85 protein-coding genes and 2 riboswitches (2 of these 87 only partly in view) are annotated in these 115,343 nt (G+C 63.6%); of the genes, 26 read left to right on the top strand and 59 right to left on the bottom strand.

From position 1 onward, the window contains the following. The 4 genes from NYE40_RS02305 to NYE40_RS02290 form a co-directional block, all read right to left on the bottom strand. Positions 1-119, bottom strand: partial view of a cupin domain-containing protein gene (locus NYE40_RS02305; protein WP_084137381.1) — the beginning only. The gene continues 949 nt to the left of window position 1, outside the view; the window shows 119 of its 1,068 coding nt (coding positions 1-119); its start codon is at positions 117-119; its stop codon lies beyond the left edge, outside the window. Positions 120-231: 112 nt separating this feature from the next. After that, complete coding sequence (locus NYE40_RS02300; protein ID WP_339279232.1) at positions 232-4,803, bottom strand: carbohydrate binding domain-containing protein; 4,572 nt, start codon at positions 4,801-4,803, stop codon at positions 232-234. Positions 4,804-5,035: 232 nt separating this feature from the next. Then, complete coding sequence (locus tag NYE40_RS02295) at positions 5,036-5,161, bottom strand: hypothetical protein (RefSeq protein WP_267238402.1); 126 nt, start codon at positions 5,159-5,161, stop codon at positions 5,036-5,038. Positions 5,162-6,055: 894 nt separating this feature from the next. Further along, positions 6,056-7,129, bottom strand: coding sequence for a branched-chain amino acid aminotransferase (locus NYE40_RS02290; protein WP_339279231.1), 1,074 nt, complete (start codon positions 7,127-7,129; stop codon positions 6,056-6,058). Between the two features lie 190 nt (positions 7,130-7,319). Here NYE40_RS02290 and NYE40_RS02285 point away from each other — a divergent pair, with 190 nt between their 5' ends. Further along, positions 7,320-8,228 (top strand): LysR family transcriptional regulator, encoded by a 909-nt coding sequence (locus tag NYE40_RS02285; protein ID WP_101808425.1) that lies wholly within the window; start codon positions 7,320-7,322, stop codon positions 8,226-8,228. Next, entirely contained in the window at positions 8,229-8,954 is a 726-nt protein-coding gene (locus tag NYE40_RS02280) for an SEC-C domain-containing protein (protein ID WP_101808424.1), read from the top strand. It begins immediately after the preceding gene. 62 nt (positions 8,955-9,016) lie between these two features. Here the strand turns inward: NYE40_RS02280 and NYE40_RS02275 are convergent, their stop codons facing one another. The 12 genes from NYE40_RS02275 to NYE40_RS02220 form a co-directional block, all read right to left on the bottom strand. Further along, on the bottom strand, positions 9,017-13,522 hold the full coding sequence (locus tag NYE40_RS02275) for a hypothetical protein (protein WP_101808423.1): 4,506 nt from the start codon (positions 13,520-13,522) through the stop codon (positions 9,017-9,019). 23 nt (positions 13,523-13,545) lie between these two features. Next, the gene (locus NYE40_RS02270; protein ID WP_101808422.1) at positions 13,546-16,752 is read right to left on the bottom strand and encodes a type I restriction endonuclease; all 3,207 of its coding nucleotides are present in this window, start codon (positions 16,750-16,752) and stop codon (positions 13,546-13,548) included. Next, positions 16,749-18,116: a restriction endonuclease subunit S gene (locus tag NYE40_RS02265; protein ID WP_101808421.1), complete on the bottom strand. Its 1,368-nt coding sequence runs from the start codon at positions 18,114-18,116 to the stop codon at positions 16,749-16,751. Before NYE40_RS02265 ends, NYE40_RS02270 begins: the two co-directional genes overlap by 4 nt. Further along, positions 18,113-19,855 carry a class I SAM-dependent DNA methyltransferase gene (locus NYE40_RS02260; RefSeq protein WP_101808420.1) on the bottom strand — a complete coding sequence of 581 codons (1,743 nt, stop codon included), beginning with the start codon at positions 19,853-19,855 and terminating at the stop codon, positions 18,113-18,115. The genes NYE40_RS02265 and NYE40_RS02260 overlap by 4 nt, the downstream gene beginning before the upstream one ends. A 53-nt stretch (positions 19,856-19,908) precedes the next feature. Next, positions 19,909-21,207, bottom strand: coding sequence for an McrC family protein (locus NYE40_RS02255; RefSeq protein ID WP_180968434.1), 1,299 nt, complete (start codon positions 21,205-21,207; stop codon positions 19,909-19,911). A gap of 23 nt (positions 21,208-21,230) precedes the next feature. Then, entirely contained in the window at positions 21,231-22,751 is a 1,521-nt protein-coding gene (locus NYE40_RS02250; protein WP_219623321.1) for an AAA family ATPase, read from the bottom strand. A gap of 13 nt (positions 22,752-22,764) precedes the next feature. Next, positions 22,765-25,533 (bottom strand): DEAD/DEAH box helicase, encoded by a 2,769-nt coding sequence (locus NYE40_RS02245; protein ID WP_180968433.1) that lies wholly within the window; start codon positions 25,531-25,533, stop codon positions 22,765-22,767. A gap of 5 nt (positions 25,534-25,538) precedes the next feature. Beyond that, positions 25,539-26,792 carry an EH signature domain-containing protein gene (locus NYE40_RS02240; RefSeq protein WP_101808416.1) on the bottom strand — a complete coding sequence of 418 codons (1,254 nt, stop codon included), beginning with the start codon at positions 26,790-26,792 and terminating at the stop codon, positions 25,539-25,541. Further along, positions 26,785-27,363, bottom strand: a complete 579-nt coding sequence (locus NYE40_RS02235) for an OmpA family protein (protein WP_180968432.1) — start codon at positions 27,361-27,363, stop codon at positions 26,785-26,787. The genes NYE40_RS02240 and NYE40_RS02235 overlap by 8 nt, the downstream gene beginning before the upstream one ends. Before the next feature lie 177 nt (positions 27,364-27,540). Next, complete coding sequence (locus NYE40_RS02230; RefSeq protein WP_339279230.1) at positions 27,541-29,601, bottom strand: hypothetical protein; 2,061 nt, start codon at positions 29,599-29,601, stop codon at positions 27,541-27,543. 275 nt (positions 29,602-29,876) lie between these two features. Then, the gene (locus NYE40_RS02225) at positions 29,877-32,984 is read right to left on the bottom strand and encodes an S-layer homology domain-containing protein (protein ID WP_339279229.1); all 3,108 of its coding nucleotides are present in this window, start codon (positions 32,982-32,984) and stop codon (positions 29,877-29,879) included. A gap of 150 nt (positions 32,985-33,134) precedes the next feature. After that, positions 33,135-34,064 (bottom strand): aromatic acid exporter family protein, encoded by a 930-nt coding sequence (locus tag NYE40_RS02220; protein ID WP_043111469.1) that lies wholly within the window; start codon positions 34,062-34,064, stop codon positions 33,135-33,137. 188 nt (positions 34,065-34,252) lie between these two features. Here NYE40_RS02220 and NYE40_RS02215 point away from each other — a divergent pair, with 188 nt between their 5' ends. From NYE40_RS02215 to NYE40_RS02205, 3 genes are all read left to right on the top strand, one after another. Continuing rightward, positions 34,253-35,644, top strand: coding sequence for a glycosyl hydrolase family 18 protein (locus tag NYE40_RS02215; protein WP_339279228.1), 1,392 nt, complete (start codon positions 34,253-34,255; stop codon positions 35,642-35,644). Between the two features lie 253 nt (positions 35,645-35,897). Next, positions 35,898-36,641, top strand: a complete 744-nt coding sequence (locus NYE40_RS02210) for a class I SAM-dependent methyltransferase (protein ID WP_339279227.1) — start codon at positions 35,898-35,900, stop codon at positions 36,639-36,641. A gap of 485 nt (positions 36,642-37,126) precedes the next feature. Then, complete coding sequence (locus NYE40_RS02205) at positions 37,127-38,311, top strand: IS256 family transposase (RefSeq protein WP_101807766.1); 1,185 nt, start codon at positions 37,127-37,129, stop codon at positions 38,309-38,311. Between the two features lie 325 nt (positions 38,312-38,636). On the opposite strand, the gene NYE40_RS02200 is transcribed toward NYE40_RS02205, so the two are convergent. The 4 genes from NYE40_RS02200 to NYE40_RS02185 form a co-directional block, all read right to left on the bottom strand. Beyond that, on the bottom strand, positions 38,637-39,365 hold the full coding sequence (locus NYE40_RS02200; RefSeq protein WP_101808410.1) for an ABC transporter permease: 729 nt from the start codon (positions 39,363-39,365) through the stop codon (positions 38,637-38,639). Positions 39,366-39,653: 288 nt separating this feature from the next. Continuing rightward, a complete protein-coding gene (locus tag NYE40_RS02195; protein WP_339279226.1) occupies positions 39,654-40,370 on the bottom strand; it encodes an ABC transporter permease in 717 nt (238 codons plus the stop codon). Continuing rightward, positions 40,370-41,329, bottom strand: a complete 960-nt coding sequence (locus NYE40_RS02190; RefSeq protein ID WP_339279225.1) for an ABC transporter ATP-binding protein — start codon at positions 41,327-41,329, stop codon at positions 40,370-40,372. The genes NYE40_RS02195 and NYE40_RS02190 overlap by 1 nt, the downstream gene beginning before the upstream one ends. An 80-nt stretch (positions 41,330-41,409) precedes the next feature. After that, positions 41,410-43,170, bottom strand: a complete 1,761-nt coding sequence (locus NYE40_RS02185; RefSeq protein ID WP_339279224.1) for a sugar-binding domain-containing protein — start codon at positions 43,168-43,170, stop codon at positions 41,410-41,412. A 461-nt stretch (positions 43,171-43,631) separates the two neighbouring features. On the opposite strand from NYE40_RS02185, the gene NYE40_RS02180 reads away from it, so the two are divergent. After that, entirely contained in the window at positions 43,632-46,109 is a 2,478-nt protein-coding gene (locus NYE40_RS02180; protein WP_028599397.1) for a family 43 glycosylhydrolase, read from the top strand. Between the two features lie 209 nt (positions 46,110-46,318). On the opposite strand, the gene NYE40_RS02175 is transcribed toward NYE40_RS02180, so the two are convergent. The 5 genes from NYE40_RS02175 to NYE40_RS02155 all read right to left on the bottom strand — a co-directional run bounded on the left by NYE40_RS02175 (position 46,319) and on the right by NYE40_RS02155 (position 55,970). After that, on the bottom strand, positions 46,319-47,770 hold the full coding sequence (locus NYE40_RS02175; RefSeq protein WP_052333355.1) for a HAMP domain-containing sensor histidine kinase: 1,452 nt from the start codon (positions 47,768-47,770) through the stop codon (positions 46,319-46,321). Further along, positions 47,767-48,450, bottom strand: a complete 684-nt coding sequence (locus NYE40_RS02170) for a response regulator transcription factor (protein ID WP_028599396.1) — start codon at positions 48,448-48,450, stop codon at positions 47,767-47,769. The genes NYE40_RS02175 and NYE40_RS02170 overlap by 4 nt, the downstream gene beginning before the upstream one ends. Before the next feature lie 148 nt (positions 48,451-48,598). Beyond that, positions 48,599-49,171: a DUF4276 family protein gene (locus tag NYE40_RS02165; RefSeq protein WP_028599395.1), complete on the bottom strand. Its 573-nt coding sequence runs from the start codon at positions 49,169-49,171 to the stop codon at positions 48,599-48,601. Then, a complete protein-coding gene (locus NYE40_RS02160) occupies positions 49,168-50,352 on the bottom strand; it encodes an AAA family ATPase (protein WP_028599394.1) in 1,185 nt (394 codons plus the stop codon). The genes NYE40_RS02165 and NYE40_RS02160 overlap by 4 nt, the downstream gene beginning before the upstream one ends. A 146-nt stretch (positions 50,353-50,498) precedes the next feature. Then, positions 50,499-55,970 carry an S-layer homology domain-containing protein gene (locus NYE40_RS02155; RefSeq protein WP_339279223.1) on the bottom strand — a complete coding sequence of 1,824 codons (5,472 nt, stop codon included), beginning with the start codon at positions 55,968-55,970 and terminating at the stop codon, positions 50,499-50,501. 600 nt (positions 55,971-56,570) lie between these two features. Between NYE40_RS02155 and NYE40_RS02150 the strand changes: the two genes are divergently transcribed. From NYE40_RS02150 to NYE40_RS02135, 4 genes are all read left to right on the top strand, one after another. Next, complete coding sequence (locus tag NYE40_RS02150) at positions 56,571-57,686, top strand: CAP-associated domain-containing protein (protein WP_028599393.1); 1,116 nt, start codon at positions 56,571-56,573, stop codon at positions 57,684-57,686. Then, on the top strand, positions 57,622-58,179 hold the full coding sequence (locus tag NYE40_RS02145) for a CAP domain-containing protein (RefSeq protein WP_028599392.1): 558 nt from the start codon (positions 57,622-57,624) through the stop codon (positions 58,177-58,179). The genes NYE40_RS02150 and NYE40_RS02145 overlap by 65 nt, the downstream gene beginning before the upstream one ends. Positions 58,180-58,547: 368 nt before the next feature. After that, positions 58,548-59,546 (top strand): hypothetical protein, encoded by a 999-nt coding sequence (locus NYE40_RS02140; protein WP_028599390.1) that lies wholly within the window; start codon positions 58,548-58,550, stop codon positions 59,544-59,546. A gap of 237 nt (positions 59,547-59,783) precedes the next feature. Then, complete coding sequence (locus NYE40_RS02135; protein ID WP_339279222.1) at positions 59,784-60,830, top strand: hypothetical protein; 1,047 nt, start codon at positions 59,784-59,786, stop codon at positions 60,828-60,830. Positions 60,831-60,862: 32 nt separating this feature from the next. Here NYE40_RS02135 and NYE40_RS02130 read toward each other — a convergent pair whose 3' ends face one another. Then, entirely contained in the window at positions 60,863-62,410 is a 1,548-nt protein-coding gene (locus NYE40_RS02130) for an MFS transporter (RefSeq protein ID WP_052333353.1), read from the bottom strand. 291 nt (positions 62,411-62,701) lie between these two features. Next, positions 62,702-63,907 (bottom strand): helix-turn-helix transcriptional regulator, encoded by a 1,206-nt coding sequence (locus NYE40_RS02125; RefSeq protein WP_028599388.1) that lies wholly within the window; start codon positions 63,905-63,907, stop codon positions 62,702-62,704. 151 nt (positions 63,908-64,058) lie between these two features. Here NYE40_RS02125 and modA point away from each other — a divergent pair, with 151 nt between their 5' ends. Together modA and modB are read left to right on the top strand one after the other, a co-directional pair. Beyond that, on the top strand, positions 64,059-64,955 hold the full coding sequence (modA, locus tag NYE40_RS02120; RefSeq protein WP_028599387.1) for a molybdate ABC transporter substrate-binding protein: 897 nt from the start codon (positions 64,059-64,061) through the stop codon (positions 64,953-64,955). Further along, positions 64,952-65,653, top strand: coding sequence for a molybdate ABC transporter permease subunit (modB, locus tag NYE40_RS02115; protein WP_028599386.1), 702 nt, complete (start codon positions 64,952-64,954; stop codon positions 65,651-65,653). The genes modA and modB overlap by 4 nt, the downstream gene beginning before the upstream one ends. Positions 65,654-65,759: 106 nt before the next feature. On the opposite strand, the gene NYE40_RS02110 is transcribed toward modB, so the two are convergent. From NYE40_RS02110 to NYE40_RS02090, 5 genes are all read right to left on the bottom strand, one after another. Continuing rightward, positions 65,760-66,845, bottom strand: a complete 1,086-nt coding sequence (locus NYE40_RS02110; protein ID WP_028599385.1) for a BTAD domain-containing putative transcriptional regulator — start codon at positions 66,843-66,845, stop codon at positions 65,760-65,762. A 358-nt stretch (positions 66,846-67,203) separates the two neighbouring features. Continuing rightward, positions 67,204-67,485: a GNAT family N-acetyltransferase gene (locus NYE40_RS02105; protein WP_028599384.1), complete on the bottom strand. Its 282-nt coding sequence runs from the start codon at positions 67,483-67,485 to the stop codon at positions 67,204-67,206. A gap of 87 nt (positions 67,486-67,572) precedes the next feature. Beyond that, on the bottom strand, positions 67,573-68,331 hold the full coding sequence (locus NYE40_RS02100; RefSeq protein ID WP_164820117.1) for an AraC family transcriptional regulator: 759 nt from the start codon (positions 68,329-68,331) through the stop codon (positions 67,573-67,575). A gap of 268 nt (positions 68,332-68,599) precedes the next feature. After that, positions 68,600-68,956: a transcriptional repressor gene (locus NYE40_RS02095; protein ID WP_028599382.1), complete on the bottom strand. Its 357-nt coding sequence runs from the start codon at positions 68,954-68,956 to the stop codon at positions 68,600-68,602. Between the two features lie 139 nt (positions 68,957-69,095). Further along, complete coding sequence (locus NYE40_RS02090; RefSeq protein WP_028599381.1) at positions 69,096-69,509, bottom strand: phage holin, LLH family; 414 nt, start codon at positions 69,507-69,509, stop codon at positions 69,096-69,098. Positions 69,510-70,192: 683 nt separating this feature from the next. Then, positions 70,193-70,352: riboswitch (cyclic di-AMP (ydaO/yuaA leader) on the top strand. A 151-nt stretch (positions 70,353-70,503) separates the two neighbouring features. Between NYE40_RS02090 and NYE40_RS02085 the strand changes: the two genes are divergently transcribed. The 4 genes from NYE40_RS02085 to NYE40_RS02070 all read left to right on the top strand — a co-directional run bounded on the left by NYE40_RS02085 (position 70,504) and on the right by NYE40_RS02070 (position 73,974). Next, positions 70,504-71,163, top strand: a complete 660-nt coding sequence (locus tag NYE40_RS02085) for an HAD family hydrolase (protein ID WP_043111467.1) — start codon at positions 70,504-70,506, stop codon at positions 71,161-71,163. 61 nt (positions 71,164-71,224) lie between these two features. Continuing rightward, positions 71,225-72,478, top strand: a complete 1,254-nt coding sequence (locus tag NYE40_RS02080) for a mannitol-1-phosphate 5-dehydrogenase (protein ID WP_164820116.1) — start codon at positions 71,225-71,227, stop codon at positions 72,476-72,478. 394 nt (positions 72,479-72,872) lie between these two features. Further along, a complete protein-coding gene (locus tag NYE40_RS02075) occupies positions 72,873-73,373 on the top strand; it encodes a type II toxin-antitoxin system antitoxin SocA domain-containing protein (RefSeq protein WP_028599377.1) in 501 nt (166 codons plus the stop codon). Then, positions 73,360-73,974 (top strand): hypothetical protein, encoded by a 615-nt coding sequence (locus NYE40_RS02070; RefSeq protein ID WP_127464385.1) that lies wholly within the window; start codon positions 73,360-73,362, stop codon positions 73,972-73,974. The genes NYE40_RS02075 and NYE40_RS02070 overlap by 14 nt, the downstream gene beginning before the upstream one ends. Before the next feature lie 168 nt (positions 73,975-74,142). On the opposite strand, the gene NYE40_RS02065 is transcribed toward NYE40_RS02070, so the two are convergent. Further along, on the bottom strand, positions 74,143-74,820 hold the full coding sequence (locus NYE40_RS02065) for a metalloregulator ArsR/SmtB family transcription factor (RefSeq protein ID WP_028599376.1): 678 nt from the start codon (positions 74,818-74,820) through the stop codon (positions 74,143-74,145). 146 nt (positions 74,821-74,966) lie between these two features. Here NYE40_RS02065 and NYE40_RS02060 point away from each other — a divergent pair, with 146 nt between their 5' ends. Next, a complete protein-coding gene (locus NYE40_RS02060) occupies positions 74,967-76,262 on the top strand; it encodes an MFS transporter (protein ID WP_028599375.1) in 1,296 nt (431 codons plus the stop codon). A 147-nt stretch (positions 76,263-76,409) separates the two neighbouring features. On the opposite strand, the gene NYE40_RS02055 is transcribed toward NYE40_RS02060, so the two are convergent. The 4 genes from NYE40_RS02055 to NYE40_RS02040 all read right to left on the bottom strand — a co-directional run bounded on the left by NYE40_RS02055 (position 76,410) and on the right by NYE40_RS02040 (position 79,508). Next, complete coding sequence (locus tag NYE40_RS02055; protein WP_052333351.1) at positions 76,410-77,618, bottom strand: S8 family peptidase; 1,209 nt, start codon at positions 77,616-77,618, stop codon at positions 76,410-76,412. Positions 77,619-77,729: 111 nt separating this feature from the next. Continuing rightward, positions 77,730-78,911, bottom strand: coding sequence for a Fic family protein (locus tag NYE40_RS02050; protein ID WP_339279221.1), 1,182 nt, complete (start codon positions 78,909-78,911; stop codon positions 77,730-77,732). Positions 78,912-79,168: 257 nt separating this feature from the next. Continuing rightward, entirely contained in the window at positions 79,169-79,357 is a 189-nt protein-coding gene (locus tag NYE40_RS02045) for a hypothetical protein (RefSeq protein WP_127464384.1), read from the bottom strand. Continuing rightward, positions 79,332-79,508, bottom strand: coding sequence for a hypothetical protein (locus tag NYE40_RS02040; RefSeq protein ID WP_156876712.1), 177 nt, complete (start codon positions 79,506-79,508; stop codon positions 79,332-79,334). The genes NYE40_RS02045 and NYE40_RS02040 overlap by 26 nt, the downstream gene beginning before the upstream one ends. A 126-nt stretch (positions 79,509-79,634) precedes the next feature. Between NYE40_RS02040 and NYE40_RS02035 the strand changes: the two genes are divergently transcribed. Both NYE40_RS02035 and NYE40_RS02030 read left to right on the top strand, forming a co-directional pair. Then, positions 79,635-81,473, top strand: a complete 1,839-nt coding sequence (locus NYE40_RS02035; RefSeq protein ID WP_339279220.1) for an ABC transporter substrate-binding protein — start codon at positions 79,635-79,637, stop codon at positions 81,471-81,473. A gap of 173 nt (positions 81,474-81,646) precedes the next feature. Further along, positions 81,647-83,095 carry a kanamycin nucleotidyltransferase C-terminal domain-containing protein gene (locus NYE40_RS02030; protein ID WP_127464383.1) on the top strand — a complete coding sequence of 483 codons (1,449 nt, stop codon included), beginning with the start codon at positions 81,647-81,649 and terminating at the stop codon, positions 83,093-83,095. Positions 83,096-83,229: 134 nt separating this feature from the next. Here NYE40_RS02030 and NYE40_RS02025 read toward each other — a convergent pair whose 3' ends face one another. The 7 genes from NYE40_RS02025 to NYE40_RS01995 form a co-directional block, all read right to left on the bottom strand. After that, positions 83,230-84,915 carry a PH domain-containing protein gene (locus tag NYE40_RS02025; RefSeq protein WP_028599373.1) on the bottom strand — a complete coding sequence of 562 codons (1,686 nt, stop codon included), beginning with the start codon at positions 84,913-84,915 and terminating at the stop codon, positions 83,230-83,232. Continuing rightward, complete coding sequence (locus NYE40_RS02020) at positions 84,905-85,555, bottom strand: PH domain-containing protein (protein ID WP_052333349.1); 651 nt, start codon at positions 85,553-85,555, stop codon at positions 84,905-84,907. The genes NYE40_RS02025 and NYE40_RS02020 overlap by 11 nt, the downstream gene beginning before the upstream one ends. Before the next feature lie 94 nt (positions 85,556-85,649). After that, positions 85,650-85,922, bottom strand: a complete 273-nt coding sequence (locus NYE40_RS02015; RefSeq protein WP_028599371.1) for a hypothetical protein — start codon at positions 85,920-85,922, stop codon at positions 85,650-85,652. A 220-nt stretch (positions 85,923-86,142) separates the two neighbouring features. Continuing rightward, positions 86,143-87,828: a HAMP domain-containing sensor histidine kinase gene (locus tag NYE40_RS02010; RefSeq protein WP_339279219.1), complete on the bottom strand. Its 1,686-nt coding sequence runs from the start codon at positions 87,826-87,828 to the stop codon at positions 86,143-86,145. Further along, positions 87,825-88,511, bottom strand: coding sequence for a response regulator transcription factor (locus NYE40_RS02005; RefSeq protein ID WP_028599369.1), 687 nt, complete (start codon positions 88,509-88,511; stop codon positions 87,825-87,827). Before NYE40_RS02005 ends, NYE40_RS02010 begins: the two co-directional genes overlap by 4 nt. A 220-nt stretch (positions 88,512-88,731) precedes the next feature. Further along, positions 88,732-90,138: a stalk domain-containing protein gene (locus tag NYE40_RS02000; RefSeq protein ID WP_052333348.1), complete on the bottom strand. Its 1,407-nt coding sequence runs from the start codon at positions 90,136-90,138 to the stop codon at positions 88,732-88,734. Between the two features lie 305 nt (positions 90,139-90,443). Continuing rightward, entirely contained in the window at positions 90,444-91,844 is a 1,401-nt protein-coding gene (locus tag NYE40_RS01995; RefSeq protein ID WP_052333347.1) for a stalk domain-containing protein, read from the bottom strand. Positions 91,845-92,108: 264 nt separating this feature from the next. Here NYE40_RS01995 and NYE40_RS01990 point away from each other — a divergent pair, with 264 nt between their 5' ends. Then, positions 92,109-92,744, top strand: a complete 636-nt coding sequence (locus NYE40_RS01990; protein ID WP_028599368.1) for a TetR/AcrR family transcriptional regulator — start codon at positions 92,109-92,111, stop codon at positions 92,742-92,744. 910 nt (positions 92,745-93,654) lie between these two features. On the opposite strand, the gene NYE40_RS01985 is transcribed toward NYE40_RS01990, so the two are convergent. Next, the gene (locus NYE40_RS01985; RefSeq protein WP_028599367.1) at positions 93,655-94,401 is read right to left on the bottom strand and encodes a glucose 1-dehydrogenase; all 747 of its coding nucleotides are present in this window, start codon (positions 94,399-94,401) and stop codon (positions 93,655-93,657) included. Positions 94,402-94,609: 208 nt separating this feature from the next. On the opposite strand from NYE40_RS01985, the gene NYE40_RS01980 reads away from it, so the two are divergent. Continuing rightward, positions 94,610-94,846 carry a DUF3977 family protein gene (locus tag NYE40_RS01980; protein ID WP_028599366.1) on the top strand — a complete coding sequence of 79 codons (237 nt, stop codon included), beginning with the start codon at positions 94,610-94,612 and terminating at the stop codon, positions 94,844-94,846. Positions 94,847-95,150: 304 nt separating this feature from the next. On the opposite strand, the gene NYE40_RS01975 is transcribed toward NYE40_RS01980, so the two are convergent. The 4 genes from NYE40_RS01975 to NYE40_RS01960 all read right to left on the bottom strand — a co-directional run bounded on the left by NYE40_RS01975 (position 95,151) and on the right by NYE40_RS01960 (position 99,172). Next, positions 95,151-95,615 carry a RidA family protein gene (locus NYE40_RS01975; RefSeq protein WP_028599365.1) on the bottom strand — a complete coding sequence of 155 codons (465 nt, stop codon included), beginning with the start codon at positions 95,613-95,615 and terminating at the stop codon, positions 95,151-95,153. Between the two features lie 129 nt (positions 95,616-95,744). Further along, positions 95,745-97,376 carry a D-aminoacylase gene (locus NYE40_RS01970; RefSeq protein WP_339279218.1) on the bottom strand — a complete coding sequence of 544 codons (1,632 nt, stop codon included), beginning with the start codon at positions 97,374-97,376 and terminating at the stop codon, positions 95,745-95,747. 16 nt (positions 97,377-97,392) lie between these two features. Then, positions 97,393-98,529: an alanine racemase gene (locus NYE40_RS01965; protein ID WP_028599363.1), complete on the bottom strand. Its 1,137-nt coding sequence runs from the start codon at positions 98,527-98,529 to the stop codon at positions 97,393-97,395. Beyond that, positions 98,519-99,172, bottom strand: coding sequence for a helix-turn-helix transcriptional regulator (locus NYE40_RS01960; protein ID WP_028599362.1), 654 nt, complete (start codon positions 99,170-99,172; stop codon positions 98,519-98,521). The genes NYE40_RS01965 and NYE40_RS01960 overlap by 11 nt, the downstream gene beginning before the upstream one ends. A gap of 310 nt (positions 99,173-99,482) precedes the next feature. Here NYE40_RS01960 and NYE40_RS01955 point away from each other — a divergent pair, with 310 nt between their 5' ends. Both NYE40_RS01955 and NYE40_RS01950 read left to right on the top strand, forming a co-directional pair. Then, entirely contained in the window at positions 99,483-99,950 is a 468-nt protein-coding gene (locus tag NYE40_RS01955; RefSeq protein WP_028599361.1) for a VOC family protein, read from the top strand. Continuing rightward, the gene (locus NYE40_RS01950) at positions 99,947-100,351 is read left to right on the top strand and encodes a hypothetical protein (protein WP_028599360.1); all 405 of its coding nucleotides are present in this window, start codon (positions 99,947-99,949) and stop codon (positions 100,349-100,351) included. Before NYE40_RS01955 ends, NYE40_RS01950 begins: the two co-directional genes overlap by 4 nt. On the opposite strand, the gene NYE40_RS01945 is transcribed toward NYE40_RS01950, so the two are convergent. Together NYE40_RS01945 and NYE40_RS01940 are read right to left on the bottom strand one after the other, a co-directional pair. After that, positions 100,348-100,761 carry a hypothetical protein gene (locus NYE40_RS01945; RefSeq protein ID WP_101808393.1) on the bottom strand — a complete coding sequence of 138 codons (414 nt, stop codon included), beginning with the start codon at positions 100,759-100,761 and terminating at the stop codon, positions 100,348-100,350. The genes NYE40_RS01950 and NYE40_RS01945 overlap by 4 nt on opposite strands. A 305-nt stretch (positions 100,762-101,066) precedes the next feature. Further along, positions 101,067-101,999: an aldo/keto reductase gene (locus NYE40_RS01940; RefSeq protein WP_028599358.1), complete on the bottom strand. Its 933-nt coding sequence runs from the start codon at positions 101,997-101,999 to the stop codon at positions 101,067-101,069. Between the two features lie 151 nt (positions 102,000-102,150). Further along, positions 102,151-102,260, top strand: a riboswitch (TPP riboswitch). 259 nt (positions 102,261-102,519) lie between these two features. On the opposite strand from NYE40_RS01940, the gene NYE40_RS01935 reads away from it, so the two are divergent. The 3 genes from NYE40_RS01935 to NYE40_RS01925 are packed head-to-tail and all read left to right on the top strand — an operon-like array spanning position 102,520 to position 105,891. Beyond that, positions 102,520-103,137 (top strand): ECF transporter S component, encoded by a 618-nt coding sequence (locus NYE40_RS01935; protein ID WP_028599357.1) that lies wholly within the window; start codon positions 102,520-102,522, stop codon positions 103,135-103,137. Positions 103,138-103,141: 4 nt separating this feature from the next. Continuing rightward, entirely contained in the window at positions 103,142-105,097 is a 1,956-nt protein-coding gene (locus NYE40_RS01930) for an ABC transporter ATP-binding protein (protein ID WP_084137388.1), read from the top strand. After that, positions 105,094-105,891, top strand: coding sequence for an energy-coupling factor transporter transmembrane component T (locus NYE40_RS01925; protein WP_028599356.1), 798 nt, complete (start codon positions 105,094-105,096; stop codon positions 105,889-105,891). Before NYE40_RS01930 ends, NYE40_RS01925 begins: the two co-directional genes overlap by 4 nt. Before the next feature lie 371 nt (positions 105,892-106,262). Here NYE40_RS01925 and NYE40_RS01920 read toward each other — a convergent pair whose 3' ends face one another. From NYE40_RS01920 to NYE40_RS01885, 8 genes are all read right to left on the bottom strand, one after another. Next, on the bottom strand, positions 106,263-106,463 hold the full coding sequence (locus tag NYE40_RS01920; RefSeq protein WP_028599355.1) for a cold shock domain-containing protein: 201 nt from the start codon (positions 106,461-106,463) through the stop codon (positions 106,263-106,265). Between the two features lie 203 nt (positions 106,464-106,666). Continuing rightward, positions 106,667-106,870, bottom strand: a complete 204-nt coding sequence (locus NYE40_RS01915; RefSeq protein ID WP_043111495.1) for a hypothetical protein — start codon at positions 106,868-106,870, stop codon at positions 106,667-106,669. A gap of 295 nt (positions 106,871-107,165) precedes the next feature. Beyond that, a complete protein-coding gene (locus tag NYE40_RS01910) occupies positions 107,166-111,473 on the bottom strand; it encodes a glycosyl hydrolase (protein ID WP_153782622.1) in 4,308 nt (1,435 codons plus the stop codon). A gap of 158 nt (positions 111,474-111,631) precedes the next feature. Next, positions 111,632-112,264 (bottom strand): hypothetical protein, encoded by a 633-nt coding sequence (locus NYE40_RS01905; protein ID WP_228551230.1) that lies wholly within the window; start codon positions 112,262-112,264, stop codon positions 111,632-111,634. Positions 112,265-112,433: 169 nt separating this feature from the next. Then, a complete protein-coding gene (locus tag NYE40_RS01900; RefSeq protein WP_180968427.1) occupies positions 112,434-112,865 on the bottom strand; it encodes a hypothetical protein in 432 nt (143 codons plus the stop codon). Positions 112,866-112,871: 6 nt separating this feature from the next. Next, on the bottom strand, positions 112,872-113,171 hold the full coding sequence (locus tag NYE40_RS01895; protein ID WP_028599352.1) for a type II toxin-antitoxin system Phd/YefM family antitoxin: 300 nt from the start codon (positions 113,169-113,171) through the stop codon (positions 112,872-112,874). 185 nt (positions 113,172-113,356) lie between these two features. After that, positions 113,357-114,487 carry a PD40 domain-containing protein gene (locus NYE40_RS01890; protein WP_101808390.1) on the bottom strand — a complete coding sequence of 377 codons (1,131 nt, stop codon included), beginning with the start codon at positions 114,485-114,487 and terminating at the stop codon, positions 113,357-113,359. A gap of 92 nt (positions 114,488-114,579) precedes the next feature. Further along, positions 114,580-115,343, bottom strand: the 3' portion of a protein-coding gene (locus tag NYE40_RS01885; RefSeq protein WP_101808389.1) for a HAMP domain-containing sensor histidine kinase. 727 nt of this gene lie beyond the right edge of the window; the window shows 764 of its 1,491 coding nt (coding positions 728-1,491); its start codon lies beyond the right edge, outside the window; the stop codon is at positions 114,580-114,582.

Here is a 115,343-nt window from a genome sequence, read left to right as displayed (position 1 = left end):
TGCTTGTAGCCGAGGATGTTGATGTAGTTGCTCGCGTTCGTCTTGAACGCCGTGCTCTTCTTCATGTCGAACGAGAACTTGAGATCGGGATCCGTATAGTCCATGTACGAGACGGTCATGTTCCCCATCCTTCCCCCTGCGTGATGCCTACTGAAAAGGATATGAAGCTCGGAGTCCGTCCCATTCCCGCCACCCGTCCATTCGGCTGCAGCCGGACCGGCTTTGCTCTGCCTAAGGCAGCAGCTCGCGCACGGCGACGTCGTCGATGCGGATCGCATGCGGAGCGTCCGGCGTCGCGGCCGCGCCGTCGACGACGTTGCCGAGCAGGAACTTGAGCTCTACCGTGCCGTCTGCCGCGGGCGTGACGACGACGCGGTGCACGCGCGCGCTGTCTCCCGTCAGGCGGACCGCCGACTTGCCGACGCCGGCCGCGCCCGTCCATTCAAGCTCGATCGGACGGTCGGCGTCGCTCCATGCGCGGAACGTCAGCTCGTAGCTGACCCCGCCTTTGAGCTTGAGGCCGCCTTGGATGAGCTGGCTCGACCAGCTCACCGGCACGTTCCACTGCGGATGGATGCCCCCGTGGTAGAAAATGTCGATCTTCGCCGCCCCGTCCTCCACGGCGAAGGCGGAATCTCCGCCTTCGCCTTTCCAGTACGTCCAGCCGGCCTCGCCGCTTGCGAACGAGCCGTTCGCGAGCAGATTGCCGTCCGCCTCCATGACCGGCTGCCGGACGGAGGCGTCGGCATAGCCTTCCGCCTGCACCGTCACCGTCGCCGTGCCGGCCGAAAGCCCGGCTGCCGGCAGCAGCCGCAGCACGCCCGGCTCCAGGACGTAGGCGTCCGGCGCCAGCGTCCTTCCGTCCGCCGCCACCGAGCGGACCGCCGCCCGCCAGTCGGCATCGTCGGCGAACGTCAGCTGCAGCTCCGAGCCGGCATAGTTGCCGTCCAGGTCCTCGTTCAGCCGCACCGGCCGCTTGAACGGAGCGTCGGCGACCTCCAGCACGACGTTGCCGATCCAGACCTGATGGCTTCCCGCCGGCGTGCCGGGCAGCCTGCCGAGCAGGAACTTGAGCGCGAGCGTCTCGTCGGCGGTCGGCCGGAACGTGTAGGCGAAGCGCTGCCAGTCGCCGGTCAGCGCCTTCTCTCCGGAGTCGAAGCGCCGCGCGTAGGAGGCGTTCTCCAGCGTCGCCTGCAGCGGCCGCGCCTCGCTCGCCTTGGCGTCGAACTCCAGCTTGTAGGCGAAGCCTTTCTTGAGGCTCAGGCTGCCTTGGTTCAGCATGACGTTCCAGCTCTCGCTCCCGGCATTCGAGATGTCGATGCGTGCCGCGCCGCCATCCGCCGCGAAGGTCGCTCCGGCTCCTTGGACGAACGGCTCCCACGAAGCCAGGCCGCCGCTGAAATCGCCGTTCTGCAGCGGGAACAGATCCACGCCGGAGTAGTCGACGTTGCGGTCCGACAGGCGGAGCAGGCGAACCTCGTCCAGTACGATTTCGCCCGCGGCGCCTCCGAACAGGAAGGACAGTCGTCCCAGCGGATCGCTTTCGCCCGCCGGCATCGTGAAGGCGAGCTTATGCTCGGCCATCGCCGTCCCGGCCGCCATCTCCTGCGAGGCGTACGTCCGGCTGCCGCCCTGGCTGCCGAGCTGCACGCCGACCGTCCGCCCCGCCGTGGAAGCCCGGGCGCGGAACGTCAGCTCATAGTCGTCGCTTTGCAGCAGCTGCAAGCCGTCCTGGCGCAGCGCCGCGTCCTGCGGCGCGCCTGCCGCTGCGGTCGTCAGCCGGACCTCGCGGGCGGACGGATCGACCGATGCGGACGCGCCGGCGGTCGGCGCCGCATCCAGCGTCCAGTAGGTCAGCCGGTCCATCTTGCCCAGCTCGAAGCTGCCGTTGTAGATATGGTTGCCGTTCTCGAGCGGCTCCTTGGCCGCCAGCGGGTCGCGCAGCTGCTCGACCTCCTCCAGGCGGACATTGCCGATCCAGACGTCGCCGGCCGCGAGGCCGACGTTGAACTCGAGCCGCGCCGTGGAGTCGGTCGCGTTGCCCATCGCGAAGCGGTATTCGAACGGCTTGACCTCCGTGCCGAGCTGCGGCGCGAACTGGTCCGTGTAAGCGGCCCAGCCGTTGTCGGCGTCGCCGCCCAGCTTGACGGCGATCGCGCGCGGAGCCGAGGCTTTGGCGTCGAAGGCCAGCCTGTAGTTGCGGCCCTTGACGAGCGTCGCGTGCTGGATCAGCTGCAGCGAATAGTTCTGCTGGCCGCCGTCCGTCGCCGTGATGCGGGCCATCGGCGTGCCGCCGACCGTCTCGATCTTGGCCGTGCCGGCCCCGCCGAATTCGCCGGTGTGCAGGAAGTTCCAGTAAAGCGGATCGAGCGCCGCCCCCGGAGCCGCGACGTCGGTCAGGCCGCGCGCGAATTCCCGGTCATGGATCCAGCTTCCGTCCACCGGCTGCTTGGCGTCTGCCGGGATCGGCTCCTTGACCCCGCTCGGCTCCTGCGGCGTGCGGTAGTCGCGGCCCGTCAGCTCGTACGCGCGGACGTAGTCGACCTCGACGCGGCCCGGAAGGTCGGAGTCCTGGGGCGTCCGGCCGCCGTCGTAGTTGCCGCCGACCGCCAGGTTGACGATGAGGTGGAACGGCTGGTCGAACGGCGCCGGGAACGCGTACTTGTCCGGCTGCCCGACGCCTTGGCTGCTCCACTCGTTCTGCGTCTGGTACAGCTTGCCGTCCACGTACCAGCGGATCTCGCCGGGCTCCCACTCCACGCCGTACGTGTGGAATCCGGTGATGTCCTCGCCTTCGGGGAAATGGTACTCCTTGCCGGTGTAGCGGTTGTCCGGCCAGGTCTTGCCGTGGTGGAGCGTGCCGCCCACCTCGCCGAGCAGCCGGCCGCGCGCCTCCATGATGTCGATCTCGCCGGAGGACGCCCAGACGCCGTAGACGCTGTCCTGCGGCATCATCCAGAAGGCCGGCCACAGTCCCTCCCCGGCCGGCAGCTTCATGCGCGCCTCGAACTTGCCGTACGTCTGGCTGAACGTCGGCGACGTCCACATCCGGCCGGACGTGTACGGCTTGCCGCCGACGCTCTCCTTGCGCGCCTCGATGACGAGCTTGCCGTCCTCGACCTTGATGTTCTCCTTGCGATAGAACTGCTGCTCGTTGTTGCCCCAGCCGTCGACGCCGTACTCCGCGCCGTTGCCGAGCTGGTAGCCCCACTTGCTGAGGTCGACGCCGTTCGTATCCGGCTGCGCCGCATTGCCGTCGAACTCATCCGACCAGGTCAGCGTCCAGTCGCTTTCCGTCGGCGTCGAAGTCGGAGCCGGCGTCGGCGTAGGCGTTGGGGTCGGCGTAGGCGTTGGGGTTGGCGCAGGCGTTGGGGTCGGCGTCGGAGACGCGGACGACGTCGGCGTTGGCGTTGCGGTCGGTGCCTGCGTCGGCCAAACGATCGGCGGCGCGGCGCTTGGCGTTGGCGAAAGGCTCGGCGAAGGGCTCGCGGCCTTGCCGCCGCTCACGGCGCCGGAAGCGACCGTACGGCTCTCGCCCGCCGGCAGCGGCTCGCCGTTCAGCGTCACGCCGGTTCCCGCAGCCGTGACGCGCCCTGCGCTGCCCCGGATCGACAGCTCGGAGCCCGCTCCGCCTTGCCCGACCTCCATCTCGCCGACCTCGGCCTGCGGCCCGATCTCGATCGTGGCGCGGCTTCGCGCCTGCAGACGGCCGACCTCGCTGGAGCCCTCGAGCACGATCCGCACCGGTCCGGACGGCTTGTCCACGACGACTTCGCCCGCCGTGCTGTCCTCCAGATGGATGCTGCTGGCGCCGCCGCCCTGCACGAGGATGCGGCCCTTGACGCGGACGCCCTTCAGCGTCACGTCGCCTTCGCCGATGCCCGGCCCCAGGTACAGGTCGCCCGCCACTTCCGTGCCCTGCACGACGACGCCGCCCGTCTTGACGACGAGATTGCCGGCCTCCGCCTTGGCATGCGTGCCCGGCGCGGCGACGATGTCGCCCGACAATCGGTCCAGCAAAGCGATCGCCTCCTCCCTCGTCACCGGCGCGCCCGGCTTCAGGCTGCCGTCGCCGTAGCCCGACAGGTAGCCGCCGGCGAGCAGCGCCTCCAGCGCCGGCCGCGCATAAGCCGCAGCCTTGGCTCCATCGGAGAACGCGCCGAGCTTGTTCGCCGTCGGGCCCGCATCCGCCAGTCGGAACAGCTTGGCGGCCAGCACGGCGGCCTCCTGCCGCGTGACGGCAGACGAAGGACGGAAGCTGCCGTCCGGATAGCCGCTGGCCAGGCCCGCGGCGCGCAGCGCCTCGATCGCTCCCGCGTGCCAGGCGCCCGGCTTCACGTCGGCGAAGGCCGCCGACGCCCGTTCAGGCGTCGGCAGGCCGAACAGGCGGACCATCAGCTGCGCCAGCTCGGCGCGCGTCACGGCCGCCTGCGGACGCGCCGCGCCGTCCGGATCGCCCGCCGCCAGTCCGAGCTGCGCCCATTTCGCCATGACCGCATCCGACCATCGGCCGGCCGCTGCTGGGGCTGACGAGGCTGACGGAGCAGCTCCGGCTGTCGATTCGGCCGCCGGTACAGATCCGGTCGCTGCCAGTGCCGCCGCTGGGGCCATCGAGGCCGCGTTCGCGCCTTGCGCTTCTCGTGCTGCAGCTCCATTCGCAGCTGCCGCCCCGATCGTCTGCGCAGCCTGGCCGCTGCTTGGCGCAGCTTGTCCTCCGCCGGCCGGCGCTCCATAGGCCGGCATCGCTCCTGCAGCCACGAGCAGCGCGCACAGCGCTGCAGCGGCCGCTTTCCCTTTTCTCATTCCAATGCCCCCTTCTGATGTTAACGCTTTCATAATGAGATGCTACTTACTATAGAGGAATCCAATGTTGGATTATATCCCCATATTTCAGGTAAGGTGACGGGAGTTCAGATCGCCGCCGACTTTATTCCTGCGCTGTTGAAACGTCCCTCCGAATGTACTCCTTGCTGCCGAACGTCCGTCTTGCCATCTCTTTTCTCACACCCGCCTCGCCTCGTCGCTCCAGCCTCGTTCATCTCGTCCAATCGTCCACCTCGCCCGCCCCACTGATCTCGTTCATCTGTCCACCTTGCCCGCTCCGTCCATCCCGTCCATCCCGTTCATTCGTCCATTCGCCCGCCTCGTCCAACTCGTTCATTCGTCATTCGCACGCTCCGTCCATCTCGTCCATCTCGTTCAATTCGTTCATTCGTCCACCTGCCCCTCGCTCAACTCGTTCCTTCGTCCATTTCACCGGTCTCGCCCACCAAGCTTTTGGTTCCATTCGTCGCTCGTCTCGTTCCTCATGCCATCCCTCCAGCCGCCTGCTGCCTCGTCCGCCTCGCCTGCTCGTCAGCCGTGCCGCTAACGATACGGAGAAGCGCTATTTTGCCCAAAACGAACAGCTGGAAATTCTAACGATACTGAGGCGCGCTATTCGACTAAAATCGGCCAAAATCATCGTTCTGGACTCGAATAGCGCTCGCCAGTATCGTTAGCTGACAAAAAGGCTCGAAAATCAGCAAATAGCGTCTCTGAGTATCATTAGCATTCGCAGGCAGCCCTGGATGCGGCACATCCGAGGCTAGACTCACTGCGCTGCGAAAGAAAAACCTCGGCTTGGCAACCAACAAACAGACGCCCCCCTGCAAGAGGCCGCCCATCATCTGAGCAGGTGCCCCCAGCGGCGCTACCGTTCAGGCGATTGCGGCGGCGCCACCGGCCAGGCGCCCGCAGCGCGACGTCTCCAGCCCCCAGCGACGCCTTCGGCCAGGCGCCCGAAGCGGTGCGACGGCTCAAACCCCTAGCGACGCCTCCGGACAGGCGCCTGCGGCGGCGCGACCGGCTCCGGCCCTCAGCGACGCCTCCGGACAGGCGGCCGCAGCGGCGCGACCGGCTCCGCGGGCGGCGATCGCCACCTCCGCGAACGACAAAAAGACGGCTCCCCTTGCGGGAAGCCGCCCCTCTACGCGCGCATGCATTACGGTCCGTCGACCGTCATTCCGCCGATCCAGCGTTCCGTCGATTCGTCATTCCGCCGTCCGCCGATCCGTCAGCCCTGCAGCTCGACCGTCCAGCCGAACGGGTCTTCCTTCTCGCCGCGCTGCAGGCCGGTGAGCTCGTCGTACAGCCGCTGCGACAGGTCGCCTGTGCGACCCTCGTTCACCTTCATCGCCTCGCCCTGCCAGTACAGCTCGCCGATCGGCGAGATGACCGCCGCCGTGCCCGTGCCGAACGCCTCGACGAGCGTGCCGGCCCGATGCGCGTCGGCGACCTCCTGCATGGACAGCTGGCGCTCCTCGACCTCGTAGCCCCAGTGGCGGAGCATCGTGATGACCGAGTCGCGCGTGATGCCGTGCAGGATGCTGCCGTTCAGCGCGGGCGTAACGACCTTGTCGCCGAGCACGAAGAACACGTTCATGCTGCCGACCTCTTCGATGTACTTGCGGTGCACGCCGTCCAGCCACAGCACCTGCGAGTAGCCCTTGGCCGTCGCTTCCTCCTGCGCCTGCAGGCCGGCCGCATAGTTGCCCGCCGTCTTGGCCTCGCCGACGCCGCCCGGCACCGCGCGCACGTAGCCGGACTCGACGTAGATGGAGACCGGATTGACGCCCTCGGAGTAATACGCGCCGACCGGGGACAGGATGATCATGAACTTGTACTGGTGGGAAGGAGCCACGCCCAGCGTCGCCTGCGTCGCGATGACGAACGGACGGACGTACAGCGACGTGCCTTCCTCGGACGGCACCCAGTCGCGCTCGACGACGAGCAGCTGGCGCAGCGCCTCGAGGAACAGCTCCTCGTCGATCGCCGGGATGCTCATGCGCGCGTTGGACAGGTTCATGCGCTTGATGTTGCTCCGCGGACGGAACAGCAGCACGCGGCCGTCCTCGGTCAGGTACGCCTTGAGCCCCTCGAAGATCGTCTGGCCGTAGTGGAACACCTTGGCGGCCGGATCCAGCGTGATCGGCTGGTAAGGCACGATGCGGCCGTCATGCCAGCCCTGCCCCTTGTCGTAATCCAGGATGAACATATGATCCGTGAAGCGGGTGCCGAATACGGAGCCTTGAAGCGACTCCTTGGCCTTCGGCTCCTTGGTGCGCTCGATCTTGAACTCGTAAGCCATCTGCGATCCTTCCTTCCGTCGTCCGCCTCGTGCGGCGTCCGAGCATTCTTCTACTAGTCATCCTACCACTTGATCCCCTATAGTGAAAGGATCGGTTTCATTCAGTTCTCCATACCTTCCGGGTATGGCATTCCGGACAATCGCCCGCAGCCGCCAGGCTTTTCCATTGTTGCCGAAAGGAGTCTTCCGTATGGATATGCGCCAGCTGAATTACTTCGTGACGATCGCCCGCGAAGGCCAGATTACGCGCGCGGCGCGCGCGCTGCACATGGAGCAGCCGCCGCTCAGCCGCCAGCTGCGGCAGATGGAGGAGGAGCTCGGCGTCGTGCTGTTCGACCGCACGGGACGCAGCCTGCGGCTGACCGCCGCCGGCAAGCTGCTGCTCGAGCGCGCGGAGCGGCTCATGCGCGAGTTTTCCGACACGCTGCAGGAGGTGCGGGAGCAGGGCGAGGGCATCCGCGGCGTGCTGTCCGTCGGGGCGGTCGTCTCGTGCATCTCGCTGCTGCCGGATCCGATCCGCAAGTTCCACCGCCAGTATCCCGACGTGACGTTCAAGGTGCATGAAGGGGATCATTTCTCGCTCGGCCAGGAGCTGGACGCGGGCGAGATCGAGCTGATCGTGACGCGCCTGCCGTTCGAGTTCGACTCGGAGCCGTCGGCCTACAAGATCGCTCCGCTGCCTTCGGACCCTTTCGCCGCCATCCTGCCTGCGGGCTGGGCGCCCGAGAGAGGGGGGCCGATCTCGCTCGGCGAGCTGGCGGAGCATCCTTTCCTCACGCTCAAGACCGAGCGCACGACCGCCATGCACGAGAAGCTGCTCCAGCAGTTCCGGCTGGCCGGCTGCGAGCCGCATATCCTGTGCGAATGCTCCAGCGTCGCCGTCATCCTCGCGCTCGTCTCCGAGGGCATCGGGGCGACCGTGCTGCCGCGCTCCGTGCTGGCCTCGTTCCAGATGTCCGGCATCGAGCTGCGCGAGCTCGGCGGCGAGCGCTTCCACTCCGAGGTCGGCATCGTCTGGCGCAAGGACCGGTACCTGTCCAAGAGCGCGGAGCGGTTCATCGCGACGCTGCTTTCGCGGAATGAAAAGGAGAGAGATTGAATGACGAATGCAAGACAGGCTTTGCCCGTCGGAAGAAATGATCGCTGCCTATGCGGGAGCGGAAAGAAATTCAAGAGCTGCTGCCTGCCCCGAACAGAGGAGGAGCGGAAGCGGCTGTTCGAAGACATGGATGTCCCGAGGCTAAATGACGGATTTTTTCACTTCCATCCGTTCCGACAGCTCTCGAGCGCAATGCTTCTTCACTCCAGCCTAGCCACTCCCACGTTGGAGCAGCTGGCCATGCAGATAGCCGGGAGAATCCGGCCGGATGAAGCAGAGCTTATCCGCTCCGAGCCGGATCCGTTGAAGCTGCTCGATCTGCTTGAAGAAGGCCGCATTACAAATTCCAACCATCCCTATCTTCTCCGAAAGCTCCTGCCGCATGAAGCGGTCGTTATCCCGGCTCTGCTCAGCAAGCTGAGCGAATCGGATCAGGATGCGCTGATCGAGCAAGGAATCCGGTTTCTAAACAAGACGACTGGATTCCCGCTTCCTCAGCTGGAAGAACTGGCCCTAAGCGCATCTTCCCCTTATGTCCGCTCCTGCGTCTGCCTTCTGCTGGGCGTAAGAGGGCCTGAGACCGTCTTGCCGCTCCTTTGGAGGCAGTTCCACTTGTTGCGGACGGCGCATCCGGAGGAAAGCCTCTCCGAAGGCCCGCTCTACGGCTTGTACGAGCTTGCCGTACGTTTCGGTCGGATCAGCTTGAAATTTCCTGAACATCTGTAACGAGGAGGGGCGACGGAAACGTGGCCTGAAGCTCCTCTCATTCAACAAACAAGACCGCTCCATCAGGAGCGGTCTTGTTGTCTGGAATAAACCATCCCATCCTCGACGACAAACGGCGCTTCGTTTCGCTCCAGCTTCATGGCCGTCTCGTACATGAAGCGACCTTCCTTGGAATACTTCAGTTCCGCAAGCCTGTGCTGGAATGCTGCCGCATCCACCTTTCCGCCGAACTCCGTCTCCAGGAGCATCGCCAGCCAATCCGTCTCGCCGGCGATCCGGGGATGGCCCCGCCTGACAACGATATGATCATAAGAGCCGACCAGCAGGAACGATTCGCTTTTGTGCAAGCAGTCGGACAGCAGATCCTCCGTCCAGGGCAGGCCGGCTCCCAGCTCGCCCAGGGGCAGCTCCCGCATCAGCTCCCCAATCGTCGCGTAGGGACGGCCGCCGCGCTCCTTGCTCTCCAACGCACGCTCCACATCGCGGACCAGCTCCTGCTCCCGCTCGGCCGTCCAACCAAGCCTTATCCGATGAATGTATTCGCCGAACTGACCGGCGCGGTAGTAGAAAATATTTTTGCTCGATGCCAAGGCGTTGTCGAGCGTCGCCGCGCTGGCGCCCACATCATCCGTCACCCATTCGTACACTTCCTCGCGAGGCACCTGGGCTTCCTGATCCTCCATGTACTGCTCGACCATCGCGAGCAGCGTCATCCCCTCCGCCGGATGGCTCGACAAGGTGATGAGAGGATAGCGGAACATGCGGAATCGCTCATCATCCAGCCCCGTCAGCAAGTCATAAAGAAGATAGGACGAGCCAATCCCCATCGCTTGCATGCGGCTTCTCTCCAGCTCATAAAGGCGGCTGACATGCAAAATGTCCGTTTCCTGCAGCATCGCCCACAAGCGATCGAGCACGCCGTGAAAATCCTCGGGAGCAAAAGGGTAGAACTCCCGCAATCCGACGATTCCGTAGTCCGCGCTGACAAAGTCCGGATCTTTGGAGATGGAGAATTCCAGAGTGAATCTCTTCCATCCCCGTTTCTGCACGAACTCCTCCCGCAGCCGCTCCACCGGAAGGGGCTCGTACTGCTCGCGGATGAACATCTTGATCTGCTCCGCGTTGCTCAGTTGCAGCCCGCCGTCGTCCACATGCCAGATATGAGGGAACTTGTTCGGCGCAAGCTGGTCCGAGCCGAGCTTGCGCAGCATCGTATAGAGCGCATATTCCGTCGGGATGCCGTTGTCTTGCAGCCGTTCCCGATACGATCCGAACAGGCGGTGGACGGAAATCGGACTGCGCTTTTCAAGAAGCTGCAGCGCATGATCCGAAATTCCCCTGACCAGCGCTTCGTCTATCTGGACCTTGTCGCGGTGAATGTAGACGCCTCTGCCCCATAAATAAGCCGTGTCGCTGAACTCTTCCCGGCTGAACACGGCCGTGAGCTCGCGCTCCTTTTCAAATTCGCCCGGCCGGATTCGATTGCCGATCTCCATCAGTTCTTCGGCCCGCTTGTATACCTCGACGCCTTGCGGAAACTGACGGAGCACCATCTCGGCGATATCCGCCTTCGTGGAAGACGAGAGGAAGCTGGCTCCATCGAGCGTTCGAGACATCCCCGTCCGCGCCATCTCCAGAACGAGGCCGAGAGGGAATCCGAGCTCGTCCGCCAGCGGCTTGACCTGCTTGCGGAGCTGTTCCTCCGTCCACAGCCGGCCGCCCAGAGGTTCTTTCAGCCGTTTGCGCAGTTGCGCTTCCTTGGTTTCCACTTCTTCCAGCGGAACCGTCGTCCACCACCCGTACCGCTCCAGATAAAACAGGCCTTCGTATTCCTCCAGCGCCTGCTCGATGATGCCATGGATAAAATTCGCTTGCAACGGAAAACAGAAAAATCCTTGTTGCTGCGCGCAGGCTTTTTCAAGCTCCTGCTCCAGATCCAGCAGGTCGCCATGGAACTCGCGCAGCGTCTTGCGGATGACCTGCCTCACTCGCTCCCGCGTCAAGCCGAACTGCTGGCCAAGCCATTCCAGCGTCGCGCGGCGGCCTTCCGCGCGTTCCTGCCAGCGGATCCGCACCATCTGCAGGTTGCGGCTCGATCGGATCGCCTCGTCGCTCAGCTTCGGAGCGAGCTTGGCCGAAGCATGCCGCAGCCGAAAGCCGATCCGCTCGCCCGGACTCATCGCCTCGAGCGTCGCCGCCGTCTCGCGCAGGGCTCTCGCTTCCTCCAGCAGCTCCACCAGCCGTACCACAAAAGCTTCCATTGAGATCTGCCCGATGCCCGTTCCCTTGATGAGCGAAGCCAATACGGTCGGCAGCTCGCCGACTCGAGTGATGCCGCGTCTCGCCAGCCGCACGGGCACACGGTTCCCGGAGGGGAATTCAGTGGGGCGTATCGGCAACTGAAGATCCTCATCGCTCAGGTCCAGAACAATCTGCTGCCAAATCAGCCGCCTGGATATGTCCGCGGGCTGATCTCTGTCTGGCGCAAGCTTCGGTTCCGGAGGCGCCTGCTTCGATCGGGCAGGGAGCGCTGGCGCTTCGCCGCTGCCTTCCTTCTCGACGAACGACTTCAGCTGATGCATCAACTTGAGCATCGCGCCTTGACCAGCGCTTTTGATGTAGGGCAGCAGGCTGCCCATATCTTCCGGCAGGTCCGCCAGCCTCGTCACCTGACAATTGTGGATCAGTCCCCGCATGAGGGCATTGCAGCCTTTGATCGGAAGATCTTCCAGCAGCGTCTCCTGCCGTTCAGCGGGAATCGTGACGGACACATCGGCAAAGTAGAGCGTGCGGCTCGTTCGGGCCGTATTGCTTTCGGGTTCGTCCTGCATCAGCTGGTCTTCCTCCTGCGGCAGCGGCTCGTCGCGCCGCGCCTCCAAAGCAAACAGCTCCGACTCCACGCCCTCATAGCGGTCGCGGAACAGCCACTTCAGCCCGTACGTCGGAAGCCCGCTGAGCTGTCCCGTCTCGGTGATGCCGAACCGCTCCAGCTGCCTCGCGATATCGAGCGGGAACCGCTCGCCCAGCGCGAGGCCGGGCATCAGGTCAGGGACGAACGTCGCCTCGCCCGGCCGCTCCAGCTTGACGAACCGGCTCAGCTCGCCCGCGAAAGCAACGCCGTAGAACCACAGTTGGACGAGCACTTCATGCAGCAGCTTCGGCTGCAGCCGATAGAGCTGCTTGAGCCGCTCTTCAGTCCAGTCCTCGAATGTGACGACACCGAGCGTTTCCGCGATCTCGCTCATCCGGCTCGGGCGATACTCCGCTACGGCACGCTTCTGCAAGTACGAAGGCACGAGCACTTTCGGATCCTCCTGCGCCGGCGCGTCCGGCCGTGCGGATGAACGCTGCAAGTCGGCAGATGCCGGTTGCGCTGCGGGTACAGCTGCTGCGGGTGCCGCCGGCGCTGCGGCATTTGCCGTTGCTGCAGGTTGCACCCTCGCTGCAGGTTGCGCCGGTGCTGCGATTTCCGCCGTCGCTGCAGGTGCCGCTTCTGCAAAGAAGTCCAGCTCGACCTGCACCGCCCCGCTCCGCACCGCCTTGCTGCCTGCCGGCACCTGCACATAGCGCTTGGCCGTCTGGTTGTTGCCGATCAGGAACCAGGCGGGCTTGCGTTTCGTCGAGAGGCTGCCGCCTTTGGCATAGCGGAAATAAAACCGCTGCTCCTTGAGTGCAAGCAACTCGTCCTTGATCTCCCAGCCGCCGACGATCCATAAAGCGCCGCCGCTCTCGCGCTTGTCGACGACAGTCAGTCCTTGGCCGATCAGGTAAGGGGCTATCTCGACGCTTTGAGACCCGATGGAAGGTTCCGGCTGCGACGCTTCCGCCTGAGATGCCGCAGCCTGCGGCGGCTCCGGTTCAAATCCATGCTTCGCTGCCTGCGTCAGGGCCGTCTCGATCGATCCCGCCTCTGATGAAGGGGCATCTGCCTGCTCGGCCCTGTCCTGAACCGCAGGCCGCTCCTCCGCCCACTGATTCATCTGCTGCGAGAACTTCGCCAGCAGCTCGCTCATCTGGCCGAGCCGCTCGTCGATCGACGGCAGCAGCTTGTCCGCCACCTGATTGCGGAGCGCCTCCTCCAGACGGTGCTGGAGCTCCGCTTGCGCCAGCCCGACTTGACCGGCATCGGCGCGGATGTCCGCGCCAGGACTCGATGTCCGCAGCGGCATCTCGTAATCGGGCACCGCCAGCTCGGGAGAGCCATATGCCTCGACATACCAGGCCGCCAGCTCGTACAGCCGGCGATGGGCCGTCAGCGCCAGATCGACCGGCACTTCCCGCGCGTCATGCGCTGCGGCGTTGCCGTTCATCCGCAGCCATTCGAAGGCGCTGCGGATGTCTTCGGAGATGATGTCCTTGCGGGCGAGCAGATGGATCCGGTCGATCTGCTTGATCGCATAGACTGGCTCGACCTTCTCCGTCTGAGCGACGAGCGAAGCCAGCTGCTCGCCGAACAGCCGGCCTTGCAGCAGCGTCGTCCGCGGACTGATCCAGACCGTCTGCTCGACTTCATCTGCCAGCTGAGACAGGCCGGGATGCGCCGGCTGCAGGAACGCGAATAAAGTCATCTTGACCGTCTCCTTGTCTGCGTTTATTCGTAGCTTTTCTTTCCATCCGCAGCTTGGGAGTGGCTCCAGCCTGGAAGCGGATAGCGGTCTTCTACGGCGACAGCCGCTTTTTCTGCCGCGCGGGACCGCAGCGATTCATACAGACGGCCTGGACCGAGCAGGATCTCTTTCAATCCTTGCCGGGTCTTTTCCGAATCGAGCGCCTGCTTGCTCATCGCGTTGTGCGCCTTGAATGCATCGATGATCGCATTCATAATTTCCTGATTCAGATCCGGAGAGTTGTCGAACTGCGCCTTCGTGTTGTTGGCCGCCTGCTGCATGAGGATATCCGACTCCAGCAGCTTGCCCTTGATGACCTGATTGGCATAGACGAGCTTGTCCTCGTCGGTCAGCTCTCCGCTGAACAGCTTGTTGACGCCTTCGATGATCTCCGCCAGCAGCGCTTTTTCCGGATCCCGCAGCTCGCCTTCTCCAACGTCCGTCAGCGGCTTGAGCTTGTCGCCCTCTCCGTCGCCGAGCCGCATGTCGCGCTTGCCCTTGTTCCTCAGCTTGTGGTGGGTCAGCTCCAGGCTCGACACGTCGATCGTCTCGCGTTCCCGGCCGAATTCCAGCAGCGGCAGCAGCCGCTTGAAGAAGATCGCCCGCTTCTCGATGTCCGTATTGCCGTAGTCGAAGATCTGCGACAGGAAGTTGTAGACACGCAGATAGGCGCCCAGGTTCCGCTTGAACAACACCAGCACGTTCATCGCGTCCCGCGCTTCCTTCTCCCTCTTCTCGTCCTTCGCCGCAGCCGCCAGCCGCCGTTCTTCCTGGGCAGCCTTGTACCGCTTAAGCAGCCGATCGGCCACCGGCTCGATCGCCGCGACCAGCTCCGACTGCGATGCCGCCGGATTCATCTCGACCGCCACGACGCGCTCGACTTCATGCTGATCGTAATGGCCGGCGGCGTCAAGCTTGGCTCGCAGATCGTACACGAGATTCGGATCCGTCACGTCCAGCAGCTCGGCTGTGTCGTGATACGTCTTGAACGCAGCCAGAATCTCCTCCGGATCGTTGACGAAGTCGAGGATGTAGGTCGCGTCCTTTTTGCCGTAGGGGCCGTTGTAAGCCCGGTTCAGCCGCGACAGCGTCTGCACGGCCTGGATGCCCGCGAGCCGCTTATCGACATACATGCCGCACAGCAGCGGCTGGTCGAAGCCCGTCTGGAACTTGTTGGCCACGAGCAGCACCTGGTACTCGTCGGTCGCGAACGCCTCGCGGATGTCCCGTCCTCTCAGGTTCGGATTGAGCAGCGAACTGTTCTCCGTCACCGGGTCGGGGCTCGACTCCGGATCGCTCACTTCCTGGGAAAAGGCGACCAGCGTCCCCATCCGGTAGCCCTGGCTCTTGATATAGTTCTCGATGGCCAGCTGCCAGCGGACCGCTTCGAGGCGGCTGCCGACGACGACCATCGCTTTCGCATGGCCGCTCAGGAGCGGACCGACGTTCTCGCGGAAATGCTCGACGACCACCTGCACCTTCTGCGAGATGTTGTACGGATGCAGGCGGACCCAGCGCATGATGCCCTTCATCGCCTCGCTGCGCGCCACTTGCTGCTCGTCCCACTCCTGTCCGGCCGCCGCTAGCTTGAACGCCATGCTGTAAGGCGTATAATTGCGCAGCACGTCCAGGATGAAGCGCTCCTCGATCGCCTGGCGCATCGAGTACACATGGAACGGCGCCGGCAGATTGTCCGGACCCGCCGGGGCTGCCGGATCGGGGCGGCGGCCGAACAGCTCCATCGTCTTGGCCTTGGGCGTCGCGGTGAAGGCGATGTACGTGATGCCCGACTCGCGCGCGCGAGCCGCCATCTGGGCGGCCAGCAGGTCCTCGACGCTGACCTCTCCGCCGTCCTGCAGCTCGCGGACCTCTTCCGCCGACAGCAGCTGCTTGAGCTTGGATGCGGCCTCGCCGGTCTGCGAGCTGTGGGCCTCGTCGGCGATGACGGCGAACCGCTTGCCTTCCGCAGCGGCCAGCTGCTGCACCGCCTTCAGCGCGAACGGGAACGTCTGGATCGTGCAGACGACGATCTTCTTGCCGCCGCTCAGCGCCTTGGCCAGCTCCCCGCTCTTGCTCTGCGACTCGCCCTTAATCGTCGCGACGACGCCCGTCGTGCGCTGGAAGTCGAAGATCGCCTCCTGCAGCTGGTCGTCCAGCACCGTGCGGTCGCTGACGACGAGCACGGAGTCGAACAGCTTGCGCTGCCCGGCATCATGCAGGTCGGCGAGGAAATGCGCCGTCCAGGCGATCGAGTTCGTCTTGCCCGATCCGGCCGAGTGCTGGATCAGATACTTCTGTCCCGGGCCGTGCGCGAGCACGTCCTGCACCAGCTTGCGCGTCGCATCGAGCTGATGGTAGCGGGGGAACAGCACGGCCGCGATCTGCTTCTTGCTGTCGCGCTTCGTGACGAGATAGCGGCCGAGAATCTCCAGCCAGCTGTCCCGCTCCCACACCTCCTCCCACAGGTAGGCCGTCCGATGCCCGGATTCGTTCACTGGATTGCCCGCGCCCCCGCCGTCCCCCTTGTTGAAAGGCAGGAAGGACGTCGCCGCGCCTTGCAGCTTCGTCGTCATGCGGACCTCGCGGTTGCTGACCGCGAAGTGCACGAGCGCTCCGCTCGGGAAGCTCAGGAGCGGCTCCGCCTCCCGCCCTTTCGGCTGCGGCTCGCGGTCGAAGCGGTACTGGTCGACGGCATCCTCGACCGATTGGGTGAACTGGCTCTTCAGCTCCGCCGTCGCCACGGCGATGCCGTTCAGGAACAGCACGAGATCCAGCGCGTTCTCGTTATGCTTCGAGTAGCGCACCTGCCGCACGACGCGCAGCCGGTTCGCGGCGTACTTCGCCTGCAGCTCCGGGTTCATCCCGAGCGCCGGCTTGAACTGCGCGAGCTGCAGCGGCTGCCGCAGTCCGATCAGCTCGATGCCGCTTCGCAGCACGTCGAGCGTGCCGCGGTCGTCGAGCTGCTTGCGCAGCCGGTCCAGCAGCGCGGAGCGGCCCGCCGCTCCGTTCGTCTTCTCCAGCGCCTCCCACGCCTGCGGCTGGGTCTGCTGGATCCAGGCGACGAGGTCGTCGGGATAGAGCGCGCGCTCGCGATCGTAGCGCTGCGCGTCGCCGTCGGCATAGAGCCATCCGTTCGCCGCGAGATGGGCGCAGATCTCGTTCTCGAACTCGATCTCCTTGTGCAGGCTCATGCCTCCACCGCCTCTTGCTGCGGCACGAGGCCGCGCACGTCGATCTTGCCGGTGACGGCGGCGGAGATGAGCGCGGAGCGGCGCTCCTGGAGGAGAGCGATGGATTTTTGGGCTTGGTGGATGAGCGCGTTGTATTTTTCCAATTCAATGTTCAGGTGAGATACAATTTTATCTTGATCTTCAGTCGATGGTACTGAAAGCACAAAAGAGCGGAAATCGTTTTGAGATAAATTTTGCATACTTGAGCTTGTTCCAGAACAAGAGACTTTAACTTGATTTCTGTAATATTGAGTCATTGTCCAAAAGTGAATGAACGCTGGTAATACACCCTTAAAGTGAACTTGCCACAATCTGTCCGGAAGATAAAGATTTTCTTCACTTTTCAAAGCGAGTCCTGCGAATCCAACTAAATCAGGTGTGTTCATCCGGCTAACTATTAGTGTGTTTTCAATTACTGGACAAGAAACAAGATGAAGTTCAGAAGGGACAACAATTTTATTTTCTCCCCTATTAAATTGTCCACTATATACACAACTTGTTTTAAGGACCCCAATCTCCCCATTAAGAGCTGGGGAATCAATAGAGTTGACACTCTTCCCGGATTCCATTTTCAAAATGAATGACTTCAGTTTGACTACTTCCCATCCTTCGGGCACCTCTCCAAGCCACTCAATTCCCGAATCCTTCATCGGCACCGTAGGGTCAAGCCCCTTGGTGACGGCATGGGAGATTACGGCCTGGCGCTTTTCTTTCAGGAGATCGATGAGTTTTTGGGCTTGGCCAATCAATGAATTAATTTCCCTGACTTCAGCTTCCAAATAAGCTACAATTAATTTTTGCTCTTCTATTGGAGGCAAAGGAATGCGAGTGTGTAACAGCAGATTCGTTTCAAGACTTTCTACCGTTGCCCCTTGCTTTCCCCATTCTAAAAGCAATTCTTTATTATATCCTTGCACAAATCGCATGAAGTATAAGGGAGCCCAAGCCTTTTGAACGTCTAATGCTTTAATGTCTTGATTAATTGCTGTTTCCACATCATTTATTCCAACCGGGAGAGTATGCTTAAGTATGCCTGAACGCATTACTAGAAGAACCTGGTTGGTTTTTAAAATGGAGGCAGAGCTGTTTTGAAGACCACGCTCAGTTATTCGTTCCTCAGAATCTACAAGAATATCAGCTTTCATGTCTTTAGGCGTAATCCATGGAATCTCACCGTTCCAGTATTCCAACTTCTCTCTATCAGGTGTCCCGCCACCATTCAACCTGCAATGATGACCAATTTTAACAAACCCCCAATGACTCGGAATCTCCCCCAGCCACTCCACTCCACTGTCTTTATACTCCTCATACCGCGGAAAGCTCATGCCCGCAATCCCTCCAGCATCGCCTTGATCCGGTCCGTGACCTCCATTAATTCCGCGTCGATCTCTTCCAGCGGGCGCGGCGGCTGGAACACATAGAAATGCCGGTTGAACGGAATCTCATATCCAACCTTCGTCTTGTCGTGGTCGATCCACGCGTCCGGCACATGCGGCAGCACTTCCCGCTGGAAGTACGTCTCCACGTCTTCCTTCAGCGGCACGCTCTCCGTGTCTCGCAGGCTGCTGTCCGGCTGCGGCTTGCCTTTCAGCTTGCCTTTCTGACCGAGCACGATCCGGCCCTGCTCATCCCGCAGCGGGCGCTCCACCGTAATCGTCCGATAGCCGAAGTCGCTGTTGCGGAAAATGCGGCTGACCGGCTTGCCATCCCGCTCCGCCTCCGCGAAGCTGCCGAACAGGCGCGTAATCTCGGCGATATGCTCGTCCGAAAATTCCTTGCGCTTGCTGCCGAGCGACTTGCGCATCTTTTGCCACATGCCGCTGGCATCGATCAGCTGCACCTGCCCCCGGCGATGCTCCGGCTTGCGGTTGGACACGATCCAGACGTACGTCGCGATGCCGGTGTTGTAGAACATGTCCGTCGGCAAGGCGATGATCGCCTCGAGCAGATCGTTCTCCAGCACATAGCGCCGGATCTCGCTCTCTCCGCTGCCGGCGCCGCCGGTGAACAGCGGGGAACCGTTGAGGACGATGCCGAACCGGCTGCCGCCCTCATTCGCCGGACGCATCTTGGAGAGCAGATGGAGCAGGAACAGCATCGAGCCGTCGGACACGCGCGGCAGCCCCGGTCCGAACCGGCCGTTGTAGCCGAGCTGCTCATGCTCCTGGCGCACTTCCTTCTCGACCTTCTTCCACTCCACGCCGAACGGCGGATTGGAGAGCATGTAGTCGAACTTCTTGTGCGCGTGGCCGTCGTCGGACAGCGTATTGCCGAACGTGATGTTGGAAATATCCTGCCCCTTGATGAGCATGTCGGCCTTGCAAATCGCGTACGACTCCGGGTTCAGCTCCTGGCCGAACATTGTCAAGCGAGCGCCCGGATTGTGCTCGTCGATATAATCTCCCGCCACCGACAGCATCCCGCCCGTGCCGGCCGTCGGGTCGTAGATCGTCCGTACGATGCCGGGCCGGCCCACCACTTCGTCATCTTCGATGAACAGCAGATGGACCATAAGCCGGATGACTTCGCGCGGAGTGAAGTGCTCCCCCGCCGTCTCGTTGGAGATCTCGGCGAACTTGCGGATGAGCTCCTCGAAGACGAGTCCCATCTGATGGTTGTCCACCCGCTCGGGATGCAGGTCGGTATTGGCGAATTTCTCGGCCACCTGGTACAGCAGACCAGCTTTATGCAGCCGCTCGATCTGGATATGTAATTCGAAGCGGTCGAAGATATCTCGCACCGCCGGCGAGAATGCCTGGATGTAGCTGTACAGGTTGTCGCGGATATGATCCGGGTCGCCCATCAGCTTCTTCATATCGAGCGGGCTTGTATTGTAAAAGCTCTGACGCGATTCGCGCAGCAGGAACGGCTCCGGATTGACGCCCATGGCAGCCATCTCCTGATTCGTCTTGAGAACGGCCCCCTTGGTCTCCTCTAGCAGGCAGTCCAGCCGCCGCAGCACGGTGAACGGCAGGATCACCTTGCCGTAGTCGGACTGCTTATAGTCTCCGCGCAGCAGATCGGCGACGGACCAGATGAATGCGGATAAGTTCGGTTGGTTCATGGTAGTATGTTTCCCCTCTAAGTGCTTGGAATTAGAAATGAAGCTATTCATAGCTATAGGAAAATTATATCTTGATTAGCGTTGGATTGGGAGACGATCTCTCTGAGCTCTCTTGCCAGCTCATCCGTACAGCGGCTTCCCATCGTCAGGTTCACGAGCTCGACCCGCACGACAACGCCATCTCCACTTTCATACACGAGGGGCTCCCTCGCATCCTGCACATTCGGCACCCAGGGATAAAGCAGCACCACCTGTCGGGCATCATACTTTTTTGCATACGCATAGGCCTGATACATATCCGATTGTGCAATTCCGTAATTGCCGCCGACCGAAAGCAGCTTCCACTTCGTGTCCACAATGACAGTTCCCGAGCGTCCTTCTAGTACAATGTCAGGTCGCAGCTGGAACTTGGCCGGGGATTGGAACAAGTGATGCTTGCCATCTTGCAGACGGATGCGGATGTCCAGTCCTGCTAGATTCTTTTGAAGTAGGCGAGCCATGTAGCGTTCGTACAGCTTCTCCATAGGAAACAGCAGCGCATATGCAACACCGCCGCCCTTGAAAGGCGTAAAGCTCCGATCGGAAAGGAAAAGCCGGCACCAGCTTAGAATGGGTTCATATTCTTGCATGCCCCTGTCAAGAGAGACCCTCTCCCAGTCCAGATCAAGATCAACGGGTGTGTCGATGAGGTCGAATGCTTCCAGCAGCACGGACAGTTTCTTCTGGACCTCTGCATTTGTTGCGATCTTACGCAGCCGTTCGATCGTCGCCTTGATCAGCCGATTTTCAGGACGATCGATCGTAAGCTCGTCATACGCAATGAAGAAGCGCTCTCGATACGCGACGTTATGCTTGATCTGCTGCGAGACATCAAGCTTGCCTTTATAGTAATGTTCGTTGCTCTGATGTTGCCGATAGTCCGACTTCAATCCCCTTTTCACTAGCAGTGCCGCTTCATCGATGAACATCCGCATGAACAGCTCGAGAATAGGAAACTTCCTGGAATCGAGCCCTGTCGAAGAAAAACGCTTGCTCGGAATGTCTCGTACCATCTGCAGCATCTGCAGGAAAATGTCCTTTACGACCGTTTCCGATGCCGTCACGCTTTGGCCATATAATTTAGGCAGAATCTCGATCTGCGTACCGTCCTGCAGCATCAGGACCCCGACGTAATTTTTCGCCGTGATGACCTTTCCGATCCCTCTGCGGCTCGACAGGCCCGCTACATCCAGCGCTTCCTTCAGAACCCAGCGCTCCAATGGATCGAACTGTTCTTCCGTGAGCACGGTATAGCCGTATTCCGCTCCGTCCGGATGCTTGCATAAGCGGCCATGCTCCTGGATGGTGAACACCTTGCCCGCACCTGATCTCTTTCTCATCGCGAGTAAATCTGAACATAAGCGCTCAGCCGTGCGAACGCCGATCGATTTATTCTATAGCGGACGAACTCTCCCAAGTCCTCCTCTTCCAGGTCTCCGAAGAGCGCGCCGGCATTCACCTTTTCCTCCACGACAAATTGCTCCGCTGCAGGCTTTCTGTTGTCTCCAAGCACAAGCCTGACCTTCGAATCATCGTCATAGAAATATTCCTGCAGCAGCGGAATGATCGCATGCTCAAATACATGCCCCAGCTTCTCCAGGCTCCGCTCCTTCAGCACGGGGATCAAATACGCATGGCCAATTGTATGCTCCCGGTCATACAGCACCTCGATCCGCTCATTCATCGCTGCCAGCATCGCCGATAGGTTCAGCTGCTCCCCGTTGATTTCTACTGCACCGAGGCAATTCGGATCCGGCATCACCTCGGAAAAAGCAAATCTTCGCCGTAGAGCTGTATCCAGTCGGGAGATCGAACGATCAGCGGTATTCATTGTGCCGAGCAGGTAGACATTGGCCGGAACGCCGAACGGCTCCTGCGAGTAGGGGAGGGTCAGTTCCCGCGCTTCCTGCATCCCAAGCCGTTTTGAAGGCTCGATCAGCGTAATCAGCTCGCCGAATAGTTTAGAGATGTTGCCCCGGTTGATTTCGTCGATGATGAAGACATAATTGCGATCGTTCCGATGGATGGCCTTTTCCGCTTGACCAGCATGATGGCGCTGCAGCATGCCTTGCACATCGGCCAGCGTAATTCGGTTCAGACGATAAACAGATCCTAGCGTCATTACCTTGTTGCCATTGAGCTCATAGATATTTTCTCGAATATCTTTAACCAGCCAGCGCACGGGGCGGGATCTTTTGTACTCCTCCATCTGGCTGAGCCACGCGTATTCACCGGTAACGACGCCGATGGCATCTATCGTCTCTTCATCATGCAGAGTGAGGACGATATCGCCCCGCCGCATTTCGTTGATGAACCGCTTGATGATCATCTCTCCGCCATTTGTCTTGTAGTCGGTCTCTTCGTCTACGTGCTCGCCGTACATGTCCCACCCGATGCGAATACGGTTGTTTGCAAAACCGTCGCGCTTTACCGGATTGTCTTTCGAACCCCCGAGAGATACCTTCCATATCGTAGGATTCTGTCGGATTCCGTAGTCGTTGCTTGCCTCGATGACCGGCTGACCGGCTTTATCGCAGAACCGCTTGAATACCCCAGGCACAATCTCGTATCCCACTTCACCGTTCGATGGAGTGGATTGCTCTTCACTCAGCAGCCGCGGCTTGATTCCTTCGATGAATTCCTCATACCCATACGATGGATGAAAAGTCGTCAAGGCGATCTGTCCTTCTTCCTTGTACTCTTCATACCGGGCTTTGATTCCATCAAATCCATCCGTCTTGAGTTCCTGGATGACAACATCGAGCGGCTTGTTTTCAATGATTGCAACCGCATATAGAACCGTATGGTACGTCTTGCCCGTTCCCGGCGGGCCATGCAGGATGATGTTTTTGTCCATTCGGCAATTCCTCCTATGCTTCGAACGCTCTCGCCATGACTTCCGCATCCACGTTCGCGTTTCGGCTCGAGACGATGACGGATGAAGCCAGCGACTGCTTATCCGCGAGCAGAGCGTGCACGATCTCTTCGACCGTTCCGCTGCGGAGCGTCTTGTCCTCGTCCGCGACGATCGGATAGTAGACGAACACAGGCTTCGTCTGTCCGATGCGGTAGACGCGATCTGTCGCCTGGCTTTCTACCGCAGGATTCCACCAGCGGGTGTAGTGGATGACATGATTGGCCGAAGTGATGGTCAATCCCGTGCCCGCCGCGCGCGGAGACAAGATCATCACATTGAAGCCGGCGCTTTGGTTGAACTGGTCGACGATCGCCTGCCGGCGCTCGGTCATGCCGTTGATGATCGGAGGATTGATGCCATGCTTCTCGCGGATGAAGCGGCGCAGCAGCTCTTGCACGCGCTGCAGCTCGGTGAAGACGAGCACCTTTTCCCCCTTCTCCCGGATGCGCTCGATCAGGTCGAGCGTCTTTTGCAGCTTCGGCAGCCGTTCCGGCCCGATGTCTTCATATCGCGGATCATGCAGGCCAGGATGAGCGCAGATCGCTTTCAGTTGCTGGATGGCAGGCAGAGCCGGAAGGCTCTTCTGCTTGACCTGACTCAGCACGCTGCGGTACAGATCCGATTGTTCCGGACTCAGCCGTACCCTTTCTTCGATGATCGTCTTGGAAGGAATCTGGCCGCTCAGCTCCTCGGATTTCGTTCGCCGCTTGTACACCATGGACAACCGTGCGACCAGCTTCTGCTCGGCAGCAGCTTCGGCATGCGTCGAAGTCGCATCCTTCTTCGCAACGAACTCCTCCTTGAACGCATGGAGGCTGCCGAGCAGTCCAGGCTGCACGTAATCCATGATCGACCACAGATCCATCAAGCTGTTTTCGACCGGCGTGCCGGTCATCGCCAGTCGGAATCGGGCCGGCATCGCCTTTACCGCCTTGCTCGCTGCCGTCGAGCTGTTCTTAATCGCCTGCGCTTCATCGCAGACGACGGCTTGCCATTGCACTTGGCCGAGCAGCAGCTGATCGCGCGTCAAGGTGTTGTACGTCACCAGCACGATGTTGGCCCGGCGCAGCACGTCGGGAGACTTGGTCCGATCGTTGCTATTGTGGACCAGCACGCCGTAGCGGAGCGCAGGAGCAAACCGTTCGATTTCTCCGACCCAGTTCTGGACCAGCGACTTCGGCACGACGATCAGCGACGGCTGCAGCATCTGCTGCTCATGCAGGTAAGCGAGCATGGAGATGACCTGGATCGTTTTGCCGAGACCCATGTCGTCCGCGAGCAGTCCGCCCATATTGCGGAGGTAGAGCGACTTCATCCATATGTATCCATCCAATTGGAACGGCTTCAATTGCGCCTGGAATGAAGGCGGGAGCGTGCGGTCGAGCGCTCCTTGATCCGCCAGCATCGCCTGCGCATCAAGAATCGGCTTGTTGAATTCCAGCGAGCTGATGTTTTCGAAGATCTCCAGAATATAAGGGAGCTTTGTGACGTCGATGCGTGGATGCTGCTGTATCGCCTGCTCCAACTGATCTACGGCATGGACGAATTGCTCCGCATCCTTCGGCACGCGCACCCAGCTGCCGTTCCAGTCGACGAACTCTTCGCCCGATTCCCTGGCCTCCTCAACCAGCTCGCTGAACTGCTGCGATGTCATGTCCTCCAGAGCCTCGCCAGCCTCATCGAAGATCGAGGCCCCTGCCGCGAAGTCGAACCAGCCGCGCTCCTGGCCCTCTGCATGGACATAAGGCTGCGCGCGGTAGACCCGAATGCCGAGAGCCTTCACCCGCTCGCCGAACAGCGACAGATCAAGCTGGTCCAGCTCCGGCAGGAATGCCTCCGAATTGTCCGCGAAGCGAGGGATGTCCGCGCCTCGGATCGGAGCAAGCTGGCGGATCCGTTCCGCATTTGCTGCCGTCCCAGGGAGCACGAACACTTTCTGCCCGTGGCCATCCGACGCATACGCCTTTCCGGAATCATTCAATTTGTCCAGAAGCTCCTGCTTCGTCTCGTCATCGCCCCGGAGCATCGGAAGAAGTTTAATGCGGCTGCCGTCATAGTCCGCCTCCAGCTCCAGTCGATCGACGATCCGCAAATCCTGCGACTCAATGTAGCTGCTCATGGCAATGCCGAGACGCTTCGCTTCTCGCCGAACTTCGGCGACGTAGCGGAAGATCGCCTCGGCATCCATGGCATCCGGAGGATGGTCGATCAAATTCAGGAAAGCGGTCTGCTGTGGCTCGATCAGCAGCGTCTGTCCATCGGGCAGAGTCAGCCACGGACCGCTCCGTTTTCCTGTTCGGTGGAGGTTTTTCCAGCTTTTATAATCCATGTGCGGCTGAAATTTGAAATGCGGCATGCCGACAGCGCCATCGTTGTCCAGCGATAACGAGAGCTTGACCGGCTCCGGAATGCCGAGAATTCGTCTCGCTTCTTTTGGCGCGGAAACGAGCGCTTCGTGCGGCAGCAAATAGCTGTTCTCGGCGCGCGGCTCAAGAATCTCGTCATACCACAGGGCATCGACCAATTCGAGCCTCTCCAGCTCCGGCTGCTTCAATAATTCGGCCAGAGGCAACGACAACGGGAGGGTCACGGCCTCTCCCGTCGCCTCTTGTTTCAAGTGAATGACGAGGCCTTCCGCCGTCGGCGTCAGTACGTGCTTCAGATGCACGGCTTTCAATTGTTCAACGGGCTTGTCCCGATTCCAGCGACTCAGCCAACCCATGTTCATTACTCCTTATAAGAATATTCCCCACGCAGATAGGCATGGATATGCCTGTTGAACTTGGCTGTCCAGGATTCATAATAACCGCCATGGCCCAACCTCTCGATAAACAAAGGCTCTCCATGCATCATTTCGGACATTTCTTTGAGCATGAACGTCTTGGCCTGACTGCCCGCAAAGCGATAGTTCGGCGTGCTGGTCAAAATTTGAATCCACTTTTCAAACCCTTCTCGATGGTAGAAATATGCCCGTCCTACCTCGCCAAACTCTAGAACGACAAAATTTTCAAAGTAGATGAAGGCAGCCATAGGCTCGTTCCGGTTTTTCAAACGAACGACAAGCTCAATATACTTCATGTAAGTTCGCCAGTACTCCGCCCTTCGTTTTCCATCATGCTCAAAGATGATGTCCAGTTCTTGAGCGCTGAGCCATTTTTCTACCTGCCGCATCGCTTGTTCATCCAAAAACGCCCACTCCGCTTGGCGTTCTCTTGGATCATGCAGCCGCTGAACAGCTTGATCAAGGAGAATCTTGTCAAACTCCTGATACTCCCTTGCCTCCAGATACCCTTTCATCAACAACTGATAATCCGACAATATATACCGTTCTAGCTTGCTCCGCAGAAAAGCTGCTCCTTCGCGCTTGACAAAAGATTTGATGGATAACCCTGTCTGAAGCACGTCAAAGTTCAAGCAACGATCCAGCTCGGATCCTTCTTTGACCTTCAGGGCTTTCAGCATCTCTTGAAGGGTGGCGTGGGAATGAATAAGTCCGGAAACGAGTCCAGGCAGCAGCCCATTCGGGTGCCGGAAAGCCTCGTTGAAAACCGACTGCTCCTCATGCTCCAACGACCCGTGGCTGCTGAACATGCGGTCATTCGGATAGATGAGGACAAGCAGATCCTGCACGAATCTATGGCTGGGCTGCTCCTGGAACCGGCTCCAGGCTTCAATTCCGAAGATCGGCTGAAACCGTGAAGACAAGATCAGATTTATCTTATGCTGGACTTGCTCTGACTCCTCGTCATAAGGCCATTGGCGAATCAGCAGCCTGACATACCGATCCGGCCAATCTTGGATGAGCTGTCCGATGGCATCGACCGGAGCAAGACGAATCTCTGCGAGCAATTCAGGCAGCCGATTCATGAGGCTTGCTGCCACTGTCCCTGTGCCCTTATATTTTTTTTCGATCCTGCGCGTCACTTGAATGAGCTGATGAGGGACGAAGTTAAACACATAGTTCTGCGGGAGCTTATCCATGGGGATCCATCAGCCCCTGCAGACGGTCGAGCAGCTGCTCGTCCTTCAGGCGGAATTTGAATTCGACCCTTCTGGACTTGTCTAGATTGATCGAACCATCCTCATTTCGAATCGGCACACTGAAGGAACGGCCGTTTGCCGTGATGACGTTCTTAAGAGAATCCTGATACTTGAATGTTGGAAAATCCGGCGCGAATACTTGCTGAACGACAGATAGCGCCCGATCCTGCGATAGCTGGAGATTGTATAAATAACCTCCATCTGTATCCGTATGTCCTTCCACGATGATTTGCGAGATTTGATCCCGGAAGCGGTCCGACAACAAGATCGCATTGTATTTCGGAATGAATTGCTCCAAATACTGTCTCCCGCTCTCGCTGACCGCGCTGCTTTTCCGATCAAAGAAAACGCCTCCCGAGAAGCGGATCGCCCCGGTCTGCTTATCGACTTCCAGGTTGAGATCGGAATCCTGAAAGGCTTGAAGCAGTTCTTGAATGATTTTAGATTTTACACCGACTATCTCTTCAATCAGTTGATTCTTCTCCTCTATTGCCGCTTCTTGCTTGCTCAACTCCGCTGTCTGCTGCTCGTATGAGGATTGGTTGTCATACATAGTGATCATGAGAACGAGCGCGAGAACAATCAGGAGAGCAGACATAAGATCCGTAAACGAAATCCAGTATCCCTCTCCCTCCTCTTCCGTCCGTGACGCATGTCGCAATGATCCGCGGTACCCTCTAGCCACGCGTCATCCCCCTTGCTGCGCAGCAGCTACGCGATTCATCTGCTTGCTGATTTCGGCAACGGACTGCTTCAACAACTGAATCGTATCCGGCATCTCTTCCAGTCCATCCTTCATGGAATCGACGCCTCTGACAAGGTGATCGACAGCGCGCGCAAGCTCTTCATCAAACTGCTTGAACGTATGGCTGATGCCAGCGTGCATATTCTGAGAAAATTCGTGAATGGACTTCGTCAGCTGCGTACTCGATTTGTTCATGGATTCGCTCATGGATCCCCATGATGTCGAGAGCGTCTCCATGCGCTCGTCCATTTGAGAGAGCTGATCCGTCAGCTGCTGCTCGATTTCTTGTACGAGCTGGTCCAGCCGTTTCCTTTCCTCGGATGTTTCACCGAGCAATTGTGTCGCACCGTCCGTGACTTCCGTTAGAATCGTCGTGACTTTTTGGAATTGCTCGACAAGCTCGACCATCTGCTGGCTGGAGGTTGAACTTAAATCCGCCTGCTCCTTGAGCGTTTCGGCAAGATGCTGATGGCTCTCCGCCGTGCTCGCGATATGCTCCAGATTGCCGTTCAGCCGCTGCTGGACGTCCAGCTGCACCGCAGTCTGCTCCGTCAGCCTCTCGACATTGCTCTGGAACTGCTCTCGTTCGCCTGCCATCTGCTCCAGCAGCGCAGCCGTGCCTTGGTTCAGCTCGGCGTTTTTGCCAGTGGTTTCGGCCAATACGGCAGTGACGTCCCGGAACTGAACGACGAGTTCTCCCATCTGTTCGCTGCTTGCTGAGCTCAGCTCGGAGTAGACTTTGAGCGTTTCGGCCAGATGCTGATGACTCTCCGCCGTGCTCGCGATATGCTCCAGATTGCCTTTAAGCCGCTGCTGGACATCCAGCTGCATCGCAGTCTGTTCCGTCAGCCTCTCGACATTGCTCTGGAACTGATCTCGTTCGCCTGCCATCTGCTCCAGCAGCGCAGCCGTGCCCTGGTTCAGCTCGGCGTTTTTTTCTGTGGTTTCGGTGAGTTTATGTACGGTTGCAACCAATACGTTTTGATGTTCGGTAAAGGTATCTGTATATCCATGCAAGACATCAGAAAGCCCCGTTGTCTTGTCCGCCATTTGCGACTGGACACCTGCAGCATGCTGCACGGTGGCGACGAGTCCAACCATTTCTTGCTGGACAAGCTTCTGCCATTCCATCGTCTTCTCTAGCACTTCACTTAAATGCTGCATCTGATCTACGGTAGACTTACTGATCGAGCTGGATAGATTTGCAGCCAAATCTTGTCCAACTGTCTTACTCAACGCCTTGGACATTCCTTCAACTAGGTCAGGAATCAATCGTTCCGACATGAATGTTTGGAAATCCTTCATATGCTTTTCTTGATTCTCTAGCATGTTTTTAAAAACGATGCTTTCCGGTTCAACGGGATAGGTCGCGTCAATGGATTCTCTTACCGTTCTAAAACTAGTGGTAAGAAGCTTGTGCAGTATGCCCTTATCGAATAACTGCCATAAAACAGAAATAGCGATCCCTGCGATCGAGGAAATGAATTTGACTTCCATCCCACTTAAAAGCAAACCAATACCATGTTTCATTGCAGTGGAGTCTCCGCTAGGATCAAGTCCCCCAACACCTGCAGCAATACCCACAAATGTCCCAATGATTCCCATCGCCAATATCGTGTTCGGTACGAATTCCGCCAGCTTCCTCTTTCCAAAATGATGGACAAAAAGATCTTCATGAAAATAATCATAAACATCCGGAAGAACAGGGTTGCCTTGCTTCGTAGACTCGTTGTACTGCGTTTCGTAACGCTGCCAAGCCGGATAGACGCACTCCTTGATGTAGGGTTGTTTTTCTTCCCCCGCCAGCCACTGGCTTAAAAGTTTCACTCTTTCTTCGGTGGAGTCTACTTTTCTAAGTTCCTCAAGTTTGAGCTCGATGCTCTTTGAAGTTTTTTTAGCATTGCAGTAACGGCCCCAATAAATCCGATAGGCAAATCCAAGAGCCAAGCAAAACATCACCCCGATATAAGCGTAATACGTTTCCGGCTTAATCCAAAACTCCATCTTCTATCTCCTCGTTTCTCAAGATACGACAGATTTCAAAGAACCCGAGTCTATAGACATAGTTCTTTTTATCTACAAAGTTCGCTTTTTAGCTCCTAAATTCCTCCAGTCAATCGTATTGGAATTTCAAAGATTAAACAGATAGCAGAAAGCACCCTGCTCCAGGGTGCTTTCTGCTGCTGCTTTGTCTCCATTACGTTAAGACGTGTAATTTATAGGTGAACCCGAATCTGGATTTCAAGGCGTTTAAAGGGGGAGCCAGCGCAATGCATGGCCTAGGCCGCTTGCTGCGCGCTCAGCCGCACCAGCAGCGCGGCGGCTTGCGCCCGCGTCACCGGAGCCGTCGGAGCGAAGCGGTCGCCGCCGATGCCGCCCATGAGGCCGGCCTGCTGCAGGGCGGCCACGGACGGGCGCGCCCACGCCGGGATGCTCGCCAGGTCGGCGTAGTCCGGCCGAGCGCCGGCGGCCGGGCTCAGGCCGGCCGCCTTGGCGGCCAGCACGGCCAGCTCCGCGCGCGTGACCGCGCGGTCCGGACGGAAGCTGCCGTCCTCGTAGCCGCCGATCAGGCCGGCTTCGGCTGCGCCGGCGATGGAGCCGCGCGCCCAGGCCGGAATCTGCGCGGCGTCCTTGAACGCCGCTTGTCCGCCGGCCGACGGAAGCTGCAGCGCCCGCGCCAGCAGCACCGCCAGCTCCGCGCGGCTGACCGAGGCGTCCGGACGGAAGCTGCCGTCCTCATAGCCTTGGGCGATGCCGAGCTGGATCGCCTGCCGGATGCTTGCGGACGCCCAGTGCGTCGCCGGCACGTCCTTGATCGGCGCCGGGGCCGGCGTGGCCGACGGCAGCGCCGATGGCGCCGGGGTCGGGCTGCTCGTCGGCGCCGGGGTCGGACTTGCCGTCGGGCTTGCGCTCGGCAATGGCGTCGGCGTTGGCGTCGGCGTGACGACCGGAGTCGGCGCCGGGGTTCCGCTCGGCGACGTCGTCGGGCTTGCGCTTGGCGATGTCGTCGGGCTTGCGCTCGGCGATGCCGTCGGACTTGCGCTCGGCGTCGGGCTCGTGCTTGACGTCGGCGTTGGCGACGTCGTCGGGCTTGCGCTTGGCGTCGCCGTCGGGCTTGCGCTCGCCGTCGGCGTTGGCGTCGGAGTCGCGCTCGCCGTCTCCGCGTTCGTCTTAACGAACGCCGCGGCAGAGTTGCCGCGTCCCGCCGTGGCGCGGACGGCAAGCTCGTACTTGCCTTTCGGATCGGCTCCTTCGAGCACGTAAGCGTAGGCCGTCTTTCCATCGACATGCGGCACTGTGACCGTCCAGTTCGCGCCCAGCGCGTCGCTGCGCTCATAGAGGCGGTAGGCGGTCGGAGCGGCGCCGGCCGGAGCCTTCCATTCCACCTGCAGCTTGCCGTCCGCGTTCACCGACCAGCGGGCGTCCTGCACCGCCGCCGGAGCGGCGTCCGTGCGCTTGATGCGGTAGGCGTCGTAAGCATCGGTCGTGCCCGCCTCCGTCGTCGTGTACGCCTGGAAGCCGATCGAATCGTCGCTCACCTGCACGCCGGTGAACATCTCCTTGCCCGGCTGCTCGTACTTGGCCGCGTAAGGGAACTCCATGCCGGTCTTGACGTTGTAGCGCTTGTCGCCGGCCGCGTTGGTGATGAGGTACAGCGTGCCCTTCGGATCGACGACCTGTCCGTCCGCATCCGGCAGCTTGTCCTTCTGCGCCTCGCCCCCGAGCATCTGGAAGCTGCGCGTATACGTATGGTCGTGGCCGCCGAGCACGAGGTCGACGCCCATCTCGTCGAACACCTTGGTCAGCTCCGAGCGGAAGCTCACGACGTCGCTGTCCGACACATGGCTCGCGACGGAGTACATCGACTTGTGCAGCAGCACGACCTTCCACTTCTTGTCCGTGCGGGCCGCCTCGGCGCGCAGCCATTCCACCTGGTTGCGGTAGATCTGCTGGTACTCCGCGCTGCTCGCGGCAAGCGAATATTCCGTGTTGATGACCATGAAGTGCGCCGGGCCGTAGTCGAACGAGTACACCGAGCCGTCCGGCTTGGCGCCCGTCTGCGACAGGTTCGGCAGGTTGAAGTGCTGCGTGAAGTTGCCGTAGCTCTTGGACTCGTGGTTGCCGACGAGCGGCACGAGCGGCCGGCTCATGAGCAGCTCCTTGGGCTTGTCGAAGAACCAGGACCACTGCTCCTCGAGGTCGCCGTTGTCCACCAGGTCGCCCGTATTGGCGACGAACGCCGACTGCGGGAACCGGTCCAGCCCTTCCTGAAGCGTATGCGCCCAGGTGACGAAGTCCGCGTCGGTCGTGCCTTGCGAATCCGTCGTATACAGGAACGTGAACGCCTCCGGCTGCGCCGCCTCCGTCCGGAACGAGCCGGTGCCGCTCCAATGGCCGTCTTCCCCGTCGCCGACGCGGAACACATAGTCCGTGCCCGGCTTCAGGCCGACCGCCTTTGCCTTGTGGCTCTGGTAGACCGTTTTCTTGCCGGCGGCTTTGTCCGCCTTGGTCTGGTACGTCTCGACGCGCTCCGCGGAGCCTTCGAACGTCAGCGCCTTGTCCGCCGGGAAGCCGCCTCCCGCCGGAGCGCCGCTCTTCTCGGCGACCTGCAGCTTCGTGCCCGGGTAGTCCTCATAGGTATACCAGGCGACGCCCAGCTCGGTGCGCGGATCTCCATGGAACGTCAACGCCACCGACTGCGGCAGCGGCGACTGCGGCGGATCGACCGGCGTCTGCCCCGCCGTCTTGTACGCCAGCAGCTCCATGTCGAAGTACAGGTCGGAGCTGCTTTTGCTCTGCTGATGCACCTCGACGGCGATCTCGTTGGCGCCTTCCTTGACGACGCCGGCCAGCTTGTCCGTCAGGTCGACGTCGTAGAACGACAGCGGCGCCGACTTGCCTTCGACCGACAGGGTCGAGTAGCTGATCGGGCCTTCCGGCATGTTGTAGCGGGCGATTTCCGTCCCGTTGACATACAGCACCATGCCGTCGTCGACGCCGAAGCTGCCGACGAAGCGCTTGTAGTCGGCAGCGCCGCTCAGCTGCACCGTCTTGCGGAAATATGTCGTCAGGTACTTGTTGCTGCTGCTGCCCCCGTAGCCGATCGTCGTGGCGATGCCGCCGAACCTCGACGTCGCCGTGCTCGCCTGTACGGGGTAGCCGAGCGGAGCTGTCCCCGCGCCCCATGACGAGTCGTCGTAGACCGCCCTCCAGACGCTGCCCTGATCGGCCGGCGTCACCAGCACCTTCCAGTTGCCGCCCCCTTCCACTAGCTTGAGCGGCGTCTCCTCCGCGGCTTGCGCCGGCTGTGCCCCCGGCCATGCGATGCCGGCCGCCAGCGCGGCGCTCAGCATGATGCCGAGCCCTTTCCGTACCCACTGTCTCATGCGCTTCCTCCTGCCTGTCCGTTGTGGTTGCATCGCCCATTAGCGTACGGGACTTCATTCAGCGGAGGATCAGCGTTTCATGATGCTTTAGTAAAGAAATAAAAAAACGGCCCCCCGTCCTCCGGCCTTAGGGCATGTTGGAAGCACGCCCTAAGCCAGGGTCAGGATGAACCGTTCCAGCTCGTTGGCCATGCCGTACAGGCTGGCCCTCGTCTCGAACTCCTCGCGCGTCTCGGGCAGCGGAAGCTCCTTGTGGTAGTCGCGGATCGAGCGCAGCCGCTCGTGGTAGTCGCGGCCGCCGGGAATCGTGTTCCAGTGGTCGGCCAGATCGTCCAGGAACTCGCCGATGCGGCGGCCCTGCTCCAGCCTCGCGTCGACCTGGGAGACGAGCGGCATCATCGTCTTGAGGATGTCGGCCTGGCGCCTTCGCGTCTCGTAGTAGGTGTAGAACAGGCTGCGCCGGCCGCTGAAGTCGTTCTCCGTCGCCTGCACGCCGAGCGCCCGCGCCTGCTCCAGCAGCTTGTCGAGCTCCAGCAGCTCGCGGCCGTCCCACAGGCTGCTGCCGTCCTTGAGATAGATCGCCAGCTCGCGCAGGATGCGCTCGATGTTGTCCTCGATGCGCCGCCGCAGGGTCATCACCTGACGCTCGATGCCCGGCATGTACAGGTTGACGACGAGCGACAGGCCGAGGCCGATCGCGATCAGCGCCAGCTCGTTGCCGATGAACGAGAGCGTCAGGTCGCCGTGGATGTACACATGCATCATGATGACCGAGCTGCTGGCGATGCCGCCGGTGCAGCGCAGCCCGACGCACAGCGGGATCAGCACCAGGTAGATGGGCACGAACAGCAGCGCGTAGTAGCCGGCCAGCTCGAAGGCCAGCCCCGAGACCGCGATGCCGACGAGGCAGGCGAGCAGCCGCTCCCAGATCGCGTTGAACGACTGGCGCCTCGTCTTCTGGATGCAGAGCAGCGTGAGGATGCCGGCGGAGGCGAAGTTGAGCAGTCCGAGCTGCTGGGCGGTCAGCACCGACAGGCTGACGCCGACGGCGGTTTTGAGCGTACGGAATCCGATCCTCATGATTCGCTCCTTGTCTCGTCAAAAATGTCACCCCGATTATAGCATCCGCGAAGTTCCGTGACGAACCGGCGTCTTTCTTCAAAAAATCTGCCCCTGATTCTCGGAATATTCTCCCTTATCTGAAATCTATTTCAGTGGTCCAATAGAGTAGAAGATTCCGCAAGGAAATTCCGAAAGGGGATGGATTGATGAAACGCAAAAGTCTTGCCCTTACCCTGATCCTCATGCTGCTGGTGGCGATCGTGCCGGCAACGGTGTTCGGCGCCGCGGCCTGGACGCCCGGCACCGCCTACAAGGCGGGCGACGTCGTGACGTACGCCGGCAAGGACTACCGCTGCGTGCAGTCCCATACGGCGCTGACCGGCTGGGAGCCGCCGAACGTGCCCGCGCTGTGGACGCCGACGGGCGGCACGACGCCGACTCCGACGCCTTCCGCCACGCCGACAGCCACTCCGACTCCGACCGCCACGCCGACTCCCAAGCCGACCGTGACGCCGACGCCTACCGCGACGGTGACGCCGACTCCGACCAAAACGCCGGTTCCGACCGCTACTCCGACGCCTACGGTCGCGCCGACCGCCACGCCGATTCCTTCGGCCACGCCTTCGACCGGCAAGGTCGTCGTCGGCTACTGGCATAACTTCGACAACGGCTCCGGCGTCATCCCGCTGCGCGACGTGTCGCCGAACTTCAACGTCATCAACGTCAGCTTCGCCGAGACGCTGAGCGACCATGCGACGCTCACGTTCGTGCCGTTCCAGACGACCCCGGCCCAGTTCAAGGCCGACGTCGCCTACCTGCAAAGCCAGGGACGCCGCGTGCACATCTCCATCGGCGGCGCCAACGCCACCGTCGAGCTGAACACGGCGGCAGCCAAGGCCAGCTTCGTCAGCTCGCTGAAGAACATCATCGATACGTACGGCTTCGACGGCATCGACATCGACCTCGAAGGAAGCTCGCTGTCGCTGAACGGCGGCGACACCGACTTCAAGAACCCGACGACGCCCAAGGTCGTCAACCTGATCAGCGCCATCAAGGAGATCATGGCGACGTACGGCTCCGGCTTCGATCTGACGATGGCGCCGGAAACGGCGTACGTGCAGGGCGGCCAGATCGCCTACGGCGGCCCGTGGGGCGCCTACCTGCCGGTCATCCACGCCGTGCGCGACCAGCTCGACTACATCCACGTCCAGCATTACAACAGCGGCTCCATGCAAGGACTCGACGGCAAGTCCTACGCCCAGGGCACGGCCGACTTCCAGGTCGCGATGGCCGAGGTGCTGCTCAAAGGCTTCCCGATCGCCGGCAACGCCAGCAACCTGTTCCCGGCGCTGCGCGCCGACCAGGTCGCGATCGGCCTGCCGTCGTCTCCGGCCGCGGCGGGCGGCGGCTACACGCAGCCGGCCGACATCGTCAAGGCGCTGAACTACCTCACCAAGGGCCAATCGTTCGGCGGCCAGTACACGCTGCAGACTCCGGGCGGCTACTCCGGCTTCCGCGGCGTCATGACCTGGTCGATCAACTGGGACAAAACGACGAGCTACGTCTGGTCCAACGCGATGAAGGGCTACTTCGGCTAAAGCGGTTGTTCCCGCCGCTGCGCGAAGCCGCATGTCCATTGCCCGGCCTCTTCCGAGAGGCCGGGCTTTCGCATGATTGCAGCGTCGCCCGGCCATGCCTGGCATGGTCCGTCTTGGCTGGCATGGCCCGTCTTGGCTGGCCTTCCCGTTCTTGCGCCGGATGCCGGCCACGCATAAAAAACGGCTCAAGCCGTTCTCTGCCGGTTGCGCCGAGCTCGGGCGAGGTAAAATAAGAGAAAAGGGGGCTTGCACGATGAAGGAAAACAAATACGACGATCCGGAGTTTTTTGACCGCTACAGCCGGATGCCCCGTTCGCAGGGCGGGCTGGACGCCGCCGGCGAATGGCCGGCGCTGCGCGCCATGCTGCCGCCGCTTGACGGCAAGCGCGTGCTCGATCTCGGCTGCGGCTACGGCTGGCATGCCCGCTACGCGCGGGAGCAAGGAGCGGCGTCCGTGCTCGCCATCGACCTGTCGGAAAAGATGCTGGAACGCGCCCGCGAGCTGACCGACGATCCCGCGATCGACTTTCGGCGCGGCGCGATCGAAGACATCGCTTTCCTTCCGGGGGAATTCGACGTCGTTCTGAGCTCGCTCGCGTTCCACTATGTCGGCGACTTCGCCGCAGCTGCGATCAAGGTGCATGACGCGCTCGCGGACGGGGGCAGCTTCGTCTTCTCGGTCGAGCATCCGATCTTCACCGCCCTGCCTGCGCAGGACTGGCAGTACGGGACGAACGGCGAGAAGCTGCACTGGCCCGTCGACCGCTATCACGACCAGGGCCTGCGCTCCGCCCGCTTCCTCGGCAGCGACGTCATCAAGTATCATCGCACCGTCTCCACGTATCTGAACGCGCTGCTCGCCGCCGGCTTCTCGATCCGCCAGCTGTCGGAGCTCGCTCCGACGGCGGAGATGCTCGAGCGCAATCCCGCCTGGGCGGAGGAGGCCCGACGGCCGATGTTCTTCCTGATCGCGGCCGACAAGACCGGCAGACGGTAGCCGGAGCCGTCGGGGGCTGGGGCGGTCGGTTGCTAGGGCGGTCGGTGGCTAGGGCGGTCGGTTGCTGGAGCTAGTCGGGGGCTAACTCGGCCATTGCTGGAAACCTGAAAAGCGTCCGTGCCACCTTAAGGTGACTCGGACGCTTTATTCAATCTTGAGACTCCGGCCATTCGGCCGATTCTCGGGAATCCAAGGCACTCCTCTGCCTTGGATTCGGCCCTTTGGCCGAGATCCGGCCCATCCAAGGCACTTTTCTGCCTTGGTTCCGGCCCCTTCGACCGAGATCCGCCCATCCAAGGCACTTTTCTGCCTTGGTTCCGGCCCCTTCGGCCGAGATCCGCCCATCCAAGGCACTTTTCTGCCTTGGATTCGGCCATCCAGGGTGACGTACAATAAGTTGTGTACCAACATTTGGAGCCTAGCTAGGCACAAAAAAAGTAGGGTATTCTCGGGGTTACGACGCCACCAAGAAAGGACCCTACTTCATGACTAGTATAACCGAAAACCACCTGAACCATCTCTTTGAAAATTCTGTCATCCCCTTCGTAAAGGAGCGGATCGAGTTTCTCATCCGTACGGAGATTCAGCACCACATGGCCGAGGCTGCGGCAGCGGGTATCCGCAACAGCCGAAACGGCTACTACTACCGGGATCTGCACACCCGCTACGGCCTGATCGAGGATCTGGAGATGCCCCGAGACCGAAACGGCGACTTCCAAACGCAGCTGTTCGAGCCCTATCAGCGGCGCGACGGCTGGCTGGAGGAGGCCGTCATTCAGATGTACAAAGGCGGCATGCCGACCCGCGACATCGCTCGGTTCATTGAAGGCATGTTCGGTCAAGCGTACTCGCCGACCACGATTAGCAACATCACTTCGACGGTTCTGGAAGACGTGGAGCGCTGGCAGACAAGGCCGCTCGGCAAGCGCTACTCCGTCATTTACCTCGACGGCATGTACGTCAAGCTCAAGCGCAGCACGGTCAGCGGCGAAGTCGTTTGTTTTGCGATGGGCATCGACGAAGACGGGTACCGATCCATCCTCGGCTTCTACGTCGGGGGAAAAGAGAGTGCCAACGTATGGCGCGACGTGCTGAAAGACTTGCAGCAGCGCGGCGTGGAGGAAGTTCTGCTTGGCGTATTCGATGGGCTGCCTGGGCTGGATACGGCCTTCCGGGAAGCCTTTCCCAAAGCCGACGTCCAGCACTGTGTCGTCCACAAAGTGCGCTCGACCTTTCCCAAGATCCGCATGCAGGACAAGACGGACTTCGTTGCCGATCTCAAAACCGTCTACAACGCCCTAGACCGGGACTTGGCTCTGGCTGCTTTTGACCGGCTTAAGGACAAATGGCAGAAGCGCTATCCCAAAGAAATTCAGTCCTGGGAAAACCAGCTCGACACGCTGCTTACGTTCTACTCGTATCCCGCCGAAATGAAGCTGGCCATCTACACGTCCAACCCGATTGAACGCATGAACAAGGAATTCCGCAAACGACTTAAGCCCATGAACAGCCTGACCAACATGGAGGCGGTCGAGAAAATCCTTTACCTGACGGCTAGCGAGTACAACGAGTATTATGGCAAGAAAGTCATTCGCGGCTTCGGCGACCCGTCGGTAAAACGTAGGTTGAAGCAGATGTTTGAGAAACGCTACCCCCACCACCAAGAGTGACGTCAACCCATTTTGACTGGGAATATCTTGCTGCTTACACATACTTCTTGACGCTACCCCATCCAGCCGAGATCCGCCCATCCAAGGCACTTTTCTGCCTTGGATTCGGCCATCCAGCCGGGATCCGCCCATCCAAGGCACTTTTCTGCCTTGGTTCCGGCCCCTTCGGCCGAGATCCGCCCATCCAAGGCACTTTTCTGCCTTGGATCCGGCCCCTTCGGCCGAGATCCGGCCCATCCAAGGCACTTTTCTGCCTTGGATTAGGCCTCGGGCCGCTGCGCCCCCCGGTCGTGTCGGCCGCCGCGCCCCCAGCCGACCCGGCCCGCTACACCGCCCGCCGGCGGAAATGCAGCCAGCCGGCGGCAAGGAACAAGGCGAAGCTGCCGCCGATGACGAGGAACAGCGACTCGGCGGGGACGTTGAATGCGCCGAAGCCTTCCTCCGATCGCGGCATCATCGCGAGCAGCGGCTGTGCCCACGGGTACCAGGGGGCGAACCGCTCGGAGTTTACGACGAGCATGTTGGGCAGCGTGAACACGGTGCCCAGCACGAGCGGAGCCGCGAAGCTGGACCACGCGAACGAAGCCCACAGCTGCAGCGCTGCTAGCGGCAGGCAGGCGACCCAGCCGCCGAGCAGCGCCCGGCCGAGCTCGGCCCACGGCACGCCGCCGTCCATGCCTCGCAGCAGGCCGCCGGCGAGCAGCGCCGCTCCGAGCAGCTGCTGCAGCAAGGCGACAAGCCCGGCCAGCGCGGCCAGCTTGGACAAATAGACCGCGCCTGGGCGAACCGGCAGCGCGAGCAGCTGCTTCCAGCCGCCCGAGGCATGCTCGAAGCGGCACAGCAGCGCCGCAAAGATGCCAACGAGCAGCGGCAGGAACATCAGTCCGTGCACATTGGCGCTGATGATGTACGCCTCCATCCAGCCCGCTCCGCCGATCGCCTCCAGCGGGGCTTTCCAGGCGACGGCGAAGGCGATCAGCGGGCTGACCGGCAGCAGCAGCCAGACGATGGAGCGGCGCAGCTTGAGCCATTCGGCCGACAGCAGTCTCCTCATGACGGCTCACGCCCCTCTCCCGTCCATTCGGCCGACAGCAGTCTCCTCATGACGGCTCACGCCCCTCTCCCGTCCATTCGGCCGACAGCAGTCTCCTCATGACGGCTCACGCCCCTCTCCCGTCCATTCGGCCGACAGCAATCTCCTCATGACGGCACGCCCCTCTCCCGTCCATTCGGCCGACAGCAGTCTTCTCATGCCGACACACGCCCCTCTCGCATCCAGTCGGCCGACAGCGGCCTTCTCCTGCCCCAACGCTGCTTTCTTCCCGACAGCAGCAGCCTCATGTCAGCTCACATCCTTCCGCGTAAAATGCATGCAGCCGACCGCGAGCAGCAGCAAGCCTCCGCCCAGCCCCGCCGCTGCCGCACGCAGCGCGGTCTCCGCCTTCAGCGCGAGCCACGGCCAGTTGTACGGAACCCAGTCCGGCAGCAGCATGCCGAACAGGCTGACGACCATGCCGAGCACCCCGATCGTCATCGGCACCGCCTGGTTGCCGATGGCGAGCGACAGCCCGATCTGCAGCGCGACGAACGGCATCGCCGCCGCATACGGCGCATACGACTGCCGCAGCAGATCGGGCCAAGGCAGCTCCTGCAGGCTGAATCCAAGCACGGCGCCAAACGCCAGCGTAAAGACGGCCAGCAGCGTGCATGACAGCAGCAGGAGCAGCAGCGTGAGCAGCGTCTTGGCCGCGAACACCTGCAGCCGCGTCAGCGGCAGCGCCAGCAGCTGCTTCCAGCCGCCTGCCGCATGCTCGACGCCCGCGGACAGCGAGGCGACGAGCACCAACCCGATGAACAGCGCCGGCAGCATCAGGCCGGTCGTCGCTTGGAGCAGCCCGCCCCACGGATCGTCCGCGTTCTGCTTCATCAAGTAGTCATAGCGAAGCCCATAGTTGACGGCCTGCAGCAGGACGACGCCGAGCGGGCCGATGACCGCCAGCGCCAGGATCCATTTCCGCTTCAGCTTGAGCCATTCGGCCGCTATCGCCCGCGCCAGCATCAGAGGCTCCCCCCTGTGCCCGTCATCTCCAGGAACACGCTCTCCAGCGACGAGCGCTCCTCCTCGACGCGGTAGACGGCATGCCGCTCCCGCACGAGCTCCGCCACGATCGCCGCGATGTCGCGGTCGTCGCCGCCCGGCACGGTCAAGCCGCGCTCGTCGCGCCGCGCCTCCCAGCCTTGCTCGAGCAGCCGCTTCCAGGCGGCCTCCGGCTCGCTGACGGCAAGGCGGATGCGGCCGGCCGTGCGCCGCTTCAGCTGCTCGATGCGATCCTGGTACACCAGGCTGCCGCTCGTGATGATGCCGACGCGGGTCGCCATCTGCTCGACCTCGGACAGCAGGTGGCTCGACAGCAGGATCGTGACTCCGCGCTGCTGCGGCAGGCTTTTGATCAGCTCGCGGATTTCCTGGATGCCGGCCGGATCGAGGCCGTTCGTCGGCTCGTCCAGAACGAGCAGCCGCGGATGCCCGAGCAGGGCGGCGGCGATGCCGAGCCTTTGCTTCATGCCGAGCGAGTAGCCCTTCACGGGGCGGTTCGCATCCTTTTCCAGCCGCACGATGCCGAGCGCCTCCGCGATCCGCTCCTGCGGCGCGTCCAGCAGCCGGCGCACGACCTCCAGATTTTCCCGGCCCGTCAGATGGCCGTAGTACGACGGGTATTCGACGAGCGAGCCCACCTGGCGCAAAATGTCGAGCCGGTTCTTCGCCAAATCCTTGCCGAATACGGTCACGCGGCCGCGCGTCGGCTTGGCGAGGCCGAGCAGCATGCGGATGGTCGTCGTCTTGCCCGCGCCGTTCGGCCCGAGAAAGCCGTAAATGTCTCCTTCGCCGATCCGGAGCTCCACATCCCGCACGACGGTCTTGCCGCCAAGCTTCTTCGTCAGGCCGCTCGTCTCGAGCAGCCAGGGCTGGCGCCCCTCTTGGCCGAGGGGCTGGCCGATGCCATGATTCATGTCCATCACCTCTGACCTCATCGTAACGGACCGAGGTTAAATCCCGGGGAGGAAGCCGGTTAAAATACGGTTAAAACGCGAAGCCGCTACCCGAGATTGATCTCGCGGATCTTCTCCAGCGGCACCTTGGGCCGGCGGTCCTCGGTCAGCAGCCCGTTGACCTCCTGCTGCACGTCGGTGATCTGCGTATAGCAGTAGCCGACGATGTAGTCCGTCGCGCGGATCGCCTCGTGGATGCTGCGGAAGCGCTCGAGGAAGCTTTCCTCGCTGCCCGCCTGGCTGCCGTAGCCCCAGCCCTTCTCGGAGCGGAAGGCGATGCCGCCGAACTCGCTGACGATGACCGGCTGGCCCCGGTACGCATAACCGTCCGCGAAGGCGTATTTCGACTTGTTGAAGCTGATGCCGTTGCCGAGGATATCGTCCTTGGCCGCGTAGCGGCGAAGGAACTCCTCCCCGCGCTCGACGTAGTCGTGCAGCGTCAGGATATCCGATACGGTGTGCTCCCAGCCGTCGTTGGCGACGACCGGACGATGCGGATCGAACGCCTTGGTCAAGTGGTAGATCGCCTCGGTGAACTTCTGCTGGCGCTCGTCCTTGAGGATGTTCGGGACGCCCCACGACTCGTTGAACGGCACCCAGGCGACGATCGACGGGTGGTTGTACTGCTGCCGGACGACCTCCATCCACTCGCGCGTGAACCACTCCACCGCCTGGTCGCTGAACTCGAACGTGGCCGCCATCTCCGACCAGACGAGCACGCCCTTCACGTCGCACCAGTAGAGGAAGCGCGCATCCTCCACCTTCATATGCTTGCGCACGCCGTTGTAGCCCATCTCGAGCAGCTTGCCGATATCCTCGAGGATCGCCTCCTCCGACGGTGGCGTCAGATGGGTGTCCGGCCAGTAGCCCTGATCGAGGACGAGGCGCTGGTAGAGCGGCACGTTGTTGAGCAGCACCTGCCCCTTTTCGATCGAGATCTTGCGCATGCCGAAATAGGAAAGCGTGCGGTCCGCCTCGCGGCCGTCCTCGTACAGGATGAACTCTACGTCGTACAGGCTCGGATGCGCCGGCGACCAATGGCTCTGCATCCACGGGCCGCTCGCCTCGTGGACGAGATCGAGCTCCAGCTGCAGCCGCGGCCGGTCGAGGACGAGGCTCGCCTTTTTGACCGTCTGCCCCCGCAGCGTGACGATCGTCTCCAGCCGCAGCTCGCTTCCCGCACGCAGCCCCGCCACCTCGTACTCGAAGCGGACGGTGCGGGCGTCGAGATCGGGCGTCGTCTTGACCGCAGCCAGATGGGCCGGCTCGACGAACTCCATCCATACCGTCTGCCAGATGCCCGTCGTCTGCACATAGAAGCATTCGAAGCTGTCCTGCACCCAGCGCTGCTTGCCGCGCGGCTGCGTCGCGTCGAGGCTGTCCTCGACCTTGACGGTCAGCGTATTCTCCTCCCCGAAGGCGAGCCAAGGCGTGATGTCGAACTTGAACGCCGCATAGCCGCCTTCATGCTGGCCGACATAATGGCCGTTGACCCACAGCTTCGCCCGGTAATCGACCGCCTGGAAATGCAGCAGCGCGCGCTTGCCCTCCGCCTCGGCGGGGATGTCCACGGCACGGCTGTACCAGACCTGCGCGTGATGCTCCTCCTGGCCGATGCCGCTCGCCTTGGTCTCATAGGTGAACGGCACCTGGATGCCGAGCCGGCCCCCGAACTGCCGCGGCCACCCGAGCCTCTCCCCCTCGTCGGCGTCGTCGAAGCCGAACCGCCATTCGCCGTTCAGATTGATCCAGCCGCTCCGGACCAGCTGCGGCCGGGGGTAGTCCTTGATGTAGCTTTTCGTCGTCATGATCGCTTCTCGCGCTCCTTTGCCGTCCCGATGCGGGACCGAGGAATACAACCGTTATTATGTTTTATTCCATTTTATTTGTTTTCCTTGTGACTATAGCCTCTCTATCTTCTTCATGTCAACGCTTTCCTTCGCCTATATCGGATCGATTCACGATGGGGACAGGCTTTCCGAGAGAGTGCTCGTCGGAAGCCGGCGAGTTCCGATCTTCCTGCCCGCTGCCGAATATTCCCTATAAATAGCGGCTTCAAGGCCCTATCCTCCCGCTATATGGGAACATTCATCATTTATTCCATAAAATCGAAAATAGTTCTTTCGATTTTCCAGCCGATTTGCTATACTCCGGAATTGCAAGCGCTATCAAGCGACTTTGCCGGAGGGGAGGAGATGCCGGGCGACAGGCCCGATGCCCTAGGGAAGGCAAGCTTTTGCTTTTATCCGCTCAAAGGAGATGATCGTTCATGAAATGGAAGCCTCTGCTGCTCGCCGCCGCTGCCTTCGTGCTGCTCCCTTCCGCCGCGGGAGCCTACAGCAACCCCTTCTCGCTGCCCTCCTCCTGGCATTGGGCCAACGGGGATTTCTACGGCGAGGGCGATCCGTACCTCCTGAAGTTCAACGGCGTCTACTACCTCTATGTCAGCACGGTCGACGACCAGACCGGCGTGAAGGTATGGTCGTCGACCAACCTGGTCGACTGGACCTACCGCGGATTGTGCGCGACCGACCCGCTCACGAAGGGCGCCTACGCGCCGGAGGTCGTCTACTGGAACGGCCTGTTCTACATGTACACGTCCCCGGCCGGCCACGGCCACTACGTGCTGTCGAGCCCGAGCCCGCTCGGACCGTTCACCGTGCAGACGAGCAATCTCGGCATGGGCATCGACGGCCACGTCTTCATCGACGACGACGGCCGCTGGTATTTCTACTCGACGGGAGCCGACCGGATCGACGTCCGGCCGATGAGCTCGCCGCTCTCCTTCGGCGCGCCGGTGTCCGCCGGGTTCTCGATGGCCGGCTGGACGGAGGGACCGACGACGTTCAAGCGGGGCGGAACCTACTACATGACCTATACCGGCAACCACGTCTGGAGCACCGCCTACCGCGTCGACTATGCGGCCGGCTCGAGCCCGACGACCGGCTTCGTCCCTGCCGCAGGCCAAAATCCCGTGCTCATCCGCACGGAAGGAAGCAACGTCGGCCTCGGCCACAGCTCCATGGTGAAAGGTCCCGATCTCGACTCCGACTACATGGTGTACCACAGCCATGCCTCGCAGGGCAACGCCACGTATCCCGGCCGCAAGATGAACCTCGACCGCGTCGCCTGGAACGGCGGCCGGATGACCGTGCTCGGCCCGACGGCCGGCGCCCAGCCGAATCCGGCCGGACCGACGTTCGAGGACCGGTTCGCGCGGACGGCGATCGGCTCCGGCTGGACCAACGTCGGCGGCGGAACCTGGGGCATCTACAACCAGGAGCTGATGTGGCAGGACACGATCGGCACCTCCGTCTGGCATCGCCAGGTGACGGCCGCCTCGACCGAGTCCGACTATACGGCCGAATTCCATGCCAAGCAGATGAAGATGGGCACGAGCGCCAATCCGCTGTATGGAGCGGTGTTCTCCTATACGGACGAGAACAGCTACGGCACCGCCGTGCTGAACCGCAAGCTGAACCGGCTCGAGACGAATTTCGTCGTCGGCGGCGTCTCGCAGGGCTGGCAATACTCGGCATTGCCCGCTGGATACGACTATACGAAGTGGCATCAGATCCGCGTGGAGAAGCGCGGCTCGGCCTTTTCCATCTATGTGGACGGCATGAAAAAGCAGACGCGCGCTGTCGGCGGGCTCGGCGGCGGCCGGATCGGCTACTCGACGCTCGACGCCCACGCCGACTTCGGCTACACGGCGTTCAGCAACGACGTCGAGGGCAGCAGCGTCTGGAACGCCTACAAGCCGCTGCCGGGCACGATCGAGGCGGTCCATTACCGCAAGGGCGGGGAGAGCGTCGGCTACCATGACCTGACGGCCGGCAATACCGGCGGCGCCTATCGGAGCGACGGCGTCGACATCCGTTCCTCCGCGGCCGAGGGCAAGGAGGTCGTCGGCTGGAACCAGCCGGGAGAATGGCTCACGTACCGGGTCAACGTCGCCGAGACCGGCCTGTACGACGTGAGCGCCCGCATCGCCACGACATTCCCTTCCGTTGGCTTCCGCATCTGGGATGGCGCGGCCGACCTGACCGGCGTCGTGCAGTCGAGCGGCAGCGGCGACTGGGAGAAGTGGATCAACGTCGCCAAGAAGGGGCTTTACCTGACGGCGGGCTACCATGAGCTGAGGGTCGAGACGGTGCAGGGCGAGTTCGACTTCAGCAGCCTGACGTTCGAGCGGGGGCAGGCTCCGAGCGTATTTACGGACGACTTTGGCGACGGCAACGACAACGGCTGGACGCGCTTCGAGGGCGGCTGGTCGGTCGCAGGCGGGGAGCTGGCTGCGGCGGGAAGCGGCTTTGCCAAGACGGTCGTCGGCTCCTCGCTGTGGTCGGACTACTCCGTCGAGGCGGACATCAAGCTGGTCGGCACGACCGGCGACGCCGGCATCCTGACGCGGGTGAACAACCCGTCGAACGGCACCGTTCTGGCGAACAACCCGGACTATGTGCAAGGGTACTACGCCTTCCTGAAGCCGGACGGAGTCTATCTCGGCAAAATGAACTACGGCTGGCAGCAGCTCGCTTACGCGCCGCTGCCGATCGCCTCGGGAGCCTGGCAGAAGATGAAGGTGTCTGTCAGCGGGCCTGTCATCCGCGTCTACGTCGGCGACATGAACGCGCCGAAGCTGACCTACGCGGACAACAGCCCGTCCCCCTTCCTGCACGGCAAGGCCGGGCTGCGCTCGATGTACAACGAGACTCGCTTCGACAACGTCAAGGTGACGCCGTAGGGGCGAGTTCGCGCCGGTTGCCGGCGAAGGCTCGGAGCAATCCTTCTCCGTAGAAAAAAGCCCGACCGGGATTGCGTCATCCCGGTCGGGCTGTTCAGGTTTTGGAGCGCTTGAGCGTCAGCGTTGCTAGGCGCCTGTCCGCAGGTTCGGCGTGGGGATGCGAAGGCCGTCTCTCTTGCGGACAGAGCCGGGCCGAGGCTCCTCCCGCCTCAGGGCTGATCTGCGCCTCGATCCGCCGAGCCGCCGGCGGCCGAGTCCGCGCCAGCCCGCTCCGCCGGCCGGATCTCCACGACCGTTCCCTCCGGCGAAGACCGGACCGTGCGGCTGAGCCCCTGCTCGCGCAGCATCAGCTCCGCGATCGCCAGCCCGAGGCCGCTGCCCTTGGCCGCGGACGGAGCGTCCATGCCGGGGCCGCGATCCTCGACGCGGAGCGTGCCGCCCGCCTCCGGCGACAGGCGCACGGCGCTCCAGCCCCCGGCGGCGGCGTGGCGCAGCACGTTGAGCAGCAGGTTGTCGAGCACGCGCTCCAGCCAGCGCGGATCGGCGGTCCACCAGAGCGGCTCCTCGGGCAGATCCGACTCCAGCTCGAGGCCGGCCTGCTCGAACGCCGGGTACCAGGCGGCCAGCTGCGTGCGGACGAGCCGGGCGGCGTCGAGCCGCTCGGGACGGTACGGATATTTGCCCGCGGACAGCAGGTTGTAGGAAAAGAGGTTCTCCATCATCTCCGAGAGATAATCGAGCTTGCCCGTCATGAGCGACAGCGACTCGCGGCCGGAAGGTCCGAGCGGCTCCTTGGCCAGCGTATGCGCATGGGCCCGCAGCACGGTGAGCGGCGTGCGCAGGTCATGGGAGAGGCGGGCGATGAGATCCCGCCGCAGCTCCTCCTCCTGCCGCTCGCGGCGGCGGGCGTCCTCGAGCTGGCGCACCATGCCGTTGAAGCTGCCCTCGAGCCTTCCGATCTCGTCGGCGCCCGACAGCTCGACCGGCTCCGGCAGGCCGCCGGCCGACGGGCGCTCCATCGCGGCCTGCAGTCGCACGAGGCGGCGGCGGATGCGCAGGAAGAACAGCATCGACACGAGCAGGAACAGGCCGAGCATGAGCAGCACGCCGCCCGCGTATACGCCGCCGCTCACGCGGTCCATCCGCTGCGAGTAGGGCAGCGTCAAATAGCGCGGCACCTCCATCGCGATGAAGCCCTCCGTGCGCGAGGAGCCGACGAAGCTGACGACCGTGAAGCGGTCGCCGCTCACCGCATCCTTCATATATTCGACCGTATAGGCCGCGGACCAGACGGACGGCAAGTCCTTGCGCGCCGGCATGACGTCCCGCAGCCGGCCCTCCGCATCGACGCGAAAAATATAGGTGCGGGGGTAGCGCTCCTTCCAGGCCGCCATGCGGGCGGCCGCTTCAGCGGGACTTTCCCCGCCCATCGCGGCCGCCTCCGCCTCCCACGCGAGGCGCAGCTTCGTCGTGTCCGAATAGATCGACGGCTCGTCCCGCGGCCATAGCCAGCCGAGCGACGTCATCGTCACGACGCCGACGAGCATGAGCAGCAGCGGCAGCAGGATGATCGCCGACAGCACGATGCCGCCGTAGCGCAGGAGCAGCGACGGCCGGCGGAGTCGGCGGAGCAGGCGGCGGGGCGATGGCAGGCGGCTCACGACGGCCTCGCCCGGTAGCCGATGCCGCGCACCGTCTCGATCAGCGACGGGTTGGCGGGGTCCTTTTCAATGCGCTCGCGCAAGTAGCGGATATGCACCATGACCGTCTTGTCCCCCTCGAGGTAGGGCTCGCCCCATACCGACTCGTAGATCTGCTCCTTCGTCAGGATGCGTCCGGGGTGGCGCAGCAGGAAAAGCAGAATCTGCAGCTGCTTCGGCGTCAGCGCGATCTCCTCCCCGCTCTCTCCGTCGGTGACGGTCAGCTCGCGCGGGCGGACGAGCAGATGCCCGAGACGCACCGGCTGGTCCTCGCCCTTGCCGAAGCGGCGCAGCAGCACCTCGATGCGGGCGGCCAGCTCCTCCGGATGGAACGGCTTCGTCATGTAATCGTCGGCGAAGCGCAGTCCCTGCAGCTTGTCCTCGACAGCCGAGCGGGCGGACAGCATGAGGATCGGCAGGCCGGGGCAGCCTCGCTTGAGCTTCTGTCCGACCGTGAAGCCGTCCAGTCCCGGCAGCATCACGTCGAGGATCGCCATGTCGGCCGTCTCCGCGAGCGCCTCCGCTCCTTCGCCGCTCTGCCGCCACTCCACCTCGTAGCCGCGCTCCCGCAGATCGCGCGACAGCCAGCCGCCGATTTCCGGATCGTCCTCGATGTACAGCAGCCTCGCTTTTCCGTTCATGCGCCGCCTCCTCCGCTTCCCTGTGTTCGAGCCGCTAGCTGATCCTTTCATCATAGTCTTTCCCGAAGGCCGCGCGGTAGTTAAATTTCGTTTAAAAGGACCAACAAAAAAACCACGGCTGCTTTCGCTTTCACCATGGTTTCGAGGATCAAGAGGATTGAATCGGATGGTCTGCTTTTTTAAGTAGAGAATGAATGCCGCTTATAAAAACTTGAAAGCTGCGGGATTTGTTGTCGTCCACGCTTAAGAACGGCGAAATCGCCCTTGATCCAGCAAGCTTGCGATAAGGAACCAATTTCCCTAATTCTTGGGCAGGATTGGCTAATCGATCAGGATCGCGATACTTAGCCTTTTCTTGAAGCTCGGATAAGCCTTCTTGTGAAAATGCTTTTTCGACAGCCTGAAGATCGCCCAGAAACCACGATTCCAGCTCATGGCAGACGATACGAACCAATGTATCTGGCCTGCCTCCCTTTTCGCATAGCGATTTCAAGCGGTTCTTTATTTCCATGCAATCCCCCGTGTCCTTGTCGCGCAAAATGACAAAGTACGTATGCGGCGTACGAAAGGCTTTCAGCTTGATCGGAATCGACTTTTCCAAATCCGATTTCCCCTCATGCTTGATCGTCATGAATGCTACCTGAGGAGGGATCACTTTAGGGAGAAGCTCATCGAGCGCAGCTTTCATTGAAATCTCTTCTAAGAGGAAGATAAGCATCATTGGAGAGGACCCGCTCCTTGAAAAAAGCCTTGCTTCCAGAGATATCCCGGAAGATCGCCTTCTCGAACCAAATTACGAAGAATTTCCACATCGCCAGCCCGACTGACGTGACTGAATCCCTCTTGCTTGGTCAGCCAGAAAAGCTCATTCAGAGCAATGCCGTTCACAAAATCTGGAGAGTGTGTCGAAATAAATACCTGTCCTCCCTCTTCGGTATAGGAGCGGAACTCTTCGGCAAGTTCATATAACAAGTCTGGATGCAGCTGATTTTCCGGCTCTTCAATACAAAGCAGCGGATGGGGCTTCGGATCATTCAAAAGCACTAAATAAGCAAACATTTTAATCGTGCCATCCGACACATAACGCGCAATGAAAGGATCCTTGAAGGAACCATCCTGAAATTTCAGCACGATCCGGCCATCTTCCGTCTCCGTAGATTCAACCGAACTTACTCCAGGCACTCTTTCTTCCATTTTGCGTAAAATCGCATTGAATTTTTCACGGTGATGCTCGTAGAGGAATTTGGCCACGAGCGGAAGGTTCTCCCCTGTCGTCGAAAGATGCTCCGCGTACCCGGCATCCTGGCTGGAACGTGCCGCATAGATGTGAAAATCAGAAACATGCCAGCCTTCAATCAGCCTTCGAAATGCAGCCACCTGCTTGAATTTTTGAAACTGGCCTAACCCCTTTATCGCTAAAATATCTGGGGAGTCTAGTTTTTGCTCTTCTCTTTTTTCCTCCACGCCTGATTGTCCATACTCATCTTCATTGATAATTGCCGTTCCTGAGCCTCTAGAGAAATCCAGGAAATGCCATGGCCTTCCATGCTTGCCTCGACGATACTTTAAAAGTTCTTTGCTGACAATGGGAAGCCCACGTTCGTCCAGATCAATGTGAAGCTCATAAGTAACAAGAGGCTCTTCCGGGTCAGGCCTGAATTTGATTTCAAATTCAATCGGTCCCTTTTCGCCTCGCGAAATGACTTCCTTGAACCCGCCTCGTTTGGTAAGCGCCGCACGGACATTGTCCACCAGAGAATCATGTAAAAATCCAAAAGCATCAAACAAAGTCGATTTCCCCGACCCATTTGCTCCCAGGAAAACAACCATATTAGGCAAATCCGTTAATTTCAAATCTTTGAACACTTTATAGTTTTTTAATCTTAAGCCTTCGATATGCATCGCTTCACCCTCAATAATGGAATTGATGTCCTTTATCTGTTTCTAGTATATACGTCGATCGGATGACATACTCCTGCCTCCTTCATGCTAGAGACAGAAATACGGCCTCCCCTGTTTAAAGGGAGGCCGCAACGGAATATCACCTTTTAGCCGCGGTTCGCCCGCAGGTCGATCAGCCCGATCAGCGCCGCGGCCGCTTGGGCGCGCGTCACCGGCTGGGCCGGAGCGAACTGGCCGCCGCCGATGCCGTTCATGAGGCCGGCGTCTTGCACGGCCGCCACGTACGGCTTCGCCCAGGCCGGAATCTTCGCCGCATCGGCGAAGTCCGGCTTGGCGCCGGCCGGCGTCTGCAGCCCGGCGGCGCGGGCCAGGACGGCGGCGAGCTCGGCGCGCGTCAACGCGCGCTGCGGCCCGAACGTGCCGTCCGCGTAGCCGCCGATGATGCCGGCCGCTGCCGCTTGGGCGGCATAGCCGCGGGCATACGCCGGAATTTTCGCCGCATCGGCGAAGCTGTCCGCGCGGCCGCCGTCCGGCCAGCCGAGGGCGCGGCCGAGCATCGTCGCCAGCTCGGCGCGGCTCACGCCGGCGTCCGGGCGGAAGCGGCCGTCCGCGTCGCCCGTCACGATGCCGAGCGCTGCCGCGCGGCCGATCGCGCCGACCGCCCAGTGGCCCGGCTCGACGTCGCTGAACTTCGGCGCAGGACTTGCGCTTGGAGCCGGGCTGGCGCTCGGCGTCGGCGACGGAGCCGCGCTCGGCGAAGGACTCGCCGTCGGGCTCGCGCTTGGCGTCGGCGTCGCGATCGGTCCCGGCCCGGTGCCCGTACCCGGCGTCGGCTCGGCGCTCGGCGTCGGTGTCGGGCTTGTCGTCGGCTTCGGCGTCGGCGTTGCGCCGCCCTTCGCCGCGAAGCTCCAGATGTCGGAGCGCGCATAGCCGCTATGCTCGTCGCGGGCGACGGCATACCATTGATGCAGCCCGTCCGCCAGACCGGTCCATACCGCGCGCGCGACAGCGCCGCTCGCGGCCTTTTGCACGGAGCCGATCGGCGTCTGCGTGTACACGCTCGCGGTCATCGAGTCGGTCGCGACCCGCTTGACCATCGGGGCCAGGTTCAGTTCGAGGCTGAACTCGTCCTTGCCAGGATGCACGTCGGCATCGTAGTAGTTGTAGTCGTCGAGATACGGCGAGTACGTCTTGATGTCCACGCGGTTCGCCGCGAGGTTGAACTGCATCAGCCGGATGTAGCCGAGGCCGCCCATCTCCGCGCCCTGGTAGTCCGCGAGCATCTGGTACACCTTGCGGTCCGGCACGCCGTCGCCGTTGTCGTCGATCTCGTCGATCTTCGTCTCGGCGTCATGGTAGTGGCCCGACAGCACGGCGAACACGTTTTTGTTCTTCGTCACGACATGCTCGTAGATCTCGTCGGCGATCGGAGCGCGGTTGCCGGAGACGAGCAGGTACTCGTGGAAGGCGAGAATCGCCTTGCGTTCCGGATATTGCTTCAGCACGCCGTCGATCCACTGGATCTGCTCCTCGCCGATGCCCCAGCCCATGTAGACGATGATGAAGTCCTGGCCGCCGGCGGAGATCAGGTCGTAGTGGCCGCGGTTGTTCTCGTAGGAGCCGCCGTAGTACGGCTTGTCCTTGAAGCGGTCCTCGCCGTAATGCTTCCCGTACTCCGTATAGTCGCCGGTCTGGTGGCCGACGTCATGGTTGCCCGCCAGCACGCCGTACGGCATGCCCGCGTCGTCGAACGGCTTCATCGCCCGCTGGGCGTTGTCCCACTGCTCGGGCTTGTACGACTTGTCCACGATGTCGCCGGTATGGATGACATACTGGATGTCCATCGCATCGCGGTTGTCCAGCACCCACTTCGTATTGCCCTCATAGATGAAAGGCCAGCTCTCGGAATAATACTGCGTATCCGACATCCAGACGAAGGAGAAGTCATAGCCCCGCCCCGAGGCGGCGGTGGCGGCAGCTCCGCCCTCCTGCCCGTCGCCGCCTGCGGCTGCCGGAGCGGCAGCGATCTCGTCCTGCACGAGCGCGTGCACGACTCCGTCCACGGCGTAGGCGCCTGCCTCCACCGAGGCGCTCAGCTCGAACGGCCCCTCGTCCGCCGGCACGTTCTGCGCCAGCCGCTCCCACTTGGCTGCGGACGCGCTCCAGGCGTACAGCGTCACCTTGCGGCCCGCGAGCGAGCTTCCCTTCCACTCCAGACGGACCTCGTCCTGCGGCTTCACCGCCGCGTCCAGCTTGATCTCGAAGCGGTGGTACGGGAAAGCGTCCGTGGCGTCGTTCACCAGCTTGTCCCCGTCTGCCGACGCGATGCGGGCGTATTCGGCCGCCGTCAGCTCGCGCTCGCCTTCCGGCCGCAGCACCGGCGGCGGCTCGACGGCCGCCTGGCCGGCGTACGCCCGGAACGATTCCTTCCGCTCCGCGCTATGCTTGAAGCCCTCGTAGAAGCCGACGCTCAGCTCGTCGCCCGTCGGGTCGGCGACCCGCACGGCCAGCTCCGCCGAGGAGCCGGAGACGTCCGCGCCTTGCAGCGGAGCGACGAGCTCCGGCGCCAGCGGGTTCTCGTCCGGCACGAGGAAGCGGACCGTCCGCTCCGTCCGGTTGCCGGCGTTGTCCTCGGCCGCGATGATGAGGACATGCTCGCCGCCGCCCAGCGCGGAGCTGGTCGCCGCATAAGGCAGCTTCACCGGCTTGCCGTCCAGCGTCGCCGCGACCGAAGCGGCCTTCACGCCGGAGAGCGCATCCGTAATCGCCGCGTCGATCGCGAAGGCGCCGCGGTACGTCCGGCCTTCCTCCACGGTCGGCGCGATGACCGGAGCCGCGTTGTCCACGACGACGCTGCGGGCGAGCGACAAGCCCCCCGGACCCGTCAGGACGATCTCATGCTTGCCGTCCGCCTCCGCCGTCGTATCCCAGGCGTACGTGCGGGAGCGCAGCTGCTCGGCGAGCAGCGGGAACTTGAACTCGATCCCTTCGATCTTGCCTTTGTCGCCCATCTCCAGCACCTTGCTCCGGTCCGCATAAGCCGGATCGTAGATGATCGTGCCGTCCGCCAGGATGAGGCGCACGTTGCGCATCTGGAAGTCGTCCTTGTTTTCCTCCGTGCGGTCGTCGAACGGACCGGACTTGGATCCGACCCGGATCCAGATGCCGTTGTCGCCGGCCTTCAGCCGCTCTTGGCCGATCGGATAGAGCAGCGTGCGCCACGACGGGATCGGATCCATGAATGTATACAGAATCTCTTTGCCGATCGTCACCGCGTTCTTGAAATAGTAGTCGACGCCGCTGACGTCGAACGCCAGATAGGCGTCCTGCTCGAGCGAGGCGTACACGCCCTCCGTCACCGTCTTGCCGTCCAGCGCCAGCTGCAGCTCGCCCGGCGCATGCTGCTCCGCCGTGCCCTTGAGCGTCTGCACGCCCCGGACGAACTGGCCTTCGGCCACGTTCAGGCGCAGCGGCGACTTGTCGCGGCCATCCTTCACCGGCACGCGCACGGCCGGCAGCTCCGTCCGGTTCTGGCCGTCAGAGGCGACCGCCTTGTACTCGACGTAGCTTTTGCCGATCAGATCGGCCGCCGGGATGAGGTAGTGATAGTACGTGTCGTTGTAGTCCTGCGTCAGGTAAAAGCTCGCCCAATCGCTCTTGTCGGTGCGGTACTGGAGCCGGACGGACTTGATGCCGCTCTCGTCCTCCGCCTCGAGCCGGATGTCGAGGTCCTTGGACGCGTCCGCCTCGGCGACGCCGGTGCGGTCGAGCAGCGCCGGCGCAGCCGCGTCGTCGGCCGCATGGACCGGACGGGCGGGCAGCTGCCACGGCTCTACGCTGCCGGGGGTCGACTTGGCCGCGGCCGGGCCGAGATTCAGCATGTCCTTGCCGCCGAGCGTCGGGTAGCGGTATTGGATGCCCTTGTCCGCCTTGACGTCCGCCGCCTCATAGGAAGCGGATGCGATGTCGACATGCGCGTTCGTGCCGATGACGAGCGCACGCGGCGAGCCGTTGGCCATGCCGGCGCTGTGCACGCGGAACAGGTTCTGCCCTTCGACGAGCGAGCTGCCGAAGTTCGCGTTGAACTGGGCGGCCGTCGCCGAGCCGTTGGCCGCATTGATGACCCACAGCACGATGGCGCTCTGCGCCGGAATCGTGACCTGCTCCGGATCGCTCGCCCAGACGACGTCGGCTTCCGGCCCTTTTTCCGGATAGCGGTAGTAGAGCTTGTAATCGCCAAAATCGAGCTCGCGATCCGTATTGTTGTAGATCTCGATGAACTCGTAGCCGTCGGAGCCGCCGATGTTCGCCGTATCCGGCGTCACCTCGGTGACGAGCAGCGGCGGCACGCGGTCGGGATCGGCCTGCGGCAGCTCGACCTGGACCGCGGCGGCAGGAGTCGTGCCCTTGACCCCGCCGTTGTCCGCCTGGATGTAGTAGTACAGCGTCTCCTCGGCGACGGCCGCCGCCGGGATGCTGCCTGCAAACGCGGTGCCGCCGCCGTCCGCAGGGCGCAGCGCCGCGCTCTTGTACACGGACTGGTTGACCGTGCGGTAATAGACGGCCGCTGTCGCCGTCTGGAGCGGCTGGCCGTCGCCGTCCGCCACCTGCGCGACGATCGGCAGCGCTTGTCCGCCCTTGGCGGACGCAGCCGGCTCATGCGCGAGGACCGGCTGGCCCGGCACGACGGGCGGCGGCGGCGCGATCAGCTGGCCCGCCTCGACCGAGCCCGGCGTCGGCACGGCCAGCACGGCGTATTTGCCCTGCTCGGCCGTTCGGGAGGCTTGGTAGTGGACGCCGAGAGTCGGGTTAGCCTTCACCTCAGTCCCCTGATAAGCCGCGATGGCCTTGTCTTCGCCGTTCGTCTTCAGGACAACAGCCCTGTTCCCTCCGTTGGCAAAGCCCGAAAAGCCGCCAGTCGGCTGCTTTGGAATAGATACGACCTGGCTTGGAGCGAGTTCGGTCCGGTAATAGGCATTGAACAGGGAAAGATCCAAGGAGCTGACGTTGTACCAGAAAACCTTCGTCTCGCCAGGGGCAAGCACCGTGCCGGCGGGGAGGGCAAACTTCAGATCCGGCGAGCTGCTGGTTGTATAGCGGTAATACAGCGCGTCCGTCACGTCCTGCGGCACCGTGCCGAGGTTATGCAACTCGAAGAACTCGTATACATCCGTTCCGGTCGTCACATCATCAGGCACGATCTCCGTCACGATGACCGGCGACAGCGAGCCGCCGTTCGGAGCCGGCGCTGCCGCCGCTTGCGGCAGCGGGCCTGCGACGGGCAGCAGGCCCGCGATCAAGCTCGCGGCGAGTCCGCCGGCGAGCCATTTGCGCCACGGCATGCGCCGCAGGCGGCGCTGCAGACCGCGCAGGCTGAGCGTCCTGTGCGGCTCAGCCTGCACGGAACGCTGTCCGTCCTGCCGGCGGCGGCCGTCGCGCATGAAGCTCTGCCCGTCCTGATGACGGCGGCCGTCCCGCATGGAGCAAGCGGCGACTGCCGCCGCCTTTTCGCCAGAAGCCTCGCCGATTCGGGAGCCGGTACCTCCGGCGGAAGCCTCCCTATTCCCTGTCATCCATCCCTGCGCCTGGAGCCCTTGGCGCCGCTCTTCCTTCGGCACGTTCCTGTTCCTCCTCTTGTCGCAGCAGGCTTGTCCATCCCGCCCGTCCGCGATCCGATGTCTCTCCATCTCGAACCCAATCTTTACTAGGCTAAAGAACTTTTGTTAGCCGGGCGTCAGAAGCAGATGGAGAAACGGTAAAAGGACGCCGCCCGTTTTTTTCGGGCTGTGGCGTCGGATTCTGGCCTCCCGGTTCCTGCAGTCCGATTTTTTCGGGTTACGGCGTCGGATTTCGGCCTCCCGGCTCCTGCAGCCCGATTTTTTCGGGTTTTGGCGTCGGATTTCGGCCTCCCGGCCCCTGCAGCCCGTTTTTTTCGGGTTACGGCGTCGGATTCTGGCCTCCCGGCTCCTGCAGCCCGTTTTTTTCGGGTTACGGCGTCGGATTCTGGCCTCCCGGCTCCTGCAGCCCGTTTTTTTCGGGTTACGGCCTCGGATTTCGGCCTCCCGGCTCCTGCAGCCCGTTTTTTTCGGGCTACCGCGTTGGAACTCCCTCCGCAACCGGGACTTTTGGAGTAATTAGATCCACTCCGCACGACCTCGGCCTGTCCCGCGCGTCCAATGGACATCCATTCCCGCATCCAGAAAGGAAGATCAGATTTGATGAACCTCTTCAGCAACCTCTTCGGCCCATCCGCCACCCTCGCGGGCTCCCCGCAGAGCCAGCATCCTGTCCGCGTCGCGGCAGCCGCCCTGCTCGTCGCCTCCCTGCTCGTCGCCTCCCTGCTCGCCGGCAGCGTCGCCGCTCCTTCGTCCGCCGCCGCGCAAGGAGCCGGCTTCGCCGATGTCCCCGCCAAGCATTGGGCCGCCGGCGACATCGCCTGGGCCGTCGCCGCCGGCTTCGCCCAAGGCGACGGCAACGGCCGCTTCCGGCCCTCGGCTGCGCTCAGCGAGCCGGAGTTCCTCGCCCTGGCGGCGCGCGCCTACGGCGCCTCGCCTGCCGCGGGCGCAGCCTCCGGCGCGGCCTGGCACGCGCCGTATTATGCCGCTGCCGCCGCCGAAGGCTGGGCAGCGTTCCATGCCGCGCAGCCGGCCGCCCGCTATACGCGGGGCGAGGCCGCGCGGCTGCTGGCCTCCGTCGCCGGGCGCTCCGGAGGCGAAGCCGACGCCGTGGCCTGGCTGCTCGCGGAAGGCATCGCGAGCGGGCGCACGGCGTCGACGGCTGCCGGCTACGAGAGCGGCAGCACGCTGACCCGCGCGGAGGCGGTCGCCCTCCTCCGCCGCATGCTCCAGGCTTACCCGGCGCAGCCGTCCGCCTCTCCGGCCCCATCCGCTGCGCCTTCGGCTTCGCCTGCTCCTTCGGCCTCGCCGAAGCCATCCGCATCGCCTGCTTCTTCCGCCTCGCCGTCCGCCTCGCCGTCGCCTTCGGCTACGCCGGCTCCGGCGACAGCCGCGGCCGGGCCGCAGCTGCGCGGCATCCAGCTTGGCGACAGCGAAGCGTCGCTGCTGCAAGCGCTCGGAGCTCCGGACCGCAAGGCCCCCGCGCTCGAAGGCTTCACCTGGTACGTCTACAACAAGGACTACAGCCGCTACATGCAGGCTGGCGTGGCCGGCGGCAAGGTCGTCGCCCTCTATTCCGGCTCCCCGGCGTCCTACGAGGACGGCGGCGTCCTACGAGGACGGCGGCGGCCTGTGGAAGACGCTTCGTCCGGGCATGAGCGCCGCCGCGCTCCAGCAGGCTTCCGGTCAGAAGATCGAAGGATCCGCCAAGACGCATAGCTTTGCTTCCGGAGGCATCCGCACGACGTTTTATCTCGATACGCTCGACGAAGGCAAGCTCGACGCCGTGCTCGTCGTTGCCGGCGCCCCTTCCGGTCCCGAGCCGGCCGCCGAGGCGCTCGCTTCCGGTTATGAGCGGCAGGTGTTCGATCTGACCAACGCCTTGCGCGCCAAGCGCGGCCTCCATGCCTTGGCCTGGGACGACACGGCGGCCCTTGCGGCCCGCAAGCATAGCGCCGACATGGCCAAGCGCGATTATTTCAGCCATACCGATCCGGACGGGATCAGCCCGTTCGACCGGATGAAGGCCGAAGGCATCCGCTACGTCGCGGCCGCCGAGAACATCGCCTACGGCTACCGTTCCGCCATCGAGGCGCATAACGGCTGGCTCAATTCCTCTGGCCACCGCAAAGCGATGCTAGCGGAAAGCTACACGAATCTCGGCGTAGGCGTCTACGACTATCGCTATACGCAGAATTTCTACAAGCCGTAAGCCTTCCCGGCCCTGCCACAGACCTTTGCCTCACGCCTTGCCGCAAGCCCTCCCAGGCATTCCGAAGACCCGCCGCCCCGATGGGCCGCGGGTCTTTCCGCTTTCTCCGCTCCTTCGTCCCTCCTTTTTCACTCCTTTTTCCCTCCTTTTTCACTCCTTCATCCCTCCTTCATCCCTCCCTCGTCCCTCCTTCATCCCTCCGTGTTCCCAGCAACGCGCTTCCGCCCGCTCCTCCCCTCCGTCCCGCAAGTCCGCCTCCTCATCCTCCTGCGCCCCGTCCGCCGCTGGCCTCCCCTCCCCCCGGCGAGGTACAATGAAGCATCGGCGGCGAAGCGCCCCGAACGACATACGCAAAGGAACCGCCTTCTATGAATCCGACCGAATCCCGTCCCGGCAAAGGCTCTGCGCCCATCGCCGGCGACTTTCTCTACGTCTATGCCTGCCACGAATCCGAGGCCGAGCTGTGCGCGCTCGAGCTCGCCTGCCTGTTCCCCGGCTTCCTCATGACGCCGGACAGCCGCGCCTTCCGCCATGCCCGCCGCCTCGATCCGAGCCGCAGCCCGTTCCTCAAGCAGCGCCTGGACATCCGCGCCGACGCCGCCTCCGAGCCGGAGCTGCTGGAGTTGGCCGGAGCCGTCCTTTCGCCGGGAGAGCGATTGTTTCGAGCCCGCTATGTGAAAACGGGGGCGCCGGACCAGCATCCCGACCGCCGCCGCCTTGAGCTGGAACGAGCCCTCGGCCTCGCCGTCACCGGCGAGCCGGAGCTCAAGCGGCCGGATGTCGTCTACGGACTCACCCGGCACGAAGGCCGCTGGCTGGCCGGCGAGCTGGCCGAGGCGGAGCCGCTCTGGCTGCGGCATCAGGACAAGCCGCGCCAATATTCCACCGCGCTGCCGACGCGCGCCGCGCGCGCCGCCGTCAACATCGCCGCTCCCGGCGAGCCGGCCGGCAGCTCGCTCGTCGATCCGTGCTGCGGCATCGGCACCGTGCTGCTGGAGGCGCTCTCGCTCGGCTTCTCCTGCCGCGGCAACGACCTCAACCCGCTCGCCGCCGTCGGAGCGCGGGAGAACCTGCGGCATTTCGGCCATGCCGAGGAGCTCGTCTCCATCGGCGACATGCGCGCGCTCGGCGGGGCCTTCGACGCCGCCGTGCTCGACCTGCCGTACAATCTCTGCTCCGTCTCCCCGCCGGAGGAGCAGCTCGGCATGCTGCGCGCGCTGCGCCGGCTGTCCGGTCGCGCCGTCGTCGTCACGACCGAGCCGATCGAGGCGATCGTCCGGGAGGCCGGCTTCCGCATCGAGGCGACCGCGCGGCTGACCAAAGGGCATTTCGTCCGGCTGTTCCATCTTTGCCTCGAAGACGGTTGACAGCCTCCGCCGGCCTTGGTATAGTGATTTCACGAACATACGTACGCTCCAAGCATGCGGAAGCACCGCAGCATTGGGCTCGACTCGAGCCTTTTTGCTGCGGTGCTTTTTGCGTTGACAGACAGGCTCAGCCGCTTGCCGAGCTTGTCTTTCTCGCCAGCGAAGCTGCATCGCCGTCAGAGGACGGCGAATGCCGATTCGCCTTGCAAGGGGCGATTCCAGAGGAGGTTCTTGCCCATGCCGTTGTTTTCTGCCGTCCGTCCGAGGCGCGTCCCCGCCCGTCCGAAGCGCGTCCGCCGTCCCGTCCCGATTGCGCCCGAGCCGTCTCCGCTTCCGCTCCATGGCCCGCTTTTCTCTGCGCTTGCCGCCGGCTCTCCGCCGTCCTCTGTCGCCGCCTCGCCCGCTTCTCTTGCCGATGTCCCGGCGTCCCCGTCCGCCAAGCGCGACCTGGCCCGTACGGGCCGTCTTCGCCCGTTCCTTTCCGTTCCGCTCCTGCTGCTTCTGCTGCTCGTGCTTCCTGCCGCGCCGGCAGCCGCCTCCTCGATCGAGATCAGCCCAAGCGCGCAGGCCGCCTTCGAAAAGACCGCCGCCAAGGCTTCGCCGGAAGCGGCCAAGCGGATGAACGACCGCAGGCGGCAGTACGCCGCCCAGCTGCAGGAGCTTGAAGCCGCTCGCAAGCAGGCGCAGGACGCGCATGCGGCTGCGGCCAAGCTGGCGACGGCGGTGCGCCAAGCCGCGACCGCCATCGACGACGAGGCGATCCGCGTCCAGCAGGCGCGCATCGCCAAGGCCAAGAGCGTCTATGAGCCGCTCTACGCCGGCTACACGGCGCTCGGCCAGCGCAGCCGCAGCGCCGGCAGCAAAGAGATGGCCAAGGCGCTGCGGCTGCAGGCCGATCTGATGAAAAGCGGCGTGCAGCTCGCCCGCCAGGCCGTGCGCCTGCAGGAGGATCAGCTCAAGGAGCTGCGCCGCGCCCGCTCGGCCAAAATCGCCGACGTCCGCAAGACGCTTGCCGGCCTGGAGCCGTTGAACGATACGCTGCGCGTCCGCAAGGCTTCCGCCCGCATTCCCGAGGCGGCGCTCCGGGACGCGATCAAGGACTTCTCCGCCGCCGCCCGCAAAGGCGACGCCGCGCTCGTCGAGCGCGCGCTCGGCTCGATGCTCGGCAGCGGCTCGCAGCTGCTCGCCCAGTGGCGGGCGATCGTCGAGCTCGAGCGGCAGTATTCCGGCATCGCCGAGCAGGCCCGCCGCCAGCTGGCCGGCTACGGCGTCAAGGCCGGGTGAGCGGCTCGGCGGCCGCTCCGTTTGCCGCGTCCCTATCCGGCAGCCGCTTCGGCCTCGGCGGCGGCCTCCGCCGCGTCCGCTTCCCGGGCGGCAGCATCAATCCGATGCCGGAACAGCGCCGTCAGAATCGCGGTCGTCAGGTAGAACAGGCCGGCCATCGCATAGACGGCTCCGACTCCCCAGCGATCCGCCATCCAGGACAGCAGCACGACCGACAGGCCGAACAATGAATAGACAAGCGTGTTCTCGGCGCTCATGACCTTGGGCAGCTGCTCCGGCGGACAGACCTTTTGGAATACGGTCCGTCTCGTCACCTCGCGCAGCTGCTGCGGAGGCCCCATCAGCACGACGAGCGCCAGCGCCAGCAGCGGAGCCGTCGTCCAGGCGAAAGCAAGCGTGAACAGTCCCATCAAGCCCGCGCCCGCCGCGATCGACAGCGCCGGCTGGCGGGACAGCCGCCGCGTGAAGGCGACGACGAGCAGCCCGCCCGCGATGCAGCCGGCGAAGTAGCCGGCGTTGATGAAGCCGTACCATTGCGTGCCGGAGCCGAGCTGCTCCGTCGCATACACGAGCAGCAGCGCTCCGATCCATGTCGCGCTCACCGTGCCTTCGATCGTCTCGATGAAAAAGATGAGCCGCAGCACCGGATTGCGCCAGATGTTCCGCCAGCCCTCTTGGATCGAGGCCCATGCGCCGTTCTCCAGCTTCGTCCCAGAGCCGCCGCGGCGCTGAGCCTGCGCGCTCTCGCTCCATTCGGCTCCAGCATCGCTCCTCGCGTCTGCTTCCTTGCGAACGCCTGCGTCCGCTTTCGTGCCGCTAGCCGCCGCTCCGTCCACATCTGCTTTCATTCCGCTAGCCGCTGCTACGCCCGCTTCCGCTTTTGCGCCGCTAGCCACAGCTCCGTCCACGTCTGCTTTCGCGCCATTAGCCGCCGCTCCGTCCACGTCCGCTTTCGTGCCGCTAGCCGCCGCTACGCCTCCGTCCGCTTTCGCGCCCTCTCCCGTTCCTGCGCCTTCCGGTTCGCGCAGGCGCAGCGTCATGAACAGCGCGGCAGCATAGATGCCGAGCGTCGCGTTCAGGACCGGCGAGGCTCCGAGCCAAGCGACGATGATTCCCCCGGCCGCCCAGCCGGCCATCATGACGATCTGGTCGGTCGTCGACATGAGGCCGTTCGCGCGCAGCAGCTGCTTCTTGCCGGCATACCGGGGCACGAGCGCATTGCGCACCGGCGTCGTGATTCCGTCGGTGAAGCTCAGCAGCCCGATCAGGACGAGCACGTAGCCGATGCCGTCCTCGGTCAGCCCCCGCACGGCGAGCAGCAGCATGAGGAACAGCAGCACCTGCAGCAGCTGAGAGAGCTTGATGAGCCTCGTCAGCGGCCAGCGGTCCATCACGATCGGCGCGGCTGCGCCGCAGGCCAGCTGGCCTGCCACTCGCGCGAGCGGCACGAGCGAGGAGAACAGCGCCGAGCCGGTCAGCTTGTAGACGATCGTCACGATCGCCAGCAGGTAGAGCGCGTCGCCCAGATTGGAGATGCTCTGGCCCGCCCAAAGCCAGCGGAATTGTCGCGGTTGATTCATAGGTGACCTGCTCCTTTTCGGCTGAACCGACTGCTTGATCCACGCCTTAACTTTATAAATATTTTTCTTTATAAAGTCATCATACGGAAGGCAGGCTTTGCGTGTCAATGCCGTTTTGATTCGACACGCATGATCCCGAGCTTCTTCTTCCCGTGGATTCATGCCATCCGAGAACAAAAAAGCGCGCCCCGCGGGGGCGCGCCATGCGGCCATGCTCAATTCTTCGTCGACCGCGTTCGCATTCTCGGCACGGGCCGCCGCCTTTTCGTCTTCCTTCGCCGGCCCTTCCGCTCAAGCCTCCAGCCAGACGGTTCCGGTCCGGCTCACGTCGCAGCCCGTAATGGCGCCCAGCTCCTTGCGAAAAGCCGGCAGCTCCAGGACGCGGCGCAGCTCCGCGAGCAGCCGTTCGTTCGCTTTCGTCCGGAGGACGACGAGATCGTACCGCTCCTGGATGAGCGGCAGAAAATCAAGTCCGCCGACAAGCTCCGCCGCCTTCGCCATGCCGACTCCGGCATCCGCTTCCCCGGAAGCGACGGCCGCCGCAATCTCCAGATGGCTGTTCACGCATCGGTCATACCCGGCAATGCCGTCGGCCGCCAGGCCGTGCAGCCGCAGCTGCTCGTCCAGCAGCACCCGCGCTCCGGCGCCGCGCTCCCGATTGACGATGCGCAAGCCCTTCCGGCCGAGATCGCCCCAGCCCGTCAGGCCGAGCGGATTGCCTTGGGCGACGTACAGCCCGGCCGGCCGGACGAGCAGATTGACGACGATCAATGGCGCTCCGACAAGCAGCCTGCGGATATAAGGCAGATTGTACGTATCCGTATCTCCGTCCCACAGATGGGTGCTGACGACGTCGGAGGCTCCCTGGTACAGGTCGATCAGGCTGTCGAGGCTTCCCTTATGGGAACGGAGCGGCCGAAAGCCCGCCCGGGACAAATAAGCGGCAAGCAAGTCCATGCCGGGATCCTGTCCGGTCAGGACGACCGTATGCGCAGGCTCGAATGCCGCCAGCGGACGTGCGGCCTCGAAGCTGCCGATTTCTCCCCGGGGCGTCCCGATCGACGCGGCCGGATTTGTCGGGTCCAACGACGTGCCCAGCCCTGTCCGGTCCGGGTACGCCAATCCGGGCCTGTCCGAGTGCACGCCCGGACCTGTCCGGTCCGAGTAAACTCCCTGCCCGATCCTGTCCGAGTGCATGTCCAGCCCTGTCCGGTCCGGGTACGCCAATCCGGCCCTGTCCGAGTGCACGCCCGTCCCTGTCCGGTCCCGCTGCGCGCCTGGCCCAGGCTTGTCCGAACGCGCGCCATACGCCGATGCGCCGGCTTCCCGTTCCTTGGCTTTTTGCTTGTAGGCTTCCAGGTCGGAAGCGTCCACTCGCATCTGCTTGCCGACCCGGTAGGCGGACAGCGCCCCCTTTTTGATGAGATCATAGACGGTCAGCTTCGATATTTTCAGCAGGCGGGCGATGTCTTCGGTCGTATAGGATTCATCCGGCATGGCGGTATCTCCCCGGCTTTCAGCGATAGTGTCGATCTCCAGTTTACCATAGATCGAATCGGCTCATTTACAACGGCTCTCCCCCTCTATATAATCATACTAATTATATCTAGATATAACAAAACCATATGGATTAGAGGGAGTAAGAGAGATGAACCGATACCGCCGTTTTGCCTTCCCGTTCCAAAGCGCCTTCTTCCTGGCGCTCGCATTCGCGCTGCTGCTCGCCGGCTGCGGACAAGCCTCCGACTCGAACCGCACGGACAGCGGGGCTGCCGCCACCGCCTCCCCGGCTCCGTCCGCCGCCGCCAGCACGGAGCCGTCGCCGCAGGCTTCTCCGGCGGACGCCGAACCCGTCCAGCTGACCGTCTCCGCCGCCGCCAGCCTGACCGGGGCGCTCGGCCAGATCGAGACCGCGTTCGAAGCCGCGAACCCGAACATCGAGCTGAATTTCAATTTCGGCGCTTCCGGCACGCTGCAGAAGCAGATCGAGCAAGGCGCTCCCGCCGATCTTTTCCTGTCCGCCTCCACCAAGAACATGAAGGCTCTCTCCGACGCCGGGCTCGTGGACGCCGCCCATTCGGCCGATCTGCTGGCCAACAAGCTTGTGCTTGCCGTCTCCAAGGACAGCACGCTGGCGCCGAGCGGCCTGGATGCTCTCCAGGACGCGGCATACTCCCGCATCGCCGTCGGCATCCCGGAGAGCGTCCCGGCCGGCCAATACGCCAAGCAGGCGCTTGACAGCGCCGGACTGTGGGATGCCCTCAAGGACAAGCTCGTGCAGGCCAAGGACGTCAAGGCCGTGCTGCAGATGGTCGAGACGGGCAACGCCGATGCCGGCTTCGTTTATGAGACCGATGCGCTCGGCTCGGACAAGGCGAAAATCGCCCTTGAGGTCGATCCCGCCGCGTACTCGCCGATCCTGTACCCGGCGGCCGTGCTCGCCGAGAGCGAGCATCCCGAGCAAGCCGCGGCCTTCTTCGACTATCTCCGCTCTGCGGAGGCGCTGGACGTGTTCCGCAGCTTCGGCTTCTCCGAAGCGCCATGAGTTTATCTGCCATCGACTGGGAGGCCTTCTGGCCTCCCGTTCTGCTTTCGCTGCGAGTCGCGCTGCTCGCCTCGATCGCCGCCCTCTTCGCCGGCACGGCTGCCGCGCGCTGGATGTCCCGGACGCGGCTGCGCGGCAAGCTGCTCGTCGAGACGGCGTTCCTGCTGCCGCTCGTGCTGCCGCCGACCGTCGTCGGCTTCGTGCTGCTCGTCGGACTCGGCCGCCGTAGCTGGGCGGGGCGGCTGATCGAGGCCGTCTTCTCGTCGCCGCTCGTCTTCACCTGGTGGGCCGCGGTCATCGCCTCGGTCGTCGTATCGTTTCCGCTCGTCTACCAGACGATGAAAACCGGCTTCGCCTCCATCGATGCCGACCTGGAGCAGGCTGCCCGGTCCGCCGGGGCCAGCGAGCTCCAGGTGCTGCGCTACGTCGCCCTACCGCTCGCATACCGCTCGCTGCTCGCCGCCTTCGTGCTCGGCTTCGCCCGCAGCCTCGGGGAGTTCGGAGCGACGCTCATGATCGCCGGCAACATCCCGGGCGTGACGCAGACGGTGCCGACGGCCATCTATGTCGCCGTCGACAGCGGACAGACCGGCATGGCCTGGGCGTGGACTGCCGCCATCGTGGCCTTCTCCTTCGTCCTGCTGCTCTGCACAGGAGGCATCCGCCCCGGCTCGCCGTCCGACCGCCGCTCCCGCTGATCGGCGTCTCTGCCGACATGCCTTCCTCCGCAAGAAGCCAAAAAAGACGGGCCATGCAGAGAGCTTTCCGCTCTGCATGGCCCGTCCTATTGATCTTGGCTTCGCTTTACTTGCCGGTCGGCTGAGCCAGCTCAGCCTGTTTCTGCTTGTATACTTCCTGCCATTCTTCCTGGTAGCGGCGGTAAAACGCCGGGTAGCGGAAGCGCAGCTGCAGGATGCCGTGCATGAGCTTTTCCGGATCGGCATCCAGGCGGCTCAGCACTTCGGCCGGCAGCTGGGCGCGAAGGCCGGCGGCGGCTTCCTCGTTGAACTCGCCATAGTACCATTCCATGTTGCGGATGACGATGGCCGGGTGGACGGCCGTGTCCTTCTGAAGCTTTTCGAGCTCCTTGCTGAGCGCGTGCATCTCTTGCATCTGCTTGCGCAGCTCGCGGATCTCCTCGCTCTTGCTGTCCATGCCGTAGACGAGCTCTGCGAACAGCTCGGCCTCGCGGAAGCGTCCCGCCTGCATGTAGGACTGGCACTCGAGCAGCAGCACGATGCGGGCGCGGACGAGATCGTCGCCCTGCTCCAGCGACTTCAGGAAGCGGCGGACGCGCGGCTGGATTTTGGACCAGCGGTCCCATTTTTTAAGGTCGATGACGCGGTTGATCTGAGCGACGAGCAGCGGCAGATGCTCCGGCTTTTCCTCGCCCTCGGCCGGCAGCGCTTCTTCGACGACGCTCCAGGCATCCGCTTCGCGGCCCGTCCGGATGTACGCTGCGGACAGCAGGGCGGCAAAGCCCGACTTGCGCTCTGGATGCTCGGCGACGAGCGCCTCGAGGCGCTCCACGACGCGGCCGTAATGGCCGAGCTCTCCGAGCAGGTTGGCGACCATCGCCTGGATGTCCGCCTGCTCGTCGGCGTTGGAGGCCGTCTGCAGCAGCGCCTTCTCCCGCTCCTCGAACGCCTCCCACTTCTCTTGGGCAATGAGCGCGTACAGCACGGCCGCTTGGGCCGCGCCCAGCTCGGGCTCGCGCTCGACGATGCCGCCCAGATGCGTCTCGGCGGCGGCGTAGTCTTCGCCGGCGATCGCTTGGCGAGCTTCCTCGAGCAGGCCGTTCAGGGCATCGCCCTGTTCGCCGGCAAGCTCCGTCCGCTTCTCGATCTCGCCGGATATGATGGAGAATAAGTTCTCGATTCCTGGTTTCAATGTCCCTGCTTCTTGCGGGGAAGTTTGATTTTGCATGTCGAATTCCTTCCTCTCTGCTTCCCCAGTCGCAGCGCTCCATGCTGGCGCAAGCCAGGCTTCCGGGCCGCTGCCGGGACAATATCCCGTCTATTATACCATAGCCGGGGATGAATGCGGATACTGGGAGATTCCACTAAGTAGACGTACGGAAAATACCGTTTGTTGCAGCCGGCTCCGGCCCTCCGCCCCAGCAGCTGTTCCAGCCGCGTTTTGCGGAGCGAACGGCAAAAAGCCGGACCCGGATGATCCGGTCCGGCCGCAGCCGATGCAACGTTCCGCCGGCCTATGGCGGCGGCCGTCCGTTGCCATCCGCTCGCCTTCAGGCGAGCAGGTCGGCGTAGTCCTTGCGCCGCTTGAACTGAGCGGCCGCATACGAGCAGGCCGGCTCGATCTTGACGCCTTCGCGGCGCGCCTCGTCCACGACGGCCTGCAGCAGGCTCGCCGCCAGGCTCCGTCCCCGATGCGAGGGCGATACGTACGTGTGGTCGACGATCCATACTTTGCCGCTTGCCGCAGGGGCGTAGGTGATCTCTCCGATCGGCTCTCCGCCCTCGCGGATGACGTAGCCGTTGCCCGATTTTTCCGGCGCTGGTTCAGCCATGGACGATTCCTCCTTTGGGCGGCGCCGGTGCGGCTCCCGCCTTCCCTTATGTCATACCCCGAGAAGGCCGGTCTTAGTCAGGATCGCTCAGCCGAACCGATGGCCCGCCGCTTCCGGCAGCAGGTAGCGCTCGGCAAGCGCGCTGCGGGCAAGCATGCCCGCCGGGCGCTTTCCCGCCCGCCGCAGCTCCTTCGTGTATTCGCCGATCGTCATGCCGTAGCTTTCCTTGAAAAGGCGCATCAGGTGGCGGGGACTGATGCGGGACATCTCCGCCAGCCGTTTCACGGTAACTTCCTTTTCGTAATGCTGCTCGATGTAGGTCCGGACCGTCTCCAGCGCCGCGTCGAGCTGCTGCTCCGACCCGCTCAGCGCTTCCTTGAACAGCCGATGCAGCAGATCCTCGAAGACGGTCTGCCCGCGGAACCGCTCCAGCGGATCCAGGCTGCTCCTGCATGCGCAGACGGTCTTGCACAGCGACACGAGCGCCGTCGCCGGGTACGGAAGAGGCTCGCCCGACAGCGGAATCTCCGGAGCATGGCGCGGCAGCGGCACGGCTCCGCTGTCCGTCTCGTCCGGCGTCAGCGCCTGGAACCGGAACACGTACATCTCCAGCCGATAGGCGGAAGCGACATCCGCGCGGAGGTTCTCTCCGGGCGGACTGATGTAGACGACGCCGCTCCGCAGCGGCACGGCACGGTCTCCGGCCGCCAGCATGCCTTGGCCGCCCGTCACGGCGACGAGCCGAAAGTCCGACTGCCATTCCGGCCGTACCGGAGTCAGCCCCGCGGCCCCGAACGGCGCCGCATCCCGCAGCTTGAACCAGATCTCGTCCAGCCCTCGCGGCATCGGCAACTCCTGCGGTCCGGCCTGTTTCTCTCCTGCGCCCATTCGCATCCACCGTCCTTGTCTGAAGAATGTCCTGCATCGCGCGATCGACAACCTGTTGTTTCTCCATCTTAGTGAAAATGATTCTCATTGTCAATTAAAGGCGTTTTGCCGGCAGCATCCATCTCCCTCCCCGTCTCCTCCTTCGGCGCCGCCTCTCGCGATCCGGCAGGAATGGAAAAAGCCGCTGCTCCAAAGACGAGCAGCGGCACGAAAAAGCTTTGGACCGTCAGACTGCGGGACGGGAGCTGCGGGCAAGAGCGGGTCCGTAACACGGAACCTCGCCGTCCCTTTTGGACTCGCGCACGAGCCCCATCCGCTCGAAGACGCGGAGCTGGCTGTAGACGGCAGTCGCTCCCGCTCCGCGGCCATGCCCGGAGACATGGAGCTCGCGGACGAGCTGCTCGACGGTGGAAAGGCGGTCGGCGGTGTAGATATATTCAAGCAGCGCATAGCGCTGGGGATTGAGGCGGATGCCTCTCGCCTCGATCTGATCGACGGCATCCTGCAAGCGGCAGGCAGAGGACGGAGCGGCAGGAGACAAGGGCGACGGGGCAGCATTGCGTCCATTCGGCGCGATCGCCATAGCGAACCTACTCCCTTCACGAATTAATTCTATTTGATAATAATTATAATTAACTCAAGGGAGCTTTGCAACGTCTGTCTTCGGCGCTCCGCTCCATTTCAATCCGCCAGCGTCTCCTTCCCCTGCTCGGATCCTGCCGCTACTGGCTCACGCCTTCCCCGTAGGGACTGCGGATGACGGCCGATGCCGGGATGCCCTCCCAGGGCTTGATCATGGCATTGTAGTCCAAGACGGCCTTCTCGATGGAGGCGCGCAGCACCTCGGAGCCCGGTCGGATGCCGAGACGCTGCGCCTGCTCCTGCGCATACTTCATCGCCATGGCCAGCTTCTGCGGCCCGCCGCCGTTCGGATAGGCGGACTCGGCGAGCGCCGCGGCCTCTTCGGCGATGCGGTGCAGCAGCACCCGCTGCTGCTCGCCGACTCTCGCCGTCAAGTACGCGACGCCGCGCCGGCACAGAATCGGCACCATGACAATGACGGCAAGCGCCAGCAGCGCCGTCAGCACATCCTCCGCAAAAGACGCCCAGAGGGGCCAATCTTCGTTTTCCATCATGAACCGTTCTCCTTTGTTCCTCAAGGTGTCTGCCCACAGCAGGGCTCGCTTCTGCCTCTCCGGCTTTGGCCGGGTCGCGGCATCGCCTCCTCTCATCCGTCCGCGGCGCAGGGTAGATACCCTTGACATAACCGCGATCGGCATGTTCGGAAGCAGCCGCCTGCGGCTCGCCAGCCGCCAATCGTCTCGCGGACTCGTACCTAGAATTAGGCTTTCGCCTCGCGTTTCCCTTCTTTGTTCGCCATTTTAAAAGAGCGCTTCCCCTATTGCGATAAAACGGGACAAAAGGGAACAAATGTTCTTACCCCTACCATAAAGGATTCTTCCATCTGCCGTCAATCCTCGCCGCCGGAAGCGGTTCCGTCCGGTTTTGAAAAAAATTTTTTCCATGCGGAATCCGCTTTATTTCCGCTGCCGTGCTCCCGGCATGGAACGCTGTTCTCTCCGGTCTTCCGCAGCCCGTTGAAGGCGGTTTCGGCAAAGGCAATCCGGCAGCGCTTCCATTGCCGCAGCGGCCGGCATTCCATGCCGTTCGGCGGCTCGTCCCGGCCGGGACTGCGGGCTGCGGTCCGGCCGCTCCGATTCCGCCGTCCGCAGCAGCTCCCGGACAGCGCTTACACCCTGCGGGCGGACGCCATTCCTGGGCCGATGCCTCCCTTTACAATCTTTTTCAAGCCAGGTACGATTGTTCTGTGCTTAGTTCCCGGCAGCCATTTTCCGGGAAGCGGGGAAACCACTTTTCAGGGGCGAATCGTCCGCCGCGGCCACCGGGCCGCAGCGAGCGTAGGGTACCATCCACCCGAGTCCGTCAGCTAACCTCGTCAGCCTGAGATGGGTCACTCATCAGCGTATGCTTCCATGGCCCGCTTGCCTTGCAACGGGTCTGTTTGCGTTATCCTCATCTCCGGGCAGAGCTCCTTCCGAGCTTTGTTCCTGGCCCCCGCTTCTGCCGGACTGCCGCCCCCATCCTACCGACGAAAGGGAGCAGATCCATTTGAACCAAACGACTAAAGCCGTCATTTTCGATTTCGACGGGACGATCATCGACACCGAGACCGCTTGGTATACCGCTTTCCGCGACGCCTACAAGGAGCATGGAGTCGACCTGTCGCTCGACATGTACTCCGGCTGCATCGGCACGAGCCTCCACCGCTTCAATCCGTACGAATATCTCATGACCGATCTCGGCCTGCCAATCGACAAAGCCGAATTCCGCGACGCGGTCCATCTCCGCCACGCCCGCCTCATGGAGCGGGAGGCGATCCGCCCGGGCGTCCAGTCCTACCTCGACGAAGCGCGCCGCCAAGGCATGCGCATCGGACTCGCTTCGAGCTCCAAGCGCGAATGGGTCGTCAAGTTTCTCGCTCAGCTCGGCCTGCTGGATTATTTCGAGGTCATCCGCACCGCCGACGATGTGGAGCAGGTGAAGCCCCATCCCGCCTTGTACCTGCAGACGATGGAGGCGCTCGGCGTACAGCCGGAGGAGACGGTCGCGATCGAGGATTCGCCCAACGGCGCCAAAGCCGCCCATGCGGCCGGCATCCGCTGCGTCGTCGCGCCGAATGCGATTACGCGCGGCCTGGAGTTCGGCCCCTGCACCCATCTGGCCGACTCGCTGGAGCAGATCGACTTCAACCGCCATGTGCTGATTTGACCGAATATTCCGTAAAATCGACAGAGAGAAGCATCGACGATTCGAAAGGGGAGAGTCTATCTTGAGTGCAGCCATACCGAATCCGGCCATCCGGGAGACGGCAGCCGGACGGATCGGCGCCGAGCCGGCGGGCTTGTCGGCTTCGCGCCGCGAGGAAGCGGCCGCGCGGCCCAAGGCGGTCCATTTTGGAGCCGGCAACATCGGGCGCGGCTTCATCGGCGTGACGCTGGCGAAGTCCGGCTACGAGGTCGTATTCGTCGCCCGCAATCCGGAGCAGATCCGGCTGCTGCGGGAGCAGAAGGAATACGCCGTCGAGTACGCCAGCGAAAGCGGCGAGCGGGAGACGGTCGGCCCGGTGGACGCCGTGCCGATCGGCAGCGACAAGGAGCTGGCCCGCCAAATCGGCGAGGCCGAGCTGATCACGACCGCCGTCGGCCTCTCCGCCCTGCCCTCCATCGCCAAGGCGCTGGCCAAGGCGCTGGAGAAGCGGCTGGACAAAAGCGGCGGGCGGCCGCTGCCGATCATCGCCTGCGAGAACGGCATTCGCGCGAGCAGCCAGCTGAGACGGCTCGTCTTCCGGCATCTTCCGGAGGCGCTGCATGAGCAGGCCCAGCGGCAGCTGACGTTCCCCGACGCGATGATCGACCGCATCGTGCCGGCGCAAAAAAACCGCGATCCGCTGTTGATCCGCGTCGAGCCGTTCCACGAGTGGGTCGTGGAGACGGGCGGAGCCGAGCCGATGCAGCGCATCCGCGGCGTCAAGTACGTGCGCGATCTCGGCCCGTGGACGGAGCGCAAGCTGTTCACCGTCAACACCGGCCACTGCGCCGCCGCCTACTTCGGCTACCTGGCCGGCTTCCGCACCGTCCAGGAGGCGCTCGCCAGCGAGCCGGTGCGGGCCAAGGCGCGCGCTGTCCTTGAGGAGACGGGCGCGCTGCTGCTCGCCCGCCACGGCTTCGACGCGGCCGAGCATGATGCCTACGTCGACAAGACGCTGGAGCGCTTCGCCAATCCGGCGCTCTCCGACAAGATCAGCCGGATCGCCCGCTCGCCGCGCCGCAAGCTGGACCGCAGCGACCGGCTCGTCCGCCCCCTGCTGCTCGGCCACGAGCTCGGCCTGGAGATGCCGACGCTGCAGGAAGCGATCGCGGCCGCGCTCGCCTACCGCAATCCGCTCGACGAGGAGTCGGTCGAGCTGGAGCGCATCCTCCGCCGTGAAGGGCTGGACGGAGCGCTCAGCCGCAAGCTCGGCCTGCCGCGCTCGCATCGCCTCGTGCGGTCGGTCGCGGACGCCTACGACCGGCTCGGGCGGTGACCGCGCCAAGGCGACGTGAGCCGCCGCTATGCAAAGCTAATAATGGAATTTATAAATTCTGATGTTATTCCCACGATTACTCGATTTCTCGTCATTTTCGAATATCGTCCCGATCAATGTGCTTAGCCCGACATAAACTCTCTTTAGGTAATGGTTAAACCATTCAATAAGCAATTACGCGCTCGTTAAATTCGAGCCAGTTCCTTAGTACCGAAGGGCTACTCTAAGGAGCGGCCTTTTTTAAATTTATCAAAGAAATTTCAACATAAACGTATACAAAACCCTTGTCTTGTGTAAAATGAAGGTATGGGTGTTTACATTAGTAACACCCATTAAACCGGCCTCTTAAAGAACATACGTTCTATTGAGAGGTAGGAACTGGAGGATCTTCTCTATGAATACTACAGGGGCTCTTTTTGAAGTTGATACCGTCGCAAATTACCTTTATGGCAAAAAGCCTGATATTTCACCTTTAAAGCTTCAAAAAAGTCTATATTTCTTATTTGCTTATCATGGTGCGTATTATACTGAAGAAGCTGAGGAAGGCGTTTTAGAAGGCTCTATAGCTAGCCAAAATAAATATCTTTTTAATGCAGAGTTTCAGGCATGGAAATTTGGTCCAGTTATTCGTGAGGTTTATTTCCGGGATCGAGACGGTCTGTACGGATCACCAGAAGAAATTGCCGAGGCAAATATCGTTATTGGGCAAAACCCCGAAGCCAAAAAGTTTATTGATGAGCTTTTTGAACAAATAGATGCAGTCAGTGATTTTACTCTTGTTGATCGGAGTCACGAGGATTGGGTATGGAAAAAGGCATTCGCAAAGAATCAATCCACTCCAATGAATAGTGATGAGATTATAAAGGAATACTCCGACAGATATGTCACCCTCTAGAAGAAAGTCAAAGAATCTCTTTAGTAGCTCAATCAAGCCCAAAGAGAATATTAGCTTTCTCAAAAAAATGGGTGTAGATAAACTAAAAAGTAGCGGATTTACTGAATCTACTGCACATATACTTCATGTTTTTGAATTGCACAACGAAAACGTTAAACATTCTAAGCGAATTGATGAATTACAGTTTACAAATTACCTTAGCAATACAACAGAATCTGCAAAGCGCGATAAAATTGCCGAATTAGGATATGATTTAAGCTATATCGACAATGATAAAGGCGATCAAGTACGATTAAATGATCGTATAAAGAGTTGTCTCGCTCTCTATATTGACCAAATTGAAATTGACGAGAATATTTTTAAAATCGACCTATCCTCATTTTATAGTGGTCAAACTGGAGTCCGTATATTCGTTAAGTGTGAAGTAAGCAGAAATGACGAAGGACAATTCAAAGCAGCTTACAAGATAATTATGATTGATCCTTTTCATCTAGTCATTCCGAGCCAATTTAACGGCTTCACTAAAGAATATGTGATGAATAAAACTTTTCGAGAAAACATTGGTAATAATTTATGCATTAGCACTTATTTTGACAAATAGAAGTAAGACGTTTACTCGACTCTTAGTTTATTTCATTTACATCTACGATTTCCGAAATGGAGTTACCGTAGCAACAAATAATCATAAAAAAGCTTCTCCATGCAGCCTGAGCGGGCTGCATGGAGAAGCTTTTTGGCATGGGCCCTATTGCCCCCGGCTGCCCCGCGCTCACGGCGTAATGCGGTACACGCAGCGGCGGCCTCCGCTCAGCATATGCTCGGTCCGCTCCACCCCGACGCCGTCGCCAAGCACGCCGCGGATCATGCCGGTCTCATACCGGCACAGGCTCGCGCAGGCTTGCGCGGCGTCGCAGATCGGGCAATGCTTCTCGGTGAAGACATACGTGCCGTCCGGCTCGCGCTCGTACTCGGCCATATAGCCCTCCGCCGTGCGGAACTCCGCGAGCCGCCGCAGCTTCTCCTCCAGCAGCGAGCCGCCGTCCCGCGCCTGCTCCGCCTCGCCCTCCGACAAGGAATAGTGGGCGATCTGCTTGCCGTTGCGGACGGAGAGCAGCTTCTCCAGCCCCTCCTCGCCGAACGTCTCGCGCACCGAGTCCATGAGGCCGATCGTCAGCTCCGCATAGCCGGCCGGGAACAGCCGGTTGGCCTCGGACGTCAGTCCCCACAGCTTGGCCGGACGGCCCATCGCGCGCGGCTCCTCGCGGTGGTCGATCATCCCTTCCTTTTCGAGTCCGTACAGATGCTGCCGCACCGCCATGCCGGAGACGCCGAGGCGTCCGGCCAGCGCGGCGGCGTCGAGCGGGCCGTGCTGCTTCAGGAGATCCACGATCTGCCTGCGGGTCCGGGTCGCGCTGGCGCTGTCCGGCTGCTTGTCTTTCGTCGACATCCGTATCCTCCCCCTCGCTCTTCGCCGCCTGCGCGGCTCCTTTCCTAGATTGTAAAGATAAGCGTTGACAAAGTCAAAGGAAACCGGATACGATGCTCCTTGACTGTTCTCTTATCGATAAAGGATTCCGTAAAGGAAGTGCCCGAATGAAGCTCCGCCACTGGGATGCCAACCTCAAGCTGCGCCTCGGCGGGGAGTTTGTCACGAACGTCATCTTCTGGACATTCTTTCCTTTCCTCGCCATTTACTTCGCGCGCGCCTTCGGCAAAGGCACGGCAGGGCTGCTGCTCGTGCTGTCGCAGCTCGCCGCCGTATTCGTCAATCTGATCGGAGGCTACTTCACCGACCGCTACGGCCGCAAGCGCATCATGGTGCTCGCCGCCTGCGGCCAGTCGCTCGGCTACGGCCTGCTGGCGGCAGGCGGGTTGGCGGGCCTGCCGGCGCTCTCGTTCGCCGGCTTCGCGCTCGCGAGCGGCTCCATCAGCCTGTACCAGCCGGCCAGCCAGGCGATGGTCGCCGACGTCGTGCCGGTCAAGGACCGCGCCTCCGTCTTCGCCGTGTTCTACACGTCGGTGAACATCGCGGTCGTCGTCGGACCGCTGCTCGGCTCGCTGCTGTATGCCGCCCAGAGCACGATCCTGCCGGCGGCGGGCGCGATCGCTTGCGGCCTGCTGGCCGCGCTGCTCTCGCGGCGGCTGCGCGAGACGATGCCTGCCGCCGGCCCGCCCGCAGGCGGGCCGGCCTCCCTTCAGCCGGCATCCTGGAAGGAAGCGCTGGCCGCGCAGATCCGGGGCTACCGCATCATCGGCTCGGACCGGGTGTTCCTGCTGTTCATCCTGGCCGGCGTGCTGCTGTCGCAGACGTTCATGCAGCTCGACCTGCTGCTGCCGGTCTATTTGGAGGAGGCCTACCCGTCGACGCCGCTCTGGAGCGGCTCGGCCGTCGAGCTTGCCGGCGCGCAGACGTTCGGCCTGCTCGTCGCCGAAAACGGGCTGCTCGTCGCGCTGTTCACCGTCGCCGTAACCCGCTGGGCCTCGCGCAAGAAGGACCGCTGGATCTTCATCGGCGGCGCGGTCTGCTATGCGGCAGCGATGGCTCTGTTCAGCCAGCCGCTCGGCTTCGCGGGACTCGTCGCGATCGTCGCCTTGTTCTCGTTCGGCGAGCTGCTGTGCGCAGGTCCCCAGCAGCAGTTCGTCAGCCGGCTCGCGCCGGAGCGCATGCGCGGGCAATACTTCGCCGCCTCGAGCCTGCGCTTCACGATCGGGCGCGCCGTCGCGCCGCTGTCCATTCCGCTGAGCGGATGGATCGGCTTCCCCTGGACGTTCGGCGCGCTCGCCCTGCTGGCTCTGGCGGCCGCGGTCATCTACAAGATCATGTTCGATCTGCACGAGCATGACGGCCCCTCGCCTGCCCGGACGCTGCAGGAGGGCGAGGCGCTCTGAGCGGGTTCGCGCGCGGCGCCCGGACGGGCAGACAGGAGCCGCCGGCTGCCGCTTCGCTCTCGGCATGCGCCCCTCCCCTTCCCATTGCAAAGAGCCTTTCGATTCGACTCGAAAGGCTCTTTTTGCCGCTCCCGCCAGACTCGCCGGTCAGGCGGCTCCGTCCGTTCCGCCTTCGCCGCCGCCCGCTACCGCCTGTCCGGCGTCGACGCGGCCACAGCTCCAGCACAGTCCGCCGTCTCCGGACCGGTCGGCCGTCTCCAGCAGCCGGGCGCGGATCTGCTCGCCGGTGAGGCCGAGGCTCGCCAGCAGCGCGGCCGTGCCGGCCACATGCGGAGCGGCCATCGAGGTGCCGCTGAAGTACGTGTACCGGCCGCCGGCATACGTGGACGCGATCCGTTCGCCGGGCGCCGCAAGCTCCACCCAGGGCCCGTACGCGGAAAACGCCGACGGCAGATCCTGCGGATCGACCGAGCCGACGGCGATCACCTCGTCGTAGGCGCCGGGATAGACCGGATCGGACGAGCCCGTGTTGCCCGCCGCGGCGACGACGACGGCGCCCTTGGCGACCGCGTAGCGGATCGCCGCCCGCAGCGCCGACGATCTCGCCGGACCGCCGAGGCTCAGGTTGATGACATGCGCGCCTTGATCCGCGGCATAGCGGATGCCGGCGGCGATGCGCCGCAGCGTCCCGTTGCCGGCGGCGTCCAGCACGCGCACCGGCAGCAGCGAGACGCCCGGCGCGATGCCGGCGATGCCGATGCCGTTGTCCGCCTCCGCCGCGGCGATGCCGGCCACATGCGTGCCGTGGCCGTTGCCGTCCTCGCCCGTACCGGCCGGATCGACGAAGTCCTTTCCCGGCAGCACTTTATCCGCCAGATCCGGATGCGACGAGTCGATGCCGGTGTCGAGCACGGCGATGATGATCCTGCGGTCGCCCCGCGTCTTCTCCCAGGCCCGCTCCGCGCCGATCTGCTTCGGCCCGTGCTGCAGGCTGTAGTAGGGATCGCCAGGCACGAGGCATGTCCGGTACACGTAGTTCGGCTCCGCGAACTCCACGCCGGGATGCCGCTCGTACAGCGCCTTGAGCTTGCGCGCGCTCGCTCGGCCGCGGACGGAGCGGACGACATGCAAGCCTGTCCGTCCAAGCTCCTCGACCGCCTCGCAGCCGCAGCGGCGGTGGATGCGGTGCCTGCCCTCCGCAGCAAGCCCTTCGGCGAACTTCACCAGCATCTCGCCCGGCTCATGCTCCGGCATGCTCCGCTCCGCCAGCCAAGCCCCGGCCTGTCCGGCCATCCACCAGACGCCGGCCGCGGCAGGCAGCAGCAGCACGGCGGGCAGCCATTGCCAATCCATCATGCGAACCGCCCCCTTGTCGCTCGCAGCTTGTCGCTGCTCTACTACTCTATGGGGGGGTCTCGCAGATGGCTTGGACGGGCGAGGCGGACGATCGGAAAAGGGCGCCTTTTCTTACAGAGATAATATTTTTTCTATGCAGCCGTCGCAGATTTGAATTGATTTCGGCTTCTTCGCAACCACCTCAATGTATCCTTCTTGAACGAGGTAATCCACCGCCTGATTCACTTTATGCCTGGACTTGCCGGTGTAGCCCATCAACTCTTTCAACGATAAAACGGTGTTTTCGGCGATAAAGACATTGATCGTCAGCATGGAAGACAAAATCTGTCTTGCATCTCCGGCTTTTGACCATTTTTCTTTTTTCATATATTCATTGATTCTTTCGAGCTTGATCAGGCTAAGCTCCAAGTCTTCGATGATGCTTTTTTGACCCGTCGACAGCAGCTCCAGCATGTCGATCAGATAGAAGGTCAGGTCGCCTTGATTCAAAGGGAATGCGATTTCCTCCAGCGCTCGATAATACTTGGCTTTATTCTTGTTGATCGCATAGGAGAATGTAATCGCGGAGTACTTCTCCAGATAGCGCGACAAGTAACTGCCTACAAGCAGACGTCCCGTACGCCCGTTGCCGTCATAAAAGGGGTGGATATACTCGTAATAATAATGGGCCACCATATAACGATATAAGGGAGGATGGGCGTCATCCTTTAAATAATGAATTAGCGCCCCGAGCGACGCGATAATGTTTTTTTCCGTGCTCACGCCTATGTGAGTTGTGACCTGGCCATCGTTGACCTCGACATGGCCTTGCCGGAACAGATCGCCATCCGGTCTGTCCTCGGCTTTAATTTCATCGGCTACCAGCTCATCGTACAAGCTTCTAAAGTCTTGAACTTTTTCGAACGCGTCGATCTGATCGATATAAAGATAGGTCTTCATCAAACCTTTAAATCTTTTGTGTTTAGGCTCCACATTTTTGACTTCACGGAGAGCCTCCTGCAGTTCCTTCTTCGTACTGCGTACGCCTTCAATTTCATTATTGCTCTGCGCCTCGTTAACGATGAGCTTTTGGAAATAAGGCTCTACGATAAAATCAGGCAGCTTGCTGATGAGAGAAGAAATCTTCGAGCTGTTCAACAACACTTCGTTGTTAAGACTCATTAATTCATGCGTATTTACATAAAACAACTCGAATGAATCTGCCGTCGTTTGTCCTTTTCTAAATCCCTTAATGAATAATGAGCTCAAATAGCTGCCGTAACCGTTTTTTCTATGATCTAATTCCTTGGCCAACGTTTCCCGATCCACTTTATAAAAAAGCTTAGTTAACCTTTCGTATCTCAATCCACTCACCCCCCTATTTTCAAAAATGGGACTTTTTTTAAATTATAGTTCCAAATATACCCTCATTTCAAACCTATTATTCGCTTTTTCCCACAGGATGATCGCCGCGCAGAGAGTTGTCATCAATGGCCATCGCCAAAAAGGAGCCTGTCCTTCCATCTTCTTTTCCTCTTTTACCTGCGGGCCTAAAAAGAAAAAGCGCCGCATCAGCGGCGCATAGCCAGCAGCGAGGCGATCGCGGCAAGCGCTCGGCCGAGCCGGGAGCGTCCCGATCGGCCAGCCGGCGCTTCGTCCTTTTCCAGCTCCAGACGCCATCGTCCCTGCCGCTCCATCCTCCTGTACTTCTCCTGCCGGAACTGCTCCAGCTTCTCAGCCAAGTATTGCTCCTCCATCATGCTCCTCATCTCCCGTCCGATTGATCCGGCTCCATCGTCTGAACGCCCTCGCGCCGAGCTTGCCAAGCAGCGCTCCCTTGCCGCTGACGTTCCGGCACTCCTCCTGGCGGAACTGTTCCAGCTTCTCCGACACGTATTGATCCTCCAACATGCCCTCATCTCCCGTTCGTTTCGTTCTGAACCAAGTATGCGCTAGGCAAAAGGGGCTAAAAAGCGTATAATCGCTTCGACTCTTTTCCTCTTTTGCCATTTTCCAGCCAGAAGGAGGCCAACCCCAATGTATGCAGCCGAACGCTACTTGTCCCTGCTGGAGCGGTTTTCGGGCGTTGCGGCAGAAGGCTCGCCCGTCGAGGCGACGCTGGACGGCATCGCCGCCGCGCTGTTCTGCACGCCGCGCAACGCCAAGCTCATCCTCCGCCGGATGCAGGAGGAGGGACTGATCGAGTGGCTGCCGGGACGCGGACGCGGCCATCGCTCGCGGATCGTCTTTCTCCGCCCCAAGGAGCCGTACCTGATGGAGCTTCTCCAGGCGGAAGCCGAGGCGGGCAATTACCCGGCCGCCTTCGAGCTGATCGGCCGGCATGCCGGAGGCACCTCCGCGAAGGAGCGGTTTCTCGAATGGCTCGACGGGCGGTTCGGCTACCGCAAGGAGCAGCAGCAAGGCCAGCCGTCTCGCGACACGCTGCGCTTCCCGCTGCTGTACGGCGTGCGCACCTTCGATCCTTCCCAGCTCAACTATGCGCTGGACGCGCATGTGATGCGCCAGCTGTACGACCGGCTGCTCCAGTACAGCGAGGAGAACGAGCGAATCGTCCCCGCCGCCGCGCATCATTGGAGCGTGAACGGCGAAGGAACCGTATGGACCTTCTTCCTGCGCAAGGGCGTGCTGTTCCACGACGGCGCCGATCTGACCTCGCGCGATGTCGCCTTCACCTTCGAGCGGCTGCGCCACGGCCCCAATCGCTGGCTCATGCGCAGCGTCCGGAGCGTAGAGGCGGTCGGCACCCATGTCGTACGCTTCCATCTGCATCAGCCGAACTTCATCTTCGATCGCTTCGTCTGCGCCGGCGCCGCCTCGCTGCTGCCGGAAGGGCTGCGCGGCCTGCCCGAGGAGGAATTCTGGCGCCGGCCGATCGGCACCGGTCCGTTCCGGCTGCTCAAGCACACCTCCTGCGGCCTGGAGCTCGGCGCCCATGAGCCGTATTATGGCGGCCGCCCCTATCTGGACGCCGTCGATATGGTCGTCCTGCCCGAGGGCTGCCAGCCGGTCCAGGTCACGCCGAGCGTTCCCGGACTGCTGCGCATCCGCGACGGCTTCTTCAACGAGCCCGAGACGGCTCCCCCGTCGGAGGGATGGTCGTCCATCCACAACGTCAACCATGGCTGCGCCATGCTCGGCTGGAACATGAACAAGCCCGGTCCGCATCAGTCCGAGGCGTTCCGGCGGGCCGTGCGCATGATCCTCGATCCGTCCGAGCTGCTCGACGAGCTCAAGGACAAGAGCGTCTTGCCCGCCTACGGCTTCCTGCCGGAGACGAGCGCGCTGCGTTCCCCCGAGCCGCCGCGGCCGGACCGGCTGCGCGCGGCGCTGCGCGAAGCGGAATACGACGGCACGCCGATCCGCTTGACGACCGTAGCCAAGTACAAGGACGAAGTCGACTGGGCCGCGCGCAAGCTCGCCGAGTGGGGCATCCGGGTTGAGACGAAGTTGGAGGCGATCGCATCCAAACACGGCTTTCGCGAGGCCGATCTGACGGTCTGGTGCATCGTCATCGCCGAGGACGAGGTATGCGAGATCGAGGCTTACGAGCATGGCGACTGCATCCTCGGGAACTATCTGACCGACGATACCCGAAGCTGGATCCGGGGACGGATCGATGCCGCCCTGGCGACGCCGGACGCGGTAGGCCGCCGCCAGATCATGAGGCAGGTCGAGGAGCAGCTGCGCGACGACGGCTCGCTCATTTTCCTCCACCATCAGCAGCTCAGCACCTACCTCCATCCGTCCGTGCATGGCGTCCGCCTCAACCGGCTCGGCTGGGTCGACTTCAAGAACGTCTGGCTGGAGAACGGCCTCGCCGCGCCCGAGCTGACCGCTTCGGAGCTGCGCCCTTAGAGCTGCCGACGCTCCGCCCTCGCCGTCCCGGCCACGACGCCGGAGCGGCTTTTTTTGCTGCGCCGGCGTCGTGGCCGGGGAAGATCGGCTTCAGCCGTTCTTGACCGCCTCCGGCCCGCCTTGGGCAGGTATACTTAGGGATGGACGAAATGACCGCCAAGGAGGATCTTTCCATGCTGCCCTATCCCGCCGCCACGACCCGCGAGCAGAAGCTCGCCTACGCCCATCGCGTCAAGGACCGGCTGCTCGCCGAGCATCCCGGCCGCATCCTCGCGATCGGCCTGTACGGCTCCGTCGCCCGCGGCACCGACCAGCCCTGCTCCGATCTCGAGCTGCATGTCGTCGCGCCGGACGGAGCGGAGCCGTTGCCTGGCGACGAATTCGTGGAGCTGCCGTTCAAGCTCGAGCTGAGCTGCCGGACCCGCGCCGGCTATCTGGCCCGCGCCGCGCGCGTCGACGACGGCTGGCCGATCTGGGCGGGCAGCTTCACGCATGTGATGCCGCTCCACGATCCGAAAGGGCTGTTCGCGCTCGGCGCGCAGGCGGCGCTGGACGGGAGCGAGGAGGCTTTTCGCGGCGTCATGCGCGAGTTCATGGTGTGGGAGCCGTACGAGACGATGGGCAAGATCCGCAACCTCCGGGCAAGCGGCGAGAACGGCCATCTGCCGCGGGCGGCGATGGACCTGACGTGGCAGGCGGCCAAGCTGATCGGGCTGGCGAACCGCCGGCCGTTCACGACGCGCGTCCGCACGCTGCGGGAGGCGGCCGCCCTGCCCTCGCAGCCGGACGGCTTCGCGGAGCTGGCGGCGCTGAGCGAGTCCGGCCGGCTGCAGCATGCGGACGAGCTGCACGCTGCGTGCGAGCGGCTGTGGTCCGGCCTGAACCGCTGGTTCGAGGAGCTGGGGCTGGAGTATAGGCGGGATGCGGCGGCAGAGATGGACGGGAGCGATGACGAGCAGGCGGGCGGGTGCGGCGGCGAGCAGGCTGACGAGAGCGACGGCGAGCGGGCTGACGAGAGCGGCGGCGACAAGCGCGAATCGAGTGCGGGCGAGTTTGCCGGTCCGATCGACGAGATGGACGGCGCCGGCTGGTCTTGGACTCCGGTCGGCACGTCGGCGGAGGAGCGCGAAGCGCTCGCCGCGCTGCTGACGGGCGAGCCCTGGCCTTATCACGGCATCGTGCGGCCGGAGGCCGAGACGATTCGCAAGGCTTTCGACGACGGGGCTTATCACGGGGATGAAACGAGGACGTTCTGGATCGAGGACGCCGCCGGCGCCAAAGCCGGCCTCCTCAAGATCATGGACACGCAGGACCCGACCCTGCTGTTCGACCTGCGCATCCGCCAGGCGTATCGCCGCCAGGGAGCGGCTCGCTCCACGCTGCGCTGGATGGCGGACTATGTGTTCCGGGAATTCCCGTCTGCGATCCGCATCGAAGGCCACACGCGGACCGACAATGCCGGGATGCAGGCGGCGTTTCGCGGCACGCTGTTCGTGCTGGAGAGCTGTCACCGCCAAAGCTGGCCGCAGGAGGGCCGGCTATACGATTCGTTCGGCTACGGCCTGCTGCGAGGCGACTGGGAGCGCGGCGCAGCGACGCCCGTTCCGGCGATGCCGCGCTGAACCGCAAAAAAACTTGCCTGACACGGACAGAGGGTCCGGTCAGGCAAGTTTTTTTAGAGTGGACTTGATTAACTGGGCGGGCGTTTCCCCGACTCCGGCGTGCATCAGTGGCATATTTACCACATATGCGGGCGTTACTCCGACTGCGGAGCGGATCGCACAGCGGCAGGCGATCCGCTCCCGCGCCCCGGCCGCCAGCTCAGCTGGCGCAGCAGCCGCTCCACCGCCGCGGCCGGGGCATGGCGCAGCTGGAACGAGCGGGCGCCCTTGCCGGTCGCGATGCTGACCGACAAGCTCGCTCGGCCTCGGCGCCTCTGCATAGGGGAAAGGCTCATCCGATGCCACTGGATGCGCCTGCCCGGCAGCAGCAGCTCGGAGCGGATGAGCGCGCCGCGGCGCAGCGACAGCTGGCCCGCCTCCAGCGCCCAAGCCGCGTGGCGGTGCTCCAGCAGGCCGTACGCGAGCACGGCAGCTGGAAGCAGCGCGGCCAGCCAGCGGTACGGCTCCGGGATCCAGATCCACCCGGCCGCTGCCGGCAGCAGGCTGGCGAGCGCCGGCCAGCCCGCGTAGGCCGTCCAGGCGGAGCGCTCGAGCCGGCTCCAGTCCGCCGGGAGGACGAACGCCGGAGCAAACTCCCGCAAGAACGCCTCCGCCTCCGCACGCTTCAGCAGCGGAAAGAGCAGCAGATGGCGCTCTTTCTCCTCGGCGTTGCCGGCGATGAAGGCACGCACCGCCACCCAGCCGAGCGGCCGATGCAGCAGCGGCTGGGCGAGCTCCAGCGCCTGGATGCGGGCGATGTCGATCGTCTGCCGCTTCTTCTCCAGCAGGCCGCGCTCGACATGCAGCTTGCGCCCGCGGCGCTCGAGCCGGAAGCCCCAGTTCGCATTAAGGAGCTGCAGCGCGGTCAGCAGCCAGGCGGCGAGCAGCAGCAGCAGGCTCGCGGCCGCGAGAACATAATCCCCGAACAGCTGCTCCAGCTCGGCCTGCATGTCCAGCCTCCGCAGCCAGCCGCTGTCCGCCGCACGCGAGAGCAGGCCGGCCAGCAACAGAAAGACGAGGCCGGTCCGGTACGAGGTGAGCGCGTAGCCGAGCAGGTCGCCCGGCCGGATCTTTCGCTGGCCGACCGCCAGCTCGGTCCGCCGGCCTGCCGCCGAAGCTGCCGCGTCCAACGTCGGCTCCGGTTGCCGCGCCGCGTCAGACGCAGCCAGGACAGCGCCGGCTTCGCGCTCGAGCCCATCGGGGCCTATGTCTCTCCCCGCTTCGGACGCGGCGGCCCGCCGCACGGCTTCAGCCCCCGCGCCCACGCCGGCGGCAGGCTCCTCCGGCTCGGCCGCTCCGGCCTCCGCGAAGCCGAGCAGCCGCTGCAGCCGTGCCGCCTCGGCGGCGGATAACGACGGCAGCACAGCTTCGGCCTTCTCGCCGCCCCCAGCCGTCTCGATGCGGAGCTGGACGAGGCCGAGCGCGCGCTCGGCGAGATTTTGCCTCGTGTCGACGGACTGGATGCGCTCGCGCTGGATCCAGATCGTACGGCGGCTCCATACGCCCTGCTCGATGCGGATCGCACCCGCCTCCGCGGCGTAGCCGAAGCCCCTCCAGCGCAGCCAGGCGGCGGCGAGCAGCGCGGACAGCCCGACGCCCCCGAGCAGCGCTCCCAGGCCGATCCGGCTCACATCCAGCCCCGTCGCTCTCGGCACCCACAGCACAAAAAGCGGCAGCAGCGGCAGCATGCCGTACATTTCCTTGACTCCCTTCGCCAGGAAAAACAGCATGGAGGCGGGATGCACGCGCCGCAGCTCTGCGGAGGCGGCCTCAGATCTCATCGTCGGCCCTCCTCGTCAGCTCCGCCAGCCGGCTCCGCATCGCCTCGGCCTGCTCCTCCGGCAAGCCGGGGATGGCGTGGCTGCCGGCCGCCGTCGCCATCGTCAGCGTCGCGATGCCGCAGCGCTTCTGGATCGGGCCTTGCTTCGTGTCGATATGCTGGATGCGCGCGACCGGGACAAGCGTGCGCTTGCGGACGATGAAGCCATGGGCCAGCTCGATCTCATGCTCTCGCACGAGGTAGCCCCAGCTGCGATGCAGCAGCCTCGGCAGCCACAGCAGCTCCAGCGCCGCCCCGGCCAGCGCGAGCGCTCCGGCGCCGGCCGCGATCCACCACGGCCAGCCGAACCGGGCGCTCAGGAGAGCCAGCGCCAGCACGACGGCGGCATACACGCCGCTCGTGACCGCCCCCTCCAGCCGGCGGGCGCGGATGACCCGCAGATCGAGCGGACGCAGCGGCTCGCTGGAGGACGGTTCCCCGTCCGTCGCGAATGGCCGCTCCACCTGCCGCCCTCCACCGGCTCCCGCCTCGCCGTCCGGGCGCTCTTGCGCTTGTCCGGCAGCGGCGCTCGTCAGCTCCGGCGCCGGTGCCGCTCCGCCCGTGACGATCGAGCGCTCCGGCTGTCGTTGATCCTGCTCCATGTCCGCACCCCTCCTGATTGATGTCCGTCCTCGCTTCACCCGCTTCATACGCGCCGGACAGCCGCAGCGTTGCCGCGATCGGGAGGAGCGTCCGCTATTTCGGCGAAGCGTCGTGAGGCTCGATCTTCTGAAGCACCGCATGGCGGAATCGGTTCCGGTCGACGACGATGCGATATTCCCGTCCGACCTCCAGCAGCGGCAGCAGCAGCTGCGGCGCTTCGGCTCGCAGGTCCTCGCCGTCCTCCGATGCGAACACCAGCTCTTCTCCTTCAATCGCCTTCAGGACCGTGACGGCTTCCTGGCGTCCATCCCGATGCACATGATCCATCCACAGCGCGGCAAGCGCAAGCCCGAGCAGCACCAGCACGACGGCCGATACGGCGTTGAGGCGGGACTTCTGCTTCCGTTCGATATCGCTCTCCCTCTTTCTGCTTGATTATTCTTGGCGCCCGAGGCGCGGCTCCCCCCAGCATACCACAGACGAAGGCGCTTTCGGCAGCCGCTCCGGCCGCAAGCGAAAAAGCCGGAGGAGCGGGGACCTCGCCCCTCCCATCCGGCTTGCCGCGGAGCGGCCGCGCCCGCTTCCTTCACGCTCCGCCTCCCTCCCGGCCCTGCGCGCCGCCTTCCGGCAGCGTCACACGGAACGCCGCTCCCTGGCCCGGCTCCGACAGCGCCTCGATGTCTCCGCCGTGCAGGCGGGCGATGCGCTGCGCGATCGACAAGCCGAGCCCGCTGCCCGCGCCCGACGGCGGCGATGCCTGCCCGCCTCCCGGAGACAGCGGCCGGGGATCTCGCCGAGGCGCGCCGCCGCCTTCCGCGAGGACGCCTGCGGACGAGTCCTCCGGCGCGAAGCCCTCCCGATGCTGGCCGGCGGATGAATGCTCCGTCATGCCGCCGGCCTGCCAGGTGCGCGCCCGGTCGGCCTTGTGGAACCGCTCGAAGATGTGCGGCAGCTCCTCCGGCGGGATGCCCGGCCCTTCGTCCGCGATGACGACCTCGAGCCAGCGGCCGGCGGACGCCTTCCGGTTGTCCCGGCGCTCCTGCGAGCGTCCTGCCGGCCGCCCCGTCCCCTCCGCGAGCGGATGATCCATGTCGGCGCTTCCGTCCCGCCCGTTCTCCAGGACGCGCATCGAGACGCCGATGACGCCGCCCTGCGGACTGAACTTGATCGCATTGCCGAGCAGGTTCAGCCAGATTTCGTAGAGCAGCCCTTCGTCCGCGAAAACTGTCCGCTCCGGCAGCTCCAAATCGAGCTCCAGCTCCTTGAAGGTCCACTGCCATTCGAGCAGCAGGATCGCCTGGCGCAGCTGCTCGTCCAGCCGGAACGAGCGCCTGTCGAGCGCCCGGTCCGGCCGGTCCACGTCGGCGAGCAGCAGCAGCTGGCGGCTCATCGAGCTGAGACGGCGGCTCTCCTCGTCGATGATCGTCAGATAGCGGCGCGCCTCCTCGTCCCGCGCGGCCGAACCGCCGTCCAGCAGCGTGCGGATGAAGCCGCGGATCGACGTCAGCGGCGACTGGAACTCATGCGAGACGTTGGCGACGAACTCCTGGCGCATCCGGTCGAGCTGGCGCACCGCGCCGGCCATCGCGGTGAACCGCCGTCCAAGCTCGCCGATCTCGTCGCGGCGGGCCGTATCGACGCGCACGTCATAATCGCCGGCCGCCATCCGCTGGACCGCGCGGGTGAGCCGCTTCACCGGCGCGACAATCAGTCGGCTCAGCGCCGCGATGAGCAGCAGGCTGAGGCCGAACGTGCTGGCGAGCAGCACGGCGAGGATGATCCGCACCTCGCCGATCTGGCTTTCCAGATCCGGACGGATGAAGACGGCATCGATGCCGCCGTCCGGGCGGGGCAGCGGGAAGCCGTATGTGTTCCGAGGGCTGTTTTCAAAATAGGCCAGCAGCTTGAACCGCCGGTCCTCCTCGGTCATGCCGGGGTAGATGCCGCCGGACCGCACCTCGCGCACAGCCTTCTCCGGGGGGAGGAAGCCGTGCCGAAAAGCCGCTCCGTACGTCTGCGCCGAGCCGTCAGGCCGCACGACGTAAAGCTGGTAGCTGAGGCCGGACACCGCCTGCAGCGTCTGCTCCCTGCGCTCCGCTCCGGCAAGCGCGTCGAGCTCGCGCACCTGCCGTGACGCCTCCTCCATCGCGTGCTCGCTGCCCGACTTGAGCTTCGCTTCATAATAGAAGCTCGTCACGGCGAGGCCGCCGAGGCCGCTCGCGAGCGCGATCAGCACGAAGATGAACACGATGCGGAAGTAGAGCGTCCTCATCCGCGGCGTCCTCCCGGCTCGAGCTTGTAGCCGAGCCCGCGGATCGTGACGATCGTAAAATCGTCGCGGTACGCCTCGAAGCGCTCCCGCAGCCGCTTGATATGGACGTCGACCGTGCGGCTGTCGCCTTCGTAGTCGGCGCCCCAGATGAGCGAAATCAGCTGCTCCCGCGTATGGATGCGCCCCGGCTGGCTCGCCAGCTGCGAGAGCAGCTGGAATTCGCGGAGCGGCAGCGTGAGCGTCTCGCGGCCCGCCGTCACCTCGTAGCTCTGGCGGTCGATGACGACCCGCCCGAGCGCGATCGTCTCGGAGCTGGCGATCCGGTAGCGGCGCAGCAGCGCCCGGATGCGGAACAGCAGCTCCTGCGGCTCGAACGGCTTGACGAGATAGTCGTCGGTGCCGGCCGAGTAGCCCTTTTCCTTGTCGGCCATCTCGCCCTTCGCCGTCAGCAGGATGACCGGCAGGTCGTAGTGCCGGCGGATCTCCTCCGTCAGCTGCAGCCCGTCCTTATGGGGCATCATGACGTCGACGACGGCCAGATGAACCTGCTCCCGCTCCAGCACGGCAGCCGCCTGCTCGCCGTCCGCCGCCTCGGCGACCGCGTAGCCCTCCCTCGTCAGCACGAGCCTCAGCAGCTCGCGGATATGGGGATCGTCGTCGGCTACGAGCACATGGATCCGCATGTTGTCCTCTCCTTCGTCCCCTGCCGCTGCGGGCCGGGCTTCTCTGTCCGTATCATGCCTCATGCCGGGGGGCGAAAGCAAACGGATCGGCAGGGATGAGGCCGCCGGCAGCGCCGATGGGGCCGCCGGCAGGATAAAAAGCCGGAGACGGGGTTCGTCTCCGGCAAGATGGCTTCCCGACTGCCGCAAGAACGGCAGCCGTGGACATCTATCTCGGGCCTTAGAAAACCCGGATAAGCGTAAGCGAAGCTCCCTGGCCGCCATCCAGATCGACCGAGCCCGCGATGGAGCCGAACAGCTGCAGGGAAACGACATCTCCGGCATTCAGCCGGATGAGCCCGGATGCTTGCCAGCGGCTCTGGCTCGACTGGTTCAGGTTCGAGAATTCCGGTATTTCCAATTGGTTGACAAGGATTCGAGAATTGGCGGCTCTCGTCTGATTGCTGCGAATGCTGTAAGACAGATAGTAATAGCCGCTGCTGTCGATGGTGAATCGGCCGCTCGATATATCCGCAGCAATGGAGCTGTTGGGCGTTGAGGTGAGCTGAGTGAAGCGAATGTTGTTTCCATTCGAATCGAGTATAATCCTGTCTTCGGGAATCGTATTGTACGCCGACATGCTCGGCAGGTAGCCCGTTCCGGCCGGCCCCGGATCGCCTTGCGCGCCCTGCGGGCCTACCGGTCCCATAGCTCCCTGCGGGCCTGCAGCTCCCTGTGGACCTGTGGCTCCCGCGGGACCTGTCGCGCCGATGTCGCCCTGGTCGCCTTTCGGGCCTGCCGGACCCGCTGGTCCTTGCGCGCCGGTGTCGCCCTTGTCCCCTTTGGCTCCTGCCGGACCTGCCGGGCCTTGCGCGCCGGTGTCGCCTTTGTCTCCTTTGGCTCCGACCGGACCCGCCGGGCCTTGCGCGCCGGTGTCGCCCTTGTCCCCCTTGGCTCCTGCCGGACCTGCCGGGCCTTGCGCGCCGGCGTCGCCTTTGTCGCCCTTCGACCCTTGAGCGCCGGTCGCGCCGCTCGATCCCGCAGCGCCGGAGTCGCCCTTATCGCCCTTATCGCCTTTGTCGCCTTTGTCGCCTTTGTCGCCCTTGTCGCCTTTGACAGGAACGACAGCGGTCGAGCCGGACTCGTCGCCGGCTTTTCCGAGCGTCAGCTGCTTCTCCTTGGCGTTCCAGGACGCCGTCAGGCCGAGCGCATCGGCCAGCGCCCGCATCGGCAGGAACAGCGTGTCCTGCTGGAACAGCGGCTGCACGGCTTTGCCGTCCGCATCGACGAGAGCGGTCAGCTTGCCGTCGAGGTAAAATGCGATGTCCAGCCGCTTGAGCTCCAGCTGCTGGGCCGGCGCGATCCGGTCCACCGCTTTCGCCGTCTGGCCGCTCGCCAGCGTATCCAGCCGCACCTCCTTCTTCGCGCTGTCCCACTCCGTCTTGTAGCCGGTCGCGGCCGCCACGGAGCGGATCGGCACGTACAGCACGCCGTCCGCGATGATCGCATCGGTCGTCGTTTTCGAGCCGGATACTTCCACCGATGTCTTGAGCGTCGTGCCGCTCTTCGCCTCGTTCGCGGCGAACGCCGTTCCGCCGAGCGCGGAAGCCAGCAGCATGGCTGCCAGGAATGCGCTTGCTTTTTTCATTTCACCTTACCTCCTGATAAAAAGTATCCTTCTATAAAAATGCACAGTGAGAGTATCGTCATTATGGGAATGAAAACGGATAGATCCATCCTAAAGCGGCCGGAACGATGGAACCGCCCAAAGCCGATCTCCGCGTGCAGCGGGCATGCTGGAGATCGCCCGCCCGTACGTCGCCGAGGGACTCGCGTTCTCCCGGCCGAAGGAAGCGGCGGTCCACGAAGACAAGCCGGAGAAAGGGCTCGTCTCCGGCTGAAAAGAAGCCTTCTGCAATGACGCCGGCTGGACGCGGCCCGGGCCGCATCCGGTCAGATCGTGCTGTCGAGGGCGATCCGGATCAGGGACAGGGATGCCCCTTGTCCGCCATCCAGTTGAACGCTTCCCATATAGTCGTACAGCTGCAGCGATACCACGTCGCCCGCTTGCAGATGAATGAGTCCGGCCGCCTGCCAGCGGGACTGGCTCAAGCCCAGGTTGTCGTTCGACAGCTCTGTTTTCTCCACGTCGTTGACCACAATGCGCGAGCTCGCCGGCGCGGCCGACGTGCTGCGGATGCTGTAGCTCAAGTAATACCAGCCGGACTGAAGGACGGTGAAGCGGGTGTGGTCGCCGCTCCTGGAAAATGCGCTGTCCGAGGCGACAAATGTCGGCAAGGGAATGCTCGTGCCTTGCAGCAGAGTCGAAACCACGCCGTTCGAAGTGTACGCCGACATGGCGGGCAGCGATCCCGTTCCTGCCGGTCCCGGATCGCCTTTTGGACCTTGCAGGCCTTGCGGACCTTGCGGACCAGGGATTCCTTCGGGACCGACGGCTCCTGCCGGGCCTACCGGACCTTGCGGGCCGGTGTCGCCCTTGTCGCCTTTCGGGCCCGCCGGACCCGTTGCGCCCGTGTCGCCCTTGTCGCCTTTAGCTCCTGCCGGACCCGCCGGGCCTTGCGCTCCGGTGTCGCCCTTGTCGCCTTTTTCGCCCTGCGGACCCGCCGGACCGGTGTCGCCTTTGTCCCCTTTGTCCCCTTTGTCGCCTTTCGGACCCGCCGGACCTTGCGCGCCGGCGTCGCCTTTTTCACCTTTGTCGCCTTGAGCGCCGGTCGCGCCAGGCGCTCCTGCAGGGCCGGGCGAGCCGGTGTCGCCTTTATCGCCCTTGTCCCCTTTGTCCCCTTTGTCGCCCTTGTCCCCTTTGACAGGAACGACAACGGTCGAGCCGGACTCGTCGGCTTTTCCGAGCGTCAGCTTCTTCTCCTTGGCGTTCCAGGACGCCGTCAGGCCGAGCGCATCGGCCAGCGCCCGCATCGGCAGGAACAGCGTGTCCTGCTGGAACAGCGGCTGCATGGCTTTGCCGTCCGCACCGACGAGAGCGGTCAGCTTGTCGTCGAGGTAAAAAGCGATATCCAGCCGCTTGAGCTCCACCTGCTGGGCGGGCGCGATCCGGTTCACCGCTTTCGCCGTCTGGCCGCTCGCCAGCGTGTACAGCCGCACCTCCTTCTTCGCGCTGTTCCACTCCGTCTTGTAGCCGGTCGCGGCCGCCACGGAGCGGATCGGCACGTACAGCACGCCGTCCGCGATGATCGCATCGGTCGTCGTTTTCGAGCCGGATACTTCCACCGATGTCTTGAGCGTCGTGCCGCTCTTCGCCTCATTCGCGGCGAACGCCGTTCCGCCGAGCGCGGAAGCCAGCAGCATGGCTGCCAGGAATGCGCTTGCTTTTTTCATTTCACCTTACCTCCTGATGAAAGATTTTTTGCTATAAAATAGAAAGATTTTCGGAACTTACTATAAGAAAAAAGGGAGGATTAATCAATAAGAACTTTGCGCTTCGGGAGCCGCGCGCTGCAGGCATCCGCAAAGGCTTCCTGAGCCGTTTTCCCGCCTTGGAGCCCTTCTGGCGCTTCCAGGCAGGTTGGAGCTTCCTCTTTTCTTTTCTGGCGGCTATACTAGCGGAACAAGGAGATGGACAGCGAAGAGGAGGCCGAAACGATGAAACCAGCCAAAGTCGATCCCCGCGTGCAGCGGACGCGCCGGCTGCTGCGGGAAGCGCTCGTGCAGCTGACCGAGGAGCGCGGCCTGGACGGCTTCTCCGTGCAGGAGCTGGCCGACCGGGCGACGGTCAAGCGGGCCACCTTCTACCTTCATTACGAGGACAAGCAGGCGCTGCTCGCCGACTACATCGCGGAGCTGCTGGAGGAGCTGCGCGTCGCCGTGTTCGATCCGGGCGGCCAGCCGCCGGACTACGACTATGCGAGCGGCGAGCCTCATCCGAGCTTCGTGCGGCTGTTCCGGCACCTGGCGGAGCGCTACGACGTCTATCACGCGCTGCTCGTCCGCAGGCGCGTGCCCGAGCTTGCCGCGGGCATGCTGGAAGTCGTCCGCCAGTTCGTGGCCGAGGGACTTGCCTTCGCCCAGCCGGACGACCGGCTGCTGACCGCCCGCCGCGACGTGACGCTCAAGTATACCGAAGCCGCCTATGTCGAGGTCATCATCTGGTGGATCGAGCAGCAGATGCCCTATGCCGAAAAGGAGATCGCCGCGCAGCTCATGGACCTGTCGATCTTCGGTCCGTATCGGGAGCTTCCTGCCTGGGCAGGCTCCGGGCGCGGAAAGACGAGCGGTTAAATCGGCCGGCTCGCACGGTGGACAGGTCATTTTCCGCTCAGAAGCGAGAAGGAACGAGAAAAAGCAGAGATGGAAGTTAAACGGTTATTTGGCATGTAATGAATGAGCAGATTACAGGATGAAAAGGAGACTTTGCTGATGCTTCAGAGAAGAGAAGAAACTGCAAGCCATCCTGGACCGGGCTGCCGATCAAGCGAGGACGGAAGCCAAACGAGCTGGGGCATCCATTTATTATATTAGAGAAAAGAAAAGAATCCGCGAGTCCGCGGACGGGAAGAAGTTTGAAATCATGATTGACGAATCGGGCAACCGAGTCGAACGGGTACTGCATGAGCCGTAAAGCTGTCATGACGGTCTTTGCCGGAACGGAGCGGGGGAAAGCACCTTGAGCCGGCTGATGAGCCAGATTGTCGCAAATGTCCAAGGATCAAGGATATCAGATTGTTCTCTATTACATCGGCTAATGGATGTGCACATGCATATTGACCGGGTGGCATCCAGAGTGGAGCAGGGAGGGCATTGGATTTCCGAAACGGATATTCGGTGGAGGTATGGGCAATCTCTTCAGAATCTTGGCCCCGCCCTCGGAATAGCGGACGAAGTCATTCTTATTGATAATTATTGCTGAGATCGCCTCGGATCAGCTATTAAGTTGTATTAAAGAACCTCCGGAATGGGCGATGAAGGTATTGGTCAGGTACGGCACTTCGACAAGTTAAACGGCCTCTGTGGAAGCTGCTGATCGTCACAAGCCTCCCGCTCGCAAGACGGACAGGTCCGCACCGCGCTGCGCGCAGAAAAAGCCGTTTCTTTCCGTCCACACGGAAAGAAACGGCTTTTTAGACCCGCACGGGGCGAATGAAGCGGGCGCGCCCCGCGTCTGGCTCGGGCCGTCTTTCCCGTCAAAAGCTTACAGAGCCGTCCAGCCCCCGTCGATGACGAGCTCGGAGCCGGTCATGAAGCGGGACTCGTCCGAAGCGAGGAACAGCACGCCGTACGCGACATCCTCCGGCTTGCCGAAGTACGGCAGCTGGGTGAACGTCTGGTAATACGGCATGGCGTCCTTCATCGACGGCTCGGTCATCGGCGTGACGATGATGCCGGGATGGACGGAGTTGACCCGGATGCTCTGCTTGGCGTATTCGACGGCAGCCGCTTTCGTGAGCGTGCGCAGGCCGCCCTTGGCCGCCGTATAGGCGCTCGAGCCGGCCATGCCGACGATGCCCCCGATCGAGGAGATGTTGATGATCGAGCCGGCGCCGGCCTTTTGCATTTCCGGAATGACCGCCTTCATGCCGACGACGCAGCCGGTCAGGTTAATGTCCAGCACGCGCTGCCACTCCGCCAGGTCGAGATTGCCGATCGTCGTGCGCGCCGCGATGCCGGCGTTGTTGACGAGGATGTCGACTTTGCCAAAGCGGGCGACCGTCTCCTCGACGACCTTCGTCCACTCCTCTACGGAAGCGACATTATGCCGGAGCGCCAGCGCCTCGCCGCCTGCCGCCTTGATCTCCTCCGCGACTTGATTCATCGCCTCGAGGTTCACATCGGTCAGCACGACCTGCGCTCCCTCGCGGGCGAACAGACGCGCCTCCTCCGCTCCCATGCCCGTAGCCGCTCCCGTAATGATCGCCGTCTTGCCTGTCAGACGTCCCATCGTTGTCGTTCCCCTTTCGATCTGGTTTAAGCGCCGCGCGAAGCGAGGCATCGGCCTGCGGCGAGCCGCAGCGCCTTCAGCTTGCCCCCAAGTCCTGCAAGCGCTTTAATCTCTGCCGCTTAAGTATACGCCATGACGTCCATTTTGTGAAGTTATGTACATAATGTATATTAAGTTTTCAGAGGAAACAACTGGAGGAGGAACGGAGATGAAATACATCGAAGCCGGCATCGGCAACCGGTGGTGGCTGCGGACGGAAATCGAGCATGCCGACGGCACGGAGGAGGAGCGGCGCGGCGCGGTCGGACCGATTCGGATCCGGTCGCTGTATGTCCGTCTGTGGATCGGGCGCCGCGTGTACATTTTGGATACGCGGGACGGCTGGAAGTCGGGCCGCAAGCGGCAGAAGCGCTTCAAGCTGGTGCTCGGCCTGTGCAGCTTCTAGGAGTAGATGCGCGGCTGCGCAAACGAAAAACAGGGATTGTCCAGCTGCCGCGGCCAGAGAATCCCTGTTGGAACAACGCGTTCAAATAAAAAAGCAGCCGCAAAATGCGGCTGCCTGCAGGACAGGACGATCCTGGCCGTTCGCAGCTCCAACGATACTCACACGCTATTTACGCCAAAAGAGGCTCGCAAAAAACGTAACGATACGGAGCGGGCTTATAGCTCCAGGATGAGCTTTTCCCCCGCCAAAAAGGCTGAATAGCGCTCGTCGGTATCGTTAGATCGCAAAAACCATCCGATTCGGGCTAGTCGCGGATTTCCGCGATCAGCTCGATCTCGACCGGCGTGTGGAACGGCAGATCGCTCGTGCCGATGGCAGAGCGGGCATGGCGGCCGTTTTCGCCGAACACCTCGATCAGCAGATCGGACGCCGCGTTCATGACGTAAGGCTGGTCGCCGAAGCCCGGCGCGCTGTTGACGAAGCCGAGCAGCTTGACGATTTTGACGACGCGGTCGAGATCGCCGAGGTACGCCTTCATGGCGGCGAGCAGGTTGACAACGACCTGGCGGGCCGCTTCCTGGCCCTGCTCGATCGTCAGGTCGGAGCCGACCTTGCCTTCGTACAGGAGCACGCCGTCGATGCGGCAGTCAAAGCCGGACGTGTAGATCAGATTGCCCGTCCGGTTGACCGGGATGTAGGAGAATTTCGGGGCCGGCAGCTCCGGCAGCGTGATGCCGAGCTCGGCGAGACGTTTTTCGATGATGGACATGAGTTCGTTCCTCTCTTCTTGGGAAATGGGGGCCGGCGAAATCCCGGCAAATCCGCCGGCGACAGCCTGGAGCCGCTTGCTCCGAGCCGACTTGGCCCAGAGGCGATGCCGCATCGGCCGGCCTCGGCCTCAGCGGCCGGCGCCGCCATGCGCGTACCCGTGGCCGCAAGCGCAAGACGAGGCGCGCAGGAAGCCGCCGCCGCGCGCGCCGGTATGCGCGCCGTCCTGCATGGCGATGCGGCCGGCGACGACGACGGTCGAGATGCCTTCCGGCTGCTGCTTCGGTTCGGAGTAGGTGGCCGTGTCGCGGATCGTATCCGGGTCGAAGACGACGAGGTCGGCCGCGTAGTCCGGCACGATCAGGCCGCGCTTGCCGAGGCGGAACCGCTGCACCGGGAAGCTCGTCAGCTTGCGCACGGCGTCCTCGAGCGTCAGCACGCGCTCCTCTCGCACATATTTTGCGAACACGCGCGGGAACGTGCCGTAGAGGCGCGGATGCGGCATGCCGGTCTCGCAGGTGAGGCTGTCGGAGGCGATGAGCGAGCGGCTGTAGCCGATGACCTGGCGCACGTCGTCGTCCGACATGTGGAAGTAGACGATCGGCACCTGGCCGTCCTCCTCCAGCAGCAGGTCCATCATGCAGTCGGCCGGGTGGACGCCGCGCGCCTCGGCGATCTCGGCGATGTGCTTGCCCTCGAGCCCGGCGTTCGCTCCGCTCGCGGAGGCGACGAAGACGCTCTGCCAGCCGGTCGAGCAGACGAGGTTGTCCCAGTCGTCCTGCTCGCGGCCGAGCTCCTCGCGGATGCGGCGGCGCAGCGCCGGGTCGCGGAACGCCTCGAGCGCCCCCGGGATGCCGCCCTCCAGCACCCACGGCGGCAGGATCGTCGTGAGCGACGTGGAGCCGGCGTTGTACGGATAGACGTCGACGGTCACGTCCATGCCGCGGGCGCGGGCGTCCTCGACGAGCTCCATCGCCTCGAGCGCCTTGCCCCAGTTGGCTTTGCCGGCGGCCTTGAGATGGCTCACATGCAGCGGGATGCCCGCCTGCTCGGCGATCCAGATGACCTCCCGCACGGACGGCAGCAGGTTGTTGCCCTCGCCGCGGGTATGCGTGCTGAGCAGGCCGTCGTAGCGCGGCAGCACCGAGCACAGCTCGGCCAGCTCCTCCTTGGACGTGTAGCTGCCGGGCGAGTAGAGGAGGCCGATCGACAGGCCGATCGCGCCGGCTCGCAGTCCTTCCTCGAGCAGCTCCTTCATGCGCTGCAGCTCCGCCGGCGTCGCCGGACGGTTGTCGAAGCCCATGACGGCGATGCGCAGCGCGCCATGCGCGACATAGGTCGCCATATGCTCGGCTGGAGCGGAGCGGCCGACGTAGTTCATGTATTCCCCGACGGTATTCCACTGCCAGTCCTGCTTCGTGCTGCCGATGACCGGCGAGATGTAGCTGCGCAGCAGCTCCTCGCGGTCCGGGAACACCGGCGCCGGCGCGAGGCCGCAGTTGCCGACGACCTCGGCGGTGACGCCCTGGCTGAGCTTGATCTCGCTGAGCGGATGGTCGAGGATCATCAGGTCGGAGTGGCAATGGCCGTCGATGAAGCCCGGCGCGATGACCTGGCCTCGGACGTCGACCGTCGCGGCCGCCTCCTCGTCGATGCGGCCGACGGCGGCGATGCGTCCGTCCTTGACGCCGACGTCGCCCCGGTACCACGGATTGCCGCTGCCGTCGACGATGCGGCCGTTTTTGAGCACTAGATCCAGCATGGGTTGGTCATCTCCCTCATTGAATGCAGCCGCGCGCGGCGACCGGCACCCGGCGCAGGCCGGACTTGCCGCTCACGTACACGCTGCCGTGCAGGTTGACGGTGCTGCAGATATGGTTCGGCACGATGCGCAGCATGTCGCCGGGCTCGCAGGTGTCGTCCGGCGAGATGCGGATGACGCCGTGCTCCTCGTTCATGCGCTCGAACACCGCATGCGGCAGTCCGATGACGCGGCCGAAGCCCTGCAGATGAAGCGGCGGCTTATCCGGCTGCACGTCGGTGGCGAACGTCTTGCTGCCGCCGTCGATGACGATGCGGTCCGGGGCGGGACGGCTGACGACGGTCGCCCACACCTCGGCGGCGCAGTCCTCCGGACGGCAGACGCCGAACGCCGTCTGCATCCGATCCTGAAACACGTACGTGCCGGGCCGGATCTCCGTGACGCCGTCGATCTCGGCGGCGTAGATCGCCGTCGGCGTCGACCCGACGCTCACATCGCGGATCGCGATGCCGCCCCGGCGCAGCGTCTCGGCGACGCCGGCCATGAGGCGGCCTTCCTCGTGGCCGGCCGCCCGCAGGTCGAGCGTCGGCGCTCCGCCGAGCATCGCGCCGCGGTAGGTGAAGATGCCGGTCAGCGACAGCCCCGGCATCGCCGCGATCTCCCGCGCGAGCGCAAGCGCCGCCTCGGGCGGCACGCCCGTGCGCTGCAGGCCGCTCTCGATCTCGAGGCGGACCTCCAGCGCCAGCCCGGCGGCCTCGGCGGCCGCCGACAGCTGCCGCGCGCCGGCGAGGCTGTCCACGCCGACGAGCAGCCGGACGCGCCGCGCCAGCTCGGCGGCGCGCCGCGCCTTGACGGCGCCGACGACGGGATAGGCGACGAAGATGTCGCCGATCCCGCCGTCCGCCATCGCCTCCGCCTCCGACAGCTTGGCGGCGGTGATGCCGCAGGCGCCTGCGGCGACCTGCCGATGCGCCAGCTCCGGCAGCTTGTGCGTCTTGACATGCGGCCGCAGCCGCACGCCGCGCCGCGCCGCCTCCGCGGCCATCGCCGCGATGTTGGCGTCGACCGCCTCGCTGCGGATGACGACGCAGGGCGTGTCGATGCCGTCCGCGAGCCTTTCCCCCGCTCCAACCGCTGCTTCGTTACGCTCCATCTCCATCGCTCCCCTTCGCTTCCTCCAGATCGCTGTACAGCGTGTACTTCGAGATGCCGAGGTAGGCGCATACCTTCTCGCCCGCCTTCTTGATCAGAAACGCGCCCTTGCGGTCGAGCAGCGCGATGAACCGGATCCGGTCCTCGCGCCCCATGAGCGCCGGCGGGCAGCCGACGGCGTCCTCCGCCTCCTGGATGAGCGAGTCGAGCAGGTCGCTCACGTTGCTCGCGAACGACTCCCGGACCGGCGGCAGCTCCTGCAGGCCGATCAGCCCTTGAAGCGCTTTCTCCGCGGCCATCAGCTCGGAGATGTCCAGGTTGATGCAGAGCGCGCCGATGCCCTGGCCCTCGTCGTCCTTGAGGTAAATCGAGGTGGAGCGCAGCAGCCGCCCGTCCTTCGTGCGCGTGACGTAGTTTTGCCGGTGGCCGCCCTCGGACGTGCCGCGCATCACCTCGAGGCCGAGGTTCGTGCCGGGATCGCCGACCTTGCGGCCGGTCACCTGCCCGTTGGCGATGAACACGATCGTGCTGTCGTACGGCCGCGACCAGTCGTGGATGACGACCTCGCAGCGCTCGCCGAACTGCGCCGCGATGCCTTGCGCCAGCTCCGTCAGCATCGGCAGCATGGCGGATACGGTTTGCATCGGCTTGGCTCCTTTCGCTTCGAATTGACGAATTCCGTCATCCGAATGCGGCTTTCATTCATTTCGATTGGTTCTATCCTACACCCGCACAGGCAGAATCGGCAAACTTTTTTTCTGATTCCTGACGTTTCGTCATGGACGGAGAGGGAAAGCGATCGCAGGCCGGCAGGAGGGGACAACTTTTCCGCACCTTGCCGCGTTCAAGAATGAGAGCCGTAGACTTGCGGACACACAGACAAAGCTTGCGACGGGAAAGAGGAGAGTCGGCATGCAGAAAAAAACGACGAAGACGGACGGGCCGCAGAAGAGCTTGATCGAAGGGCTGTACGAAGCCCATCTGCCCGTATCGAATCTGGAGCGAAGCCGGGCGTTTTACGCGGGTCTCGGCCTTCGCCAGGCTTGGGAGGACGAGGACACCGTCTTTTTCTGGATCGAGGAGGGCAAAAGCTGGATCGGCCTGTGGCTCGCTCCGGAGCTGGCGGCTCTGCCCTATCATCCGGCCATCCGGCATGCGGCGTTCCGCGTCGATTGGGAAGGGCTGCTGCGCAGCGCGGCCTGGCTGAAGGCGCGGGGAATCGAGCCGGCGCCGTTCGGGCGGCAGCCGGACGCCGCCCCGTTCGTAAGGCCTCATCAGGCCAACGCGTCCATCTACTTCGACGACCCCGACGGCAACAGCCTCGAGCTCATGTGCTCCGTGGAGGTGCCGGCGGACTGGCGGGAGCACGCGGGCAAAATCCCGGCCGCCGACTGGCCGCCGGGCAACGGAGGGACAGCTTGAAGCGGGCGGCCGCCTGGCTGCTGCCGCTTCTGATCTTTGCCGCCGGATCCGCCGCCGCAGCCTGGCTGCTGATCGGGCCGCCCGCCTCCGGAGACGGCTGGGCGGCCATCGGCAAGGCCGCTCCGGACGAAGCCGCCTCGGCGCGGAAGAGGGTGGTGCTGGCCGCATATGCCGGCCTGACGCCGGAGGAGAGCCGGCTGCTGCCGGCCAGCCCGAAGGATTCCGCCGTCTCGGCAATGACGGCAGGCCCGGAGCTGGCGCAGCGGATCGGCGCGGAGCATGAAGGCCGGACCGTGCATGCGGTCCGCTTCCGCGTCATAGGGCCGGGCGATGCGGGCACGCTGACCGTGTACTTGTCGCAGGACGGCAAGACCGTACTCGGCAAAGAGCGGGCCCGCTAGCGGATTTTTTCCGGCTGCAGCTCCATCTGGCGCGTCCGGGCAGCCGGCAGCCCGACTTTTTCCGGCTGCAGCTCCGGCTGGCGCGTCCGCGCGGCCGGCAGCACGACTTTTTCCGGCTGCAGCTCCGTCTGGCGCGTCCGGGCGGCCGGCAGCACGACTTTTTCCGGCTGCAGCTCCGGCTGGCGCATCCGCGCAGCCGGCAGCCCGACTTTTTCCGGCTGCAGCTCCGGCTGGCGCGTCCGCGCGGCCGGCAGCACGACTTTTTCCGGCTGCAGCTCCGGCTGGCGCATCCGCGCAGCCTGCAGCACGACTTTTTCCGGCTGCAGCTCCGGCTGGCGCATCCGCGCAGCCTGCAGCACGACTTTTTCCGGCTGCAGCTCCGGCTGGCGCGTCCGCGCGGCCTGCAGCACGACTTTTTCCGGCTGCAGCCTCTACTCGCGTTGCTCCAGCCTTCCTCCCTGCTTGCCCGCGCGATCCAACCTCGAAAACGAAAGGAGCCTTCATCCACGGTGTGGATGAAGGCTCCTTGTCGACGCGCTGACGATTCTAAAGGGGGCTGAACCTGCCCTTCGCGAGCCGCCGGCCCTGGGCATCGGCGGCCCTGGCAGGCTTGACGCTCGCCTGCGCCTCGCCGGCGCTTAGGCGCGGGCCGCGCCGCCTACGCTCGCTCCGCGCCTACGCCCGCCCCTGCGTCCGCACGCTGCCGTCCCCCGCCTTACGCCCGCGCCGGAGCCGGGACATCCTGCGGATGCGGCTCCGTCACCAGCGCGACGGCATCGGCGTTGCTCTGCACCTGCTGCGGATTTTTGCAGCCGGGGATGACCGACGTCACCGCCGGATGGCGCAGGCACCAGGCGAGCGCCCATGCCGCCATGTCGACGCCCTCCGGCACTTCTTCCGCAGCGATGCGCTCCACTTCCTCGAGGCGGCGGCGCACCTGCTCCGCATCCTGGCGGTGGCGCACGTCGGTCGCGCCGAACTCCGTGCCCGGCTTGTACTTGCCGCTCAGGAAGCCGCTCGCTAGCGGCACCCGCGCCAGCACGCCGAGATCCTGCGCCTCGCAGGCCGGGAAGACGCGCTCCTCCGGCTTGCGGTCGAGCCGATTGTAGACGACCTGGATCGCCTGCGAGCCGACCCGCGTCGAGGCCTCGGTCTGGTGGAGGTTGTCGTTGCTGCCGATGGAGGTGCCCAGATGGCGGATCTTGCCTGCCTGCACCTGCTTGTCCAGCGCCGTCCACAGGTCGTCGTTGTCGAACGCCGCGTCCGGACCCGAGTGGAACTGGTACAGGTCCACGTAGTCGGTGCGCAGCGCTTTGAGCGAGGCGTCGAGCTGCCGCACGACATCCTCCGCGTCGTACACGTCGGTCCGCTTGAACCGCTCGTGGAAATGATGGCCGAACTTCGTGGCGACGATCCAGTCCTCGCGCCTGCGGCGGCTGAGGTACCCTCCGATGAGCTGCTCCGACAGATGGTCTCCGTAGCATTCCGCCGTGTCGATGAGGTTGATGCCGAGCTCCGCGCCCTTGTCGAGAATCGCGTCCGCCTCGTCCTGCGAGAAGTCCATGCCCCACTCCCCGCCGAATTGCCAGGTGCCGATGCCGACGACCGACACGTTCAGCTCCGTTTTGCCCAAGCGACGATATTTCATTGGCCAATCCCTCCTTTTCTTCCAGCTTACCCGCCTTTGAAAACGGATGCAACCGCCGACGCCCTCAACTCCGTCCGCAATGCCCGTCCTGCCGCCCGCCGGCACTCCCTATTGCCGAACCGGATTTTCCAAGGTATAGTAAGAGCACTTTCATAGCATGCATGGGGGCTCGATGAAGTCGGGCTGAGACTGCGGCCGCATGCCGCTGACCATTGATCTGATCTGGGTAATGCCAGCGTAGAGAGAATGCATCGCGCCAACTTGGGAAAGGCCCTGTCCGCTTAGGGACTTCCGTCCGCCGCTCCGTCCGGGCGGGCGGAGCCTTTCCTGTCCGGCCTGCCGCGTGCAGGCCGGCCGAGTCCTGCGTTCCGCCGCCATAGGGGGACGCGAGGCGCGCCTGTCCGATTCCATCTGCCCGCCGGCTGTCCGGCGGGCTTTTTTTCGCATCCGCCGACAGCAGCCGCTCCGGGATCATGCCGCTGTGAGAGACCGATTCCCCATCCGAAAGGAAGCTGATCCCATGTCCACCGCACCAGCCTCCGGCCGCGCGACGCGCGCCGGCAATCGCCTCACCCTCGCCGACATCCTCGTCACGATCGTCGTCTCGGTCGTCTTCGGCCTCGTCTACAAGATCTGGGGGCCGATGTACGACGTCCTCAAGCCGCTCGGCCTGCACGCCGAGCAGCTCAGCTACGGCATGTGGTTCATGGCCGGCACGTTCGCGTTCCTGCTCATCCGCAAGCCCGGCGTCGCCATCCTCGCGGAAGTCGCCGCCGCCGCGATCGAGGCGTTCCTCGGCGGATCGTGGGGCATCTCGACGCTCTGGTACGGCCTGTTCCAGGGCCTCGGCGCCGAGCTGTTCTTCGCGCTGTTCCTGTACCGCAAGGCCGGTCCGATCGTCGCCGTGCTCGCCTCCGTCGGCGCCGCCGTCGCCTCGATCTTCATCGACCGCTACTACGGCTACATCGACCAGCTCGCGTTCTGGAACTACGCGCTGTTCGTCTCCATGCGGCTGCTCGGCAGCGTCGTCATCGCCGGGCTGTTCGCCTGGGCGCTCGCCCGCGCGCTGGAGCGCACCGGCGTGACGAGCCTGCTGCGTCCGGCTTCGGCCAAGGACTACGACGCGCTGGATGGCTGAGCGGATGAGCGGCCTCAACCGGGGCGCGGCAGCGCCGGGTAACGAGGCGGAGTCGGGGAACGCGGAGGAGTCGGGAAAAGCGGCCAGTCAGGACGCGGAGCGCGCGGCTGCCGGCTCGCTGCGGACGGAAGCCGCCGGAGCGCCTGCCCGGAGCGGCGCTGCGGCCGTGCCGGTCGCGGCCGAGGCGATCGGCCTGCGGCTCAAGTACCCCGGCGAAGAAGCGCCGCTGCTGTTCCGCGACCTCGACGTGACGATCCGGCGCGGAGAGAAGGTGCTGCTGCTCGGACCGAGCGGCTGCGGCAAGTCGACGCTGCTGCAGGTGCTCGGCGGCCTCGTGCCGTCAGCGATCCCGATTCCGCTGAAGGCGGAGCGGCTCGTCGTGCCGGAGCGGCCCGGCTACGTGTTCCAGGATCCCGAAGCGCAGTTCTGCATGCCTTATGCGGACGAAGAGATCGCTTTTGCGCTGGAGAACCAAGCCGTCCCCCGCGAACAGATGCCGGAGCGGATCGCGGCCTGCCTCGAGCAGGCCGGGCTAGAGCTGCCCGACCCGCACACGGCCGTCTCGGAGCTGTCCCAAGGCATGAAGCAGCGGCTCGCCGTCGCCTCGATGCTGGCCGTCGATCCTGACGCGCTGCTGCTCGACGAGCCGACCGCGCTGCTCGACCCGGAAGGCACAGCTCAGGTATGGGACGCGCTGCGCCGCATCTGGGACGGCCGGACCGTGCTCATCGTCGAGCACAAGATCGACCTCATCGCCGGGGATATGGACCGCATCCTGCTGTTCTCGCCGGACGGACGGCTGGAGGCGGACGGCCCGCCGGAGGAGATCTTTCGCGACTGCCGCGCGCAGCTGCGTCGCTACGGCGTCTGGTACCCGGGCTTCTGGGACGATGAGGCAGCGGCAAAGGCAGGCCGCTTCGGCTCCACGGACGGCGGAGCGCATGCGGGAGCGGCGGCTCCGCTCGATGCGGCCGACGAGACTCATGTCTTGCCGCATGCGCCCGTTCCGGCCGGCGGCGGGACGCTTCTCGCAGCGGCAGCGGCAGCGCCAGGCGCGGACGCTTCTGCCGCGGCTGCACCCGCTGCAGGCACGCCGCCGCTTCCCGCCCCGCTGCTGGAGCTGGACGGCTTCGCCGGGATGCGGGGCCGCGAGGTCAAGGTGCGCGCCGACCGGCTGTCCGTCTGCGCCGGCGACTGGATCGCCGTCACCGGAGCCAACGGCGCCGGCAAAAGCACGCTGCTGCTCGCCATCATGCGGCTCGTCCGCAGCGAAGGGCGGATGCGCCTTTTGGGCGCGCCGGAGGCCCGGCTGCGCAAGCCCCGGCAGGCGGCGGAGCTGGCGGCGTACTGCTTTCAGAACCCCGAGTTCCAGCTCGTCACGGACAGCGTCGCCGAGGAGCTGGCGTTCTCGATGCCGGAGCGGCTGTCACCGCCCGAGCGGGACGGCCGGGTCCGGACGCTGCTGGAGCGGTTCGCGCTCGCCGGGCTGGAGCGGCGCCATCCGTACCAGCTGTCGATGGGGCAGAAGCGCCGGCTGAGCGTCGCCTCCGCGATGGCTTGCGGCCAGCGGCTGCTGCTGCTCGACGAGCCGACGTTCGGCCTCGACGCCGCCGGCACCGTTTCGATGATGGAGCAGCTCGAGGAGCTGCGCCGCAGCGGCTGCGCCATCCTCATGGTGACGCATGACGACGAGCTTGTCCGCCGCTTCGCCACCCGCCGCTGGCAGGTGGAGCAGGGCGTCGTGCGGGAGCTTCCCGCTCCGGCGCGGCCTGCTCCCTCCTCGCCGCCCGATGACGGAGCGAGTCGTCGACCGGGCCGCGGAGCGGCCCCCGCATCGGATCACAAACCGGATTACGAACCGGATTACGGAGCGGATCCCGCTGCAGAAGCCTCGCCGACAGGCTCTCCCGAGGCGGCCTTGGCCCGTTCCGTCTTGCCGAAAGGAGCGCCGACCCGATGAACCTTTCCTTTCCGTACCGCGAAACGTGGCTGCACCGTGTCAATCCGACGCATAAGCTGGCGGTGTCGGCGCTGCTGTTCCTGCTCGTGCTGCTGACGCATGACCCGAACGTCATGCTGCTGCTCGCCGTCGCCGCGCTGCTGCCGCTGGCGCTGTTCTCCGGGCATCCGCCGCTGCGGCTGCTGCTGTACGCCTCGCCGTTCCTGCTGCTGTTCGTCAGCTCCGCGTCCGGCATGATGATGTTCGGCAGCGGCGAGACCGTCTGGTTCCAGTACGGCCTGATCCGCATCACCGAGGAAAGCTTCTACCGCGGCCTGCATCTCGGCTTCCGCTCGCTGCAGGTGGCGGCCGTCGGCCTCGCGTTCGCGCTGACGACGCGGCCGGTCGCGCTGTTCTACTCGCTCATGCAGCAGCTGCAGCTGCCGGCGCGCTACGCCTACAGCTTCCTCGCGGCGTTCAACATGCTGCCGCTACTCGCGGAGGAGTTCGTCACGCTGCGTCAGGCGCTGCAGATCCGCGGCGGCCGCAGGCCGCGCGGCCTGCGCGGCTTGTACGAGCGGCTGCGCATGTACGCGATTCCGCTGCTGGCGCAGTGCATCCGGCGCGCCCATCGGACGGCAGCGGCGATGGGGGCCAAGCGCTTCGCCAGCGGCGCGGGCGCGCGCACCTTCTATTACCGCTATCGCCTGTCCGCCGCCGACGCCGGCTATGCGCTCTATGTGCTCGCCTCGACGCTGCTCGCCTGGCAGCTTGGCCAGCATTGGCCGCTGCTGCCGGTCAAGAGCGTTGTCTGACAGGGACGCTCGAGCGGAGTTTTTCCGCGCAACTCCGGCGTCAGGGCGTCTGCTCGAGCAGAGTTGCTCGGTTTTTCCGCGCAATTCCGGCCTCAGGGCGCCTGCTTGAGCAGAGTTGCTCGGTTTTTCCGCGCAACTCCGGCGTCAGGGCGACCGCCCGAGCAGAGTTGCTCGGTTTTTCCGCGCAACTCCCGTCAACATCGTTCCCTCCGCCTACCTCCCTTCACCCGCCCGCTGACTCGATTTTAGAATCGCCTTCCTTCACGGTAAGCGGCACTACGAAACTCTGCACCCGCCCAACGCAAAAAAAGGCTGCCCGCTCATCTCGAGGATGAGCAGGCAGCCTTTTTGGCGCTTGCCGAATCGGAAGCTTACAGCTTCACGACGTTTTCGGCTTGCGGTCCGCGGCTTCCGTCAACAACGTTGAACTCGACCGCTTGGCCTTCGTCCAGCGTCTTGAAGCCTTCGCCCGTGATGGCGGAGTAGTGTACGAATACGTCGCTACCGCCTTCAACTTCGATAAAGCCGTAGCCTTTCTCAGCGTTGAACCATTTTACTGTACCTCTTTGCATGTGTTACACCTCCTGCCGTACTGAGATCTAACCTTTGTATCTGAGATGCAACATATTCAGGGTTATTAAGCAATAACGCAACCAATATGAAGATTCAGCCGAGTGGTTATTACGGTTATGGTAGCATATCCATGAAAGCAATTGCAACCGGACTTCCAGCAAAAAGGGAAAATTTTCTGACTTCGGCCGCCCTGTTCCTTCCTCTACGTCCAAGCCCAGAAAAAGCCGTCCCGGTCCCAGGCGATCCGCCCGCGATGGAGCTTGCGGAACGCCTTCTTGACCTCCTTCTCCAGCGAGACGTTGCCCGCCTCGTTGACGAACACGTACGCCTCGCCGTAGACGCCGCGCACATGCTCGATCGCTTCCTCCTGGCGCAGCATCCCCCTGTCGCGGATCGTCTCGACCATCCACTGCGCGATCTCGGCTTCCTTGCTCAGGCTTTTCTCAGCGGAGCCTTCCGTTCCTTCGCCCTGTCCCTCTGCAGTCGTGCCTTCCTCGACCTCAGCCGCAGCGCCGCCGCTGCCGGCGGCTTGCTCGTCCACAATCTCGCCTGCTTCAACCTTCTTGCTCTCGCTCATGCCGCATCCTCCCGCAGCGCGCTTGTCCGCTCCGCCTTTGCCGGGCAGCGGGACGCGCGCCGATTTCTTTCCTCCATCCTACACGAAATCGGCGCGGCTTGCTCGCATCGGAACCAAGCGCCGCCTACTCCAGCGTCACGTCGTCGATGTACACCGTGCCGCCGCCGGCCGCGTCGTACACCTGCAGGCCGATCGCCTGCAGGAACGACTTGTCGATCGGCTTGCCGTAGCTGTCCGGGCCGTCCAGGTCGATCTCGTACCACTGGTACTCGCTCGTCAGCGGCTTGCCGCCCGCCGCCGCCCACGACCAGCCGCCGCCATGCTTGAGGAACAGCTGCGCCGAAGCGCTGCCGCCCTCGATGCGGGCCCGCAGCCGCAGCTTGGAGCCGCTGCTCAGATCGAGCGCGCCGACGCGGGCGATCTCGCCGTTTTTGCCGGCGGCCGGACTGGCGCCGATCGTCACGGCCAGCGCCTGGCCGCCGCCATCGGCAGCGAGCGCCGCCGCGCCGAGGCCGATGTCGTTGCCGCCGATGGCCCAGCCGCCGAGCGACTGCTCGAAGTCCTGCAGCACGCCTTTCGGCAGGCCGGCTCCGCCTTCGCCGCTCGGCACCGTGCCGGCAGCCGGATCGTTCAGCGCCCGGATGTCGTCGAAGTACATCGAGCTCGTCAGCCGGTTGCCGTCCGGCACCGCGTTCGTATAGATCGAGAAGGCGTTCACGCTCTTCAGGTTCAGCCTCGTCAGCGTGCCGGTCGCGCCGTTGGCCGGCTGAAAGTCGCGGAACGGAGCGACGATCAGCTGCGGCTCGGTGCCGGTCGTGTCCGGGTAGTACTCGTACGTCTTGCCGGAGGCGTTGATCTGCATGACGAGCTTCTGCCCCTTGCCGTCCGGCTCGTACCAGAACTGGAGCGCGTTGTAGTCGGACCAGTCGGCGCCGCCCATCGACTTGGTGATGCCCGCGTACCCGCTCGAGCCGAGCGTGTACGTGTACTTCAGGCCGTAGCCGCCGCCATGCTTGCGCGAGCTGTCCAGCGCCGCCGAGGCGCTGTCGCCGCCGGCATGGACGAACTTCGTCTGGAGCGCGGCATCCTGTCCCATGTAGCCCTCGAAGTCATCGACCGACGCCGGATCGAGCGAAGCGTCGACGAACGTGCTGTACAGCCCGATGCGGTCGATGTACACGCTGCCCGCGCCGGACAGGCCGCTGCCTGCCAGCGAGACGAACAGCTCCTGCGAGGCTTGCAGCTTGGCGAGATCGGTCAGGTCGAACTCCGGCGCGTAATGCGCGTAGACCTGCTGCCCGACCGTCACCGTCGGCAGCTCGCTCAAGCGGACCTGCGTCGTGCCCATGCCGTATTTCGCCTCGAAGTCGGGCGGCAGCATGCCGAACGCCTGGATCTTCGCCTCGTCGCCGCTCGCCGCCGCAAAATCCAGCGGGATGTACGCGTCCAGCTTGACGCGCCGCACCTGGCTCATGTCGGCCAAGCCGAGCTTGGCCGCGGCTCCGTTCAGCTGCAGCTTGATCTCCTGCCACGTCTCAGCCGGATCGAGCCCGCCGACGTCGAGCTTGAGCGCGCCTCCGCCGTTCCACTGCACCTGCTGCGCCTCGCCGACGTCGGCCTTCCAGCCGCCGCCGCTCGACGCTCCTTCCAGCCCTTCGTCGAACATGTACTCCCCGAGCGGCGCCTCCGGAATCTTGACGGCCACCGTCTTGGTCTCCTCCTGCAGCAATTCGCCGTCCGCGGCATACGCCCGCACCGTCACGGCCGCCGCCGTGCCGTTCAGCCGGCCGTCCAGCTGCCAGTCCGCCTCATAGAAGCCGGTCGCCGGATTGAGTACCAGCGGCTGCTCCTGCGTCATGCCGTCCGCCGTCATGACGACGCGGGCTCCCTCGGCGTTTTGCACGCGCACCCGCACCTTGAAGCTCGGCGTGCGGACGGACGCTTGGTTGGTCGGCGAAGCGACATGCACGAACGGCTTTTCCTCCGCCGCCTCGGTCTGACGCTCGTACGCCTGCCGCACCTCCCGCGCGAACAGCGTGTACGGCTCCTCGTAGAAGCGGATGAAGTCCGGCAGCATCTCGTTCGGCTCGCCCTCGGCGCGCGGATACGGGACGTAGGTCGACGTGTCGCCGAAGTTGGCCCAGGTGAGCATGTAGGCCATCCGCTTCGCATCGGGATCGGACTGCAGGGCGGCGGTCAGGCGGGTATAGAAGTCCGGCGTCGCGTTGCCCGAAGTCTTCATCTTCTGGTAGCCGAACTCGGTCAGCGCCGCGATCTTGCCCTTCGCGTCCGCGACGCGGGAGACGGTCGCCGCCTCGACGGCCACGCCGTCGAACCACGACTGGCCCTCGCCGTTGTAGTAGCTGTCGAAGCCGAGCAGATCGACGTAGTCGTCGCCCGGATACGTCTCCAGGTAGCGCGCCTCGTCCGTGCCGAAGCCGCCGCCCGGCGAGTAGGCGTACAGGAAGTTGCGCACGCCCTTGAGGTCGCGCAGGTACTCGACCGTGTAGCGGTAGATCTCCTTGTACTCCTCCTTGGTCGTGAACGCCGCGCCCCACCAGAACCAGCTGCCGCTCTGCTCGTGGAACGGACGGAAGACGACCGGAATCGGCTTGCCGCCGTCATCCTTCAGATGCAGCGCGAAGTCCGCGATGAGGTCGAGGAACTCGTTGTAGGCGCCATGGTTGCTGCCGCCCGGCAGGATCGTCGAGACGACGTTGCCGCGCAGGTCGTAGAAGTCGCCGCCGGTGACGAAGTTCGGCATATGCGAGCTCAGCGTCAGCACGCCTCCGCTTTCGTAGGCTTTTTTCATGACGGCAACGAGATTGTCGCGGCTCTGGATCGGATCGCCTTGGACGCCCGGCTTCTCATGGCCTTCCAGGCTGAGCGTGTCCCAGCCGAACACGGCCGGGTAGTCGCCGACGGCGTTTTTGGCGTCCGACTGCGTGCCGTCGCGCTCCGTGATGCTGAGGCCCTCGGTCGTCGCATGCTGCTGGCCGAACAGGATGCCCGTGCCGCGGATTTCGTTCAGATAGCTGAAAAGCGAGCGGGTCTCCGCCGTCGCCTGGCGGTCGACGAAGTCGATCGTCTGCGGCGATGCCGTCGGCGTCGCGGTCGGCGATGCCGTCGGGGTTGGCGTCGCGGTCTGCGCCGGCGTCGGCGTTGGCGTCGCGGTCGGCACGAAGGTCGGCGCGGCGGTCGGCCCCGGCGTCGCGCTCGGCGCCGCCGACGGCGCAGGCGAAGCGGCGCCGAGCGGCGCTAGCGCTCCGTCGGCCCAGCGGTACTCGCCGGCGGAGACGGCTTGGCCGTTCACCAGCGCTCCGCCCTGCGGCACGACGAGCCTGCCGATGCGGGCTTGGCCGCCGACAGTCAGCTCGGCTTGGCCGCTCAGCTCCAGCATCTCCACGCGCGCGTCGCCGGCCAGCTCGATGAGCGCCGAGCCCTGCACGGACAGCCGCTGGACCGTGCCGCCCGTCAGCACGAGCCGCACCTTGCCCTGCTTGCGCTCGACGACCGTCTCGCCCAGCGCCGAGTCCGTCACGCGGATGGAATGCTCGCCGCCGCCCGCGATCCGGGTCGTGCCCGCCACCTGCACGCGCTCGAGGCTGGCGTCGCCGTCCCCGATGCCCGGCGCGAGGTACAGGTTGCCGTCGATGGCCATATCCTTCAGCTTCACGCCGTCCGCGTTCACGATGGCATGGCCGTCCGCATCGGCGGCGCGCTCCGTGCCCGGCTTGCCCTCATAGGCCGCGACCAGACGGTCGAGCAGCTGAGCCGCCTCGGCCCGCGTCAGCGGCCCGGCAGGACGGAACGTGCCGTCCGGATAGCCGCCGAGCGCCGGCCGCAGCGCCTCGACCGCGTCCCGGGCATAGGCGCGGATGCTCGCGCTGTCCGAGAAGCCTGCCGTCTCGGCTCCATCCGCCGCCTGCAGCCCGAAGGCGCGCGCCAGCAGCACCGCCGCGTCCTGGCGGCTGACGGCAGTTTCCGGCAGCGCCTTGTTCGCGCCGTCGCCCTGGTAATACCCGGCCTCACGCGCAGCGGCAAGCGCCTCGGCGTACCAGGCGGACGCCGGCACGTCGCTGAAGGCAGCGGCGGAGCCGTCTGCCGTCAATCCGAACAAACGGTTGACGACCGCCGCGAGCTCGGCCCGGGTGATCGTCCTGGACGGCCGGAATTGTCCGTCCGGGTAGCCGCTCAGGATGCCCGCGTCCGCCCAGCGGGCGATCGCTTCCCGAGCCCAGTGTCCCTGCGTGTCCGCGGACGGGGCCGTTGCGGCTTGTCCGGCCGCCGTTGCCGCTGCGGACGGCGAGCCTCCCGCCGCTTCGGCAGCGGCGGCTCTTTCTCCCTGTCCGCCTGCGGCGGCAGCGGCGACAGGCGCGACGGCCAGGGCAGCGGCAAGCGCTCCGGCAAGCCAAGTCGTCTTCTTTTTCATCTCATCCCTCCTGATTCTGACACCGCCCGAGAACAGACTGGAAGCGGTTACATATAAGAAAAGAATAAAGCACCGCTGCAGGAAGAAACAGGGCGCTCTTTGCGATTTATGGGATTGTATTGTCGCGTTTGTTAGCTTTCCGTTAGATCGCCGCCCGCTCAGACCGCAGCCCTTTTCGGCAGCCGCAAAGGAAGGCTCTCCCCCTCGGCCGATCCGGCGCGACGGCCGTCCCGGTCGAGCAGCGGGTAGTCGGAGAGCAAGCCCTCGTACACGACCTGCAGCTCGGGATGCTCCAGGAAATGATGCGGAGCGGTCAGCGCCGGCGGCTGGTCGAACAAGGCGATTCCGCTCCGCTCGAGCGCATCGGCGACGAACTGCGAGCAGAAGTAACGATCCTGCGGCTCGAAGCGCAGGTTCAGCACGAAGCCGAGCAGTCCGAGCAGGTTGTAGCCGTACCGGTCCACGGTCTGTTCGAAATAGCGGATGACGCCGCAAGCTCGCCGGAACTGCTCCTCCGTCGCTTCGAGCCGGAGCAGCACGCAAGCCATCCCCGGGTACTCCCGGCACATGCCTGCCGCTTCCTCCCGGACGAATCCGGCCGCCAGAGGATGGGATTGATCCTTCCGTCCGAAGCTGTACATATGCCGCAGACTCGGATCCAGCGCCAAGGAGGCGTGATTGCAGGGCGCTCCCGTATAGGCTTTGATCAGCCGCGTGAACAGCGTGCCGGTATCCGTGAGAAGGATGTACAGCCTTCTCCCTTGCTGCTCCTCGGGAATGCCCATGCCCATGCCTCTTCGCCTCCTTGGCTCGATGGAAACAGATTACCATCGCGGACGGCGGCCCCGGAAGCGGCTGCAGCCGCAAGCCGGTCTGGACCCGGGACCAGTCTGCCATGCGGCCAGGGACTTGGGCATTCGAAGGCGTCCCGCTCTGCAGGCAGAAGAAAGGAGGAACGAATCAAGTCGCTCCTCCTTTTTTCCCTCTTCGAGTAGAAGCTCGAAGCGGCCATGTATGTTGTTCTTCGTGAAATCGTATAAGATCCTTCTTGCTGATTTTCCGATACTGTTTATAACGCGAATGAGCGATTTTGAACGCCATATCGCGAGTGCGCCTTTCAATAGTCAGGATATACACGATTCGGAGCACATGCACGATCTCGTCCGTCACTCGATAGATGATTCGTATTCCAGCGTCGCGAAGCTTGATCTCTCTGCAGCCCGCAAGTTTCGTATGGATAGAATTGCTCAGAACTTTGCCTACTTCATCGGCCCGATAAACAAGCTCGTCGATCGCAGCGTTGACAATAGCTAGAACAGAACCGTCCAGTCGGCCATATTCCTTTTCCGCATCCACATCCAGCCGAACATCGAAGCGATCTTCCAACGTCACGGAACGCTACCTCTCCCGCCTGACGTTTTTCCAGGACTTCGCGGACTCTGGATCCCGCTCTATGCGCTCCAGACGATGAAGGAGAGTACGCTCTTCCTCCTCCGCCTCCAACCGGCTCAAGCGATCATAAATATCCTCGAACAAAGAATAGCTGAGCAAGACCGTATCGACCGTTCCATTTTCCGTAATATACTGTGGAACTTGCTTCGCTTTCTTCCGCAGCTCACCGAATTTTTTGGAAGCTTCCGAAGAGGAGGTTAACTGATCCACCGTAAACGTCGGTTTCGCCAAAACCTTCACCACCATTCTCATCTTCTCCTTTGTCATAGTATTCCGTCAGATGCATCCAGTATACTATAAGTTCACCCAATAAGTTACGTAAAATCATACGGAGGCAAGCTTCATCTATCGGTGAAGCATGGCCTAGTCCCGCTCACCCCGCACCAAAAACGCCGGAATCCCGCTTGCGGAATTCCGGCGCCTGCCGCCTTTTATTGATCCTTGAAGCGAACGATCGTCGTCTTGAACTCGATGCCCTGGCCGCCGTAGGAGGACGTCGTCATCATCAGCTGCTTGCCGGAAGGGCTCCAGCGGACGGCATCGCCCGCGAGGTCCCGCGTGCTGACGAGACTCGTCTGCTTGCCGGTCTCGGCCTCGGACATGAACAGCCCCTGATCCTCGACGCCCTCCGCGCTGAGCGAGTAGGCGAGCGTCTGGCCGTCCGGGGACCAGCTCGTGCCGAAGATCTGCGTGCCGGAGGCGAGCTCCTTCTGCTCGGCGCCGCCGGCATCGGACAGGACGAGCTTGACGCCGGCCTGTCCGGACCGCTTCACGAGGGCGAGGCGGCTGCCGTCCGGAGACGGAACGACCCAATCGATGCCCTCGGCCACGGCTTTTTTCTCCTTGGTCTCTTTGTCATAGGCAAACAGCGTCTGGTTCTCGCCCGCGATGTAATACCAGGTAGCACCCGATACGGCCAAGCCGCGGATGAACTTGTCCTTCTCCTTCACTACGACCGTCGCCTTGCCCTGGAGATCGACCTGCATGAGCTCTCCTTCGAGCGTCGGGAAAATCACGGTGCTGTCATCGGCCCATGCGCCTTCGGTGGCGGGGATGTGGATGTTGTCGAGCTCCGTCACCGTTCCCGTCTCGAGGTTCAGGATCCGGCCGAAGCCGGTTGCCTCCTCGGTCTTCTTGAAGAACAGATGCTTCTTGTCCGGCGACAGCGCGGCGAAGCCGGTATCCGACGGAGAAGCCTGCAGCGTCTCGAGCTCGCTTCCTTCCGCCACCGCGCGAATATACAGGTTGAAAGGCTGGCGCTGCTCGCCCTCCGTCGCGGTCGGCGGCTGCTCGGCGTTCGGAGCCATCGCGACGATGCGCTCCTCGTCCAGCCATTCCTGGCCCCGCACGCCCTCGAGCGTGCTGACCTTGTCGATCTCCAGTCCGGTATCGTACACCGACTCCTGCTTGTTCTCGACGACGGTCACCTTGGAGCCCGGCTTCTCGACCGTCTCGCGGTCGGGAGCGTTGCCGGAGGCGCAAGCGACGGCGGACAGCAGAGCGGCGGTCGTCAGGACGGCGAGCGCCGAGCGGCGCATCTTGTTCGGGTTGGCTTTCATCATGTTCGGTTCCCCCTTGCGGTTGTTGCTTTCAGCTTAACCGTAGGATGCGTCGGCGCGATGTCGAGGATGTTTCCGAGTTGTAAACAAATGCCTCACTCCCCGCTCCGCCCGTCTGCAAGCGGCAGCCGCAGCGTGAACCGCATGCCTCCGCCTGCGCGCCGGCCCGCCTCCACGGAGCCGCCCTCCTTGGCGGCCAACTCGCGCACGAGCGGCAGGCCGAGGCCGGTGCCGCCCGTCTCGCGGCTGCGGTCGCGGCTCACCGTATAGAACGGCTCGAACACCCGCTCCAGCAGCTCCTCGGGGATGCCGATGCCTCCGTCTTCGACGTCGAGCACCGCCCAGCCGTCCTCGGCGCGGCTGCCGAGCCGGACGAAGCCGCCCGGCCGGTTGTACTTGATCGCGTTGTCGATCAGATTGACGAGCATATGCATGAGGCTCTCGCGGTCGCACCATGCCTGCGCGTCCCGCAGCTCAAGCTCCAGCCGCAGGCCGAACTTCTCCGCCTTGCCGCGCATGCGGCCGGCCACATCCTCCAGCAGCTCGCGGGCGTCGAGCCGCTCGGCCCGGGACTCGAACTCGTAGCGCTCGAGCGAGGACAGCTGGAGCGCCTTTTCGACCATGTCGTACAGACGGTCGGTCTCCTTGCCGATGCTGCGATGCGCCTCGCCCAGCAGCTCCGGGTCGTCCTTGTACATGCCGACGAGCTCGACATACGCCTTGATTGAGGTGAGCGGCGTCTTGAACTCATGGCTGATGCTGCCGATGAACTGCTTCTGCTGGCGCTCCAGCGCCTGCAGCTTGTCGACGGCGAGCTGCAGGTTGCGCCGCTCGCGCTCCATCGCGCCGATGCCGCTCT

The organism is Paenibacillus sp. FSL W8-1187 (assembly GCF_037965485.1).
GTDB classification, from domain to species: domain Bacteria; phylum Bacillota; class Bacilli; order Paenibacillales; family Paenibacillaceae; genus Paenibacillus_O; species Paenibacillus_O pasadenensis.
The sequence above is the reverse complement of the archived record's forward strand: the minus strand, read 5'-3'. Positions and strand labels throughout refer to the sequence as shown.

What these genes read in the sequence shown, in the direction of transcription:
- NYE40_RS02215 (WP_339279228.1), top strand. Translation starts at nt 34,253, where the DNA reads ATGAAACGCAAAAGTCTTGCCCTTACCCTGATCCTCATGCTGCTGGTG.
- modB (WP_028599386.1), top strand. Translation starts at nt 64,952, where the DNA reads ATGAGTTTATCTGCCATCGACTGGGAGGCCTTCTGGCCTCCCGTTCTG.
- NYE40_RS01990 (WP_028599368.1), top strand. Translation starts at nt 92,109, where the DNA reads ATGAAACCAGCCAAAGTCGATCCCCGCGTGCAGCGGACGCGCCGGCTG.
- NYE40_RS02280 (WP_101808424.1), top strand. Translation starts at nt 8,229, where the DNA reads ATGACGAATGCAAGACAGGCTTTGCCCGTCGGAAGAAATGATCGCTGC.
- NYE40_RS02100 (WP_164820117.1), bottom strand. Translation starts at nt 68,331, where the DNA reads ATGCCGCGAGGGCTGGACGAGATCTGGTTCAAGCTGCGGGATGCGGCG.
- NYE40_RS02210 (WP_339279227.1), top strand. Translation starts at nt 35,898, where the DNA reads ATGAAGGAAAACAAATACGACGATCCGGAGTTTTTTGACCGCTACAGC.
- NYE40_RS02200 (WP_101808410.1), bottom strand. Translation starts at nt 39,365, where the DNA reads ATGAGGAGACTGCTGTCGGCCGAATGGCTCAAGCTGCGCCGCTCCATC.
- NYE40_RS01995 (WP_052333347.1), bottom strand. Translation starts at nt 91,844, where the DNA reads ATGAAAAAAGCAAGCGCATTCCTGGCAGCCATGCTGCTGGCTTCCGCG.
- NYE40_RS02000 (WP_052333348.1), bottom strand. Translation starts at nt 90,138, where the DNA reads ATGAAAAAAGCAAGCGCATTCCTGGCAGCCATGCTGCTGGCTTCCGCG.
- NYE40_RS02005 (WP_028599369.1), bottom strand. Translation starts at nt 88,511, where the DNA reads ATGCGGATCCATGTGCTCGTAGCCGACGACGATCCCCATATCCGCGAG.
- NYE40_RS02045 (WP_127464384.1), bottom strand. Translation starts at nt 79,357, where the DNA reads ATGATGGAGGAGCAATACTTGGCTGAGAAGCTGGAGCAGTTCCGGCAG.
- NYE40_RS01935 (WP_028599357.1), top strand. Translation starts at nt 102,520, where the DNA reads ATGTCCACCGCACCAGCCTCCGGCCGCGCGACGCGCGCCGGCAATCGC.
- NYE40_RS02230 (WP_339279230.1), bottom strand. Translation starts at nt 29,601, where the DNA reads ATGGAGTTTTGGATTAAGCCGGAAACGTATTACGCTTATATCGGGGTG.
- NYE40_RS01965 (WP_028599363.1), bottom strand. Translation starts at nt 98,529, where the DNA reads ATGGAGCGTAACGAAGCAGCGGTTGGAGCGGGGGAAAGGCTCGCGGAC.
- NYE40_RS02185 (WP_339279224.1), bottom strand. Translation starts at nt 43,170, where the DNA reads ATGACGACGAAAAGCTACATCAAGGACTACCCCCGGCCGCAGCTGGTC.
- NYE40_RS02055 (WP_052333351.1), bottom strand. Translation starts at nt 77,618, where the DNA reads ATGATGGATTGGCAATGGCTGCCCGCCGTGCTGCTGCTGCCTGCCGCG.
- NYE40_RS02070 (WP_127464385.1), top strand. Translation starts at nt 73,360, where the DNA reads ATGTCACCCTCTAGAAGAAAGTCAAAGAATCTCTTTAGTAGCTCAATC.
- NYE40_RS02275 (WP_101808423.1), bottom strand. Translation starts at nt 13,522, where the DNA reads ATGACTTTATTCGCGTTCCTGCAGCCGGCGCATCCCGGCCTGTCTCAG.
- NYE40_RS02095 (WP_028599382.1), bottom strand. Translation starts at nt 68,956, where the DNA reads ATGGCGATCGCGCCGAATGGACGCAATGCTGCCCCGTCGCCCTTGTCT.
- NYE40_RS01960 (WP_028599362.1), bottom strand. Translation starts at nt 99,172, where the DNA reads ATGCAAACCGTATCCGCCATGCTGCCGATGCTGACGGAGCTGGCGCAA.
- NYE40_RS02105 (WP_028599384.1), bottom strand. Translation starts at nt 67,485, where the DNA reads ATGGCTGAACCAGCGCCGGAAAAATCGGGCAACGGCTACGTCATCCGC.
- NYE40_RS02150 (WP_028599393.1), top strand. Translation starts at nt 56,571, where the DNA reads ATGAACCTCTTCAGCAACCTCTTCGGCCCATCCGCCACCCTCGCGGGC.
- NYE40_RS02265 (WP_101808421.1), bottom strand. Translation starts at nt 18,116, where the DNA reads ATGAGCTTTCCGCGGTATGAGGAGTATAAAGACAGTGGAGTGGAGTGG.
- NYE40_RS01925 (WP_028599356.1), top strand. Translation starts at nt 105,094, where the DNA reads ATGAACCTTTCCTTTCCGTACCGCGAAACGTGGCTGCACCGTGTCAAT.
- NYE40_RS02240 (WP_101808416.1), bottom strand. Translation starts at nt 26,792, where the DNA reads ATGGATAAGCTCCCGCAGAACTATGTGTTTAACTTCGTCCCTCATCAG.
- NYE40_RS02205 (WP_101807766.1), top strand. Translation starts at nt 37,127, where the DNA reads ATGACTAGTATAACCGAAAACCACCTGAACCATCTCTTTGAAAATTCT.
- NYE40_RS02090 (WP_028599381.1), bottom strand. Translation starts at nt 69,509, where the DNA reads ATGATGGAAAACGAAGATTGGCCCCTCTGGGCGTCTTTTGCGGAGGAT.
- NYE40_RS02140 (WP_028599390.1), top strand. Translation starts at nt 58,548, where the DNA reads ATGAATCCGACCGAATCCCGTCCCGGCAAAGGCTCTGCGCCCATCGCC.
- NYE40_RS02260 (WP_101808420.1), bottom strand. Translation starts at nt 19,855, where the DNA reads ATGAACCAACCGAACTTATCCGCATTCATCTGGTCCGTCGCCGATCTG.
- NYE40_RS02195 (WP_339279226.1), bottom strand. Translation starts at nt 40,370, where the DNA reads ATGCTGGCGCGGGCGATAGCGGCCGAATGGCTCAAGCTGAAGCGGAAA.
- NYE40_RS01975 (WP_028599365.1), bottom strand. Translation starts at nt 95,615, where the DNA reads ATGTCCATCATCGAAAAACGTCTCGCCGAGCTCGGCATCACGCTGCCG.
- NYE40_RS02245 (WP_180968433.1), bottom strand. Translation starts at nt 25,533, where the DNA reads ATGGGTTGGCTGAGTCGCTGGAATCGGGACAAGCCCGTTGAACAATTG.
- NYE40_RS02160 (WP_028599394.1), bottom strand. Translation starts at nt 50,352, where the DNA reads ATGCATATCGAAGGCTTAAGATTAAAAAACTATAAAGTGTTCAAAGAT.
- NYE40_RS02060 (WP_028599375.1), top strand. Translation starts at nt 74,967, where the DNA reads ATGAAGCTCCGCCACTGGGATGCCAACCTCAAGCTGCGCCTCGGCGGG.
- NYE40_RS02065 (WP_028599376.1), bottom strand. Translation starts at nt 74,820, where the DNA reads ATGTCGACGAAAGACAAGCAGCCGGACAGCGCCAGCGCGACCCGGACC.
- NYE40_RS01895 (WP_028599352.1), bottom strand. Translation starts at nt 113,171, where the DNA reads ATGGTGGTGAAGGTTTTGGCGAAACCGACGTTTACGGTGGATCAGTTA.
- NYE40_RS02190 (WP_339279225.1), bottom strand. Translation starts at nt 41,329, where the DNA reads ATGGACATGAATCATGGCATCGGCCAGCCCCTCGGCCAAGAGGGGCGC.
- NYE40_RS02250 (WP_219623321.1), bottom strand. Translation starts at nt 22,751, where the DNA reads ATGGACAAAAACATCATCCTGCATGGCCCGCCGGGAACGGGCAAGACG.
- NYE40_RS02290 (WP_339279231.1), bottom strand. Translation starts at nt 7,129, where the DNA reads ATGGCTTACGAGTTCAAGATCGAGCGCACCAAGGAGCCGAAGGCCAAG.
- NYE40_RS02165 (WP_028599395.1), bottom strand. Translation starts at nt 49,171, where the DNA reads ATGATGCTTATCTTCCTCTTAGAAGAGATTTCAATGAAAGCTGCGCTC.
- NYE40_RS02125 (WP_028599388.1), bottom strand. Translation starts at nt 63,907, where the DNA reads ATGCCGGATGAATCCTATACGACCGAAGACATCGCCCGCCTGCTGAAA.
- NYE40_RS01970 (WP_339279218.1), bottom strand. Translation starts at nt 97,376, where the DNA reads ATGCTGGATCTAGTGCTCAAAAACGGCCGCATCGTCGACGGCAGCGGC.
- NYE40_RS02025 (WP_028599373.1), bottom strand. Translation starts at nt 84,915, where the DNA reads ATGAGATCTGAGGCCGCCTCCGCAGAGCTGCGGCGCGTGCATCCCGCC.
- modA (WP_028599387.1), top strand. Translation starts at nt 64,059, where the DNA reads ATGAACCGATACCGCCGTTTTGCCTTCCCGTTCCAAAGCGCCTTCTTC.
- NYE40_RS02285 (WP_101808425.1), top strand. Translation starts at nt 7,320, where the DNA reads ATGGATATGCGCCAGCTGAATTACTTCGTGACGATCGCCCGCGAAGGC.
- NYE40_RS01980 (WP_028599366.1), top strand. Translation starts at nt 94,610, where the DNA reads ATGAAATACATCGAAGCCGGCATCGGCAACCGGTGGTGGCTGCGGACG.
- NYE40_RS02130 (WP_052333353.1), bottom strand. Translation starts at nt 62,410, where the DNA reads ATGAATCAACCGCGACAATTCCGCTGGCTTTGGGCGGGCCAGAGCATC.
- NYE40_RS01910 (WP_153782622.1), bottom strand. Translation starts at nt 111,473, where the DNA reads ATGAAAAAGAAGACGACTTGGCTTGCCGGAGCGCTTGCCGCTGCCCTG.
- NYE40_RS01920 (WP_028599355.1), bottom strand. Translation starts at nt 106,463, where the DNA reads ATGCAAAGAGGTACAGTAAAATGGTTCAACGCTGAGAAAGGCTACGGC.
- NYE40_RS01940 (WP_028599358.1), bottom strand. Translation starts at nt 101,999, where the DNA reads ATGAAATATCGTCGCTTGGGCAAAACGGAGCTGAACGTGTCGGTCGTC.
- NYE40_RS02075 (WP_028599377.1), top strand. Translation starts at nt 72,873, where the DNA reads ATGAATACTACAGGGGCTCTTTTTGAAGTTGATACCGTCGCAAATTAC.
- NYE40_RS01905 (WP_228551230.1), bottom strand. Translation starts at nt 112,264, where the DNA reads ATGGGCATGGGCATTCCCGAGGAGCAGCAAGGGAGAAGGCTGTACATC.
- NYE40_RS02300 (WP_339279232.1), bottom strand. Translation starts at nt 4,803, where the DNA reads ATGAGAAAAGGGAAAGCGGCCGCTGCAGCGCTGTGCGCGCTGCTCGTG.
- NYE40_RS01985 (WP_028599367.1), bottom strand. Translation starts at nt 94,401, where the DNA reads ATGGGACGTCTGACAGGCAAGACGGCGATCATTACGGGAGCGGCTACG.
- NYE40_RS01915 (WP_043111495.1), bottom strand. Translation starts at nt 106,870, where the DNA reads ATGGTCGAGACGATCCGCGACAGGGGGATGCTGCGCCAGGAGGAAGCG.
- NYE40_RS02040 (WP_156876712.1), bottom strand. Translation starts at nt 79,508, where the DNA reads ATGTTGGAGGATCAATACGTGTCGGAGAAGCTGGAACAGTTCCGCCAG.
- NYE40_RS02135 (WP_339279222.1), top strand. Translation starts at nt 59,784, where the DNA reads ATGCCGTTGTTTTCTGCCGTCCGTCCGAGGCGCGTCCCCGCCCGTCCG.
- NYE40_RS02225 (WP_339279229.1), bottom strand. Translation starts at nt 32,984, where the DNA reads ATGAGACAGTGGGTACGGAAAGGGCTCGGCATCATGCTGAGCGCCGCG.
- NYE40_RS02035 (WP_339279220.1), top strand. Translation starts at nt 79,635, where the DNA reads ATGTATGCAGCCGAACGCTACTTGTCCCTGCTGGAGCGGTTTTCGGGC.
- NYE40_RS02030 (WP_127464383.1), top strand. Translation starts at nt 81,647, where the DNA reads ATGCTGCCCTATCCCGCCGCCACGACCCGCGAGCAGAAGCTCGCCTAC.
- NYE40_RS02020 (WP_052333349.1), bottom strand. Translation starts at nt 85,555, where the DNA reads ATGGAGCAGGATCAACGACAGCCGGAGCGCTCGATCGTCACGGGCGGA.
- NYE40_RS01930 (WP_084137388.1), top strand. Translation starts at nt 103,142, where the DNA reads ATGAGCGGCCTCAACCGGGGCGCGGCAGCGCCGGGTAACGAGGCGGAG.
- NYE40_RS02010 (WP_339279219.1), bottom strand. Translation starts at nt 87,828, where the DNA reads ATGAGGACGCTCTACTTCCGCATCGTGTTCATCTTCGTGCTGATCGCG.
- NYE40_RS02145 (WP_028599392.1), top strand. Translation starts at nt 57,622, where the DNA reads ATGAGCGCCGCCGCGCTCCAGCAGGCTTCCGGTCAGAAGATCGAAGGA.
- NYE40_RS02170 (WP_028599396.1), bottom strand. Translation starts at nt 48,450, where the DNA reads ATGAACGGAAAAGCGAGGCTGCTGTACATCGAGGACGATCCGGAAATC.
- NYE40_RS02180 (WP_028599397.1), top strand. Translation starts at nt 43,632, where the DNA reads ATGAAATGGAAGCCTCTGCTGCTCGCCGCCGCTGCCTTCGTGCTGCTC.
- NYE40_RS02220 (WP_043111469.1), bottom strand. Translation starts at nt 34,064, where the DNA reads ATGAGGATCGGATTCCGTACGCTCAAAACCGCCGTCGGCGTCAGCCTG.
- NYE40_RS02270 (WP_101808422.1), bottom strand. Translation starts at nt 16,752, where the DNA reads ATGAGCCTGCACAAGGAGATCGAGTTCGAGAACGAGATCTGCGCCCAT.
- NYE40_RS01890 (WP_101808390.1), bottom strand. Translation starts at nt 114,487, where the DNA reads ATGATGAAAGCCAACCCGAACAAGATGCGCCGCTCGGCGCTCGCCGTC.
- NYE40_RS02295 (WP_267238402.1), bottom strand. Translation starts at nt 5,161, where the DNA reads ATGAACGAGTTGGACGAGGCGGGCGAATGGACGAATGAACGGGATGGA.